General features: G+C 37.6%; 80 protein-coding genes and 7 pseudogenes (1 of these 87 running past the window's edge). 43 read left to right on the top strand and 44 right to left on the bottom strand.

Going from position 1 to position 115,343, the window contains the following annotated elements:
* The coding region (locus SAGCYANO_RS14915) for an RNA methyltransferase (RefSeq protein WP_305081043.1) at positions 1 to 220 on the top strand (220 nt) is incomplete at its 5' end.
* 143 nt (positions 221 to 363) lie between these two features.
* Here SAGCYANO_RS14915 and SAGCYANO_RS14920 read toward each other — a convergent pair.
* On the bottom strand, positions 364 to 540 hold the full coding sequence (locus SAGCYANO_RS14920) for a hypothetical protein (RefSeq protein ID WP_202220806.1): 177 nt from the start codon (positions 538 to 540) through the stop codon (positions 364 to 366).
* Between the two features lie 1,219 nt (positions 541 to 1,759).
* Here SAGCYANO_RS14920 and SAGCYANO_RS14925 point away from each other — a divergent pair.
* The 7 genes from SAGCYANO_RS14925 to SAGCYANO_RS14960 all read left to right on the top strand — a co-directional run bounded on the left by SAGCYANO_RS14925 (position 1,760) and on the right by SAGCYANO_RS14960 (position 9,622).
* On the top strand, positions 1,760 to 1,975 hold the full coding sequence (locus SAGCYANO_RS14925; RefSeq protein WP_202220807.1) for a hypothetical protein: 216 nt from the start codon (positions 1,760 to 1,762) through the stop codon (positions 1,973 to 1,975).
* On the top strand, positions 1,906 to 2,067 hold the full coding sequence (locus SAGCYANO_RS14930; protein ID WP_202220903.1) for a zinc ribbon domain-containing protein: 162 nt from the start codon (positions 1,906 to 1,908) through the stop codon (positions 2,065 to 2,067). Before SAGCYANO_RS14925 ends, SAGCYANO_RS14930 begins: the two co-directional genes overlap by 70 nt.
* A 174-nt stretch (positions 2,068 to 2,241) precedes the next feature.
* Positions 2,242 to 3,669 (top strand): dihydrolipoyl dehydrogenase, encoded by a 1,428-nt coding sequence (gene lpdA, locus SAGCYANO_RS14935; protein ID WP_202220808.1) that lies wholly within the window; start codon positions 2,242 to 2,244, stop codon positions 3,667 to 3,669.
* 744 nt (positions 3,670 to 4,413) lie between these two features.
* Positions 4,414 to 4,617 carry an IS200/IS605 family accessory protein TnpB-related protein gene (locus SAGCYANO_RS50340; protein WP_375339937.1) on the top strand — a complete coding sequence of 68 codons (204 nt, stop codon included), beginning with the start codon at positions 4,414 to 4,416 and terminating at the stop codon, positions 4,615 to 4,617.
* Between the two features lie 559 nt (positions 4,618 to 5,176).
* Positions 5,177 to 6,061 (top strand): indole-3-glycerol phosphate synthase TrpC, encoded by an 885-nt coding sequence (trpC, locus tag SAGCYANO_RS14945; protein ID WP_202220810.1) that lies wholly within the window; start codon positions 5,177 to 5,179, stop codon positions 6,059 to 6,061.
* Between the two features lie 1,174 nt (positions 6,062 to 7,235).
* Positions 7,236 to 7,466, top strand: coding sequence for a DUF5340 domain-containing protein (locus SAGCYANO_RS14955; protein ID WP_202220812.1), 231 nt, complete (start codon positions 7,236 to 7,238; stop codon positions 7,464 to 7,466).
* 998 nt (positions 7,467 to 8,464) lie between these two features.
* On the top strand, positions 8,465 to 9,622 hold the full coding sequence (locus SAGCYANO_RS14960; protein WP_202220813.1) for an alanine--glyoxylate aminotransferase family protein: 1,158 nt from the start codon (positions 8,465 to 8,467) through the stop codon (positions 9,620 to 9,622).
* 867 nt (positions 9,623 to 10,489) lie between these two features.
* On the opposite strand, the gene SAGCYANO_RS14965 is transcribed toward SAGCYANO_RS14960, so the two are convergent.
* From SAGCYANO_RS14965 to SAGCYANO_RS14985, 5 genes are all read right to left on the bottom strand, one after another.
* Positions 10,490 to 10,717, bottom strand: coding sequence for a DUF2949 domain-containing protein (locus SAGCYANO_RS14965; protein ID WP_202220814.1), 228 nt, complete (start codon positions 10,715 to 10,717; stop codon positions 10,490 to 10,492).
* 1,713 nt (positions 10,718 to 12,430) lie between these two features.
* Positions 12,431 to 12,574 (bottom strand): hypothetical protein, encoded by a 144-nt coding sequence (locus tag SAGCYANO_RS14970; RefSeq protein WP_202220815.1) that lies wholly within the window; start codon positions 12,572 to 12,574, stop codon positions 12,431 to 12,433.
* Positions 12,564 to 13,097: a DUF192 domain-containing protein gene (locus tag SAGCYANO_RS14975; protein WP_202220816.1), complete on the bottom strand. Its 534-nt coding sequence runs from the start codon at positions 13,095 to 13,097 to the stop codon at positions 12,564 to 12,566. Before SAGCYANO_RS14975 ends, SAGCYANO_RS14970 begins: the two co-directional genes overlap by 11 nt.
* 605 nt (positions 13,098 to 13,702) lie before the next feature.
* A complete protein-coding gene (nblR, locus tag SAGCYANO_RS14980; protein WP_202220904.1) occupies positions 13,703 to 14,398 on the bottom strand; it encodes a response regulator transcription factor NblR in 696 nt (231 codons plus the stop codon).
* Between the two features lie 263 nt (positions 14,399 to 14,661).
* On the bottom strand, positions 14,662 to 15,579 hold the full coding sequence (locus SAGCYANO_RS14985) for an NAD(+) kinase (protein WP_202220817.1): 918 nt from the start codon (positions 15,577 to 15,579) through the stop codon (positions 14,662 to 14,664).
* Positions 15,580 to 15,638: 59 nt separating this feature from the next.
* On the opposite strand from SAGCYANO_RS14985, the gene SAGCYANO_RS14990 reads away from it, so the two are divergent.
* Entirely contained in the window at positions 15,639 to 16,346 is a 708-nt protein-coding gene (locus SAGCYANO_RS14990) for a hypothetical protein (protein WP_202220818.1), read from the top strand.
* Positions 16,347 to 16,538: 192 nt separating this feature from the next.
* Here SAGCYANO_RS14990 and SAGCYANO_RS14995 read toward each other — a convergent pair whose 3' ends face one another.
* Together SAGCYANO_RS14995 and petM are read right to left on the bottom strand one after the other, a co-directional pair.
* Positions 16,539 to 17,516 carry an SDR family oxidoreductase gene (locus tag SAGCYANO_RS14995; RefSeq protein ID WP_202220819.1) on the bottom strand — a complete coding sequence of 326 codons (978 nt, stop codon included), beginning with the start codon at positions 17,514 to 17,516 and terminating at the stop codon, positions 16,539 to 16,541.
* Between the two features lie 389 nt (positions 17,517 to 17,905).
* A complete protein-coding gene (gene petM, locus SAGCYANO_RS15000; RefSeq protein ID WP_202220820.1) occupies positions 17,906 to 18,007 on the bottom strand; it encodes a cytochrome b6-f complex subunit PetM in 102 nt (33 codons plus the stop codon).
* A gap of 581 nt (positions 18,008 to 18,588) precedes the next feature.
* On the opposite strand from petM, the gene pdxA reads away from it, so the two are divergent.
* Both pdxA and SAGCYANO_RS15010 read left to right on the top strand, forming a co-directional pair.
* Positions 18,589 to 19,659: a 4-hydroxythreonine-4-phosphate dehydrogenase PdxA gene (gene pdxA / locus SAGCYANO_RS15005; protein ID WP_202220821.1), complete on the top strand. Its 1,071-nt coding sequence runs from the start codon at positions 18,589 to 18,591 to the stop codon at positions 19,657 to 19,659.
* Positions 19,660 to 20,014: 355 nt separating this feature from the next.
* Positions 20,015 to 20,782, top strand: a complete 768-nt coding sequence (locus SAGCYANO_RS15010; RefSeq protein ID WP_202220822.1) for a hypothetical protein — start codon at positions 20,015 to 20,017, stop codon at positions 20,780 to 20,782.
* A 1,117-nt stretch (positions 20,783 to 21,899) separates the two neighbouring features.
* Here SAGCYANO_RS15010 and SAGCYANO_RS50345 read toward each other — a convergent pair.
* The 10 genes and pseudogenes from SAGCYANO_RS50345 to uvrB form a co-directional block, all read right to left on the bottom strand.
* The gene (locus tag SAGCYANO_RS50345) at positions 21,900 to 22,013 is read right to left on the bottom strand and encodes a UvrB/UvrC motif-containing protein (protein ID WP_202220905.1); all 114 of its coding nucleotides are present in this window, start codon (positions 22,011 to 22,013) and stop codon (positions 21,900 to 21,902) included.
* Between the two features lie 28 nt (positions 22,014 to 22,041).
* Positions 22,042 to 22,647: a hypothetical protein gene (locus SAGCYANO_RS15020; RefSeq protein ID WP_202220823.1), complete on the bottom strand. Its 606-nt coding sequence runs from the start codon at positions 22,645 to 22,647 to the stop codon at positions 22,042 to 22,044.
* Between the two features lie 18 nt (positions 22,648 to 22,665).
* Positions 22,666 to 22,935, bottom strand: a complete 270-nt coding sequence (locus SAGCYANO_RS15025; protein WP_202220824.1) for a hypothetical protein — start codon at positions 22,933 to 22,935, stop codon at positions 22,666 to 22,668.
* A gap of 326 nt (positions 22,936 to 23,261) precedes the next feature.
* A complete protein-coding gene (locus tag SAGCYANO_RS15030; protein ID WP_202220825.1) occupies positions 23,262 to 23,600 on the bottom strand; it encodes a hypothetical protein in 339 nt (112 codons plus the stop codon).
* 963 nt (positions 23,601 to 24,563) lie between these two features.
* The gene (locus SAGCYANO_RS15035) at positions 24,564 to 24,899 is read right to left on the bottom strand and encodes a hypothetical protein (RefSeq protein WP_237396184.1); all 336 of its coding nucleotides are present in this window, start codon (positions 24,897 to 24,899) and stop codon (positions 24,564 to 24,566) included.
* Positions 24,900 to 25,086: 187 nt separating this feature from the next.
* Positions 25,087 to 25,233, bottom strand: a pseudogene (locus SAGCYANO_RS15040) (UvrB/UvrC motif-containing protein); the annotation flags it as partial.
* 37 nt (positions 25,234 to 25,270) lie between these two features.
* Positions 25,271 to 25,759 carry a hypothetical protein gene (locus tag SAGCYANO_RS15045; protein WP_202220827.1) on the bottom strand — a complete coding sequence of 163 codons (489 nt, stop codon included), beginning with the start codon at positions 25,757 to 25,759 and terminating at the stop codon, positions 25,271 to 25,273.
* Positions 25,760 to 26,018: 259 nt separating this feature from the next.
* Positions 26,019 to 26,138 (bottom strand): annotated as a pseudogene (locus SAGCYANO_RS15050) (UvrB/UvrC motif-containing protein); the annotation flags it as partial.
* Positions 26,139 to 26,175: 37 nt separating this feature from the next.
* A complete protein-coding gene (locus tag SAGCYANO_RS15055; RefSeq protein ID WP_202220829.1) occupies positions 26,176 to 26,664 on the bottom strand; it encodes a hypothetical protein in 489 nt (162 codons plus the stop codon).
* A gap of 259 nt (positions 26,665 to 26,923) precedes the next feature.
* Complete coding sequence (uvrB, locus tag SAGCYANO_RS15060; RefSeq protein ID WP_305081044.1) at positions 26,924 to 28,921, bottom strand: excinuclease ABC subunit UvrB; 1,998 nt, start codon at positions 28,919 to 28,921, stop codon at positions 26,924 to 26,926.
* On the opposite strand from uvrB, the gene SAGCYANO_RS15065 reads away from it, so the two are divergent.
* From SAGCYANO_RS15065 to SAGCYANO_RS15105, 8 genes are all read left to right on the top strand, one after another.
* On the top strand, positions 28,901 to 29,185 hold the full coding sequence (locus tag SAGCYANO_RS15065; RefSeq protein WP_202220830.1) for a hypothetical protein: 285 nt from the start codon (positions 28,901 to 28,903) through the stop codon (positions 29,183 to 29,185). The two genes, uvrB and SAGCYANO_RS15065, sit on opposite strands and share 21 nt — an antisense overlap.
* Before the next feature lie 1,654 nt (positions 29,186 to 30,839).
* Positions 30,840 to 31,100 (top strand): hypothetical protein, encoded by a 261-nt coding sequence (locus tag SAGCYANO_RS15070; RefSeq protein WP_202220831.1) that lies wholly within the window; start codon positions 30,840 to 30,842, stop codon positions 31,098 to 31,100.
* Between the two features lie 387 nt (positions 31,101 to 31,487).
* A complete protein-coding gene (locus SAGCYANO_RS15075) occupies positions 31,488 to 32,315 on the top strand; it encodes an A24 family peptidase (protein ID WP_202220832.1) in 828 nt (275 codons plus the stop codon).
* A 299-nt stretch (positions 32,316 to 32,614) separates the two neighbouring features.
* A complete protein-coding gene (gene accD, locus SAGCYANO_RS15080) occupies positions 32,615 to 33,595 on the top strand; it encodes an acetyl-CoA carboxylase, carboxyltransferase subunit beta (RefSeq protein ID WP_202220833.1) in 981 nt (326 codons plus the stop codon).
* 55 nt (positions 33,596 to 33,650) lie between these two features.
* Complete coding sequence (locus SAGCYANO_RS15085) at positions 33,651 to 33,836, top strand: translation initiation factor IF-2 (protein WP_202220834.1); 186 nt, start codon at positions 33,651 to 33,653, stop codon at positions 33,834 to 33,836.
* Between the two features lie 519 nt (positions 33,837 to 34,355).
* Entirely contained in the window at positions 34,356 to 34,847 is a 492-nt protein-coding gene (gene psbV / locus SAGCYANO_RS15095; protein ID WP_202220836.1) for a photosystem II cytochrome c-550, read from the top strand.
* 370 nt (positions 34,848 to 35,217) lie between these two features.
* Complete coding sequence (gene psbV2, locus SAGCYANO_RS15100; protein ID WP_202220837.1) at positions 35,218 to 35,721, top strand: photosystem II cytochrome PsbV2; 504 nt, start codon at positions 35,218 to 35,220, stop codon at positions 35,719 to 35,721.
* A 443-nt stretch (positions 35,722 to 36,164) separates the two neighbouring features.
* Positions 36,165 to 36,872, top strand: a complete 708-nt coding sequence (locus SAGCYANO_RS15105; protein ID WP_202220838.1) for a rhomboid family intramembrane serine protease — start codon at positions 36,165 to 36,167, stop codon at positions 36,870 to 36,872.
* A 260-nt stretch (positions 36,873 to 37,132) separates the two neighbouring features.
* Here the strand turns inward: SAGCYANO_RS15105 and SAGCYANO_RS15110 are convergent, their stop codons facing one another.
* The 5 genes from SAGCYANO_RS15110 to SAGCYANO_RS15130 all read right to left on the bottom strand — a co-directional run bounded on the left by SAGCYANO_RS15110 (position 37,133) and on the right by SAGCYANO_RS15130 (position 45,370).
* Complete coding sequence (locus SAGCYANO_RS15110) at positions 37,133 to 39,337, bottom strand: tyrosine-protein kinase domain-containing protein (RefSeq protein ID WP_202220839.1); 2,205 nt, start codon at positions 39,335 to 39,337, stop codon at positions 37,133 to 37,135.
* Positions 39,338 to 39,552: 215 nt separating this feature from the next.
* Positions 39,553 to 41,067, bottom strand: a complete 1,515-nt coding sequence (locus SAGCYANO_RS15115; RefSeq protein ID WP_237396186.1) for an SLBB domain-containing protein — start codon at positions 41,065 to 41,067, stop codon at positions 39,553 to 39,555.
* Positions 41,068 to 41,182: 115 nt separating this feature from the next.
* Complete coding sequence (locus SAGCYANO_RS15120) at positions 41,183 to 41,899, bottom strand: cyanoexosortase B system-associated protein (protein ID WP_202220907.1); 717 nt, start codon at positions 41,897 to 41,899, stop codon at positions 41,183 to 41,185.
* Positions 41,900 to 42,828: 929 nt separating this feature from the next.
* Positions 42,829 to 43,719 (bottom strand): cyanoexosortase B, encoded by an 891-nt coding sequence (crtB, locus tag SAGCYANO_RS15125; protein WP_202220841.1) that lies wholly within the window; start codon positions 43,717 to 43,719, stop codon positions 42,829 to 42,831.
* A 517-nt stretch (positions 43,720 to 44,236) separates the two neighbouring features.
* On the bottom strand, positions 44,237 to 45,370 hold the full coding sequence (locus SAGCYANO_RS15130; protein ID WP_202220842.1) for a DegT/DnrJ/EryC1/StrS aminotransferase family protein: 1,134 nt from the start codon (positions 45,368 to 45,370) through the stop codon (positions 44,237 to 44,239).
* A 782-nt stretch (positions 45,371 to 46,152) separates the two neighbouring features.
* Here SAGCYANO_RS15130 and SAGCYANO_RS15135 point away from each other — a divergent pair.
* A pseudogene (locus SAGCYANO_RS15135) lies at positions 46,153 to 47,345 on the top strand (RNA-guided endonuclease InsQ/TnpB family protein).
* Between the two features lie 111 nt (positions 47,346 to 47,456).
* Positions 47,457 to 48,488: a recombinase RecA gene (recA, locus tag SAGCYANO_RS15140; RefSeq protein ID WP_237396197.1), complete on the top strand. Its 1,032-nt coding sequence runs from the start codon at positions 47,457 to 47,459 to the stop codon at positions 48,486 to 48,488.
* Between the two features lie 454 nt (positions 48,489 to 48,942).
* Here recA and SAGCYANO_RS15145 read toward each other — a convergent pair whose 3' ends face one another.
* From SAGCYANO_RS15145 to SAGCYANO_RS15185, 9 genes and pseudogenes are all read right to left on the bottom strand, one after another.
* On the bottom strand, positions 48,943 to 49,821 hold the full coding sequence (locus tag SAGCYANO_RS15145; protein ID WP_202220843.1) for an alpha/beta fold hydrolase: 879 nt from the start codon (positions 49,819 to 49,821) through the stop codon (positions 48,943 to 48,945).
* Positions 49,822 to 50,084: 263 nt separating this feature from the next.
* Positions 50,085 to 50,294, bottom strand: a pseudogene (locus tag SAGCYANO_RS48805) (zinc ribbon domain-containing protein); the annotation flags it as partial.
* Between the two features lie 650 nt (positions 50,295 to 50,944).
* Complete coding sequence (locus SAGCYANO_RS15155) at positions 50,945 to 51,310, bottom strand: DUF1815 family protein (protein ID WP_202220844.1); 366 nt, start codon at positions 51,308 to 51,310, stop codon at positions 50,945 to 50,947.
* Positions 51,311 to 52,454: 1,144 nt separating this feature from the next.
* Entirely contained in the window at positions 52,455 to 52,667 is a 213-nt protein-coding gene (locus SAGCYANO_RS15160; protein WP_202220845.1) for a DUF2839 domain-containing protein, read from the bottom strand.
* 428 nt (positions 52,668 to 53,095) lie between these two features.
* Entirely contained in the window at positions 53,096 to 54,628 is a 1,533-nt protein-coding gene (locus SAGCYANO_RS15165; protein ID WP_202220846.1) for a helicase C-terminal domain-containing protein, read from the bottom strand.
* Positions 54,629 to 54,633: 5 nt separating this feature from the next.
* On the bottom strand, positions 54,634 to 56,151 hold the full coding sequence (locus SAGCYANO_RS15170) for a pentapeptide repeat-containing protein (protein WP_202220847.1): 1,518 nt from the start codon (positions 56,149 to 56,151) through the stop codon (positions 54,634 to 54,636).
* A 752-nt stretch (positions 56,152 to 56,903) separates the two neighbouring features.
* Positions 56,904 to 57,473, bottom strand: coding sequence for an ISAs1 family transposase (locus tag SAGCYANO_RS15175; protein WP_202220848.1), 570 nt, complete (start codon positions 57,471 to 57,473; stop codon positions 56,904 to 56,906).
* Between the two features lie 75 nt (positions 57,474 to 57,548).
* Positions 57,549 to 57,776: a hypothetical protein gene (locus SAGCYANO_RS15180; RefSeq protein WP_202219317.1), complete on the bottom strand. Its 228-nt coding sequence runs from the start codon at positions 57,774 to 57,776 to the stop codon at positions 57,549 to 57,551.
* Positions 57,763 to 58,002, bottom strand: a complete 240-nt coding sequence (locus tag SAGCYANO_RS15185; protein ID WP_202219316.1) for a transposase family protein — start codon at positions 58,000 to 58,002, stop codon at positions 57,763 to 57,765. Before SAGCYANO_RS15185 ends, SAGCYANO_RS15180 begins: the two co-directional genes overlap by 14 nt.
* Positions 58,003 to 58,937: 935 nt before the next feature.
* Here SAGCYANO_RS15185 and SAGCYANO_RS15190 point away from each other — a divergent pair.
* The gene (locus SAGCYANO_RS15190) at positions 58,938 to 59,114 is read left to right on the top strand and encodes a hypothetical protein (protein WP_202220849.1); all 177 of its coding nucleotides are present in this window, start codon (positions 58,938 to 58,940) and stop codon (positions 59,112 to 59,114) included.
* A 617-nt stretch (positions 59,115 to 59,731) separates the two neighbouring features.
* On the opposite strand, the gene SAGCYANO_RS15195 is transcribed toward SAGCYANO_RS15190, so the two are convergent.
* Positions 59,732 to 61,264: a pentapeptide repeat-containing protein gene (locus SAGCYANO_RS15195; RefSeq protein ID WP_202220850.1), complete on the bottom strand. Its 1,533-nt coding sequence runs from the start codon at positions 61,262 to 61,264 to the stop codon at positions 59,732 to 59,734.
* A 36-nt stretch (positions 61,265 to 61,300) separates the two neighbouring features.
* On the opposite strand from SAGCYANO_RS15195, the gene SAGCYANO_RS15200 reads away from it, so the two are divergent.
* Entirely contained in the window at positions 61,301 to 62,137 is an 837-nt protein-coding gene (locus tag SAGCYANO_RS15200; protein WP_202220908.1) for a prephenate/arogenate dehydrogenase, read from the top strand.
* A gap of 551 nt (positions 62,138 to 62,688) precedes the next feature.
* On the opposite strand, the gene SAGCYANO_RS15205 is transcribed toward SAGCYANO_RS15200, so the two are convergent.
* The 4 genes and pseudogenes from SAGCYANO_RS15205 to SAGCYANO_RS15220 form a co-directional block, all read right to left on the bottom strand.
* Complete coding sequence (locus SAGCYANO_RS15205) at positions 62,689 to 63,768, bottom strand: AI-2E family transporter (protein ID WP_307785899.1); 1,080 nt, start codon at positions 63,766 to 63,768, stop codon at positions 62,689 to 62,691.
* 1,348 nt (positions 63,769 to 65,116) lie between these two features.
* Positions 65,117 to 65,344: pseudogene (locus tag SAGCYANO_RS15210) on the bottom strand (redoxin domain-containing protein); the annotation flags it as partial.
* Between the two features lie 66 nt (positions 65,345 to 65,410).
* The gene (gene ltrA / locus SAGCYANO_RS15215) at positions 65,411 to 67,318 is read right to left on the bottom strand and encodes a group II intron reverse transcriptase/maturase (RefSeq protein ID WP_237396187.1); all 1,908 of its coding nucleotides are present in this window, start codon (positions 67,316 to 67,318) and stop codon (positions 65,411 to 65,413) included.
* A 622-nt stretch (positions 67,319 to 67,940) separates the two neighbouring features.
* A pseudogene (locus SAGCYANO_RS15220) lies at positions 67,941 to 68,267 on the bottom strand (peroxiredoxin); the annotation flags it as partial.
* Positions 68,268 to 68,275: 8 nt separating this feature from the next.
* On the opposite strand from SAGCYANO_RS15220, the gene SAGCYANO_RS15225 reads away from it, so the two are divergent.
* The 4 genes from SAGCYANO_RS15225 (at position 68,276) to fusA (ending at position 75,929) form a co-directional block, all read left to right on the top strand.
* Positions 68,276 to 68,431, top strand: coding sequence for a hypothetical protein (locus tag SAGCYANO_RS15225; RefSeq protein ID WP_202220851.1), 156 nt, complete (start codon positions 68,276 to 68,278; stop codon positions 68,429 to 68,431).
* A 207-nt stretch (positions 68,432 to 68,638) separates the two neighbouring features.
* Complete coding sequence (locus SAGCYANO_RS15230; RefSeq protein WP_202220852.1) at positions 68,639 to 70,000, top strand: peptidylprolyl isomerase; 1,362 nt, start codon at positions 68,639 to 68,641, stop codon at positions 69,998 to 70,000.
* Positions 70,001 to 70,614: 614 nt separating this feature from the next.
* A complete protein-coding gene (locus SAGCYANO_RS15235) occupies positions 70,615 to 72,294 on the top strand; it encodes a peptidylprolyl isomerase (protein ID WP_202220853.1) in 1,680 nt (559 codons plus the stop codon).
* Positions 72,295 to 73,838: 1,544 nt separating this feature from the next.
* Positions 73,839 to 75,929, top strand: a complete 2,091-nt coding sequence (fusA, locus tag SAGCYANO_RS15240) for an elongation factor G (protein WP_202220854.1) — start codon at positions 73,839 to 73,841, stop codon at positions 75,927 to 75,929.
* A gap of 770 nt (positions 75,930 to 76,699) precedes the next feature.
* Here the strand turns inward: fusA and SAGCYANO_RS15245 are convergent.
* On the bottom strand, positions 76,700 to 77,653 hold the full coding sequence (locus SAGCYANO_RS15245) for a DUF1822 family protein (RefSeq protein ID WP_202220855.1): 954 nt from the start codon (positions 77,651 to 77,653) through the stop codon (positions 76,700 to 76,702).
* On the bottom strand, positions 77,646 to 78,536 hold the full coding sequence (locus tag SAGCYANO_RS15250) for a hypothetical protein (protein WP_202220856.1): 891 nt from the start codon (positions 78,534 to 78,536) through the stop codon (positions 77,646 to 77,648). The genes SAGCYANO_RS15245 and SAGCYANO_RS15250 overlap by 8 nt, the downstream gene beginning before the upstream one ends.
* A 103-nt stretch (positions 78,537 to 78,639) precedes the next feature.
* Here SAGCYANO_RS15250 and SAGCYANO_RS15255 point away from each other — a divergent pair, with 103 nt between their 5' ends.
* From SAGCYANO_RS15255 to SAGCYANO_RS15265, 3 genes and pseudogenes are all read left to right on the top strand, one after another.
* Entirely contained in the window at positions 78,640 to 78,834 is a 195-nt protein-coding gene (locus tag SAGCYANO_RS15255; protein WP_202220857.1) for a hypothetical protein, read from the top strand.
* Between the two features lie 16 nt (positions 78,835 to 78,850).
* A pseudogene (locus tag SAGCYANO_RS15260) lies at positions 78,851 to 79,249 on the top strand (Rpn family recombination-promoting nuclease/putative transposase); the annotation flags it as partial.
* Entirely contained in the window at positions 79,248 to 79,808 is a 561-nt protein-coding gene (locus SAGCYANO_RS15265; RefSeq protein WP_202220910.1) for a Uma2 family endonuclease, read from the top strand. The pseudogene SAGCYANO_RS15260 and the gene SAGCYANO_RS15265, both read left to right, overlap by 2 nt.
* 523 nt (positions 79,809 to 80,331) lie before the next feature.
* Here the strand turns inward: SAGCYANO_RS15265 and SAGCYANO_RS15270 are convergent.
* The 3 genes from SAGCYANO_RS15270 to SAGCYANO_RS15285 form a co-directional block, all read right to left on the bottom strand.
* Entirely contained in the window at positions 80,332 to 80,733 is a 402-nt protein-coding gene (locus tag SAGCYANO_RS15270) for a type II toxin-antitoxin system VapC family toxin (protein ID WP_202220858.1), read from the bottom strand.
* A complete protein-coding gene (locus SAGCYANO_RS15275; RefSeq protein WP_202220859.1) occupies positions 80,730 to 80,987 on the bottom strand; it encodes a hypothetical protein in 258 nt (85 codons plus the stop codon). The genes SAGCYANO_RS15270 and SAGCYANO_RS15275 overlap by 4 nt, the downstream gene beginning before the upstream one ends.
* 241 nt (positions 80,988 to 81,228) lie before the next feature.
* Positions 81,229 to 84,768 carry a caspase family protein gene (locus SAGCYANO_RS15285; RefSeq protein ID WP_202220861.1) on the bottom strand — a complete coding sequence of 1,180 codons (3,540 nt, stop codon included), beginning with the start codon at positions 84,766 to 84,768 and terminating at the stop codon, positions 81,229 to 81,231.
* A gap of 736 nt (positions 84,769 to 85,504) precedes the next feature.
* Between SAGCYANO_RS15285 and SAGCYANO_RS15290 the strand changes: the two genes are divergently transcribed.
* Positions 85,505 to 95,740 (top strand): CHAT domain-containing protein, encoded by a 10,236-nt coding sequence (locus SAGCYANO_RS15290; protein WP_375339938.1) that lies wholly within the window; start codon positions 85,505 to 85,507, stop codon positions 95,738 to 95,740.
* Between the two features lie 715 nt (positions 95,741 to 96,455).
* On the opposite strand, the gene SAGCYANO_RS15295 is transcribed toward SAGCYANO_RS15290, so the two are convergent.
* Positions 96,456 to 98,942 carry a 5'-nucleotidase C-terminal domain-containing protein gene (locus SAGCYANO_RS15295; RefSeq protein ID WP_202220862.1) on the bottom strand — a complete coding sequence of 829 codons (2,487 nt, stop codon included), beginning with the start codon at positions 98,940 to 98,942 and terminating at the stop codon, positions 96,456 to 96,458.
* Between the two features lie 405 nt (positions 98,943 to 99,347).
* Between SAGCYANO_RS15295 and phnD the strand changes: the two genes are divergently transcribed.
* From phnD to SAGCYANO_RS15315, 4 genes are all read left to right on the top strand, one after another.
* Positions 99,348 to 100,229 carry a phosphate/phosphite/phosphonate ABC transporter substrate-binding protein gene (gene phnD / locus SAGCYANO_RS15300; protein WP_202220912.1) on the top strand — a complete coding sequence of 294 codons (882 nt, stop codon included), beginning with the start codon at positions 99,348 to 99,350 and terminating at the stop codon, positions 100,227 to 100,229.
* A gap of 1,342 nt (positions 100,230 to 101,571) precedes the next feature.
* Entirely contained in the window at positions 101,572 to 101,826 is a 255-nt protein-coding gene (locus tag SAGCYANO_RS15305) for a hypothetical protein (protein ID WP_202220863.1), read from the top strand.
* Between the two features lie 227 nt (positions 101,827 to 102,053).
* A complete protein-coding gene (locus SAGCYANO_RS15310; protein ID WP_202220864.1) occupies positions 102,054 to 102,749 on the top strand; it encodes a HAMP domain-containing protein in 696 nt (231 codons plus the stop codon).
* A gap of 14 nt (positions 102,750 to 102,763) precedes the next feature.
* Entirely contained in the window at positions 102,764 to 103,372 is a 609-nt protein-coding gene (locus SAGCYANO_RS15315) for a sensor histidine kinase (RefSeq protein ID WP_202220865.1), read from the top strand.
* A 1,247-nt stretch (positions 103,373 to 104,619) separates the two neighbouring features.
* On the opposite strand, the gene SAGCYANO_RS15325 is transcribed toward SAGCYANO_RS15315, so the two are convergent.
* Positions 104,620 to 106,629, bottom strand: a complete 2,010-nt coding sequence (locus SAGCYANO_RS15325; protein WP_202220867.1) for an FAD-dependent oxidoreductase — start codon at positions 106,627 to 106,629, stop codon at positions 104,620 to 104,622.
* 694 nt (positions 106,630 to 107,323) lie between these two features.
* Here SAGCYANO_RS15325 and SAGCYANO_RS15330 point away from each other — a divergent pair.
* The 8 genes from SAGCYANO_RS15330 to SAGCYANO_RS15360 form a co-directional block, all read left to right on the top strand.
* The gene (locus SAGCYANO_RS15330; RefSeq protein ID WP_202220868.1) at positions 107,324 to 107,539 is read left to right on the top strand and encodes an ammonium transporter; all 216 of its coding nucleotides are present in this window, start codon (positions 107,324 to 107,326) and stop codon (positions 107,537 to 107,539) included.
* A 10-nt stretch (positions 107,540 to 107,549) separates the two neighbouring features.
* Positions 107,550 to 108,641, top strand: coding sequence for a GTPase family protein (locus tag SAGCYANO_RS15335; protein WP_202220869.1), 1,092 nt, complete (start codon positions 107,550 to 107,552; stop codon positions 108,639 to 108,641).
* A gap of 215 nt (positions 108,642 to 108,856) precedes the next feature.
* Positions 108,857 to 110,071, top strand: a complete 1,215-nt coding sequence (locus SAGCYANO_RS15340) for a GTPase family protein (RefSeq protein WP_202220870.1) — start codon at positions 108,857 to 108,859, stop codon at positions 110,069 to 110,071.
* A gap of 58 nt (positions 110,072 to 110,129) precedes the next feature.
* A complete protein-coding gene (locus SAGCYANO_RS50350; protein WP_202220871.1) occupies positions 110,130 to 110,231 on the top strand; it encodes a zinc ribbon domain-containing protein in 102 nt (33 codons plus the stop codon).
* A gap of 306 nt (positions 110,232 to 110,537) precedes the next feature.
* On the top strand, positions 110,538 to 110,753 hold the full coding sequence (locus tag SAGCYANO_RS50355; protein WP_375339939.1) for a transposase: 216 nt from the start codon (positions 110,538 to 110,540) through the stop codon (positions 110,751 to 110,753).
* A 68-nt stretch (positions 110,754 to 110,821) separates the two neighbouring features.
* On the top strand, positions 110,822 to 112,996 hold the full coding sequence (locus SAGCYANO_RS48810; protein ID WP_202220872.1) for a DUF4347 domain-containing protein: 2,175 nt from the start codon (positions 110,822 to 110,824) through the stop codon (positions 112,994 to 112,996).
* Positions 112,959 to 114,263 (top strand): hypothetical protein, encoded by a 1,305-nt coding sequence (locus SAGCYANO_RS15355; RefSeq protein WP_202220873.1) that lies wholly within the window; start codon positions 112,959 to 112,961, stop codon positions 114,261 to 114,263. Before SAGCYANO_RS48810 ends, SAGCYANO_RS15355 begins: the two co-directional genes overlap by 38 nt.
* A protein-coding gene (locus tag SAGCYANO_RS15360; RefSeq protein WP_237396192.1) for a calcium-binding protein crosses the window boundary here: on the top strand, positions 114,208 to 115,343 show its beginning. Its footprint extends 4,204 nt past the window's final position; the window shows 1,136 of its 5,340 coding nt (coding positions 1–1,136); its start codon is at positions 114,208 to 114,210; its stop codon lies off the right edge, out of view. The genes SAGCYANO_RS15355 and SAGCYANO_RS15360 overlap by 56 nt, the downstream gene beginning before the upstream one ends.

Genomic DNA, 115,343 nt, shown 5'->3' on the forward strand with positions numbered 1-115,343 from the left:
ACCGAACTCAACTATAAATTATTGGCAAATTGACTTACGAAAACCTACACTAATAGTGTTAGGAAATGAGGGGTCTGGTATTTCACAAGATTTACTTGAGTTGGCTGATTATTCTGTCAAGATTCCTTTGGGTAATGAAGTGGAATCTTTGAACGTTGCTGTCTGTACAGCGGTAATTTTGTATGAAGTTCAACGTCAACGTCAATCTCAATCAAATTAGTTAAATGATGAACCTATCCCAGTAATAATATTTTGGCTAAAAACCCTAAGTATTTTGATAGTTAAAAACCAAAAATAAAGCTTTCCAGACACATTTTACTTTAACAAATAAGTCGGTGAAAGATAATGGGATAGGTTATTGTATTATTCTGAATCAAGTTCCGATAATGATTTGCTTTGATGATTTGTCTCCATATATTGGTCTATGTCGGCGATCGCTTCCTCTAATTCTGATAAATTAAGTTTTTGATCTGACTGTTCAGTATCTTGAAGATAAGAATTAGATTTTTCATTGTTGGCTTCCTCAAGAGAGCTATTCAATTGTTTCTCAAAGGTCTCACTAAATGTTTTTGCTGCCTTACTACGAATATCTTTTTATCCATATTAATTTCTGTCCTTGTTATCTTCTGGTTAAGAGTTCAACTTATTTTTATAAATTATAGGCATACAAACAGCAGGAGTCTAGTGCCGCTACGCGGAAGTTAAAAGTCATGCATTTAAAAGTCAAAAGTATTGCTTAGTAAGGCTTTTAGGATTTTGTAACTGGTCAGTTATTTCCGCCATCCTGCACTAGATATTTTATTTCTAGTATCTTCCCGGAGCAAAAGTTAAATCTGCTCTATATTATTAATTAATAGCTAATATTTTGATGATTTGGGACTTTTGACAATTTTTTTCTAGAGTGCTCGGATTATTAATTTTGACTACCTTTGTTGAGCTTTTAAATTGCCTCTACAATCAATGAAGATTTTAAGTTATTTTTAGCTATCTATCATTCAAAATGTATCTAAATTAAGTTTATATAGCAATCTTATTTGAGTTGTGAGGTATTGTAGATTTTTAGGGAACAGGGAATGGGAAACACCGAAGCAATAAAATTCTCAGATCTGATTCCTGATTGCTATATAAACAATTTTTAATCAAATAAAATCATTATCCATAGCAGTTTTCATGTTTCATAGAGTACAGAGATTTTGGCTTAAAGGCAGAAGGCAGCTATGCTGAGGGCAGAAGTTTTTTAGTCTACCTTTGAGAAAACCGTTATAAATAGTAATATAAACTGAATACTCATAGATTTCAGTATTTTATCTGAAATAATTATATTTGTTTTTTTAAGCTCATTATATCATAAACATATAGCTAAGAATATAGCTAAGAAAGAATTGGTTAGGACATAGACTAATGAGGAATCTTAGGCTAGAAAATGTTTTTCCAACTGTTCCCTGTTCCCTGCTATAAAAATTTTATTTGTCGCAGCAAAAAAAGACTAAGTCAAGTAATGTCTGTATGCAAGGCTAGCTCATACAGACACGAATGAATAGTTTCCCAATATGGATTATGTACTTAATTTTCTCGCTCCTTGTGCTTTAAACTTAATTATTGGAGTTTATTTTGGTCAAGAATTAAGTTAATCTGGGATCTAGAGAAAATTAAGTCCAAACAAATCCCAATTAAAATATTTAGCTACATCGCCTAGAAGCTTTATGGCATATTTGAAAAATTGGCGTGAGATAAATCGGTGGTAAATCTATTGGAGTCGATGTCCAAGGGATTAGCTAAAACCAGATTGAGCAAGTCAATTAATGATGCTGGATGGGGACAATTTCTAACTATTTTAACTGTCAAAGCTGTTAGCGCAGCTCCGACCCAGGAGGCAAATGCTGGAGGTGAAGACTATAGCTGTGAATCTTCAAAAAAAAGAGCCAAAATTGTTCAAATTGTGGTGAAAAAGTTCCCAAAAAATTACCAGAAATAACTCATTCTTGTGCCAATTGCTGTGTGATTATTGACCGCGATTTGTTTGCGGAGCATGACAAACGGAAATGCAGCAATAAATATCAAAAATAGGGCGGTAGGGCATTCCGTTCTTAGAGCTTCGTGGAGTCCGACGGGGTACCGGGACTGCGAACCGAGAAGCCCACGCCATACCTTAAAGTTGGCGTGGGAGTATGTCACCTACGTCCCTATAATTTCAAATATTATAGTTTTTGCAAACATACAAACAGGTTTTAAAAACAACAGATGACTCAAGAATTTGATTACGACTTAATAATTATTGGTGCAGGTGTTGGTGGACATGGTGCCGCATTACACGCTACAAGTTGTGGCCTAAAAACAGCTATTGTAGAAGCAGCGGAAATGGGTGGAACTTGTGTTAACCGAGGTTGTATACCATCCAAGGCGCTCCTAGCAGCATCTGGCAAAGTTCGAGAGTTACGAGATACTCACCACTTAAAAACTCTGGGCATTCAATTAGATAATGTAGTTTACGACCGACAAACGATCGCTTCTCATGCTAGTAACATTGTTGACAAAATCAGAGGTGACATGACCAATAGTCTGAAACGTCTAGGTATAGATTTGATTAAAGGCTGGGGGCAAATGGCAGGTCAACAAAAAGTTATGGTCAAGACAGATAAGGGAGAAGAATACTTTACTGCTAAAGATATTATACTTGCCCCTGGCTCGATTCCATTTGTTCCTCCTGGAATAGAATTAGATGGTAAAACAGTTTTTACCAGTGATGATGCTTTGAAACTAGATTGGTTGCCACCCTGGGTAGCAATTGTTGGTAGTGGTTATATTGGACTGGAGTTTTCTGATATCTATACTGCGCTTGGTTCTGAAATTACAATGATTGAGGCATTAGATAGATTAATGCCTACTTTCGACGAAGATATAGCAAAAATTGCACAAAGAGTTCTAATTCAATCCAGAGATATTGAAACTAAGGTTGGTAAGTTAGCTATGAAGGTAACTCCTGGATCTCCGGTAATTATTGAACTAGCTGATGCTAAAACTAAAGAAGTAGAAGAGGTTCTGGAAGTAGATGCTTGTTTAGTTGCTACAGGTCGCATTCCCTACACAAAAAATTTGGGACTAGATTATGTCGGTGTAGAGACTGACCGTCGGGGTTTTATTCCGGTGGATAATAAAATGGCTGTTTTGTCAAGTGGTGAACCTGTACCTAATTTATGGGCGATCGGCGATGCTACTGGAAAAATGATGTTAGCTCATACAGCTTCAGCTCAAGGTATAACAGTGGTAGAAAATATTTGTGGTCGTCATCGGGATGTCGATTATCTTAGTATTCCGGCGGCTGCTTTTACTCATCCAGAAATTAGCTATGTTGGTATGACTGAAACAGCAGCTAAAGATTTAGGAGCAGAGCAAGGGTTTGAAGTGGCAAGTGTAAGAACTTATTTTAAGGGTAATTCAAAAGCAATTGCTGAAGGAGAAACAGATGGCATTGCTAAGGTAATTTATCGTCAAGATACAGGAGAATTATTAGGAGTACATATTATTGGCCTTCATGCGTCGGACTTAATTCAAGAAGCAGCAAATGCTATGGCTCAAAAGCAATCTGTTAATCAGTTATCTTTTAATGTACATACTCATCCTACTTTGTCAGAGGTTTTGGATGAGGCATTTAAAAGAGCAACTGTATAGTTAGGGTTTGCTGAAAAAAGTATAGTGTGGGGACCCACCCCTAACCCCTCTCAGTAGGGGAAGTGTGGGGAGGGTGGGGAGGAGAAAGTAGGAACAGAGAAAGTAGGAGGAATAATTTTAGCTGTATCTTTACTGTGTTTGTCTGCCTATCCTAACTTTTTGGCCACTCTAGCTGAAAAGTTGGCACTTTTTTTCCCTCCAAAAAGGCTAAAACTTTGATCTGTCAGTGCTTTGAGATTTAATCAGCCAACCCTAGTTATAGCAGGGAACAGGGAACAGCGGTGCGACCCCGCGACGACGATAGTCGCACCTGGTAGCGCACTCCTGTGAGGGAACAGTAGGAAAAATATGTCCCTGTCTAAGGTTTATCATCAGCATAAATTTTAACCAACTTGTTCTTTGCTATAGTTATTAATTTCAAGAAAATTGTTATATTTAGTCTCCATAACTGATATAGCAATTTAGTATTCAGTAATCATTTTTTTTGTTTCTCAGGATTTAATTTTGCTTTGAAAGTTAGTAACTATAACTTTAGCAAATTAAGAAATCAGGACTTACGCAGAGACTCTACATATAGCGAGGGCGAATACCATTCGCCCCTACAAATGGTGGTTTCAAAGTCAATTTGTGTAAGTCCTGGAAATGCTATACTACCAAACATTGAAAATTTAAAGACTACAAAAAGAATCATTCTGAAAAAGCTTTGTAATAAGAGAGAATTCAAAATCAATAATTATCTCGCGTATTGCATCCAGTTTGATGATTGATACCCTGATTAATGAGAAAATACGATCATTGATAATAGGGCACAATGAAGACTGGAAGGAAAAGATAAACTTAGGGAAAAGAAACAATCATAATTTTGTATGTATCCCCTATAACAGGTTAATTGAAATGTTATCTTATAAAGCCAAGATGGTAAGGATAAATGTAATTATTACAGAATAATCTTATACCTCAAAAGCAAGTTTTATAGATAATGATTTTCTTCCAGTGTACAAGAAAGACAAAAAAAATCAAATCATTTTTTCAGGAAAAAGAGTAAAGCGATGCAGCGCGGCCAAAGGGGGTTTCCCCCATGAGCGACTGCATCAAGACAAAGAAGTTTGTATCGTACCGCCAACAAAGGATTAATCAATGAGTTGCGTGAACGGTTCTCTAAACATTATTAGAAAAGCAGCTCCCTTTTGTCTTTGACCATGAAAAGCGAGGGTGTTGTAGTGCCTCCTCCGGAGGAGCTGCGCTAACACCCAGTTAAGGTAAAACTTGCAAAATAAGAATATGTCTTATCTGACTATATTTTTATCAACTATAAGGATATCGGTTAGTATATTCCTTTAATTTTCAGGAGTTAAGCTTCAAAAATTACTACTTGTTTAAGACTATAGCAAGCAATGATTTGATGTTTAACTTATGTTGATGATGAACCTGAGACAGAGAAAAACTTTTGCTACTGTTCCTTGTTCCTTGCTATACCAAAAATAGGAAATTATCAATACAAAATATAATGCAAATTCGTCGCCGACCGCCAACTTCAGCAGTAGAAATGGGTAGTTTACGCTATGAAGTGGCTTTACCAAATTCAAAACCTCAAAATATTCTGGAAGAAATTGTTTGGTATAAAGAAAAAGAGGTAGATTCTCTGCGGGATAAACAGTCATTAATTGAGTTAAAAAAGAAAATCAACTCAATGTCTGCTCCTCTGGATTTTTTAGCTATCCTATCCGCAGGAAAAACTCAACCTGCTGTAATTGCTGAAGTTAAAAAAGCTTCTCCTAGTAAAGGGATAATTAGAGAATATTTTGAACCAGTTACTATAGCTAAAGCATATCAAGAAAATGGTGCAACTTGTATTTCGGTTTTGACAGACACAAAATTCTTTCAAGGTAGCTTTGAATATTTGTCAAATATTAGGAAAAATGTTGACTTACCACTACTGTGTAAAGACTTTCTGATTTATCCATATCAAATATATCTTGCTCGTTTATATGGAGCTGATGCTGTACTACTAATTGCGGCAATTTTATCAGACCAAGATTTAAAGTATTTTATCAAGATAGTTAATGCTTTAGGAATGACTGCTTTAGTTGAGGTTCATAGTTTAACAGAGTTAGACCGGGTATTGGCAATAGAAGGAGTTAAGTTAGTAGGTATAAATAATCGCAACTTAGCAGATTTTTCAGTAGATTTACAAACAACTTGTAAATTAATGGAAGCTAGGAAGAAAGAGTTAGAAAAACTTGGTATTTTAGTAGTAAGTGAATCAGGAATACATGGATATCAAGATGTAAATATTGTTAAAAATGTTGGTGTGGATGCTGTTTTAATAGGTGAGTCTCTGATGAAAAAAGCAGACCCAGGTGCAGCATTGCTACAGTTATTTACCGAATAATTAAGGGGTAAAGCTCTCCTTTAACTGCACAAAAGTCTGTCACTCTACAAGGAGAGAAAAGAAATGAGACACATGATAGAGTTATCAAAAAAATTACCGAATAATTAGGTTTTGCTGAAAAAGTCTTTTAGTAGGGGTAGGAAACAGGAGACAGGAGACAGGAGACAGGAGACAGGAGACAGGAGACAGGAGACAGGAGTTAGGGGAATGAGCGAGGAGGTAGGAGTAAGAATTGTCCCAAGTATTGTTATGCCCAACTATGCGCCTAAAATACTAACTTTTTGAGTTTTTTAGACTGAAACAGGGGAAATTTTTTCGATTCCAAAAAGGCTAAAGTCTTTATATGTCAATGCTTTTAGATTTATTCAGCAAGCCCTAATTAAACTTTAAACCCTCTCCTTGAAACTTGAAAGGAGCAAAAAATCCTTTTATTTAGTCCTATTCTTTTCATAAGAGGTAATTATTAATTATTAATTTTTGAATATCTCATTAGACATCTCCTCCAAAAGAGGGAGTAGAGAGTAGGGAGTAGAGAGAAATAATTGATGATTTATGTACGATAATTGATTTGACTTTTGATTATTGGAGATACAGCATTTTTTCAGGTAAATGAGGTACAAATATGAACGATAAAGTGAATGCAAGTGCGGGTATTTTGCCCACGACTGGTGTACTAATATGAAATACCCTGTATCTATTTGCTGTCCTCAGTCTTTATGAAAAATTTCCCCATAACATAACCTCAAATAATACTAAATCCTATTTTGATTAGGTTACTCTAGGAACAGAGAAAAATTATAAATCTGTTCGATCTACTGAACTCGGTATTAAGATGAAAATTAAATCTTATTTGCTTAAACCACATAAACTATATATAGTTGTCCTGAATAGGTTTTGCACAGATGTTAGTTATCTAAATACTTATGGTTACTTATCTTGATATGTAGCTAATGTTCATATTCTATCTTAGTGATTTATCTCAATATTTGTTGAAGCTTCATCCATGATGTCTACAATTAGTTGGGCTTAATACCCATAAATTTTTTCTTTCTTCCTTCTTCCTTCTTCCTTCTTCAAGAAGAATTACTAATACAGCAACTCTATGATTTCTATTTATTTTTGAAATTATCGCATAGCACAATTAACCAATCTGTAAACCTTTATAAATAAAACTATGGAAGCAATACCAGTTCCCTCCCGTATCCATTATGAACTACTACTTCAGTTATTAGAAAAAAAGACGATTTTAGCAGTAGACTATAATACAAAGCAGCACGCAAAAGCACGGGAACTTATTGTAACTGTGAGAAAAGCTTTAGCGCTACAAAAACAATTAGAAGACATTTGCAAGCAAGCAAATTTACCCATTGAATATCAATGGTCTCTTAATGAAACAGAAAAATAAATATTACAGCGTATTTGGTGGTTTATGAAGCACAGTAGGGAGAAGAGAGTAGGGAGTAGGGAATAAGAAAGAACATAGTTTTTTCCATCGGCGAGTATGCGTTTTAAATAAGCTTTCATTATTGGGACACTAAACTACTGTGCCACATTTACATGAAATCTGCTGTAAGTGCATTAAAGCAAGCAAAAAAAAGGTATCTATGAGCTTAATAATACTCAAAAATTAATATCTAATACTTTTGAGAACCCGAAGGTGGAATTGTTCAAGAATTTAGAATTTAGAATGCGCGAATTTAGAATTACCTCTCTTTGAAAAGAAGAGGATTGACGAACAGGAAAATTTTTATTTATTATCCCCTTAAAAGGGGAGGCTTTAAACCACAATATTTCGGTAATTAATAACTTCACTAAATAAAACCTAGAATAAAATTACCAATGGATAATTAATTAACAATCATTCATTAATTAAACTTGAAAGTCTCTTGATTTTAAGAATCAATAAAAAAGCACACACTTCCTTTTTTTGATCAATCCTCTATTTCAAAGGAAGAAGTAATGATAAATTCTTGATTTCGCCTATCCAATTAATACAATTATTAAGGAATTAACTATTTATTAATTAGCTCAATGTAATATTTTTAGTAATGATTAGGGGAATTTAATACAGTTAGTATTTCCGCGATAATTTGTGAAATTATTCAAAATCATTACTTATAACAACAAAAACTTTGTGATTACTTTTAACTTCTAACTTTTACCAGATAAATAGTTGCTTTAATCATTGAATTATCCGTTAATATCTTAAATGTAAATTCTATAGAAAGAAAAATCAAAAATCTCCTAAAAAAATAATTAAAATTAAATAACTCCTCAAATAACTAAAACTTTATTTTTATTAAGTGGGAATCTTAAAGAAAAATAAGTTTTTTAAATAAAATGCTTCTCAATCAATAAACATATAAACTAACTCAAGTAAAACAAAACAAAGGAATAGAAATAATGAATGACAAACTAATGTTAATGATTCCTGGGCCTACTCCAGTACCAGAAACAGCATTACTAGCTATGGCCAAACATCCAATCGGCCATAGAAGCAGTGACTTTTCCAAAATTATGGCAGAGGTGACAGAAAACCTTAAATGGCTACATCAAACAAAAAATGATGTGCTAGTTTTAGCATCTAGTGGAACTGGGGCTATGGAAGCAGGTATAATTAACTTCCTAAGTCCAGGCGATCGCGTACTATGTGGATGTAATGGTAAATTTGGCGATCGCTGGGCAGAAGTAGCTACTGCCTATGGTCTAGAAGTCGAAAAAATCACAGCAGAATGGGGCCAACCTCTGGACTCGGAAAAATTTCGTGAACAACTAGAAGCAGATAAAGATAAAAAAATCAAGGCGGTCATTATCACCCATAGTGAAACTTCTACAGGTGTTCTCAACGACCTAAAAACTATTAATAGTTATGTTAAAGCTCATGGTGAAGCATTAATTATAGTAGATGCCGTCACCAGTATTGGGGCAGTCAATATACCAGTAGATGAATTAGGTCTTGATGTTGTTGCTTCAGGTTCTCAAAAAGGTTATATGATACCCCCTGGTTTAGCTTTTGTATCAGTGGGTGCTAAAGCTTGGACTGCATATGAAACGGCCAAATTACCACGTTACTATCTTGACTTGGGTAAGTATCGTAAAGATGCAGCTAAAAATACTACACCTTTTACCCCGCCAGTAAATTTATTCTTTGCCTTGCAAGCTACACTTAGAATGATGCAGGATGAAGGATTAGAAAATATATTTGCTCGGCATCAACGTTTAATGACTACGACTCGTGCAGCAGTCAAAGCTTTAGGGTTGCCCCTGTTTGGGCCAGATGCAGTAGCTAGTCCTGCTATTACGGCAGTTGCTCCTCCACCAGAAATAGACGCTGAAAAAATACGGACTATTGTAAGTAAGCGTTTTGATATTGCTTTAGCTGGTGGACAAAACCACTTGAAAGGGAAAATTTTCCGTATTGGACATTTGGGTTTTGTTAGCGAACGAGATATTCTCACCGCTATCTCTGCATTAGAAGTTGCTTTGCGAGAGTTGGGATATGAAGCTTTTACTCCAGGAGCAGGTGTAGCTGCTGCTTCTAGGGTTTTAGCAGAGTTATAATTTAGCATCTAAAATTTTGCAATAGTTAGGGGGGGGTTCCACGTTAAATTAATGAGTCTTAACAAATTTAGATGAACCCGCCTCCACCCCATTAATGAAGTCAGAAGTCAGAAGTCAGAAGTCAGAAGTTATTTTTGTAACGGGGATTTTAGGAATTCTCCAAAAATATTTCGCCTTAAAAGGTGGGGTTGCGCGACCCAATCCTGTTTGATAATCTAACCCTAGCTACATATTGAAGAACCATTATTTTCAACGTTTAATTAGGGTTTGCTGATTAATTATAAAAGTATTGACTTATATTGGTTTTAGCGTTTTAGAGTTGAAAAAAGTACCAGCTTTGGAATGGAAAAAGCTCATGCATGGAGCGTATTTTGGGACGATTATGGCAGAAAAATTGAGAGACAATTCTTAACTCTTACCTCCTCTACATTCCCCGTTCCTCCTGTCTCCTGTCTCCTGTCTCCTGTCTTCCCCTCCCCTCCACGGTCGGGGTTAGGGGTGGGTTGTCTCCTACCCCAGCAAAAAGACTTTCCATACGCAAACCCTAATTAGAGATTTTAAATTGAGTTCTGAACTAGAGTTAAATTGATTATTTCTAGTAATTATTCTGTAAGTATTCTGTAAGTATTCAGCTGTTAGCTATCAGCTTAGGGCAATAAGACTCCCTCCTGAAGGAAGTGTTTAAATCAAAATAGACTTTAAGGTTAAATAAACCTGCTTTTGTAAGATTTAATTATGACTGGATTCTGGCTTAATAAGAACCCTTAAAATAGGGTTTAAATCAACCTCAAAAACAATAGCTGATAGCTGATAGATGACGGCTGTTTGCGCAGCATTACCTAGAAAATGCCTACATTATTCTGGCATTCAATTGAAATCATAAGTGGTTTCTAGCCAATCAAATATTTTATCTAATTGCTCTAGAGTAACTAAACCGTATTGCCATAATATCATTGGTAAAGCACTGAAGTCTGGTTTACGATCTACTAATGTTGAACTAATACTAGCTCTTTCAGCAACTGCTATAGAAGCTGAAGAAATAGATAAATCATCTTTCAAGAAATGGATAAAGCGAGCATAATTATTTGGTGTCATTTTTCTTTACCTCCTATTTTTCAGACACCACTCTCTTTGCAACTCTTGTTTACAAGAGAATATATAGAGTCACATATTTAAGAGAATTATGATGTCAATAAAATTAATATTTTTTGGGTATATTATCGATAGTTATTTACTATCATCAAGCAATAATTTTTCTTGGGTATTGCTAGATATGCCAGTTTTTTATCTGTTTACTAAACTCTGCATTTTTTCCAAAAATTTAGACTGAAACTCAACTATAACTACTACTCCTGGACTATACGAAGTTTTGAGAATAGCTCGGTTTGAATCTACATAAGTTGCATCAGCTATTCCGCAAAACTAGCTATTTAATTTCTAGAAATATTTAGTGAAATTATTGTTACTCAAAATGTATATACATTCAGGTTGAAAAACAGTTCACTATCTTTCTTATCATTACAGAATGCTTTCTATTGACTTCTCTCTTTAGTCAAAAGATATAAATGGCGCAGACACAGTATCTAAGTAGGTAGTTGCCTTTTTTCAAACTATTACTACTTACGAAGCTAAACTTGCTCGAGTCAATTTTTGGCAAAATAACTACTTTCTTTTAACCCACATTCCGCACCACAAAATGTAGCAACCGAATCAGGAGTCAGGAGTCAGGAGTCAGGATACAGAATTTGGGAGAAAACCATAGCTACTGTAATTGAGTAATAAATCAAGCAAGTATTTATGCTTAATTATTTACTCGGAATTTAATCAACGAAAAAAGTAATTGAGATGATTTGCATAGTATAAATGCCTACCAAGCTACGAATTTATATACTACTTTTAATGTTACAAATTGAAGTGCGGAATGTAGGTTTTAATATTTGTTTGTATGTATAGCAATGTGCGCTGGCTTATGTACAACTTACAGGAACTGTCCAAGAGCTAAAAGTCTTATATTATCAGTTTTTTATTCCCCCTGTTGCCTATTGCCTATTGCCTATTGCCTGCGCACAGCGCTATATTTTCATTCACAATACAAACAATCTTTTATGCATAAATGCGCAAAAATATACAACTCGATTTTCACTCCTAGCACAAAATATGATTATCCTCACACCAATCAACAGAATTAAATTAAGCAAAGCAAAAATAGACTCTTAGCAAGACAAGTTTTTCTATATCTTCCATACCTTCTTGGTCAAAGTAATACTCGTAACTCAGTTCAGTATTATCGATATTGTCAAAATATTTTTCTTACGGCTTGCGAAACTTAATTTATTTTGATTTATTTCCGATGAATAGAATAACAGTATTACAAACCATGAAAAATTTGAGAATGTATATTCTGAACTTTAGGTTAATAATACTTTGAATCCATCTAAATAATGTCTGGTTTACAAATATAGCAAACTAAAACTTTAGTGTAAATATATAGTAAGTAAAATAATAAAAAGTTTTATTAGGTTTTGTCAACATAATTCATAATTTCGCGATCTTTTAGCTTGCTATACAAAAGGGAGTGGGGGAGCACAGGAGTAGGGGAGTAGGGGAGTAGGGGAGTGGGGAGTAGGGAGTAGGGGAGTGGGGAGCAAGGGAGTAGGGGAGTAGGGGAGTGGGGGAGTAGGGGAGTGGGGAGTAGGGGAGTGGGGGAGTAGGGAAAAAACCGAAATATATCCTCATTTCTTTTAACTGGAACTGAAGCGATTGTAGCTAACATCATTAGGTAATTTATCCCCAGTTCAATCAATACCATTACCGTTGCACCGACTGCCCTAAATTTTTCGGTAGTCCTGCATAGTAATGGTGAAGATATATATTTTTAATTTCTCCGACACTCCCCACACTCCCCACACTTCCCACAGTCCCCACAATCTCTCTAGCATTACTATGCACCATCACCAATTTTTCTAATCATTATCCGGTCTCCTACTTTCAAACCTAATTCCTTTGCACGTCTTCCCCGAAGTTCAATTACTCGATCGACTAACACATCAGGTCCATAAGTAGGGCAAGGGTCAGCTAAACAGGGAGGGGCATTTTCAGCGATCGCCTTAACTATGCCAGAGTTAATAAATATAATATCAAGAGATATCTGGCAATTTTTCATCCAAAAGCTAACTTTCCGAGGTGGGTCAAAAGAGAATAACATTCCTCGGTCATCAGCAAGTTTAGTCCTGTACATTAAACCTATTGCTTGCTGTTGAGGAGTTTTCGCGACCTCTAAATTAATTATCTGATTCGATATATGAGCTTTTGCCGTAATTGGTAATATTTGGCCTTGTTGAGATATATGAGAATCTGATATATTTTCAGCTTGTGCTTGAGTATTAAAAACTTGAACAAATATTATTTGTAGCAAACAGCAAACCAATAGAAATAAGATTATTCTAGACTTAAGCAAACCAATTTTACGACTCATAATTAATTATTTATCAGATGTTCTATCAAAAATGGAGTTTTGAGGACTCCCGGTATAATCTCCGATTTACCGGGAGATGAATCGCGACCAAACAAACAAGCCAGCATTTCATTGAGATAGAATTATGATACAATGGGAACATGATAACATTGAGTTGTTACTGTGGCCTTTGCAAATCGTAGCATAAATTGACGCTCGTTGGCGTACTTTCGGGGACTGGCAACAGTCTAGATAAGTGCCACTCAAGCAGTAAACCGAGCATCGTGAGGTTTGGGAATCTCCTGTTATAATCTTTGATTTAACGGGAGAGAATGTGAAGTATGTTTGATTCAGCAGCGCCTAATTTTTTTGATACTTCACGAGACATCTCTAATAATAAAAAATCAAATCAATTATCGCACTCTTATTCATCAATTCTTTCCCCCTACTCTGTAAAGACGTGCCATAGAACGTCACTACTCACTCTTTTCTAGAGATGCCTATATAGATAGATTCCAAACAAAAAGGTTATATAAATCAGCTCTAATGTTAGTTTTAGCATTAAGAAACAACTAATGTAACTTTAATTAAAATAAATTTGCCAAGTTCAAATTTATTCCAAGACTCTAAGTTTCCCTCAAAACATACCCAATACCACGGACTGTTTGAATTAATCGCTTCTCACCTTCTCGTTCAATTTTCAGCCGTAGATATCTAATATATACCTCAATTACATTAGACTCACCCAAAAAATCATAACCCCAAACATTTTCCAAAATTTGTTCCCGACTCAATACTTCGCGAGGATGCTCCATTAAAAACCTTAATAACTCAAATTCCTTCATAGTCAACTCAATACTACGACCATGGCACAAGACCCGCCGAGTAGCCAACTCTAAAATTAAATTCCCAAATCTCAATTGGTCCTTTTCTGCTGTAGTGGGTTGTAAATAAAAACGGACTAATTTTAAGAATTCATCACTGCGATAAGGCTTAAGAAAATAGTCATCAGCTCCAGACTCCAGACAAGCAACTCGGTCATCAACTTGGTCACGAGCCATCAACAATAATATAGGCATATTATTACCCATTTCCCTCAGATGGCTACACAATGATAGTCCAGACTCACCAGCCAACATTCGGTCAATTACAATCAAAGCAGGTTTAAGTTCTATTGCCTTGTCAAGACCCGCAGTAGAGTTAGTAGCTACAACTGGATGATAGCCTGACTCTTCTAGATCCAAACTCACATATTGGGCGAGAATTTCATCAGTCTCTATTAGTAAGACTGAACGGTCTCGATCTATAGTTAAGGTAGTCATAGCCATAAGATTTTAGTTGTGAGATATTGGAGACTTTTAGGCAACAGCTCATCTGGCAACAGGGAATAAGGAAGAAACGAATACATAAGAATAAGATAACTGCTATATTCTATACTTTAAAGGAACACCTCAATTCTCACATCTGATTCGGTGATTCCTATATTTCTGTACAACATTTATTATACTAAGCTCCTCTCATATAATCCTGGCATATTGAAGTTAATCTAGCATTGAGAATTGTGAAAAATAACTACCAGGCTAATTTAAGGCAATTCCACAGAAGTTGGCTTGGCAATGTGCGGTAGTCCCCATCCCAATTTCTCGCGCAGAACATGGAAAAACTCCGGTGGCTTTAGTCTAATGAAACGCGCCTTATAATGCGATCGCTTCACTCGTACTCGGTCCTCTGGCAAGACATAACATCCTCCATTACCATCTACAATCATCATCATACGATCTGTACTAGCAGGGAAAACAGTTACTGGCTCAGTATCAGCAAAAACCAAAGCACGAGATGCTAGAGAATGGGGACAAATAGGCGAAAGCTCCAAAACGGGAACTCCCGGAGTCACAACAGGGCCACCTGCCGATAAAGAATAAGCAGTAGAACCAGTAGGAGTAGAAATAATAATACCGTCTGCCGCAATATCTATAGGAGCGTGCCGACCAATTTCGATTTCAAAATGGCACATACAGGTCATAGGTTCCCGATGTAAAACCATTTCATTTAAACAAAGGGCTTCCCATAATAATTCATTATCTCGGAACAGACGTACTTCTAGCATTGTCCGTTCTTCTACTTCATAGTTTCCGGCTAATACCTGTTCGATAGCTGGATATAACTGATTAACAAATGTCTCAGTTAAGAAACCCATGTGACCTGTATTGACGGCCAATAGTGGAATATGGCAAGGTGCTACTTGACGAAATGCAGATAAGACTGTACCATCCCCTCCTAAGACAACGGCAAATGTCATGTCTTTGGTAAAGCCAGAGGGAACTAATTGGTCTATAGAAGTATGACATAAGGGACGTTCTAGGCTGGGATAACCTAAAATTCCTCCCGATCCATTGTTGATGTGAATATCATAGCCATAAGTTGTCAGCTTGTCTTTTAACTCATTAGTTATGCGACAAGCTATTGGTTTGGCATCGTTATAAATAATTCCTATTTTTGACACTCTAAAAAATCTAGTTCAGGGTGGTCATACCGTTTCACGGAAGTCAAAAGTAGGGGCGAATGGCATTCGCCCGTACAAAAGGCGAATGGCATTCGCCCGTACAAAAAGGCGAATGGCATTCGCCCGTACAAAAGGCGAATGGCATTCGCCCGTACAAAAGGCGAATGGCATTCGCCCGTACAAAGGCGAATGGCATTCGCCCGTACAAAGGCGAATGGCATTCGCCCGTACAAAAGGCGAATGGCATTCGCCCGTACAAAAGGCGAATGGCATTCGCCCGTACAAAAGGCGAATGGCATTCGCCCGTACAAAGGCGAATGGCATTCGCCCGTACAAAGGCGAATGGCATTCGCCCGTACAAAGGCGAATGGCATTCGCCCGTACAAAAGGCGAATGGCATTCGCCCGTACAAAAGGCGAATGGCATTCGCCCGTACAAAAGGCGAATGGCATTCGCCCGTACAAAAGGCGAATGGCATTCGCCCGTACAAAGGCGAATGGCATTCGCCCGTACAAAGGCGAATGGCATTCGCCCGTACAAAAGGCGAATGGCATTCGCCCGTACAAAGGCGAATGGCATTCGCCCGTACAAAGGCGAATGGCATTCGCCCGTACAAAAGGCGAATGGCATTCGCCCGTACAAAGGCGAATGGCATTCGCCCGTACAAAGGCGAATGGCATTCGCCCGTACAAAAGGCGAATGGCATTCGCCCGTACAAAAGTCATGCATTAAGATTTTATGGACTAATAACTTTAAAGTTCCAGTAATTTCAGGCAATTATTTCACATATATAGCTTGTATAGTTTACAACTATTTTTTTTTGACCAAAAAATAAGGTCTCAAGGCTCTGGTTTTCCTAGGTCATGCTGCGCAAACAGCTAGAGGTACTGATAAGGCAGTTCCTCCGGAGGAGGCTAACTGATAACTGAGATGATAACCTTAAAAATTGGTATTAAACTTTAGAAAAAGAAAGGTTTATTCTTGGAGGTTGATTTTCCTAGTTTTGCTTGCTCGTACTCTATTTCCTTCAACTTTTTCATAATCCGACTATAGTATTCTTGCAGATAAGATTCTAGTGTGGTTATTTCTTCAGGATTAATGCCAAATACAGGATAAACATCGTCCATTGAAGCTGTTAAAGGCTGACTGTTGGCTAATACTTCTGCAAAAGCTAGTCTATCCGAGACATTCCAACCCCATTGAAATGACCTAGTAAGCTGACGAAATATACGCAATAAGTTAATATTTGTACGGGTTACTTTTGCTTTTTCTCCAGACAGTCTTTCACACATCCGAATAATTTCACTGGCATCCCAAGCACGGGGACCTACTACAGGAAAGCTTTGATTTTCTGTTTCGGGAAGTGAAATAGCACGGACAGCAAACTTGGCAATATCTTGAGTATCCATATATGCAATGGCTGTTCCTTGACCGGGAACCCAAACTGCTTGTTTGTCTAAAATTGGCACTGCATACTGACCAATTAATCCCTGTAAAAAACCACAGGGTTTTAAGATCGTGTATTTTAAGCCAGATTCAGCAATAAAAAGTTCTGTACATCGCTTAATTTCTAGGAGAGGGACTTGGGGGTATTTCTCTGCATTTAAAAAGGAGAAAAATATGAAACGTTCTACACCTTTAGCCACTAGAGCTTGAATTAGCGCTACTTTTCCTTCCCAGTCTACCTGTTTAATACTCAGAGAGTCTGTTGGTCTGGAAGTTGCAGCATCAATAACTGCATCAACTCCTTCCAAAGCTGGTAGTAGAGTTTTAGGCTTACAGAGATTTCCTCCTATTAGTTCAGCCCCCCACTCTTTCAAAAAAGATGCTCTACTGTAGCTTCTGATTAAGCAGCTTACTTCATAACCTTCGTTTAGGGCACAACGTACTATTTGTCTACCAAGAGTACCAGTAGCCCCGACGATTAATAGTTTCATAAACAGTTTTTTAATTATATTAAAGATTCTTTATCACTCTATCAAACTTCTCTCATTTTTTTACAAAACTTAATATTTTGAGTTAAATATATTTGAGTTTATATTTTTAATCTGTTAAATTTACCATAAAATTTATAAAAAGTAAATTCTTACGGTTTTTCATCATCGACGGTATGGGGCGCTTTTGTAGTCCCAAAGGAGGGTGCAGCTCTGGCGTGAAGTTTGCAGCGTAGGGTCAGACCAGACCCTGTACTCCCCACACAGACTACACTCCCCTATATTTTTAAATTAAATAAACAGATAAATAGATCCCAAATGGGTTCTATATGTCTTTTTATGTGGACTATTTGCGCTGACTGCTAGTAGCTGATAGCTGACAGCTAGTTAAATTATTCGCCTCCTTGTAATTTAAGTAATAGGAAACCTCCTGCTAAACCAATCAGAATTATAGAAAAAGACAAAATAGCTGCATTGAAAATCTCGCCACTCATATTCTTAAAATACTCCTAGTAATTTGTGATATATATTTTAAGACATTTTGACTTCTTCCCAAACTAAAGTCACATACCAAGCGTGAAAAAAGAATGCTACAAAAAGGTAGATATTGATCGGATATGCTTAAAAATAGCTACTCCAGTTCATTTAAGATAGTTATCCCTATCTTTTTTCCCTTTTTTTCAATATTTACCCCTTCTTCCTTCTTCCCTCTTCCTTCTTTCTTACTTCTACCATTTGTAACAAACATTGATCAAATTGGTAATACAGTAGTTTCCGCGCGTTATGAGCTACATATCTTCACGGCTTGAGGGAGTAGACTGTTTTTCATGCTAATTTTGATACTACAAATTGAAGTGCGGAATGTGGGTTAGAACAATCTTGGGACAATTCTTACTCCTACCTCTTCTAAATTCCCATTTCTCCTGACTTCCTCCCAGGAGGGGAGGGGAGAGGCGAGGGGTGGGTTGTCTCCTGACTCCTACCCCTACTAAAAGACTTTTTCAGCAAACCCTAATTATTAATTATTCATTATTAATTATTCATTATTCGGTAAGTATTCTTCAATGCAATAAATATGAAAATACCAGGAACAGAAATAGAAAATACAAATCCTCGTTTAGCAGTGACAGTTGGAGACCCTGGGGGTATTGGACCAGAAATAATTCTTAAGGCTTTAGCAGACCCGACTGTTACAGAAAATTGTGACTTGACAATTATAGGCAGTCATCGAATTTTGCAACAAACCTACCAAAAACTATCTCAATTGTCGAAAAAAACTCAATCGCCAGAATTACTTGTCAACTGGGAAAATTTAAAAATTTTAGATGTAGAGTTTAATGGAAAATTAGAAAATATCTTTCTCGGCAAAGGTAATGCTGTGAGTGGGGAAGCTAGCTTTTGTTTCATGGAAACAGCTATTGCTCAGACTTTAGCTGGAAAATTTCAAGGTATTGTCACTGCTCCTATTTCCAAAACTTGCTGGCAGATGGCTGGTCATAAATACCCTGGTCAAACTGAACTTTTAGCAGAAAAAGCAGGGGTAAAAAAATTTGGGATGCTATTTTTTGCGCGATCGCCCCACAGTAATTTTGTACTCCGCTCCCTTTTAGCGACCACACATATACCATTATGTCAAGTACCAAAAGCTTTGACGCCAGAGTTGCTGAGTTGGAAATTAGAATTGCTTATAGAAAGTTTACAAAAAGATTTTGGGATTTCTCGGCCAAAAATTGCTGTTGCTGGTTTAAATCCTCACAGTGGAGAAAATGGACAATTAGGAACAGAAGAACAAGATTGGCTCATCCCTTGGTTGGACAAACAACGCGATCGCCGACCGGACATACAGTTAGATGGGCCAGTACCACCGGATACGATGTGGGTCAAACCAGGTCAAGCTTGGCTAGGTTTACCAGCTCAAACTTATGATGCTTATTTAGCGTTATATCATGACCAGGGCTTAATTCCAGTCAAGCTAATGGCTTTTGATTTAGCAGTGAATACTACCATTGGTTTACCATTTGTTCGTACTTCTCCTGACCATGGTACAGCTTTTGATATTGCGGGTCAGGGTATTGCTGATGGGACGAGTATGAAGGCAGCAATAAAGTTAGCTAAAGAATTGATATTACAGAGAAGTTATTCATAGAATTGTTTCTGCAATAGTTGACTTAGGGAATCTACAATCTAAAATATACAAATAAGAGGTACAAAAAGCTGACAAATTTGATTGTCAAGCAAATATACCTACTAATACCATTTTAGTTGGCTCTCATATGATGTTCAACTCTATGGAGTGAAATGTAAATGTGGCTCGCGCTTACTGTTAAGGTTAAATGATTGGCTTTTACCCATATTTTTAATTCTATAAAGCTGAATGCTGACAAAATTATTACTCTTAAATAAGCCTATTAAGCAATGAGTTAAAAAATAATAAAATGGTAAAAAATCAAAATTTATTGTAGACAAATTTGAAAAGTATATCCTTTACTATCCAGGGAAAAATGGATTATGAAACTTTAGGAAAAGCAGGAGGAATTAGCACAACTCCTGGTACACCCCAATGGGCACTTGCTATTAAGTTAAAACTACAATCTGTTCTGAAAAAAGATGTAGTTGCTCATGGGGAACAATTAAAAGCATGGCGTGAATTAATGAAACAGCCAGCAGCTTATCAACAATTACTTGATGAGCAAGGAAAACCATTTAATAGCTATGAAGAATTATGTCGTGCTCAACCACCTTATGGATTAGGTTGTGAAGCTGGAGAAATTGAAGAGTTAATTAGTAGATTAGAATCAACTGAAACAAAAACAGTCGAACTGCCGGAAGACCCATTAAAAGATTTAGGAAATCCATCAAATTATTTTCATAAATTCTCTAAACTTGTAGAAGCTTGCCCAGATAATCAAGCTTTAAATGCACCTAAAATCGGGCAGATTTTAGATTATGCTCATAGCACTGCTCAATTATGGAGAAAAAGATGGGAACATTTAGGATGGTTAGAACAATCAAAAAGTAGTGGGAGAGGTTTTTACCAAATTACTGAATCAGGAAAAAATGCAGTTAAAAATTGGTTAGAGCAACAGCCAGAAGGTAAATTGAATGAAGAACTATGGGTAGTAGTTCCTAAAAATCCTCAAAAGGCAGCAGAAAAATTAATTAGGTCGTTTAAAGATGAAGATTTAAGAGAGATTTACAAACTAATTGGAGAGTCTTTTAGTCAAGAATTAACTGTATTTCATTCAGATTTAGATTCAGATATGGAATAAAATTTAGTGTTTGGTTATTACCGAATAATTAAGGTTGAAACCCTTTTCTTTAAAGGAGAAATAAGAAAAAATTTTCCTTTAAGTCAATCCTCTTCTTTTCAAGGAGAGGTAATAATTAGGGCTTACTGAAAAAGTCTTTTAGTAGGGTTAGGAGTCAGAATTCAGAATTCAGAATTCAGGAGAAATGGGAATTATAGAAGAGGTAGGAGTAATAATTGTCCCAAGATTGTTCTACTATAGTCAGCCCAAAATACTAGCTTTTTGCAGCTCTTTGTACCGAAAAGCTGGCACTTTTTTGAACCCCAAAAAGGCTAATACCATTTCTCAAAAACTTTTCTACATTTTGTTGAGCAGGGGAGTAGGGGAGTAGGGGAGTAGGGGAGTGGGGGAGAAGCAAAAATAAGAATAATTAACATTAACTTAGCTGAAATTAGCATGCAAAGTGTTTTGCTTGTACTGATTAGTTGACAACTGAAGTACTGCCCAAGTATAGCAATAATGCATGGGAATTGGTATAATACCTTATATTTATCAATACTTTGAAAATTAATCAGCAAACCCTAATTAATTATTAATTATTAATTGTTGAACAGATGACCGAATCTATAAATGTCAGGGTTTAACAGCATAAATTAATAGTTTAAACTTTTTATCCTTCAAGGTAATTTAATGCTCAAAAACAACGTTTTTTTTTGAGGAGATTATTAATGTTAAAAGTAGTCCTGAGCTGTAAGGAATAAGTATATTATTGAATAAATGAAAATAGGAGTTTTTTATCTGAGTCAGTTTCAATAAGAAAATAGGTACAAGGATTACTTTTAACTGGGTCATTCTGAGTGATTTGAGTGAAAATTTAAGAGAATTTTGTCAAGATTATTCAGGAAAAGTTTGAGAAATGCATGAAAGGTATTTTTCAGAAGCAGAAAAGCAAAAATTTGAAGGTGATGCTCGTGAATGAGTCAAAGCAGAATGTCAAAAAAGGTGGGGAAAATATTTCAAGTAAAAAGCATGCATATTATCAAAAGTTGAAACTACAAAAGTAACTCCAGGTAAAAAAACAGGAAAAAATACGCCATCGCATTTCCGATCTATAATTATTTTGTTTTTTTGATAAATTTCAAGAATGACCCACTAATTTATCCCGTAAATATTTAAGTAAATATTTAATCCGATCGCGCAATTTAGCTGTCTCCTCAAATTCCAATTTGTTCGCTGCTTTTTTAAGAATTATTTACTAGAGACTTAATAAATTTATAGATTCAAGATTTTTTTCTATCTATTCGGAAAAAATCAGTCAATAAACCGATTATACTTTGCAGCTCTATTGGGAGTTGTGAAGGTGTTGTAACAACTTGAGAATAAGCATGAAACTCAAATAAGCTAGCATTTTTAAACAAGGAATTCATATTAGTAGTTTTAGCAAAATAATCTGACAAAATTTCAACAGCTCTATCCTTAGTTTGTTTATCAACTTCTCTTTTAAGGGTTGTAGCAATACTTTTATTTACTATTACTGAAGATGCTAATTTAATAGCAGCATTAGTTATGCTTTCTGTACGTTCTTTACCTCTCTCTCCATAATTAAATCCATTCTGTAAAATTTCAATTCTAGTTTTTACATCAACAGAAATAAATCCTTTAATAACAAAGTCAGTACAAATTAGTAAAAAGGTTGTATTGATATATAAAAGCCTTAGAAGACTGATATTATTATCTGCTTTTGTCATAGTTTGTTCTAGAAAAAACTTTATTTCTTGGAGATATTCATTACAACCATTAAAGTTCATATCGCTCAAAAGCCTACCTTTTGACATCTGATATCTTCTTTTATAATCATCTTCTTTTTTTTCAACATTTTGAGTCAATATATCTGAAATAAAATTTTATTCTGTAATTCTATTTGAGTTAACTCTTCGAGAAATTATTTGTTTTAACACATCACCAGTTATCACAATAATATTATTTGCCAAACCAAATTTATGAGCTTCATCTTTTGTGGATGCTGTAGCAACAATAGCTCTTTCTAATTTTAAAGTAGTCTGTAAACCCTTAGCCCAAATTATTCTTTTAAATGCTCTAGGATTCTTTTTGTTTTTAATGTCAACATTAGTCCGTTTTCTAGAAAAAGCTGAAGCTTTACTATATAACCACAAATCAACATCTGTAATGTCAATTTGATTATACGCAAATGGAAGTGAACGAACTACAAAATAACCTTGCTCAATAAAATAGTTCCTAAGTGCTTCTTCTGCTGTTTCACCGTAAGCATTCAGCCGTCAGCTAACAGCTATCAGCTATGAGTTATTAGCTCATTATCAGCTCAAAAGAGGAATTAGTCTTCGAGGAGAATTAAAACTTATAAAAAAAATGTCTTCAGCTAACCTTAGTAATTTCTTGAATATGTTCAAAAGCTGATAGCTGAATGCTAATAGCTGAATGCCTACGTTTCACCTTTGCCAAGTTCTTGCTTGATAATCAACTATTTACCACTTCTCAACACATCTAATAATTCTGCAATATTTTTTCCCGTTTGTGAGTTTTGTGACTTTCTTTCGTAAGTTCTATTTTGCTCAGGAGCTATATAGTTTGTTATTGAAGCACTAGGAATTGAAATAAGTGCTTCAGTGCTAATATCACCATCATTAATTACTTTTAAAGCTAATTCTCCAACATCTTTTTTCAAAAGTTTCATATTGTACATATTTGAATCTTTTAGAGAGACTTTAACCTGAATTACACCACGAAGTTCTAACACTTTATAGTCGTTTCCAATAGCTGTTGCTGGACCAACCCATTCTCCATCAATTAGCTTTTCCATAAGTCTCTGAATCATTGTAATTTTGTAAGCATTCAGCGGTCAGCTATCAGCTATCAGCTATGAGTTATTAGCTCATTATCGCACCTAAGTCTCTAAGGAGTGAAATATATTTGCTTCTGCATTCCGCGCAAAAGAAAAAGGTTATCAGATAACCTTAGTAAGTCCTGTACGTTTAAAAGCTGATAACGCAGTTCCTCTGTAAGAGGCTAACTGAATGCTAATAGCTGAATGCTTACGTAATTTTTCCTCTATAAGAATGACTTTTCGTCATGCCAAATGTTAAAGATGTTACAAATAATTTAGCTAAATCAAATGCGTCTTCAACAGCAGAGTTACCAAACTTTGAAAATGCTGATAGTTTGGTTACAAATTTGTGTCTACCTAGTTCATTGGTCACAGTATTGACATCATATATACCTATAGAATTTAATTTCCTAAATAGTTTCTCTTCAATAATTTATTGTGCGATATCTAAAGGCAAACAGCTTTGATATTTCAGAAGTTCATCTAGTTCCTTCATTCTCCTCGTTTCTGATTCAGATAAATAAGAACAGACGGCATTAATTTTCCTTATATAGCAATCAGGAATCAGATGTGAGAATTGAGGTGTTTTTTTTAAAGCATAGAATATAGCAGTTTTTTTATTCTTATGTATTCGTTTCTTCCCTCCATACCTATTCCCTCCATACCTAGAACAAAAGTCTCCAATATCTCACAACTCAAATCATATTGCTATATCATCATGCCTAAGTAAATTACCATTAAATAAAATTTTTCTAGAATCATCTACACTAGCTGCATCTATAAATCCAATTTCTTCTGAACCAATTAGCAAATCATCAGTTTTTTTATTAGATATTTTGTAAGTGTCACTTATATATTCTTTTGCTTTTTATACCCCTGTGGTAATTCAGAAATTTTTTCTGATATATCTATAACAGCAATTTCAGTATTATCTGGATTTTAATCATAAAAAATCGATGTTGTATGTTCCAATGTAGCAGAAGTAGTCAGTCCTAGAATATGAATTTCAGTAGAGCTGGAGCTGATTAATTTTTGCTTTTCAAGTTTATCTAATATAACTGGCAGCTCCATTTTTAAGCTAATATGAGCTGCCTTAGCTAAGGTGTTTAACCTCTCCTTAGATATAGACTTTTCTTCAGAAGCAGCCAAACTAGATAGTAATAAACCACACTTTCCCGCAAGATTAATAGTCTCATAATCATTGGCAGCATATTTCATATCTTGGAGTTTATCAGTATGATGAATAATCCAAGCACCTTGAGTTCTTTCATCCATTTCCATACTTTTATCAATGATTTAGTTTTAAGATTAACTCTATCCTAAGATAGCCTTATTTAATTTAGCCACTTCTATATAAGCATTTGTGAGATTCAATCTTTAACATTACTCGTTTTCGACATAATTTTCACCTGACAATAATAATAAGTCTGACAAAATTATTCAAATAACTAATACCTAAAACTTACTCCCTATTACCCACTAATTTATCCCGTAAATATTTAATTCTATCCCGCAATTTAGCCGCCTCTTCAAACTCTAAATTTTTCGCCGCTTCCTTCATCTGAGTTTCTAACTTTTTAATCAACTCTGGAACATCATCCAAAGATAATTAATCTACCTGTTTGTCAAATAATAATTAAAGTATTTTATTCCTGAATAATATCTGATACTTCTTTTTGATAATCGTTATAGTGTTTCACTTTTGTATAAATCTTAAGTGCATTTGTCGTCCAATTTACAATAACGAGTGAACCCAAAATTACAAATATTTTTGATAGAGAATTTGCTGACATACTAGCAGGAAAAAGAGAATCAATAACAGTAATATATAAAATTATTACAACAGCTAAACTTATAGTCTCTAAGATATTAGCTAAAAGATACTCAACCAGCATCATTCTATTTTCATAATATTGTTTAACCTTTTGATACTCTTGCTTGATTTTTATAATTCTCTTTTGTTTTAATTGAGAATTGCGAGATGAAAGAAATTTCTCAATTTGGGAATTGCGAGATGAGAGAAATTTATCAATTTTGGGAGTTAACAAATTGGCAAGTATGGCAAATGGAACAGAAAGAAATAATCCCAGAAAAAATTTATAGTCAGTTAAAATATCAGTAAGAGTTTTTAACATGAAAGTTCTCCATTAAAAACTGAACATTAGACAACAAGTAAGACAATAATTTTCTTTTCAGAAAAGACTTACAGCGAATTCCACCTTGGTCAGGTAAACCCGCGCGAGCAAGGTGCTCGCACTGGGAACATTCAATTATTAATATGTGTACTTTATATACTTGGAATCTGCTGTAAATATCTGACTAACCTGACAATTACCATATTACTAATCTTCTGTTCTTAATTTAGAATTGTTCTAGTACAGAAATCTATTTCACCTAACGACCAACTAATCTATCCCGCAATTTAGCCGCCTCTTCAAACTCTAAATTTTTCGCCGCTTCCTTCATCTGAGTTTCTAACTTTTTAATCAACTCTGGAACATCATCCAAAGATAATTAATCTACCTGTTTGTCAAATAATAATTAAAGTATTTTATTCCTGAATAATATCTGATACTTCTTTTTGATAATCGTTATAGTGTTTCACTTTTGTATAAATCTTAAGTGCATTTGTCGTCCAATTTACAATAACGAGTGAACCCAAAATTACAAATATTTTTGATAGAGAATTTGCTGACATACTAGCAGGAAAAAGAGAATCAATAACAGTAACATATAAAATTATTACAACAGCTAAACTTATAGTCTCTAAGATATTAGCTAAAAGATACTCAACCAGCATCATTCTATTTTCATAATATTGTTTAACCTTTTGATACTCTTGCTTGATTTTTATAATTCTCTTTTGTTTTAATTGAGAATTGCGAGATGAAAGAAATTTCTCAATTTGGGAATTGCGAGATGAGAGAAATTTATCAATTTTGGGAGTTAACAAATTGGCAAGTATGGCAAATGGAACAGAAAGAAATAATTCCAGAAAAAATTTATAGTCAGTTAAAATATCAGTAAGAGTTTTTAACATGAAAGTTCTCCATTAAAAACTGAACATTAGACAACAAGTAAGACAATAATTTTCTTTTCAGAAAAGACTTACAGCGAATTCCACCTTGGTCAGGTAAACCCGCGCGAGCAAGATGCTCGCACTGGGAACATTCAATTATTAATATGTGTACTTTATATACTTGGAATCTGCTGTAAATATCTGACTAACCTGACAATTACCATATTACTAATCTTCTGTTCTTAATTTAGAATTGTTCTAGTACAGAAATCTATTTCACCTAACGACCAACTAATTTATCCCGTAAATATTTAATTCTATCCCGCAATTTAGCCGCCTCTTCAAACTCTAAATTTTTTGCCGCTTCCTTCATCTGACTTTCTAACTTTTTAATCAACTCTGGAACATCATCCAAAGACAACTCATCCACCTGTTCATAAACCTCTTCCAACTGTTGAGAATTTAAACGCCGCGACACATCCAAAAACGCCAAAATTGCATTACTTTGTTTCTTAACAATAGGCTTCGGTGTAATATTATTCATCTTATTATATGCCAACTGAATACCTCGCCTTCTTTCCGTTTCATCTATGGCTTTAATCATACTATCCGTCAAATTATCAGCATATAAAATAGCCTGACCCCGGACGTGACGCGCCGCCCTACCAATAGTCTGAATTAAAGAACGTTCCGCCCGTAAAAATCCCTCCTTATCCGCATCTAAAATAGCTACTAAAGAAACCTCCGGCAAATCCAAACCTTCCCGTAATAAATTAACCCCAATTAAAACATCAAACTCTCCCTCTCTCAGCCCCTGTAAAATCTCAATTCTCTGAATAGAATTAATCTCCGAATGCAAATAACGAACCCTCACATTTTGCTCCTGCAAATATTCAGTCAAATCTTCAGCCATTCGCTTAGTTAAAGTCGTAATTAAAACCCTCTCTTCCAGCTTAACCCTTTCCCTAATTTCACCCAATAAATCATCAACCTGACCCTCAGTCGGACGCACAAAAATTTCCGGGTCAACAACACCAGTCGGACGAATAATTTGCTCAACAATTCTATCCTCAGACTTTTCTATTTCCCAATTTCCAGGAGTAGCAGAAACCAAAATACATTGATTAACCTTTTGCCAAAATTCCTCTGATTTTAAAGGTCGATTATCCGCAGCACTAGGCAAACGAAATCCATGCTCAATTAAAACTCTTTTCCTAGCTTGGTCGCCATTATACATTCCGCGAATTTGTGGAACAGTCACATGAGATTCATCAATAATTAATAACCAATCTTCCGGAAAATAATCAATCAAACATTCCGGCGGTTCTCCTGCTTTTCTACCTGCTAAATGCCGAGAATAATTTTCCACCCCATTACAATATCCCACCTCCCGCAGCATTTCCAAATCATATCTACAACGCTGTTCCAAACGTTGAGCTTCTAACAACTTTCCTGCCTTTTCTAACTCCTCTAATTGCTCATCTAATTCTGCTTCAATATCATTACAAGCTGCTTCTAACCTTTCTTCAGGAGTAACAAAGTGACGCGCCGGATAAACATTTAAAGACTCTAAACTTTGGATAATCTTTCCAGTTACAGGGTCAACATAACGAATAGCATCTATTTCATCCCCAAAAAATTCTACCCGAATAACTCTATCCTCATAAGCAGGTCCGATTTCCAAAACATCACCCTTAACTCTAAACTTTCCTCGACCTAAATCTAAATCATTTCTGCTGTATTGAACTGTCGCTAAATCTCTCAAAATTTGTCGTTGATTAATTTCTTCTCCCACTTGCAAAGAAATAGCAGCTTTTAAATATTCAGCAGGCATTCCCAAACCATAAATACAACTAATAGAAGCAACAACAATCACATCTCGACGTTCAAAAAGAGACCGAGTTGCTGAGTGACGCAACATATCAATTTCATCATTAATAGAAGCAGTTTTTTCTATATATGTATCCGTCACCGGAATATAAGCTTCCGGTTGATAATAATCGTAATAACTAACAAAATACTCAACCGCATTATTAGGAAAAAAATCCCTTAACTCATTACACAATTGAGCAGCCAATGTTTTATTATGAGCCAAAACTAACGTCGGTCTGCCAACATTTTCAATTACAGAAGCTATAGAAAAAGTCTTACCCGTACCAGTAGCTCCTAGTAATGTTTGAAAATTATGTCCGGTTTGAATATTAGAAGTTAATTGAGCGATCGCTCCTGGTTGGTCACCAGTAGGTTGAAAGGGAGCTTGCAAACAAAAATTTCCCATAATAATTTTAGTAGTATTTATGTTATTGCAGAAGGAAGAAGGAAGAAGAAAGAAGAAAGAAGGAAGAAAGAAGGAAAAATCTTACTTTGTCTGAGTTTTAAGCTGTCGATCTGTCCTAATCTTTTCTTCGACAGCTTTCATTTTCAATTGTATATTTTAATTTCAAAGTTAGGATTAATACCACTATATTCAGCCAACTTATCCAACCCTCAAAAACTCGGTAAAAATCGCAGTGCATTTTTGATTGACAACTATATTTTATAATAGAATCTCCATCAAAGAGGGAGTAGGAGGAAAAATTGATAATTTATGTACAATAATTAATTTTATTTTTGATTATTGGAGATATCTGTTGTATATTTTAATTTCAAAGTTAGGATTAATACCACTATATTCAGCCAACTTATCCAACCCTCAAAAAACTCGGTAAAAATCGCAGTGCATTTTTGATTGACAACTATATTTTATAATAGAATCTCCACAAAAGAGAGAGTAGGAGAAATAATTGATAATTTATGTACAATAATTAATTTTATTTTTGATTATTGGAGATATCTGTTGTATATTTTAATTTCAAAGTTAGGATTAATACCACTATATTCAGCCAACTTATCCAACCCTCAAAAACTCGGTAAAAATCGCAGTGCATTTTTGATTGACAACTATATTTTATAATAGAATCTCCACAAAAGAGAGAGTAGGAGAAATAATTGATAATTTATGTACAATAATTAATTTTATTTTTGATTATTGGAGATATCTGTTGTATATTTTAATTTCAAAGTTAGGATTAATACCACTATATTCAGCCAACTTATCCAACCCTCAAAAAACTCGGTAAAAATCGCAATTTTATAATAGAATCTCCATCAAAGAGTGAGTAGGAGGAAAAATTGATAATTTATGTACAATAATTAATTTTATTTTTGATTATTGGAGATATCTGTTGTATATTTTAATTTCAAAGTTAGGATTAATACCACTATATTCAGCCAACTTATCCAACCCTCAAAAAACTCGGTAAAAATCGCAGTGCATTTTTGATTGACAACTATATTTTATAATAGAATCTCCACAAAAGAGAGAGTAGGAGGAAAAATTGATAATTTATGTACAATAATTAATTTTATTTTTGATTATTGGAGATATCTGTTGTATATTTTAATTTCAAAGTTAGGATTAATACCACTATATTCAGCCAACTTATCCAACCCTCAAAAAACTCGGTAAAAATCGCAGTGCATTTTTGATTGACAACTATATTTTATAATAGAATCTCCATCAAAGAGGGAGTAGGAGGAAAAATTGATAATTTATGTACAATAATTAATTTTATTTTTGATTATTGGAGATATCTGTTGTATATTTTAATTTCAAAGTTAAGATTAATACCACTATATTCAGCCAACTTATCCAACCCTAAAAAATATTGGTAAATATCAAAGTGCATTTTTGATTAACAACTATAGTTTTTTTATCTGGGATGTGGAGACCAAGTGCTATGAAAAAGGTATAAGGGGAATAAGGAATAGGGAATAGTAAAGTAGGAAAATGGGATTAGACTGACACAGCTAATTTTATGCATTAGATTATTGGGATGGGGGTGGGTTCATCTAATTGGTTAAGATTCATTAATTTAACGTGGAACCCGCCCCTACTATTGCAACATTTTAGGTGTGTCAGTCCAGTAGTCCTATAGCAATTCTAAATTAGTTGTGACAATTCTTATAGTAGTTAATTTCAAGTGAAAACATGAGTAAATTCTGACTCCTGACTCCTGTACTCCTGTACTTCTTCTTTTTGACTTCTTGCTTTTAACTTCTTACTTTTAACTTCTGTAGTTCTTACTTTTGACTTTTGACTTTTGACTTTTGACTTTTAAAATTTTGACTTTTGACTTTTAAAATCAGGGTTTCTCGTGGTAAACGCTACACAAAAAAGACCAGCAAAATACTTAGATCCAACTATTGCTTTATTACTCCCCCCATCCCTACAGAAATTGGCTAAACTACTCTATCGCACTTATCTGGAAACTCATCCTGACCTACTTAGACTTCCCTTTGGTGTAGCTATTAGTCCTGTCAGTTACAGAGCTAGTCTAATATTCTCTCACCAGCCAATTTTATTACCAGGTGAACTTTTCGTCCCTGTAGACCTAATTGAATCAAAAATCTATTAACCAAATATGGACTTATATCATGTCCGGATAATTAACGATAGAACTCCGTTCCGCGCTCCACATTAACGTTTGCGTTAGTATGACCTTAGCGCAGTTTCGACCCAGGAGATAGGATGCGTTGTGCGCCAGCAAACAAAAAACTTTCTCTTTCTTATTCTTTCTTCTCTCCTGACTCCTGACTCCTTTAATGAAGTTGTACGCCAGCTTTCTCTTTCTTATTCTTTCTTCCTTCCTGACTCCTGTAGGGGCGAATGGCCATTCCCCCTACTTCCTCCCCTCCACCGGAGGGGTTAGGGGTGGGTTGGGAGGGGAGGGGCGAGGGGTGGGTTGACTCCTGACTCCTGACTCCTGACTCCTGACTCCTTTAACGAAACTATTCAACCAAATATGGACTTACTAATAATATGGCCTCTTACTCTCATTGTCTTTGCCCTTGGTGCATCCATTGGCAGCTTTCTCAACGTCGTCATTTATCGCATACCTTCTAAATTATCTATACTTTTGCCCCCCTCTCATTGCCCCCGTTGTAAAAGTAAATTAAAACCCTGGGAAAATATCCCCATATTTGCTTGGTTATGGTTAGGCGGACGTTGTAGCCATTGTCACAGCCCAATTTCTATCCGCTATCCCTTAGTAGAAGTCATCACAAGTTTCTTATTTTTGCTCGTTTTCTGGAAATTTGGAACTACAATTCCCACCTTAGGTTATTGGACTTTTTTCAGTTGGCTACTTGCTCTGTCTATGATTGACTTAGACACCATGACTTTACCTAACTCTCTCACAAAATCTGGATTAGTCTTGGGTCTAGGCTTCCAGTTGCTTACCACATTAGAGACAAATATTCAAGAAAATAATCTAATCAATTTTTTAATGGTTGGTATTATCGGCGCAGTCGTTGGTTTATGGTTGTTTGACTTAATCTCCATATTTGGTTCCATAGGTTTCGGACAAACAGTTATGGGTGGAGGAGATGCCAAACTAGCAGCCATGATAGGAGCTTGGTTAGGTTGGAAATATCTACTATTAACTTGTTTTCTCGCCTGTACTATGGGAGCATTTGTAGGTGGAGGAGCGATCGCCCTAGGTTGGCTAGACCGAAAACAACCAATGCCATTCGGGCCTTGTTTAGCAATGGGAGCTGGTTTGACTGTTATCTGGGGTGATGATATATTATCAACTTACTTCAATCTATTTTTCCCTGGATTCTCATCCTGATTTTTCTGGATGAATTCAATCATTCTTATATAGAGTGTATTACTCAGGAGATGCAAAGTATAGATACTTAGGACTATAACTTTTCTAAGCAGACAAAAACTAAGTAGAATAAACAGAATTTTAAGCCAAACTTTTAAAACTATGACAGAATTTTTTTGAATCAAAACAACCTTAGTTGATTTTGTATTAGCCCATCGTCATAGCTCTATATTCTCTATACTTATTAACCTGAATAGGTGAAAAACACAACGCTTTAGCAAAAAACTTAATCACTTAACAACTAATTCTAAATTATTTTAATGTCTCTATTTGATTGGTTTGCAAATCGTCAAAAATCAGTCCAGAACTCTCAACAGAGACCTGAACGAGAAATTGCTGATGGACTGTGGATCAAATGTGAAGCTTGTGGTGCTTTAACTTATACCAAAGACCTCCAAGCTAATCAAATGGTTTGTCTCGAATGTGGATACCACATGAAAATATCCGGCAATGAAAGGATTCAGCATTTGATAGATAGTAACACATGGATGGCAATTAACGAAAAAATTAGAGGGACAGACCCTTTAAAATTCCGCGATCGCAAAGCATATAGCGATCGTCTCGCAGAATATCAAAGAAAAACAGGACTTTTAGATGCCGTACAAACAGGCATCGGCAACATCGAAGCTGAACCCGTAGCTTTGGGAGTGATGGACTTCCAATTTATGGGAGGAAGTATGGGGTCAGTTGTTGGAGAAAAACTGACTAGATTAATTGAACAAGCTACTAAAGAGCGCTTACCTGTAATAATTATTTGTGCTTCTGGTGGGGCCAGAATGCAAGAGGGAATGTTGAGCCTGATGCAAATGGCCAAAATATCCGGAGCCTTAGAATGTCATAGAGAAGAGAAACTGCTATATATTCCAGTTTTAACCCATCCAACTACAGGTGGCGTTACTGCAAGTTTTGCCATGCTTGGAGATATTATTATCGCTGAACCAAAAGCCACAATAGGTTTTGCTGGACGACGAGTTATCGAACAAACTGTCCGTGAAAAGCTACCTGAAAACTTTCAGACCTCTGAATATCTACTGGCACATGGTTTCATAGACATAATAGTACCTCGTACTCAGCTAAAGAAAACTCTGGCTCAGTTAATTCGCCTTCATAAAACTCATCCTACTGCTCCTACTTCTACTCAATCATTAGAAACAGGGCCATACTGCCATTTACCCTTTCAGGCAGAACAACATAATTCCATTACAAACGACAACAAAATTCAAACCATGCCTCAGAATTAGATTCTCAGTGCTTCAAGGAATTTTTTTTTAATTATTTATAAATTGAAAAAATCTTATGGGTTTCGCAGATATATCAATCCAGGAAATAGCAGAAGACTTTAATGTCCATGTAGACGAAGTACTTCGTCTTTGTGACCAAATGAGGATTTCTTATAAGCACCCTCAGACTCGTTTGGCCTTAGAAGATGCTAAAGCAATCATGTCTCATTTATTAGCCCAAGAACAGAAATCCAATTCTTGATTAGAGTTGTTAAATACTTGACTAATTGACACACTGCCACTGATAAATAAAAATTAGATCAAAGTTCAGTAAATCTGAAGTAATAAATATATCTGTTTTAGCACCAACCACCAGAAGCCCAGCGCTATATCCTTCCGGATTAGCGACGTGATGAATGGTGGACCAAATGCTGGTCAAATAAATGATGTAGGTAAAGTTATTTCAATAGCTAACCGCCACCTACAAAATGAACCTAGACAACAGAAGGTAGGGGGTTTTACAAGGAATTGTGCATTCAAAATACAGCTTGATTGTATGTAAAACTTTCACCGAACGTAGGTAGAGCAAGAAATTAATCTCTACTCCTTCTCCGGTGGCAGCACGGGGAAGTAAAACCAAAGTTTCTCCTGCGGAGCCGCTGCGCGAACGTGAAATTGTCCGACGGGTTGCCGGGAGTCAACGAGAACCCCGCGCTATAGCTCGCAAGAGTTTAGCGACGGGAGCTGTCACTTGATTAACTTGCCAGTTTTAAGGAGAAGAATGTTGAAAAAATTTTTCATAGCTGTAGTTGCCATTGTATTTCTGACGTTTCAAACGTTCGTTAACGTTGCCACAGCCGCCGAATTAACAGATAATGACCGGACTCTACCTCTGAATGAGGAAGGTGAAAAAGTTGTACTTAAGATTAAGGAATACGCCAGAGGCAAACAGGTATTTAATAATGTTTGTTCTCAGTGTCATGTGGGAGGAATAACCAAAACTAATCCTGATATTGGCCTTGGTCCAGAAGCTTTAGCTTTAGCCTATCCGTCACGAGATAACATAGAAGGTCTCATAGACTACATGCAAAATCCTACTACCTATGATGGGGAGACTGAGATATTTGAGTTTCATCCCAGCATTAAGAGTGCAGATATTTATCCAGAAATGAGAAATCTCACAGAGGATGATTTATACGCGGTCGCTGGTTACATTCTCGTACAACCTAAAGTTTTAGGCAAACAATGGGGTGGCGGTAAAATATTCCGTTAAAATTCCTTTTTCTTTGAAATATTAGACTTCTTGCAGAAGTCAGAGAAGAGGGAATAGCGGTGCGACCCCGCGTCGGCGTCAGACGCAAGCGGTCAGACCCCGCGACGACGCCAGCTCGCTTGCGGAATGCTGACCAAGAGAGGGAACGCGCACTCCTGTGAGGGAATAGGGAATAGGGAGATGAAATTGTTAATTTCATATCTTGAATCTATTTAATTAATACTTTTGCAAGAAGTCTATTGATTGATGATTTTAGATTATTGGTTTTTTGATGGGAGACAAAAAATTAGTTTTTTCTTCATTAAACCCTAATCTAAAATCAATTATTTATTATTCTAGATTTGTAGTTAACTAAAGTCAGAAAAATAGTATGTTGAATAAATCATTACTGATTCGTTTTATGCTAGCTATATTAATTATTATTCAAGTAATAATTTTTGATACTCCATCGGCAGAAGCTGCTGTAGATTCCTATGTAGAAAGATATTTAGACGCTAAACAACCAGTAGAAATTAAACTAAATGAACAAGGTGAAACAAAGAAATTTTCTGCTGAAGATTTATCTACAGGCAAACAGATGTTTGCCAAAAATTGCCTTAACTGTCATGTAGGAGGAGCAAATTTAGTCAACCCTCCAATATCTCTATCCCTCAAAAACTTAGAAGGAGCAACACCACCACGAGACAATATTAATAATTTAGTTGCTTTCTTCAGAGACCCTATGATATATGACGGTAGTGATTATACTTATTTTTGTCGTCAAGTTACTGAAAACTGGATGTCTCAAGCTCAAGTAGAACAGATGGGCGCATTTATTTTGAGAGCTGCACAAAAAGCTCCTGCTTGGGGAGCAGAAGGGGTTGAACAAAATTGACATCGTTCTAGTGCCGCTACGCGGAAGTTAAAAGTCAGTAGCGGCGAATGGCCATTTGCTGACGCAAAGCTGCCGAATGGCGCCCGTACAAAAGCGAGTGCTAATTGGCGAGGTTTCCTCAGAATGCAAGATGCACATCTGACAGTCAATCATTTTTGATTTGTAATTGTTCGCGCGATTTTGTAACTGGTCAGTTATTTCCGCCATTCTGCACTAGGAAACTTCAGACTAATATCCTTACTGAGAAATTAAAAAACACCCTCCTGAATAACTATTGAGACTTGAGAAGTTCTGGAAAGAGTGGTGTATGGATTTCAATTAAAATCATTGAAACTACTTTTAACTTATATCTAAAAATTTTCCATAAGAAGTAGCAAAGAAGAACATAGTGGTATAGACACGACTATTATTAGTTAACAAGTTGCAAAATAGGAAAGATAACTGTGGTTCCACTAAACGACGAAAACCCTACTAGCAAAACAGCCTTTGTAGTATACGGCTTAATTGTAGCTAATGTCCTATTATTTTTGTACGAGATTAGTTTGTCAGATATTCAACTTAGGCAGTTTTTTTATTCTTGGGCTGTAGTTCCTTGTCAACTCAGCAATACTTGTTCAGTTCCACTGCCAACTTCCCAATTTCCTGAATGGCTTACTCTATTCAGTTCCCAGTTTCTACATGGAGGATGGTTGCATTTGGGTGGAAATATGCTATTCCTCTGGATTTTTGGCAATAATGTAGAAGACTGTTTAGGTCATGTGAAATTTTTAATTTTTTATCTCGCTTGTGGTGTATTAGCATCTTTATCTCAGTGGTTTTTCTCACCCGGTTCAGCTATTCCCACTTTGGGTGCAAGTGGAGCGATCGCCGGTGTGATGGGAGCATATATTATCAGATTTCCCAAAGCTAAGGTTCTCACATTATTACCCCTAGGATTTTTTATTACCACTGTTCGTATTCCAGCATTCTTTTTCCTAGGTTTTTGGTTTTTGCAGCAAGCATTTTATAGTTTTGCTAGTCTTAACACACCAGCCAATATTGGCATGGAAGGAGGTGGTATAGCTTATTGGGCTCATGCTGGAGGCTTTGTCTTTGGAGCTATTCTAGGTCCTTTGTTTGGATTATTTTCCTCGCCAGACACAAATACTTAGTGTTTGCGGGAAAAGTATTTTTAGGGAGTAGGGGAGTAGGGGAGTAGGGAGTAGGGGAGCAGGGGAGTAGGGGAGTGGGGGAGCAGGGGAGTAGGCAAAATGTTTGGTAATGGTTGAAGATGGCACATTTTTTATACCTAATTAATTAAACGAATTTGGTATAAAATCCCAGTATCACTCGCACTGCCTACAATTCGATAGGGTTTTATACCCCAACCAATTTTTCCTTCTGCCTTCTGCCTTCTACCTTCTACCTTTGTTCATCGATCGCGAACCAATGTTCCCACTCCAGTTTCAAGACTAGATGTTCTCCGTGAGTCAGCCAACTGTGGTTCGGGTATATCCAAATCATCAAATTGTTCCAATGGCACATCTATAGGAATATCAGCCGCGTTGACCACAACCCCCAAAAGCTTAGGAATATATTTACCAGATTCGTCTTCATCATCACCTGTTAACTGTTCTATGACCTCTGCTAGTACACCTGATATAGTGAAATGTGGCCTAGCCACAATAATCATGCCATCAGTATAAGGTTCTAACATGTAAGCATCATTGTTTTTACTGATGCAAGGAGAGTCAAGGACCACAAAATCAAAACGATGTCGCGAATCAGAAAGTAACCTTTTCATCTCACTTGATTCAATAATACCTCCTGCTTGTTTCACCGGGCCCGGACTAGGGATGACATACAAATTTTCTACCTGTGGCACTGGTTGGATACAATCATTAATGTCACTGTAATAACGAAGAGGTTCAATAGTTCTCTGTGGGTCGGGAACAATTTTAAGAGATTGAACTTTTGAAGGAGATCTTAAGTCTGCCTCAATTAAAAGTGTCCGCCGACCTGCTCGTGCAGCAGCGATCGCTAAATTATAAGCACAAAATGTTTTACCTTCCCCTTTTGCTCCACTACTCAACAGCAAAACTTTCAGAGGTTTAGTTCCTTGACGTTGTAAATTTGTCCGTAACTTTTCATAAGATTCAAGATAAGGAGAATTATGCTCAACTAATAAGGGCATTTCCTCTGCATCCATATCTTCTATGTTGTCAAAAAATATCACATCTGGCAACAAACCCAACAATGGTACATCTTTTTCCTTTAATGCTGTTTGAATTTCTTCCCAAGAATAGAACTTGCCAGAAAGCATTCCCAAAACAAAAATTAAGCCTCCACCAACAACTATGCCTGCTAGTCCCCCTACTGCCAACATCAAAGGCATACTTTTTTCTCCTCCTGCTTCACCCTTCTTGGCAACACCAGCTTTCTGAGCAATAGCTAGACTGCTAATTATCTCTGCCTCCGCTGCTTCAGCATCTTCTAAAGTCACTCGCATCTTATCCAAACGAGACTTTTTGATGGCAACTTCTTCTTGCAACTGAGTTAATTCTAATTGCTTATCAGGAATAGTAGCATACTCAGCTAGCAAGTCTTGCTCAATTTGAATTGTTGTTTGTAGTTGTTTTTGTAGTTGCTCCTGCTGAGTTTCCAGAGATATTAAGGCTTCCGCTAACTGTTGTCTTGTGGGGTCTAAAGAAGCATCTACTCGAATTTGATCTACCTTTCTTAATGGCGCTGCTATACCATTCCCCCCTAATACTTCTGTAGCACGTTGCTGTAGTTGTTGCTCTGCAACTTGTTTTTGCCTACGCAACTCAACTACAGCTGGATATTCTTCTGTAAAATCTAATAATAACTTATCTAACTCATTTTCTACTTGATACAACTGCACTCGTAGTTGAGCTATAATTGGGTCTGCTGCCAGTGCCCGTGCTACATAAGCTTGATCTGTTGTCAACCCTAACTGTGTTTCTAAACTCTTAATCTGAGCTTCTACCCCATCTAACTGAAGTTTAATCTGATCCTGTTGTTGTCGGCTACCTGCGATCGCTGCTGGTAAACCTGCTGCTCTTGATGTAATTAGTAAAGCTTCCTCTTCCCTCTCAAATTTCTGTTGTGCTTGTTGAGCTTTTCTCAATTCTTCAATTGCTGCGGGTAAACGTTTTTTGACTTCATCAATAATTGCTCTTTGAGATGTAGTATTAATTTTTCGGCTTTGCTGCACTATTTGTTCCATCAGGGAGTTTACTATTTTTATAGCTTTTTCTTCATCTGTATCTTCATAAGATAAAAAGAAGATGCCTTGTTTGAAAGCTAATTTTGCTCCTCTGAGCTTTCTTGGATCTACCAGTATTTGTTCTGCTACTATCTGTCGAACTTCATCATTCAGTAGCATTTCTGGAGTAACTGCTTGAGCATTTTCTTGGATTTTAGCACCAGTGTCTGAAAATAGTAAAACAGGTCTAACTTGCCTCAATGTACCTAGAATTGTACTTTTTGCTTCTGGAGTTGGCTGCAAAGCAATTATTCCTGAAACACCTACTGCTAGAGTGAAAGTTGCTACTCCTACCCACTTGTATAGTCCTAAAGCGATTAAATAGCGTTTAATAATTGGTATAGCCATAATCTAGTATTTATTAATATATTTAAAAATGAAATTTTAACTCTTAGCTCTGTTGAAGATTTTATTCTATATTAGCTAATTACTTAAGTTCTCCCTCATTAATTATTAGAAATCTCCAATAATAAAAAATCAAATTAATTATCCTACAGAAATTGTCAATTATTTTCCCCTCCAGGGAGGGGTTAGGGGTGGGTTCCCTACTCCCTCTTTTCTTATTAATTATTATTCCTGTTTCTATTCCTATTATTACCTCCACCTCCACCAAAGAACACATTAGAAGTATCTTGCTGCAAAGACCGAAAAAACAGTACAAATTCCAGGCCACTCCTGATCGGCAGCGTATACTGTTCAAGTAGATTGTTAATATTATCAATCCATGTTCTATCAATAACAACTATATCCTCATTCTGAAGTAAAATATTTTGAGAAGCATCGCCAAATATTGCATCTTTACCATTGAGTTCGCGTCTAACTATTTTTCTTGTGTCCCGGTCGAATCTAATCAAATTAATTGCTTCCAAATCTGCTGATTCTAATGCTATACCATTAAGAATATCTATCAATCTACTACCGTTCGGAAGAGTAGTAGTAGCAAGGGTATCGTTAGGATTACTGAAAATACGAATAGTAATTTGTGGCGCACTTAGAGTCGATTTCCCTACTAGATCGCGGTCATAACCAAAATCCGCTCCTGGTTTTAATCTAGGTACAATTACAGCATCCCCATCCTTAAGAAGAATATTAGGCAATTCCGTAGAATTTTGCAAGGGAGTGTATAAATCTATTATTTCTTCAACCACACTACCATCACTTAATTTCCGACGTACTAAAATGTTTCGGATATCGGCAGTTAGAGATGCTCCACCAGCAGCGAGTAAAGCAGAAGATACTTGATTTGCAGGATAATAACCAGGTCTTTCTACTTCCCCATTCACAGTCACAATACCAGTCGGTAATGGACCTGCTTGGCTATAATTAGTTAGTAATTCCCGATCGCTATCTTGGGCTACAATAGAAGTCTGATAAGGTACAATCACTACGTCTCCATCTTCTAGACGTAGATCGGGAGGAGAGCCGCCCATTTGTAATGGGGTTAAAATATCAACTCCCTGAGTAACTACAGATCCATCAGCTAAAGTCCTACGCACTTCTACATTTCGTAGGTCTGCCGTAAAAGTGGTACCACCTGCTGCACTTAAAGCATCTGAAATTTGATAATTTCCTCCTACTGGATAATAGCCTGGTCTTGTAACTTCTCCAGCGATCGTGACTCGGACTGGACGTTGAACAAGTAAGGATATGGAGACTTCTGGATTAATGATAAATTTATTTAATTCAGAAGTAATTTTTTCTATTGCTTCTAATATTGTCAAATCTTGCAACAGCACTGTTCCTACTAAAGGTATTTGAATAGTACCTTCTGGCCCAATAGTTGTCGCTACATTCAGGTCTGGAAATCTCTGAACTTGAATCGAAAGTTGGTCTCCAGGTCCGAGTAAGTAACGTTTCAATCGTAAATCTGGGTCTGAGTCAAAATTCGGGTTTAAGGGGGGAGAACCTACGGATGGTGCTTTAAGCTGTGAAATATTTTGCTGAGAGTTATTTGGTAATGGGATTTGTCCATAAGCTCTTTTGGGAAAAATTAGAGTTGCGAAGGAAATAGTTACACTACTAGAGTAGAGACTGGCCAATAATAAAGGAGTTAACTTTTGATAACAGCAGTTAATCATAGGGTTTGAGCTAGCTTAATCTGATTGAGTTTGACTGACTTGGCGATCGAATTTTTGCCTACATTACTATCTTATGAAATCTCGATTGAAATCTTAATCGCTAACTATTGGCAGATTATTTGAATGCTTCTTTTGTTAATGATGCTTGAATTTTTTGCCCAATAGATTTGAGTTGTGGCAGATAGGGGTCAATATCTCCCAAAGGTTCAATTGGAAATAAAATATTTACTGCTACCCAAGGAACGCGATTCCGAGATACCATAGCTAGTCTATCAGTCCAAAACCAATCACCAGTTTCTGGACTACCACCTCCAGGCCAGGCATACCATTGCATAACTGCATAGGTTTGTTGATTTGTCCAGCCTCTCAAGAATCTAGCTTCTATTATTATATTTTGTTTTCTTGAGTCTGTAATGCTATCTCCATCAGGTGTCTGTGAGGTAAAACTAACTCGCTTGTACGAATCAGTCTTCCAACGATAATACCCATTTATATCCATCCATTCTACTTGAGGTTTGTCTTTTGGTCCATTTTGAGTTAAAAGCAACAAAATGACAGATTTATTTTCATAGTTAATGTTTTGAAGCAACCATTTGTGGTCGGCAATTGTTATTTCTCGATGAGATGTTGTTGTCCAATCAGGAATAGTTAATCCATCTTTTCTTACTTGTCTTAAGCTTTTGAGATTAGTAATTCTGGGGGTATTTTCCCATGACCATTTTCCTGCTACATAACCAGGTACAGTTCCTACTATTAAAACGATTAAAAGAAATACCAGCAATACTATTTGGGGAAATTTATACTTTTGCAGATTCTTTAAACTATAAACCATATTGAAGAAGTCAGAAACTAAGAAGGAATAAGCAAAAAGTGGATGGGAATGGTTTTCCACAGTTATTAAGTTAAAAATCAAAAGTCAAAAGTCAGATTTGATCTGCTCCAAACTTTGATGCTACATTCAATAATTAATAATTAACAATTACCTCTCCTTGAAAATGGATAGGATTGACTAATCATGAAAATTTTTCTTTATTATCCCCTTAAAAGGCTATGCTTTATAAACATCTTTCTTAACATAAAACGCGGACAAAAGTGAGAAGTTATGTGTAAGTCGTTTGAGAGGCTTTTTCCTCAGAAAAGTGTATTGAATTAGACGTTTTTTTGAATATTATTACGGACCACACTCCCCACACCTCCCCATCCTCCCCACCCTCCCATCAAGGTTTCAGGAGTTCCTTATCAGGGATAGCTTAAAAGTGGAGGCTTTCAACCACAATTTTTCGGTAATTTCAGGAAATTATTTAACATTTAAACTAACATTCTGCACGTCAACTTGTAACATTCAAAGAAGTGCCTCGTAAGTTAAGCATTCTTTTTTCTAGCTTGGTATTAAACCCATAAATAATAAAAATATCGAATTAAAGAAATTTTTATTAATTTTTAGATAATTATCTTAACTAGGATACATCTCAAAATTCTATCTTATAAATAATTAGGGCTTGCCGATCAAATATCAAAGAATTGATAGATATTGGCTAAAGCCTTTTTTGGATTGAAAAAAGTGCTAGGTTTTCACTTCCTCAGAGCTACAAAAAGTTAGGATCTTGGATAGAATAATTGCAGAAAAATCAAGGGACACTTCACACCGACTACCTCCTTTGTAATTCTCTGTTCCTCCTCTATTCCCCTCCTGGGAGGGGGAGGGGCGAGGGGTGGGTCCCCTACTCCCTAAAAAGACTTTTTCAACAAACCCTAATTATCCTAATCAGGCTGATTTGCAGGTTCAACTGATGTTGTAAAATAACTGTCTATCCAATTCATCATCAAAACTAATAAGCCCAACATACAAGCAGAATACATATCTCCACCCCATCCATCATGTAACCAATGAAAAGCTTCATCTTGGGCTGTACCATGAAAAATTGTTAGTATAGTGTTTCTGATAATATTTGCAGTCACACTAACCACTACTGTGCTGGAAAGTAGAAAAATTGTTTTACCACGACTGGCTATAGCGCCAGTCCAGTAAAGTAACATTAGTGAAACATAGAGGCTGGTAAACAACATTTTTAAACCTGCACAATGAGGGGCAACTTCGACGATTCTATCCCCTACATATAGATATATTTGTTCTACAATAACATCCATATTTAATTGTTTTAAAATAAAGCCAGCTACTGCAGCAATAAATTTTTGTAGAGGTAAGGCATAAGGTTCTATTAGATAAGGAATATGGTTAGGACTAGCAAGCAAAACGAAAATTAGTGGCATAACCATTAATTTTAATCCAGGAATTCCTTTAAACCAAAGACAAATTCCTGCTAGTATTAATGGAAAAGATAAGTTGATTAAGTCTGGGATACCACTTACATACCAAGCTCCACCAAGTCCTAATAATACTGCTCCCAAGGGATGAGAAATATTTGGTAATTGTTGCCATTTATGGCGATTATTCCAAACAATATAACCAGCAAAAGGTAGACCTATTATTCCATGACTAAAGTATTCATGTTCTATACTTATACTTTTATTTAGCCAGCCATCATACCAATAAATTATGAGAGGAACATACATCAGTAATACTAAAGCGGCGATCGCTATTGTGAGTATGTTTTGTTCAATAGCAATGGGGAATTTTTGGCGAGTTTGCATATTTTTTAGTTTTATTGATATTTATTCTAAAGATTGAAGTTTTAGAGAATATCTGAAAAGTTTTTTGATACTGAATTTTGCCCCCCGAGCAAGCCAACTTTGGGGGGAAAAAGAGTCAATTTGCTTGCTCTAGTCCCACAATTTTGGTGGATTTAGGGGGCATTGGATGTAGCAAATGGAACTTTTCAGGCAACCTCTTAGACCGATATAAATATTTGAGATAAAAACTTCACAAATTTCACTGGCTTTCAGTTTGGGTTCAAATTTCCTTGAGAGCATTTATCTAAGTTTCAGTTATTTATCAAATATGCTAATTACTCTTTGCGGAGCATTCCATCAGGAAAAGTTTTTTAAATTTAATTTTGGGATAATTAATCTTTGGAGATAGCCACAAAAAAGATGCTTCTCCTCTTATTATTTATTCTGCTTTTTCATCTATTTTATAGCTAAAATTAATTGTTTTTAGCTGATATTTTTCTGAGAAAACCCTGAATCTTAAGATAGATATAATTAACAGTTATTTATTGACAATATTACTAATTGTCTCAACAACTTGATTAATTTGTTCTTCACTAATGACAGGATACATGGGTAGGGATAAAATCTGTTGACAGAGAATTTCACTATTGGGAAAGTCTCCTTGTTTGTAGCCTAAATTTTGATAGGCTGGTTGGAGATGACAGGGTATAGGATAATGGATACCAACAGAAATACCTTCGGCTGTTAACTTATCTTTTAGGGTATCGCGGTTCATGGGAGATTTGTCCGTAACTCGAATCACATATAAGTGATAAATATGCCCACTCCCACTGAAATTCTGTATGGGAATAATACCTTTTTCTTTCATTGGACTGAGGAGGCGGTCGTATTTTTGAGCTGCTTGGTTGCGATCGCTATTCCAACTCTCTAAATAGGGAAGCTTGACATTAAGTACTGCGGCTTGTATCGTATCCAGTCTACTGTTAGTACCTACTTCTTCATGGACATATTTACGAGGTGCGCCATAATTACGGAGAGTTCGCATTTTATTTGCTACCTCAGAATCATTAGTAATAACTATTCCTCCGTTACCAAAGCAGCCTAAATTTTTACTTGGATAAAAGCTAAATGCAGCGGCTTTTCCTATACTTCCAGCACGATATCCCTCTCTTTGTGCCAAATGAGCTTGGGCTGCATCTTCAAATATAATTAAATTGTTAGCTTGAGCAAAATCTTGTAATTCACTAGGAGCTACCATTTGACCATAAAGATGTACTGGTAATATTACCTTAGTTTTGGGGGTGACGGCCTTTTGAGCTGCTTCTAAGTCAATTAAGGCACTGTCAAGATTACAGTCCACTAGAACGGGGGTAGCACCAGCATCAAGTACCCCAATTAATGTTGCAATAAATGTATTAGCAGGTAAAATTACTTCATCACCCGCACCAATACCACAAGCTTGCAGTCCTAGTGTGATAGCATTAGTACCACAAGCAACTCCAATAGCATTTTTCACTCCACAAGCTTCTGCAAATGAATACTCAAATTTTTCTACTGCCTGACCAAGTATAAAGTCTCCCCTATCTAATACTGCCTGGATGGCATTTTCTAGCTCTGTTTTTAACGGTTGATGTTGGAGCTTGAGGTCAACGAAAGGAATATTTTTTGCCATTATCTTAGTAATTATATCGAGCTAACTGAAATATTGATTTACATTGTCTTAAGTGTTTAAAGTAATATTTTATACACTAAATTTGACCATATTATCAAGTATAATATAACACAAATAACTGCTGAGGATGAGCAAGGCAGTCAATAATCATCAAAAAAATGTTTTTATTATTGCTACAAATAATTATTGTTTATCTCAAATAAAAATCAAAGAATAGAAGCATCTGAATAATATTTATATGTATCATCTAATAAAAGAAATTTAAAAATGTTACTATATATGCAGTATGCAAAACTACATTGATTAACTTGGGTAGCCATTCTGTAGAGGTTTTCGTTTACCGAATAATTAAGGTTTAAAGCCTCTCCTTTTAAGGAGAAACAAGAAAAAATTTTCCTTTGATTCAATCCTCTTCCTTTTAGGGAGAGGTAATTATCAATTATCCATTATCAATTATCAATTATTGAATAGCAGCCTCTGGAAACCATGGTAAATAAAATATACCTAGAAAATTAAATAAAGCTATGGGTTTTGTGAGACGGACATTTTTTAGCTGCATCGCCGAGAAGCCTCACGCCATAATATGCAGATTTGGTGGATGAATCGGCAGCAAATTGAATAGGTTCGATGCCCAGTCAATTGGCCAAAATCCTAGCAGAAGCTTTCGCCCTGATTGAAAAACTTGTATTATTATCTTGCTATAACCCTGGAAATTTTCCACCATGCGCACTGCCTACCAATATAAATTAAGGCCAAATAAAGAACAGTTAGCCACCATAGAAATGTGGTTGGAATTATTACGTTGGCAGTACAACTATCGGTTAGGTGAAAGATTCTCATGGTGGGAAGAAAATCGCTGTCCAGTTAACGCCTGCCCCTTAGTAATGCCAATTCCTCAACTAAGAGAAATTCCAGATTATTACTCTCAAAAAAAAGATTTGGTTAATACCAAAGACAAATTTCCGGAATACAAGCTAATTCACTCTCAGGTCCTGCAGGATTGCATAAAACGGGTAAAACTCGCCTTTGATAGATGGTTGAAAACAGACAAAAATGGAGATAAATTAGGGAAACCAAGATTTAAAGGAAAAGGGCGTTATCGCAGTTTTACCTATCCTAAAATCAAACTTGACTGCATTGAAGGAAATAAAATTAATTTACCCAAAATAGGAAAGGTAAAGTTAATTCAGCATCGTCCAATACCAGAAGGGTTGATAATTAAAACTGTTACTATTAGTCGTAAAGCAGATGGTTATTATGTGACTTTATCTCTAGAAGACAAATCGGCTCCAGCTTTTACAACTAAAGTTGAACCTACATTAAAAAATACTCTGGGAATTGATATGGGGTTGAAGGAATTCTTAGTAACAAGTAAAGGAGAGTCTGTCTCCATCCCTCAATACTATCGAAAATCTCAGCAGCAATTAAAGAGTCTACAACAACGCTTATCTCGAAAAAAAAAGGAAGTAAAAGGTGGCTTAAGGCTGTTAAAGCTGTAGCCAAACAACATAAAAAAGTAGCCGATAAACGTAAAGATTTTCATTTCAAAACATCTAATAAATTGTTATCAAAAGCGGATGTTATTGCCCATGAAAACTTAAATATAAAAGGGCTAGCAAAGACCCGTTTGAGTAAATCAATTAATGATGCTGGATGGGGACAATTCCTGTTTATTTTGACTGTCAAAGCTGTTAGCGCAGCTCCTCCGCAGGAGGCAAATGCTGGACAGAAAACTATAGCAGTGAACCCTCAAAATACCAGCCAAGATTGCTCAAATTGTGGTGCAAAAGTGCCCAAAGAATTAAACATACGAACTCATTCTTGCCCATATTGCGGTGTTGTAATAGACCGCGACTTGAATGCAGCGATAAATATAAAAAATAGGGCGGTAGGGCATTCCGTCTTTAAAGCTCGTGGAGCCCGACGGGATACCGGGGCAGGGAAACGAGAAGTCCACACTATAGCGCCTGCTTAGTGTGGGAGTATGTCACCCTCAGAAAATATTAATTTCTAGTGTTAAGTTGGGAAAAAAATAAATGGCTTCAGCTACAGATAATAAAGAAAACAAAGAGCTTTAGATTCAGTCCTGAAAACTATAGAAAAAAGTTTTGGTAAAGGATCAATTGTCCGTTTGGGAGATGCTACCCGCATGAAGGTAGAAACAATTCCTAGTGGGGCATTGACTTTAGACTTAGCATTGGGAGGTGGCTTACCCAAGGGCAGAGTTATTGAAATTTATGGCCCAGAAAGTTCGGGAAAAACTACTCTTGCTTTACACGCGATCGCCGAAATTCAGAAAACAGGAGGTATCGCAGCTTTTGTAGATGCGGAACACGCTCTTGACCCCACTTATGCTGCTGCATTGGGGGTAGATATTGAAAATTTACTGGTCTCCCAACCTGATACTGGGGAGATGGGTTTGGAGGTAGTGGATCACCTTGTTCGATCTGTAGCTGTTGATATTGTGGTTGTTGACTCGGTAGCAGCATTAGTTCCTAGAGCTGAAATTGAGGGGGACATGGGAGATTCTCACATGGGTCTTCAAGCTCGTTTAATGAGTCAAGCGTTACGGAAAATTACAGGTAATATTGGTAAGTCTGGTTGTACAGTGGTCTTTCTCAACCAACTTCGACAAAAAATAGGTGTTGTTTATGGTAATCCAGAAACTACTACTGGTGGTAATGCTCTTAAGTTTTATGCTTCGGTAAGAATGGATATTCGTCGTACACAAACTCTGAAAAAATCTTCAGAGGAATATGGTATTCATGTTAAGGTAAAGGTTGCTAAAAATAAGGTTGCTCCTCCATTCCGTATTGCTGAGTTTGATATTATTTTTGGTAAAGGAATTTCTAGTGTCGGTTGTATTATTGACTTAGCTGAAGAGACAGATGTAATTAAGCGTAAAGGTGCTTGGTATAGCTACGAAGGAAGTAATTTTGCTCAAGGTAGAGAAAAGGCGATCGCTTATATGGAAGAAAATCCTGACTTTGCCAAAAAAGTTGAAGATAAAGTTCGGGAAAAATTAAATCACGGTGCTTTGGTTTCTGCTAATTCTGTGGCACCACCTGATGAAATGGAAGAGGAAGAAGATGAAGAAGAAATTTTAGAGGAAGAGTAAATTTGATCTTTGATTAAGTATTTCATAGTTGCAAGTATTTTATTAATTATAAATCTACAAATTATGCAACTATGATTTTTTTTGCTTTTTGCTAAAGTATGTTTCATATAACTGAGGTATATCTTGCTAGTAATAACCCCCAGTTTATCGTTAATTTTTGTACCCCATGTACCACCGAGTTTGCTGTAATATCATGTCCGGATAATTAGGGATAGAGCTCCGTTCCCCGCTCTGCGTTAACGTGCTTTGTGCGCCAGCAAACGAAAAACATTCTCCTTCTATTCGTCTTTACTTCTTATTTCTTCACTCCTGACTCCTGTACGGGCGCTATTCGGCAGCTTTGCGTTATAAATGGCCATTCGCCCCTACTGAGTTCCCCTCCTGGGAGCGGTTAGGGGTGGGTTGACTCCTAAGTAATTAAGATTAATATCATACACACACTTCACCAACACCATTATTTCTTTCGTAAAAAATCAAGTAGCTCTCTATTGACTGTATGAGGTACTTCCTGCTGAATCCAGTGGCCACATTCAGGAATGACTTTTAACCAAAAAGGAGCTGCGATTAGTTTATCTAAACCTTCTGTAAGTTTTTGACTTAAAAAAGAATCTTCTTTTCCCCACAAAATTAAAGTAGGTGCTGTAATTAATGATGGCTGAGGATGAAAGCTTTTTAGCCAGTTTTGAGGTAAAAGAAATTGACGATAGTGATTAATTGCTGCTACAAGCGCTCCTGGTTTTTCCAGAGCTGCTTGATAAATTTGAGTAATTTCGGTACTAAAGACACTTTTACGAATAGCTTGTCCTTGAAAAACCCCTTTAATAAATTCTCTTAAATTTTGTTGAATCAGCCATTCTGGAATACCAGGAACTTGAAAAGCTAATATATACCAACTTCGCCATAGTTGATCTATATTTCCTGTTATTTCTTGAATAAGTTTTTGTGGATGGGCCGCATTCAAAATTGCTAGGCGGTTAAGATGTTGAGGAAACTTTTGGGCCATATGCCAGGCGATCGCTCCTCCCCAATCATGGCCTACAATATGGGCTTTAACATAACCCAAACGTTCAATTAGTCCTCGAATATCAGCAGCTAGGGTATCTAAGTCATAGCCGTTATCTGGTTTCTCGGAATCATTGTAGCCTCGTAAGTCTGGTACTACAACTTTATAATGACGGGCCAATGCAGGAATTTGATAACGCCAAGAATACCAAAACTCAGGGAACCCATGAAGGAGTATGACTAACTCTCCCTCACCTTGAGTAACATAATGTAGGCGTACGTTATTGGTGTCTACGAAAAAATGTTGCCATTGAGACTCTAAAAGACTCATAGTTTGCAATCAACTCTCCTATATTACCACCAGACTTGTCTAATGTAGTAGCTTTTGTCTGGCAAATGTTATATTTTTAACTTATCTATTTCTAGATTAGCATTTGTTCAAGCTAGATTTACCCAAATAGTGTAAGCAAAATAGCTTTTACTTTCTGAGTAAAAGATATTGTAAGTTGGTGACATACTCCCACACGCTTGCTGACGCTATAGTGTGGGCTTCTCGCTTCTCAGTCCCGGTACCCCGTCGGACAAGCGCGTGCTTTAAGGACGTCTGGGCCCTACCGCCCTGTATTTTACATTTCTGGCAGCATTTTTATCGCGACACATCACAATGCCACAATGCGGACAGGAATGAACTCTATCTGATCATTTTTTTGAAACCTTTTCACCACAATTTGAGCAATCTTGGCTTGTACCATTGGGATTTACAGCTATTGTTTTCTGCCCAGCTTTCTCGGCTTTGACAGCAAGAGCTGAAAAATTGGGTCTGAAGTCTCATACTCTTATGGCTACTTTTTTCTGCAATGTGTTATATTTAAGTAATATCTAAAAGCATAATTTTTAGGCGAGCGTCGGGGCACGCCTTCTCAAGAGGATATGCGTTAATGGAGACATTAAGCCAATACTGAATAAAGTATCAAACTAGCATTAATCACAGCACCCAATATTAGCAAAAGCTCTGCGCCAGAAAAAGTTTAACATACCAAGAAGCAATTGCTTGGTATAGGTCCTCCTATCTTTCAGGTTGAGAAGGATGTCAAAGGCCGATTAAGGTCTGCGTCATACCCAAAAGGTTTAACGCAGGAAATTCTTGTTACTCGCCCGTTCAATCGGAGATTATAACGGGTGATTCTTGCTTTGCTGACGCAACGCTACGCGAACAATAACTCTTAACTAGATAACAAATCAAACAAGTTGAGTTGTACCCCCTGTAGACAATCGACCCAAGCTTCTTATTTAACGGTATGCCCTACCGCTATCAATCCTCTACTATTAACTATAACAAATACTATATTGATTCGCTACTATTCAATTAATGGGCTGGTTGAAATTCATCTCACAGCTAAATTAAAAATTATAGGAGAAGTCCTCTTTCAACATTCTCTGATATATCTGATAGACTAGATGACCTGATTCAGACTTAAGTCTTCCTGCGGAAGTTGACCAGAGTGTTGACAGGGCTGAATCTGGTTTTTCAGCAAATTAGCTAGCTCTTGTAACTGGCTAATTGCTTCAGCTCCTTCTAATTTCATTAGTTCGCGGTCGTCTCGCATCTCTGTCCATGTAATACCATAATCTGATACTAGAAAGCGAATCAGATGATTTTCTCCCAAGCTGACCATAAACGAGGCACTATTCATTTTGCCTCCGCAGGTATAACAAGAAGCCAGATATCCTCTATTCTCCAGCACAATGGCCAGAGCCTGCAAGTTCATTACCAGGTCTTGTACAAATTGACGATGTTGTTCTGCAAGTCTCAGAAACACTGTTATCCTCCTATCACCACAACCATAGATTTTATATCTTGTTAAGTTTTATAAAAATCTGGTGTTTAGCTTTTGAACATAGAACATAGTAAGGTAAGCGCTCAATAATCCGGGGTAAATCGGTAAATAATAAGCCTCAAATGGCGTAAAATCCTTCGTAAACAGGTAGTCCGCCCCCATTTATTGAGCGGATACATAGTAAGTATATCCCTAATTGACATCCTCCGGATGCTGCTCTCACGAGACAGCGCTGGATTCCTAAACCTCGCGGATCAGGACTTTCTGCTTCCTCTTGAGGTGAGGAGCTGCGCTTTTTCCTATCGGAATGCTCCGCAAACATGTCGCGTTTGCGTTAGCATTCCGTAGGAAAGCGAAACGTAGCACCCGCCTCCGAGGCCAAACCTCTTTCTGGTCTAAAGGCGCGCTCCACAGACTGAAACTGCTAGCCCAGCAGCCTTCTTTGAGGGTAACACACTATTTGGTATGCGCCAAAAAATTGATTGGTTTTCCCATCCCTCCGCTCCCCTAATAGCTACCGCTAGGCTCCGCCAACGGGAGAGTGCGGGTTTCAACCAACGTTGAGATAAATTTTTACCACATCTATCAAGTAGCCTTTAATACCAGATGCCCTATGGGGTTACTAATAGGATTTCTGAGCAAGGTATCAAGAGCAACATTCATCTATGCCCTATGTTTTTATTTTGATAGACTCAAACTTAAATTTAGGTTACAAAATTAGCTATTTGAGGAACTCAAACCAGAAAATTATCAAAATAATTAATCATGGTTATAAGTTAAATAGTCTCAAGGTGCATTAAGATAACTTTCAACAATTAATTAATCATTAATCATTAATCATTAATCATTAATAAACAAGTTTTTAGACTGCTAGATTATATTCAATATTGGTTTTAATATATTGTTTTTGACATCTGTATATTAGTCTTTTAAAAATGTAAGATTTTTGTATCACTTTTCAATATACTTGACTTTTACACTAAACTCATTAATGTTGTCAAATAAACAATTTGCGAAATATTTGACCATAAAAATATTCTTAATTAATGCTTGCTAATTAAAAATCAACTATTAACTATTAAATTTCTCTAATCGTTAGAGTAACTTGATATAAATAGAGAAATAATTATTCAATTTGCCACCATCCAAAAGCAGGACCAATGAATCTAACTGTTAACCAGGCAACAATGAGAAACCCAATACCAATCCATGCACCAGTTGAAGTTAACTGCATAAATTTCTGGCTTTGACTTTTAGTAATTGGCAACCAAGAAATAAACCGTGCTTCTTGGCCGTATTGTTCTCCTAATGATTCTTTACGACGCTTTGCTTCACCCATAATTATCTCAATAGTTATTAAAGTTATTTTAATTTATATCATAACAGTGAGCTTCAACAAGAATAAGCTTTTTGTTAAATCTATTTAAGAAAGGATCAAAAAGTTAACTTTAAGAATTAGTTCTTAATCAATTGGGTGATTGAGCTACTACTCAGAATATTGCGAGAGGACCAGTCTGATAATTGCAGCATAATTTATTCAAAAATATTAAAAACACTATTGAACCCATTTGGGATATATTAGGCATTTCCTCCACAAGAGGGAGTAGGGAGTAGGGGTAAAAAATTGATGAATAAGAGTATAATAATTGATTTAATTTTTGATTATTGGAGATGTCTATTTATGTACTTAAATCTTGATATTCTGACTTCTAACTTCTAACTTCTGACTTTTGACTTTTGACTTTTGACTTTTGACTTTTGACTTAACTAACATATAGTATCTAAGTAATCAATCTTGGCAAAAGGACTAAGAGCTGCTAAAACTTGCTTGCCATAACTACGACGAATTACACGACTGTCCAGCAAAGCAACAACACCTTGAGATTCTCTGACAGAGGCAATAGCACGTTGTAACTCCTGTAGTGCCTTTGGTAAAAGGTATAATCTAAACCAATCTAAACCCCGTTGCTTATAAAAATTTACTCGTCCAGATACTAAGGGGTTTTCCAAAGATGGAAGGGGTAAAGTAGCAATTATCAATAATTTAGGTGCTTTTAATTGCCTTTGATGCTTTTGCCAAAATTCCCAACCAGTAATCAAAATGCCTTGTACTCCAGGAGAACTTGTTTCTACTTGCACTCGGGAACCAAATTCAGAGGCCAAAACAGCGCCAACTTGAGCTTTAAGTGGTACATCTCCGATGACGATCGCGATTAATCCATCAACAGCATTAGAACTGATATATAATAAAGTCCTAATTTCTTGAATTAATGCTGCCTGAAATTTAGGTGTATTTGGCATGGGCAAACCATTGGGCAGATATAGTTGAATCATCTCATTGCGACGATCAGGAGAAAATTTCACGCAGGTCAAGTCTCCTAACCCCATCATCTTTCTATAATTAGAAGCTTGGGCCTCTAAATCTAATGCTCCTCCAATAATTACTACAGGTTGTTGAGTCCATATATTATTAAGAGCTTTAGATAAATCACAAGGAGTACAGTATAAAGAAAACGATCCTCTCTGGCGATGAATTTCTGCCCATCTTAGTTGTCCATCACTTTGCCACTTCAACCAAAAATCGTTATTCAAATGATTATGATGTAATTCCTTGTTTGTTGGAGTTAATGACAAACGTTCAATTAAATTTTGTAAAATCTGCTCTTCATCTTGTTCCATTAAATAACAACTGTAGGGGTTTGCTGGATGTTGGAAGAGCGATCGTGTTAAATTTATCCTAGCTTCACGAATAAAGTCAGCTTGATCGGAGTAAACTTGCATCAGTTGATTCCAGTCAGCAGATAAAAAACTGGTAGTTAAATAATTTTGAACCCAAGTTTCTAGATTGTCTGCCCAATCTATAATTGTGGGAGTACCTGGAGAAAACTGCTCATTTTCCCATGGGTTAATTAACCAAGCTTCAGGAGTTATCAACAGTAGTCCATTAAAGTCAGGGTCTTGTTGTGGATAGGTTTGGATTGCTTTGTTGGGCAGTGATGAGCTACTGTATAAATTATTTGCCAGCAACTTAGGAATTTCTACCCTAAGTAAATGTTCCTGTACTTGCTGAGGAGCAACTAATATTGTTTTTTGAGGCCACATTAAAATTGGTACTAGGTAGCTTAACTGATATTGTTGATTATGACTACCTGGCGGAGACCCTGTTTGAATCAAAGCACTACGTCCCAGTCGCAAGGCCCTCGCTACTAAACGTGCCATCGTCAAATTATGAGGCCAGTGAGGTTCATTTTGCGATCGCAGAAAATTAAGCAGGGATCTATGGACTTCTACTTCGATCACAAACTTTAACCCAAATAATAAAAGCTGTTGATAAAATCAACCACCTTATTTTCCGGAGGCAAAGCAAATGTTTGTTCTCTTATATTTTGACAGTTTTCTTTATCAAAGTCTGGATTACTACTTAATACTAAACCCTGACCGCTGGAATTATTTAAAATCAACTGAGTAGGACTGGAAAAAAAAGCAATTTTGCCTCTAACAGAGTCGATAATTGTTTGAATTCGCTGATTTTTTTTGACAAGTTGTTCCATTTTTATTTCTAATTCTAATATTTTGGTATTCATTTCTTGTAAAGGAATATTTTTAACAATTTCTATCACATTAGTTTGAGCTTTTTTAGCATCAGCGAAAGGAAAAATCACAATAAATGCTAGCATAAATAAGAGTTCATCACTGTCTGCTCTAAAATTCAAAATAGTTTTTCGGTAGCTAACTTCAATGCTGGGAGGACGAGTAACACAATCATAATCCTTGCCCAAATGATAGTAAGTTGTAGCGAGAGCTACATTAGCTTTGAGGTCTAAAGGTGAATCAACAATAATTTGAACGGTTGGAGATTGTTGGCTAAAAAATCTCTTAGATTCTGCTGATGATTTAAAATAATATACTTGGCTATTATCTCCGTTGGGGCTAGTATCAATCCATTCACAAACAATTTCATCAGCTTTAATATTTAATCTGGGGACTTCATAAAGTTTTGCTCCAGTCAAAATTGCCCCTGATAAATCTACTCCCACTAAATCAGCTCTCATCAAATTAGCTTCAGTTAAATCAGCATGAACTAAACTAGCATTAGTTAATTTTGTATTAGTTAAATTTGCTTTATGAAGATTGGCCCCACTCAGCTTAACATTACTCAGGTTAGCATTAGTTAAGTCAGCTCCATTAAGAGTAGCCCATCTCAGATTAGCTCCATTAAACTTAGCATTCCGGAGATTAGCCATGCTTAAGTTAGCTTGTCTTAATTCAGCATTGGTAAGATCAGCTCCTTGTAAATCTGCTTTTGTTAGATCGGCACTATGGAGAATAGCTTGTTCTAGATGACTTCCTTGTATTGTGGCCACTCGAAGATTTGCATTGCTAAGGTTAGCTTGCTTGAAGTTTGCTTCTGTCAGGATAGCTTCTCTCATATCAGCACCACTGAGATTAGCTCTGTTGAGATTAGCTAGAGTCATATCTACTCTGACTAATTCTCCTCTAACTAATGTAGCTCTAACTAATGTAGCTTCTCTCAGATTAGTTCGGACTAGATTGGCCACATTTAAAGTGGCTTGGTTCAATATTGCCTTGTTGAGATTGGCGTTGCTCAGGCGAGCTACATTGAGATTAGCTTTACTAAAATTTGATTCACTAAGATTAGCACCACTAAGATTAGAGACAAATAAGACAGCATCACTGAAATTACTTTGACTTAGGTTCATCTTACTGAGGTTAACTTCTGTCAGGTTGATGGCAGTAAAATTTCTTTCCCCTTGTGCATATTTTTTGAGTAATTCGTATCTTCTGAGTATTTCTTCTGACATCTGTTGTTGATTAAGTTAAGTTGACTAAATCTAAATATATTTTTCTAATGAATTTTAATATGTATATATGTATGATTTTTTGATCTAAGTTAGTTATTTGTGAAAAACAAAAGTAGTTCAATAATTGATAATTGATAATGGATAATTGATAATTACCTCTCCCTAAAAGGAAGAGGATTGAATCAAAGGAAAATTTTTTCTTGTTTCTCCTTAAAAGGAGAGGCTTTAAACCTTAATTATTCGGTAATCTAATATAGTTAACTTTTAGACTTAAAGTAAATATTAATTTTCTAGATATAGTAGTTTTAAATAGTTTGTAAAAAATCCAGGAATATAAAATAAATTGAACAGTTTTTCTCTAAGTTAAATTATTATTCAAAAAGTTTCTTTTTTCATGCATGGTATTATACAAAATTAAAATTAACACTGCGACATTAATCATAAATAGGGTTTGCGCTCAAAAGTCTTTTAGTAGGGGTAGGAGACAACCCACCCCTTGCCCCTCCCCCTCCCAGGAGCAGGGCTAATTCATTGTCGCCAGAGAAAAATATTGAGGAGTACAAGTTTGGCCATATTGTCAAGTATTTCATAGTCTTTTCCCCTAAATTATCATACTTATACAGGAAAAATTTATGTCACAGACTCAGTCGCGATCGCTAATATCAGTCGCGATCGCCAATACCAGAACTATTGAAATCGAAAACTAGGGGGGAGTGAGGTTCTGTGTATGGGCCAATTTCAATTCTCAATGACTACAGTTCTAGATTTATAATCATCAGAAAAATCTGCTCCAAATCGTGAGCAATGGTACGAATCGCAGTAGTGAGGGAAGAATAACCATGAAGGCGACAGATAGCGATCGCCAACTGACGAATCACAGAAAAATTAGCAGCAGCTTGAGAGTGCCGAATTAGACTTGTGTCCTCTCGAAACACTACATCTTTAACCCAATGTAGTCGATTCTCAATTCCCCAATGTCCCTGAATTCCTACTGCAAATTCTGCTGCACTTAATTTCAGACTGCTAATGTAGTAAGCTGTTTGATAATAGTCAACACTTGCTCGTGTACCCTGACGCTCAACTCTAATCACAGACTTAATTCCTTCCCACTCAGAGCTAATTCCCAACAGATTATTAAACACAGACACTGTTCTACAAACCACACGATTTCTAGATCTATCTTCTGATATATCAACACTACTTGGTTGTGTTTGTTCAGTTGTTAGTTGTACTTGCTGGTACAGTTTTTTTTGATTACCCTTGACTGCTATTGTGTAATGGTTACCTCTGTCAATGATTAACTTGACGGTTTTTTTTGACAATGTAAAGCATCGCAACTAAAAACTACTCCTTCAAGGTTTAAACTAGCCAATATGGCTTGGACAACAGCAATTTCACTACTTTCTTCCCACGTGAAATTGTTCTATGGCTACAGGTACTCCTTGACAATTACTGAACACAGAAACAACATTGACAAAGTCTTGGTAAGAACCATAACAGTCACTGACAGTAGACCTAATACTCTTACCGTCCACTGCTAACCATTCGGCCTCTTGAATTGTTATTTGGTGTTGAGCCCATTGATTGAATACTTGAGCTAATTGAGCAAAATCAATTCTGGTCATAATTCGCCGAAATGTAGACTTCAGTTGGAAAACTCAAAGGCGATAGCTCTAGTTGTTGCTGTAATGCCAGATGATGACGACGAGCAAAATCTTCTAGGGCACAATAGGAGAAACAACCGCTCATTGTACCCATAATTACTAACAGTAATACTAACCATAATGGATAACGTCTCCCTCTAGCAGCTCGAAAATCTGGTAATTGGGCCAATATTTGTAATAAGTTCATTTCTATCTAAGCCCTAATATTGAGAATAGTTAGCTTAACTCAATACTTGACAACAATCATTGTACTCCTCAATATTTTTCTCTGGCGACAATGAATTAGCCCTGCCTCCCAGGAGGGGAAGACAGGAGACAGTAGACAACCCACCCTAACCCCTCCCAGGAGGAGAAATGGGAATTGAGTGTAGGTAGGAGCTAAGTTTTGTAAGAATGATTTTTCTGCCCAACTGCTGCCTAAAATACGCTCCTTTTTGAGCATAAAGAGCTGAAACAGGCGCACTTTTTCTACCCGAAAAAGGCTAAAACCAATATCAATCAATGCTTTGATATTTAATCAACAAGCCCTAAATATACAAAATATTTCATTTAACTGAGACTTACCAGTGGCGGACAAGATGTAATACCACAAAAGTTTTATTGTTAATTTTTTGACTTCATATACTTGTAATTGCCCATATTTATCTTTACTTTGGCTTTGAAGATAGAATTTTATTTCTAGTTTTTTCATTCTATCATATTATTATACATTGCAATTATATGAAGTACAAAATTAAAGATTTTCGGGAATAGAAAAAACTATAAATTTATTTGATAAAACCGGATTATTTATCACAACATTTTAGTCAATCTAGAATCATTGTATTGTATTGTATACAAGTTTTTTATTGTACTGATGTAACAAATTTCTTATTCTGGTATCGGTCTCATTAATGAAAGTATAACAAACCACTCTTAAAGAATAAAACTTTTAAATTTTAGATAATCATTATTAAGAATGATGTTGTCTGAAGAGAGTCAATGCACAAGCAAAGATTAAGACCGCGTATTGACTTAATATTCGGTATATTCCGTGAGTTACGGCGGACAGTTAAGATTTTGGTTAGCTACTCATAATTATTGCCACCTAACCCACCCTAATGGACTGTTTCATCTAAAATAGTGCGGAGCGATGAGGAGGGTGGGAAGTGTGGGGAGGTGTGGGGAGTGTGGGAGGTGTGGGAGGTGTGGGGAGTGTGGGAGGTGTGGGAGGTGTGGGGAGTTTGGGGAGGGTGGGGAGTTTGGGGAGTTTGGGGAGTTTGGGGAGGGTGGGGAGTTTGGGGAGATCAAGACACTTAGAAACAAAAATAAGAGTGCATAGTTTTAGCTCAAACGCGCCACTAAGTCTGGATTTAAAATTACTTTGACAAACAGTTTCTAATAAACTAATAGACATCTCCTCCAAAAGAGGAAACAGGGAACAGGGAACCAACCCCTCCCCCTCCCAGGAGGGGAATAATTGATAATTTATGGATAAGAATTGATTTTACTTTTAATTATCGTACTCTTATTCATTAATTAGGGCTTGCTGATTAAATCTAAAAGCATTGACATATAAAAACTTTAGTCTTTTTGGAGTCGAAAAAAGTGCGCCTGTTTCAGTCTAAAACGCTCAAAAAGGAACGTATTTTAGACACATAGTTGGACAGAAAAATCATTCTTACAATTCTTACTCCTACCTACTCTCAATTCCCATTTCTCCCCTCCTGGGAGGGGTTAGGGTGGGTTGTCTCCTGTCTCCTGTCTTCCCCTCCTGGGAGGGGTTAGGGTGGGTTGTCTCCTACCCCTACCAAAAGACTTTTTCAGCAAACCCTAATTATTTCCATCTAACTCTGTAGGGAAATTGCATACAACGTCCCTACGACCTACTCCCTCTTTTAGTGGAGATGTTTAATTTTCAAAGTTATGAAAACCATCTAAAAATCCATAATTGTATTTATAGAATATGAATCTGCTTGAGGTACTTGAATAATAGTTTCTGCTTCACTATTTTTACCAAGTTTATTAATTATTCGCTTACCAAATGTAGGATGATGGTAAACATTAAAATTTTGAGCGCTTGAATTCAGGAGGGTGATTTTTGTAGGTGTCTGAAAAAACTTAATTCCGTTGCAAAATCTCAGTAATTCCTTGTCTTGATTAATTTGATTAACTTGTTGAATAGATTGGTTGAAAACTGTAGTTAGCTGCTGAATTTTTTTAGCAGTTCTAGGAGTTAAATAGTCTGCATCTTGAGAGTTAAGCATTTCCATAATATTGCTAATTTTCTCTTGGGTCTTAGCAGCATCATTAAAAGCAACAATAGCAGCATAAGCAGTAGCAAATAATTTCTTGTCGCTTTTCATTTGAAACGAGATTATTGTTCGACAAGAGTTAATGTGTATAGAAGGTGGTTGATTTAGCTCTGGTAAATACTTACTAATTTGATAATATGTTGCTGCTAGAGCATAATGACTAGAACTATCCAAAGGAGAATCAACAATAATTTTTACTTTAGGAAGAGTCTCGTGAAAGAAACTTGTTATTTTTTCAGCATTGAGATAATGGACTTTACTTCGATCGCCATTAGCACTCAAATCAAACCATTCACATATTGCTCCTTCTGCTTTAATTCCTAAGCGAGAAGCACCATGAATTTTTGCACCTGTTAAAGTTGCACCTGTTAAATCTGCTCCTATCCAATCTACTTCAATTAAACAAGAATTTGATAAATCAGCATGAACTAAGCTAGTATTTAAAAGATTAGCTTGGGACAAATCAGCTCTACTTAGGTCAGCACCACTCAATTTGGCATCACTAATATTAGCCCACTTGAGATTAGCTCCAACCAGACTCGCCCAACGTAAATTAGCCCCACTTAAATCAGCTCCATTCAAGTTAGCACCAGTCAAATTAGTTTGTCTAAGTTCAGCACCACTAAGGTCAGCGCCACTAAGGTCAGCACCACTAAGGTCTACTCCTTGCAGGTTAGTTTCTATTAAATTAGCTCCTGTCAGAGAAGCAAAGCGCAGGTTAGCTCCCTTTAAGTTAGCACCACTAAGATTCGTTTTTCTGAGGGTGGCTTCTACCAGACTTGCTCCACTTAAATCAGCAAAAGATAGATTAGCTTCACTTAATTCTGCCCTAATTAGCTCTGCTCTGATCAATTTAGCACCAACTAATTGAGCTTTTTTTAGATTAACTAAAACTAGATTAGCTACATTAAGATCGGCATCATTTAAGTTTGTGCCACTAAGATGAGCGCCGTTAAGTTTAGTAATATTAAGTTTAGCTTTACTGAGATTAGTGTCAGTTAAATTTGCGCCACTGAGGTTAGCAACACTAAGATTAACTCCGCTCAGGTTAGCACCACTGAGATTAATACCAGTAAGATTGGCCTCAAAAAGATTTAACTCAGTAAAGTCTCTTTCACCAGCAGCATATTTTTTTTGAATTTCTTCGATTATCATTAGGGCGCACCCTGGTATGATCCCCATTTAATTATGATTAATATAGGTATTGTTGGATTAGGTTTAATCGGTGGTTCAATTGGATTGGATTTAAGAACCTTAGGCTATCGTGTTCTTGGGGTATCTCGTCGAGAACAAACTTGTCAAAAGGCACTCGCTCTTGGGGCTGTTGATGAGGCCAGTTTAGATCTATCTTTACTATCTATTGCTGATGTAATATTTATTTGTACTCCCATAGCTGTGATTATTCCTACTTTAGAAGAGCTGATTCCTTTTCTTTCTCCCGCCACAATTGTAACCGATGTCGGTTCGGTTAAGGTACCCATTGTGGAAGCTGTTTTCCAGCTTTGGCCTAATTTTGTAGGTGGACACCCCATGGCGGGCAAGGCAGAAAATGGAATTGAGGTGGCTCAGTTGGGTTTATTTCAAAATAGGCCTTATGTTCTAACCCCTACGGAAAATACTCCCCTAGAGTCTATGGAGAAAGTTGAGGCAATAGCTAGGATGCTCAAGAGCAAAGTTTACTTTTGCGATCCTCACGAACACGACCGAGCTGTTGCTTGGATTTCTCATTTGCCTGTTATGGCCAGTGCTAGTTTGATTCTTGCTTGTATAAGCGAGACTAATCCTACAGTTTTCAAGTTAGCACAAGATTTGGCTAGTTCTGGCTTCCGTGACACTAGCAGGGTGGGAGGGGGTAATCCTGAATTAGGGTTAATGATGGCCAAATATAATCGTGGAGAGGTGTTACGATCGCTCTATTCTTTTCGGGAACAAATTGACCAGCTTATTCAACAAATTGAACAAGAAAATTGGCAGATTCTGGAAGAAAAGTTAAGCTCTACAGAGCAGAATAGAAAACTATTTTTATAACGGAAGGAAGAAGGAAGAGGGAAGAGGGAAGAAGGCAGAAGGCAGAAGGAAGAAGGAAGAAGGAAGAAGGAAGAAGGAAAAATCTTACTTTTTCTGATACGATTTCTCCATGAAGTTGAACTTAATATAGAGATAAAAATAGTTAGTGTAATAAAGTCTGAACAGCAATTATTAAGCGCATTGTTACAGAGAAATAGTATGAGTTTTAAGGTAAGTATTTCCTGCGGAATGCTGCGCAAACAGCTATTAGCGGTCAGCTTTTTAATGAAGTAAAAATTAGTTGAACTTACACTACATGTTTAGCCCATAAATTGAAGCACAAAACCCATGAATTAAAGCATAATAAAGGCTTTTAAACAATTAATAATTAATTATTAATAATTACCTCTCCTTGAAAAGAAGAGGATTGACTCAAAGGAAATTTTTTTCTTATTTCTCCTTGAAAGGAGAGGCTTTAAAGCTTAATTATTCGCTAAGGTCAAAAAGCTGTTAACGCAGTTCTGAACTAGGAGGCTAGCTGATAGCTGAAATGCTGAAATGCTGATAGCTAGTTAATTAAATTCTGAATAGTAGCGGAGGTAATTAACAGTATTTTTGACAAAACCTGCTATGGGAACAGCAATTAATAAACCCAAAACTCCCCATACTTGTGCCCCAACTAATAAACTGACTAAAATCCAGACAGGATTAAGACCAGTGAAACCTCCTAGTATTCTAGGAGCAATAAAGTTTTCAATTGCTTGTTCGATTAAAACTATCACAATTAAAACTTTTATACCTAGCCAAAAATCTTCTAAAGTTATCAATAAACTTACGAGAGTTACACCTAAAGCCGTACCAAAAGGGATTAAAGTCATTAAACCAATTCCGATGCCAAATAATAAACCAAAAGGAGCTCCTAAAAGTAATAAACCTATGGTCATAGCTACACCCATTAAACAAGCTAATGTAGCTTGGCCAATAAAGTAATTTTGAAAGTTTTGTCTTAATGATTTGCGTACATGAATCTCTAGGTGATTAGGCAACCAATTAAATATTCCATCCCACAAGCGATCGCCATGCAACATTAAGTAAAAAGTGATAATGATGGTGATTAAAATATCAAAAATTCTACCTAATGTATTAACAATAAAACTAATAATGTCTCCCGTAATATCTTGCAATTGAGAAGATAAATTTTCTGTAAATTGATTTGTCCAAAGGGTTAAATTAATCGGTAATTTACGTTTATCTGCCCATTGGTCAAATGATTCTAATTGTTGATTTCCTGATGCAAGCCAACTAGGAAATTTTTCAATAAATCCGGTAAGTTGTTCTAGTAGTAGGGGAATTAGAATAACTCCTAAAACTAATATAATTACTAATGCTACTAAGAATACTAAAATAACTGCTCTGGGGCGTTTTACTTTATGTTTCTGCAAAAAAATCACTAGGTAATCTAACAAAAATGAGAGTAAGGTAGCAGAGACTACTATTGTAATTATTCGACCAAAATATTGAAATATTTGGAGTAAAGCCCAACCATTTATGACAATTATTGGTAATGCTAAGTACCACGATAACTTCTGATTAAAAATTTTTTTATCATTGATTTTATAGATTTTTTTATGTAGCTTACCTAAATTATAAATGGTATATTTTTGATATTTAAATAATTTGTTATTATATGATTATTTAGCGGGTGTATCTAAATTTTGAATAAAGCCAAAAAATTATCGCTTTTAGGGAACAGGGAACAAGGAATAGGAAATAGGGAATATTATAGGAAAAAAGTATTTTTGCAAATATTGAGATGCAACCAATTTAGCTATGTAGCAGTAAGCGATCGCTAATTAATCATGAATATAGTAATTAGATAAAAAATTGACATATTGTATATTAAAAATACTGAATATATATACTGTTTAGTAGCTATTTTTATTTGATATAGCAGAAGAAAGAAGGAATAAGAAAGAAAGAAGAGGGAAAAGTATTACGTTGTCTGAATTTTAAGTTTTTGATATGTCCGCGCCCTTTGCTTCGACTGCTATAATTTCAAGACAAGCAACTAACAATTGCAACTAAAACAATTGTTTTTGAATGTAAAGAACCAGGAATTCAAGCAAGTATAAAAATAATCAGTATAGTTGAGGAAAAGACGGGAGTTATTAAACAACAAGTAAATATTGAATGTAGTGATAACTCATTACCTCTTTAATGTTTAATAGACATCTCCATTGAAGAAGTAGTCAGGAGTCAGGAGTCAGGAGAATGGGGTATCTCACCCCACCAACCACATTTGCACTGCGGGTGATGGTGGGGTATTAAACCCATAAGGGATAAAGATAATAAAAAATAAAATCAAATATCGCACATAAATTATCAAATTTTTTTCCCTACTCTGTAGGGACATTGAATGCAACATCCCTACCTATTCCCCTGCTCAATAAAATGTAGAAAAATTTTTGATAAATGGTATAAGTGGATGCATTTTAGTACACTCTACTTAACTAAACAGGACTTACCGAAAAATTGTGGTTTAAAGCCTCCCCTTTTAAGGGGATAAAAAGAAAAAATTTCCTTTTAGTCAATCCTTTTATTTTCAAGGATAGGTAATTATTAGACATCTCCAAAAATCAAAAATAAAATCAATTATTACCCATAAATCATCAATTATTCCCCTCCCAGGAGGGGTTAGGGGTGGGTTCTTTGTTCCCTGTTCCCTCTTTTCTGAAGATGTCTATTAATTATTAATTATTAATTATTAATTGTTGAAGGATAACTACCTTATGTAGTAGGGGCAAACGGCCGTTTGCCCCTACAGATGGCGTATTATTTGATATGCGTGGGTAAGTCCTGTTAATTAGCTTAATTAACTTAATCAGGACTTACGCACGGACACTAAATACAGTGAGGGCGCAATTCGGAGCTTGGTGCTAGCAAATGCCATTTGCCCCTACATATCGCGTTTTCAAGATTAATTTGCGTAAGTCCTGTTAATTAACTCTGCCGTAACTCATCCAAACGTGCCAAAACTTCTTGACTATGAATAGGAGGTCTTACTCCTAGAAAAATTTCCTCTAACATTCCATCTGGGTCGATAATAAAAGTATGTCGCATTGAGAAAAAATTCATCCATGAGCCATAAGCTTTACTAACACTTCCATCCGTATCAGCTAACAATGGAAATTTTAATCCTTCAGAATCACAAAATTCTGCATGGGAGTTAAACTAAGCCAGGTAAGTTACCCTACCCGACTCGTCTTCAGAACCGGACGTGAGACTTTCACCTCATCACGGCTCCTCTCTTAAACGTCCCTTTTCATGGGCACATCCCTGTCTTAGTGTCAACATATCGTCAACCCATAAATAATCTTCAGGTAAGTCCTGCAACTTTGGTTTTGCGTATGTCTTTTTATCCAAGGCAGTTTTAGTATCGTGGCAATATCGGTGCAACAGTTGTTTATTCTTATATGTGTTGTCACTACCTTCAGACCTTGGTTTTATATGGTCAACTTCAATGAGGTCGTTTGGTCTAAAGGTTAGTCCACAAGATGCGCATTTATTCTTTTGCCGTTTAAGTAGCGTTGTAACTTCTTTCCTTACGCCTGGATGTTTGCCGATTCTGCTGCTCCAATAAGTCCAGTCACCATCATAGGGTGATTTATTACCTTTAACTTTGATGTGCCTTATAATAGATACATCTGCGTGTCGGTTTAGTATATATTCGCCATCGTTAAATTCCCAATTCCTGGTTTCTTTAATTTTGGGGAAATACTTCTTCTTAACCCATTTAGCCGACTTATTTGGATGCCTTCTACTTGCCCATCTCCATAGTTTTTTCCACAGGAGCATATCCATTTGACTGAATATTTCTTTGCTGACTACGGTTGAGAAGTAGTTAGCCCATCCCCTTATTATTGGGTTTAATTTGGCTATCAAAACTTTGGTAGGGGCAGTCTTATGATAATCACATATATCCGCCAACTTCCGATAATGAGTTTTGATACTTTTGGAAGATGGTTTGATCAGCGTTTTAAATCCTTGTTTAGTTGACTTAACTTTCCATTGCCTAATTGTGAAACCTAGAAAGTCAAATCCGGGTTTATTTCCTTCATATTCTTTCAAGGTGTGGGCAATTTTTGTTTTTTCTGGTTTTAGTTCTAATCCTACCTGGTTTAACCATTCCTGTATTACGGATTTAGCTTGTAGCACTACTTTGACATCTTCGTGTAGGATAACAAAGTCATCAGCATAGCGTATTATGGATAGTGCTTGCTTATTTGCTCGTTTTCTTCCTGGTAAAGATTCAGCGAATTTGTTTAGACACTCTTCCATTCCGTGCAGGGCGATGTTTGCTAGTAAGGGACTAATTACCCCTCCCTGTGGCGTACCTTCCACAGATTCTAGGAATTGATTGTTGTCAAGCACCCCAGACTTTAACCATTGTTTGATTAGTCGCCTGTAAGGAGATTGACCTATCTTTCCTAAAAGTGCATCATGGTTAATTAGGTCAAAGCATTTGGATATGTCAGCATCAAGTACATATTTAGGTTTATTCTTGATACTATCAAAGATGGCCTCTATAGCATCATGCGTTGACCCCCGGAAAAGACCATAGCTTTTAGGTTCAAAATGTGCCTCCCACTCTGGTTCCATACCTAGCTTCACCAAGGCTTGTAATGCACGGTCGTACATTGTTGGGATTCCAAGCGGTCGCTTTTCATCCTTCCCTGGTTTTGGTATATATACTCTGCGGGTTGGACTTGCTTTGAGGTGGCGTGATGCGAGTAGGTTCACCAAGTTGAGTCGTTGCATTGGTGGTAGATTTTTAATACCATCTACACCCGCAGTTTTCTTTCCCTGGTTATCCTGTGTCACGCGCCTAACAGCTAGCAACCTAGCGTAGTAACTTTTTAAAAGAAGTTTTTGGTATCTGTGCATCTTGCGGAATTCGCCACTCATGGATGCTCTGTAAATCAATTTTTGTAATTTGAATACAGATTTCTCTACCTTCTTCCAATTAATGTCCTTCCATTTAAGGTTAGGATTGATTGAAATTTGTGAAGGTATATCCTCTGTATCCCATGCTACGTTTAAAAAGCGAGTGCGTAATTCTGAGGTCTCCTCAGAATGTAAGACGCACTCAAGAAAGGGCTTAGGTGACCCTAACTTTCTTTTTAGTGTCTGAGCTTTATTCATTACTATTCATTGCCTTACATTACGTCTAACAGTGGATACGTCTGCATTTCTGCTTTTTACCCAATCCTACTCTCCCTTTGACCTGCAACATGAGTGCAGATTGACCTTGAATGGCTTCCTAAGTTCTCGACCTATATTCTTAGGTGTCAAAGAGAGGTTTCCTCGTTCTCTTATTCCTTTATTACGGCTGATTTAGTAGGGTAAATTCTCCCGGAGGGTACGGTATGGTTGTTGATAATTCTCATAGACATAAGATTATCCATTGACCCTCTGATTCTCATCCTACATTCCATAGCTACCTTGGGAATGGTCAGTTGTCACGAGAGTTTGATTACCTTCCTGTTCGTCCACTTGTCAGCCTTTGCTTGCGGTATCGTTCCTCGGTAACTGGTATTTTCCCGCTTTTAGGCCAGCTTCACCAGTTTGATATTCAGTCTCACCAATGTGGCCTATGCTGTCAACCCAACAACAGGGCAGATGGAATTCCACCACCAAGAATATAAGAGTTTTCACAGGTCGTTAACGAAGTTATCCCGTAGGGAAAGTTGTTAGCTTCATGTTGTGACCTGGAAGGCTAGATATATCTGCTTTTCAGCAGCCTTGACTAGCCAACGAGTCGCACGTCTACATCATCTGCACTAACACCTAAAATTTGAGCATTTCTAGAAATATATTTTGGCAAATCTTGTTGGAACCTACGCGCCTCAATAGTACAACCAGAAGTAAAATCTTTAGGATAAAAATAAAGCACTACCCACTTACCCTGATAATCAGATAAAGAAATTTCTCCATCTCCAGTATTTGTGGGTAAAGTAAATTCTGGTGCTGGTTGGTTTAACTCCGGTAATTTGCCTCCAAGTGCCCAAGTATTGGGAATAAAGTTAAACCAAGTTATCAAAGCTAAACAGCTAGCTAAAAATATGCTAATTAGATTCCGACGGGTGGTCATAATTTACTATGAAAACTCTACTTTATATAAGTTTACTTGAAAAAGGCAGAAGGCAGAAGGCAGAAGGCAGAAGGCAGAAGGCAGAAGGCAGAAGGCAGAAGGCAGAAGGCAGAAGGGGAAATTTCTTATGGATAGTCTTTAACAGGCCACTCTGTGCCTTATAACCCCAAGCAATTTTAAGCACTCCCATTAACGGTGGGGTATTAAACCCGCAAAAGAAAAGATAAATTTAGGAACAAATTTTCTTTGAGGAAATTATTCAAATCTAATATTTTGGATTTTGAGGAAAAATAGCGTTTATCAAAAAAGCCAGAAAATTTACTATATAATAAGCAACTTGTACAAAAACTTGACCCATAAAATTAGGAAAAATGGAAGAAGATTTACCACAAATCTCAAGTCCGGCAACAGTATTAATGGTTATCGATAATCAAATAGTTACTATTGAAGTTGATGGTATAAATGCACCAATAACTGGAGGTAATTTTGTTGATTTAGTAGAACGAAATTTTTATGATGGTGTTAGATTTCATCGCATCGAAAATCAACCACTATTTTCATTAGTTCAAGCAGGAGACCCTTTCAGTAGAAATCCAGATATTCCTTTGGAACTTTTAGGAAGTGGTAATTTTGTCGATCCACTAACAAATGAAACTCGATTTATTCCTTTAGAAATTAGGCCGTTAGGACTTGGGCAAGAAATTATTTACAATCAAATAGTTTCTCCTCCATTACAACTACCAAATGTAGTAGGTGCAATTGGAATGGCTCGTACAACGCAGTTAAATTCTGCATCTTCTCAATTTTATATTCCCTTGAATGATGTATCAGTATTAGATGGTAGTTTTGCCATATTTGGTAATGTAATAGATGGGTTAGATGTTATAGAAGAAATAGAATTAGGCGATAGTATTACTGCTGCGAGAGTTACTCAAGGAATAGTTCCTAGTCGAGTTTCACAAATTATTACTGATAGTACTCTGCTCAATAATTTTATTAATATTGTTAATCGTGCCAATATTCCATTACCTATTGATTTATTCCAAGTTTTAACTGAAGGAGACGATATTTTTCCCATTTCTACAGAATTATCTCAAGATGTATTTGGTGTATTGGGACTAGAAGGAAATGATGAAATTACAGGTTCAATACTTAATGACGTAATTAATGGTAATCAAGGAGATGATAGTTTAGATGGTGGAGATAGTTCTGATTATCTTCGGGGTGGAAAAGGATTTGATTTATTATCTGGTGATGCCGATAGTGATATTCTCAATGGCAACTTAGATAATGATACTTTATTCGGTGGTACAGGAGATGATTTTTTACGCGGTGGAAAAGATAGCGATCTATTAACTGGCGGGGAAGGAGATGATATTTTAATTGGTGATGCTGGTACGGATAATTTGGCTGGTGAAGCAGGTGCAGATACTTTTATTTTGACATTAATTGAAAATGAAGAAGATAATGCAGATATAATCGAGGATTTTAATTTTTCGGAAGGGGATAGAATAGGTGTTTCGGTGCAAATTTCTTCTCTATCTTTTACTCAAGAAGAAAATAATACAGTAATTCAATTAGAAGGCGAAACAGAGGAAGATAATATAATTCTTGGTACGGTAAATAATTCCACAGCAGAAGAAGTTAGAAGTGCTAGTTTTTTTGTTAATTTAACTACTATTTCTGTTCCTGATGCACTGCCGTTTGGAGATGCTGCTTTGAGAATTGGATAATTTAAATAATTATTAATTATTAATTATTAATTATTAATTGCCTCTCCTTGAAAACGGATAGGATTGACTCAAAGGAAAGATTTTTCTTGTTTCTCCTTGAAAGGAGAGGCTTTAAACCTTAATTATTCAGTAAAGTAAAGTATTTTAGTTTTAACTGAAGATATAGCAATCTTATTTAAGTTGTAATATTTTGGTAGGAGTAATGCTTACGGAGTTAGGAGTAAGGAATCATAATTTTAAAGGTTTTCAGTTCAAATTAACTAACTATTATAAAAATTGTTTGTTACAATCAATTTAGGACTGCTATAGATCGATTTATTAGACTTTGCTATGCAAGAGTGCAAAAAATTAGGGAGCGTTCGACAATAATTAAAAGAAGTTTATCCTCTTTGAAATTGACCAAAAAATAAGGTCTTAAACCTCCCCTTTCAAGGGGATGAAAAAAAAATAAAGTTCAATATTTCAAGCCTCCTTATTGCAGGAGGTACTGATAACTGAAATAACCTTCTTCCTGTATTTAAGAAGTTTTGTAGTCAGCAAAATTAAGAATAGAATAGAATATAATGGAATGGCAAATTTTGGACAACTCAATAAACTAAGGAACTAATTAACCAATGGACGAAACAAAAACTACCGAAGAATATTTAGAAGAGCTAGACCTACCCGATCTGGAAGGCCAAGAAGTCACTGTAGAAATGGTGGTACAAAGGGTCTCCCAGGAAGAAGAAGAAGAAAATGAAGAAAATGAAGAAGAGGAAAATGAAAATGAAGAAGAGCGTGGTGAGAGAGAAAAAATTACTGTCACACTCAACTCTGCTGGTGCTCCAGTAACAGCAGCTAACTTTGTCGATCTGGTAGAGCAAAATTTTTATGATGCTCTGGCATTCCATCGGTTTGTAGATGGTTTTGTAGTTCAAGGCGGCGACCCCCAAGGCAGAGATCCGGATTTTTTGATTGAGGATTTAGGTTCAGGTAAATTTATTAACCCTGCAACAGAGGCACCACGGGAAATACCTTTGGAAATTCAAGTTGCAGAAACAGGAGAAATTGTCTATAACGAGGTAGTTGCCGATCCAGTAGAGCTATCCCATGAAACAGGGGTAATAGCTATGGCTCGCTCTCAAGCACTAGATACAGCTTCTTCTCAATTTTACTTCACTTTAGATAATGTTGCCGATCAACTGGATGGCGGTTATGCAGTATTTGGTGAAGTGAGCGAAGGCTTTGATTTTGTTCAAGACCTGAGAGAGGGCGATCGCATTCTTGTAGCCAGGGTAGTTGACGGAGATATATCTAGTAGAACTTCAGAGGTAGCTACTGACTCAGATTTACTCAATGATTGGGTTAATGCGGACAATGAAGTGAAGGTATCTTATGTTCTTGCTATGGATGAAGATACTGAAAATGAAAATGACGATAGCAATGCTGATTCTGCCCAGGATGATATTGTTGAGACATCTATACCAGATGACACTCTCCTTGCCAGTCAAATTCCGCAAACTATTGATGAAGAAGTTGAAGGAGAAGGAGAAGGAGAAGAAGAAGGGGAAGAAGGGGAAGAAGCAGAAGAAAACTCAGACAGTGAAGATGATGATGAGGGTGATGAAATAGCTAGCGCTGTTGATGAAGATGAAGATGAAGAACCAGAAGAAGCAACTGAGGTAGCTGAAAATGATGACGGTGAGAGCGTGCTGGATATAGATGTTGTTGATCCTTCCTTCACAACCAGAATTGGAACAGAGGGTGATGATCCTATTGATGTTCTCACAATTAGCGATGTTGATCCTGATTCATCTTTCGCAATTATGGGTTTGGGAGGTAACGATGAAATATCTGGTGGTAATCTTACAGATATCCTGAGTGGAAACGAAGGTAATGATACAGTTAGTGGTCGTGACGGTCGAGACTTTCTGCGAGGTGGAAAAGGTGATGATGAATTAATAGGTGGCAGAGGAGGCGATATTCTAATTGGCGATCATGGTGTTGATATCCTGACTGGTGGTTTGGGTGCAGATAGTTTTATTCTGCGAGCTAATATTATTGATGGCATAGAAGAAATAGACCAAGCTGACTTGATTACTGATTTTAATGTCGCACAGGGCGATCGAATTGTCGTGGTTGCTAATTTCATTCCTTCTGAAGGGTTAACTTATGAATTATTCAATGATGACACAGTAATTAGACTGTCCGACAGTGGATTTATATTAGGAGTAGTTTCAGAGACTGCCATAGAAGATGTTGAAAATAACATTTTTGCAGTAAGTCCTGATGATTATGCTCTCCGTCTTGGTTAAAGAATGCTAAGATTAAAAGTATTATTGAGTTCGCTAGACAATTTTGACATATTATGATTATGTTTAAAGTTGTACTAGCGAATGTTATATTATTAGGACTTATATCATGTCCGGATAATCAGTTATAAAAAAACTTTCTCCTTCTTCTCCAGTTCTTCCTCTTCCTTCTTCTTTCTTCCCTCCTGACTCCTGAGGACTGACTCCTCCATCGTTATTTATCAGTATATGTTTATAATTCTATCCACACTTTCTCGCCTTCAATCTCTCCATCTCCCGACCTCCCCATCTCCCCATTTCCCTCTGTTACCGAAAAATTGTGGTATAAAGCCTCCCCTTTTAAGGCAGGGCTGTTTCATATCAAATCCGGTTAAACAGCCATAGAATGGTTAAGTTAGGAGGAGTCAACCCACCCCTCGCCCTAACCCCTCCCAACCCACCCTAACCCCTCCGGTGGAGGGGAGGGGAAGTCAGGAGTCAGGACTCAGGAGGAGAAAGAATTACAAATATGAGCGTAGTTATGACGATTGAAGAATTTTTTTATGTCCAATTAAACGGATTTGATATCATTCTCGATAGAAACGGGGACGCACCAGACACACCAGACACGGGGATGGAGGCTTTTAAGCGGCGTTGAACCAAATATTCTCTCAGAGCAAAAAGGACGTTTATTGGCGCTCAAAATCGGCAAATTTTGGCAAATTTCACCGTTCCACTATCCCCTCATCTCTCGTTCTCCCGCTCATCTTTAATCTACAAGACTTTGAAACAGCCCTGCCCTTTTAAGGGGATAAAAAGCGGTCGTAGCGGAGCTTCCCGTAGGGTGGGATGGCGCAATTCGGAGCGGCTCTGATAAGAGCGGGTATCCGTTCCCTCCGGGACGCTTTCCTTACGGAATGAAGGGCGCAAACGCGGTTAGCGAAGCTTTACCGAATAATTAAGGTTTAAAGCCTCTCCTTTTAAGGAGAAACAAGCGGTCGAGGGATGGCGAGGTTTCCTCGCCATATCCAATCGACCAAGAGAGAAAAAATTTTCCTTTGATTCAATCCTCTTCCTTTTAGGGAGAGGTAATTATCAATTATCCATTATCAATTATCAATTATTGAAGGTAGCATTCCGGAACGGAAAGCTTTGCGGTAGCAAACGCCATATCCATGAGACCAAGAGAAGAAAAAATTTCATGATTAGTCAATCAATTCCGTTTTACAGCAGAGGTAATTCTAAATTCTTAATTCTTGAACTCTATGCTTAGAGGGCTATTTCGGGACTTGAAGAAAAATTGTATAAATTGAGTAAAATTAGCTTTTCATTTTGTAAACGTAAAAGTGAAGAGTATGTCAAAATCAGCAATATAACTATGGGCATAAATGGGCATAAAATAGAGATTAGAGATTTCAAGCCTAATGTTTGAAAAGTCGCAGCTAAGGGCCAGCTAACTAGCAGAAATCTGTCTAGTGATTTCTCTCCTAGCTGCTAAGGCCAAATATACTGCCTATATGTAATACTTAAGTAGTATATAATTGTAGTACCTAACAAGAGAGTAAACTATGAAAAAAGACCTCACTAAATATCGCAATATCGGCATCTTCGCCCACGTTGATGCAGGCAAAACCACCACCACTGAAAGAATCCTAAAACTAACTGGAAAAATCCATAAAATCGGTGAGGTCCACGAAGGTGCAGCCACAACAGACTTTATGGAACAAGAGCAAGAGCGGGGTATTACGATTCAGTCTGCGGCCACAAGCTGCTTCTGGAAAGAGCATCAATTAAATATTATTGATACTCCTGGCCACGTTGACTTTACCATCGAGGTATATCGGTCTCTCAAGGTACTTGATGGTGGTATAGGTGTATTCTGTGGCTCTGGTGGTGTGGAACCACAATCTGAAACAAACTGGCGCTATGCCAACGATTCTAAAGTTTCTCGGATTATCTATGTAAATAAGCTTGACCGGACAGGAGCTGATTTCTACAGGGTTGTGAAGCAGGTTGAAGATATACTTGCGGCCAAACCATTAGTAATGGTATTGCCCATTGGCATTGAGAATGATTTTGTGGGAGTAGTCGATCTACTAACCCGCAAGGCGTGGGTTTGGGATGATTCTGGAGATCCAACCAAATATGAAGTTAAAGATGTCCCAGAGAATATGACTGATGATATCGAGAAATATCGGGAAATTTTGGTTGAAACTGCTGTTGAGCAAGATGATGATGTCATGGAAAAATATCTGGAAGGAGAAGAGCCAGATATTGATACCCTCAAAGATTGTATCCGTAAGGGAACTAATGAGTTGGCTTTCTTCCCCACCTATTGTGGCTCATCTTTCAAAAATAAGGGCGTACAGTTGGTACTTGATGCAGTTGTAGATTATCTGCCTAACCCGACTGAAGTTAAGCCACAACCAGAGATTGACTTGGAAGGTAATGAGACTGGTAACGTAGCTTATGTTGACCCTGAGAAGCCTCTGCGTGCTTTGGCCTTCAAGATTATGGACGACAAATACGGTGCTTTAACTTTTACCCGCATCTATTCTGGTATGTTGTCCAAAGGTGAGACGGTGCTGAATACTTTTACAGGTAAAACTGAGCGAATTGGACGTTTGGTGGAAATGCACGCTGACTCTCGCGAAGAGGTTGAATCAGCTCAAGCTGGGGATATTGTGGCCATCGTTGGGATGAAGAATGTCCAGACTGGCCATACTCTCTGTGACCCCAAAAACCCTGCAACTTTAGAACCGATGGTGTTCCCCGATCCAGTAATTTCTATTGCTGTAGCAGCAAAGGACAAAGGTTCTGTGGAAAAACTGGGCATGGCATTGAGCAAGATGGTCGCCGAAGACCCTTCTTTCCGAGTTGAGACAGACCAGGAAAGTAATGAAACTATTATCAAGGGTATGGGTGAGTTGCATTTAGATATCAAGGTTGATATTCTGAAGCGGACTTATGGGGTTGATGTAGAAGTTGGTAAGCCACAGGTAGCTTATCGCGAGTCTATTACTAAGCGTCTTGAAGATAGTTATACTCACAAAAAGCAGTCTGGTGGTTCTGGTCAATTTGGTAAGATTGATTATGTTATGGAGCCTGGGGAACCTGGTACTGGTTTCCAATTCGAGTCAAAGGTGACTGGTGGAAATGTGCCCAGAGAATTTTGGCCAGCCGTACAAAAAGGTTTTGAGACTAGCTTTGCAAAAGGTATGTTAGCTGGTTTCCCTTGTGTGGATATGAAGTTCACATTGATGGATGGTGCTTATCACCCGGTTGACTCCTCGGCGATCGCTTTTGAAATTGCTGCTAAAGCTGCTTATCGACAGTCTTTTTCTAAAGCTGCTCCTCAGTTACTTGAGCCAATAATGAAGGTTGATGTGTTTACGCCTGACGATCATGTTGGTGACGTGATCGGAGACCTTAATCGCCGTCGGGGAATGATTAAGTCTCAAGATTCTACAGCAACTGGTAGTCGTATCAAAGCAGATGTACCGTTGAGTGAGATGTTTGGTTATATTGGGGACTTACGGACTATGACTTCTGGTAGAGGTCAGTTTTCAATGGAGTTTTCCCATTATGCACCTTGCCCTAATAATGTGGCAGAGGTAGTAATTAAGGAAGCTAAAGAGCGTGAGGAAGCTAAGAAATAGTTAGGTTTAGTATTATACAAGGCTGAAAACTAAAATTTGAACATAGCAGTCAGCACTCAGCGGTCAGCACTCAGCGGTCAGCTCTCAAGGCGTATGATGGGGGTTTGAATCCTCCATCAACGTACACCACTAATTTTTCAAATATAGTGGGGTACTTAAACCCGCCGATTTCAGCTGATAGCTGATAGCTGATAGCTTGTTAACTTCCCTGGCGGGAAGTCCCGCGCTCTCCCGTTGGCGGAGCAAGTGCGGCAGCTATTAGGGGAGCGGAGGGATGGGAAAGCCAGGGCCTTGAGTCGGATACCTCCACAAATAAAACCTTCCTATACCCTTGACAAGCTAGGAGGTATGCATGTTATTATCAAGGTCAACACAGGGGGAGGACATCACCTCTGTCAAAACAGCGGTCATTTTTTTCATGACTGAAGAATCCCGCGTTGTCGCGCTATGCGCAACGTCGGGAGTATGTCAAGTAGAAAAGCTTTGTATAGATATATTCAGAAAACTTTGTAGGAGGGTTCCATGGAACTCTCCTACAAAAATTTTTATATAGTAAAGACGTTCCATAGAAGGTCCCTACAAGGATTTGATTCTTATCCTATTAATATCATGTCCGGATAATTAGTGATAAAAAACTTTCTCCTTCTTCTTCTTCCTTCTTCTTTCTTCCCCTCCTGGGAGGGGTTAGGGGTGGGTTGACTCCTGACACCTGACTTCTCGGTCGTTATTTATTTATAACTGTTCAACCGGACATGATATAAAGTGTGAAATTAAAACCGCAAAATTTCCCGACTAAAATCATCAGGAATCGGCTCAATTTCCCAGATTAAACCTTCCCCTGGTTCTAAAATTACATCTACATACAGCTTTTCTACAGCATGGGTAGATACAGCTTCATTCTTTTCAAAATTTTCTCCATACTCTGTCAATAATCGCAACTTAAAGCCAGCCGGAATTAAACCTCCCACAGCTAGATTTTGCAGTTCAAATCGCCAGATAATTTCACCATCTTTTACTTGATTAATCAACCGCAAAACAAAATATTGTCCGGCAATTTTGAGTTGTTTGGATAAAAAATTATCTGTGGTAATTTCTAATTCTTCTGTGGATAATTCCTTGTCAAATGCTAAATTTGTTTGTTTATTGAGTAATAGCCAACCAAATTTTTCAGCTAATTCATTCATTCCTTGTTTGAGCAATTCTAAGGCATTGATTTCTAATGCTTCTACCTCATTTTGCAATTTTAATTCTTCTAAAACTGCAAATAAATTATCCAGAGGTTGTAGCTGTGCTAAACCAATAGTTTCTGGTAAATTATCCACATTTGTTACAGGGAAATATCCTAAAACTTTGGCTTTATCCAAAACTTGCTCGAACTGCACCGCCACAAAACCGATTATGTTTTCTGGTATATCTGGAGGTACGGAAAATTCAGTTTTTCCAGGCAAAATTGGAATACAAAACAATCTCTTGTTTTCTACTACTAAGTCTGTGGCATTTAACACTCCACTCAGAATTGGATTTAAACTTTTAACCTGTTGTAAATCTGTAGAAAAATCTAACCATTTCAATAAATTATTAACAGCCTTAACAGCTAGAATATTCAAATAAATTTGTTTGCCAATTTCTGGGTTAGATTGTTCGCCTGCTACACTGGCAGCTTGTTGATGTGTTTCAGCATCTAAAGTGACAATTACTGGTTGTAGTTCTGTTTTATTAATCATTGTCGTTTTCTCCTAATATTTCTTGGATTTGTGGTGCAAATAGTTTGGTGTACTTGTCAAAATTCCGCTCGATATCCTGATTAATTTCCTCAAATACACTCTCACAATGTCTGCGCCAATAGCCTTTGAGAGTTTGATATTTAATGTTATATTCCTTGGCCAGATTTGCCCAAGTTTTTTTCTTTTCTGGTTGGGCGAGAGTTGTTATAGCTGTATTTTTTCTAATGTGTTTCCCTGGTTGTTTGTTAACAATAATCCAGTTTTCTTTTACTGTTACTTTTTCGCCACAGTTGCTCAAATAAAAATACTGAATTATTGTTTGAGCATTACATTCTGGATATCCTTTGGGATGAATTTTATGTAATTTTCCTTCTGGATCGTTCTCAATGTAAAGTTCTAAAATTAGACCTTTTCTTTGAGTTTTATGATTTTGTATATGGGTAATATAAGTCTCAAAAACATCTGATGTGGGAACATTAAATCCTTCATTAGCTAATAAGTTTATCCAATCTTCTTTTTGCTCCTCACCTACTGGAGTATTGAGACTAATTTCTTGATTTTTTTTGCGGTATAAATCAAAAATGTCATATTTTAAATATCCATTTATCCACATTACATAACGCTGTCGCACCAGTAGGGGTGAATTTTGACTAATATCAATTCTCCACTTTTGTTTATAACTCTGGAAAAACTTATCAATATTGTGTTTGACAGAGAATAAAGTGTTATTAACTGCGTGTAAATAATCTGGATGTTTGTCTTGACGAATTCCTGGCAACTTGGGAGTAATATTTAGTAAACTGTTAATAGTTTGGTTTCTTTGGTCTCCTTTTTGGTTTTTGATATCGATTAATAGTTGTTTGATTTTTGCATCTTTGTCCATAATTTGAGTTTCATAGAATATTAGAGTTTGAGTGTCTCTATAGTTAATGTCGATATCTCTGGAAAAAGTTATTCATAATTTGAGTTTCATAGAATATTAGAGTTTGAGTGTCTCTATAGTTAATGTCGATATCCTTGGGGAAAATTATTCATATTTAGAGGAGTTAAACATAGGTTGGGTTGACGTTAAGGAAACCCAACAGAAACTTATAGTTGTTGGGTTGCGCTGTCGCTTAACCCAACCTACACCTTTTGTAAGTAGAGTTGCTAAAATATTTACTATAATTCCTGATTGTTAAAGGGAGAAAAAATACTATGAAATTTGTTAGTCCTAAGATCGATTATGCTTTTAAAAAAATCTTCGGTTCCCAACAAAGTCAAGACATCTTAATTAGCTTTCTCAATGCCATAATTTATGGGGGAGAAAAAGTAATTAAATCTCTCACAATTGTTAACCCCTATAATCCTGGTCAATTACTCAGTTTAAAAGATACATATTTAGATGTAAAAGCTGTTTTAGTAGATGGTTCTATTGTAGTGATTGAAATGCAGGTTGCTAGAATGGCTGGTTTTAATAAACGAGTAGCTTATAACCTAGCTAAAGCTTATGCAAATCAATTAGAAACAGGAGAAGATTATCTCTTACTTAATCCAGCGATCGCTGTGACAATTACAGATTTTATTTTGTTTGACAAGAGTGAGGATGTAATTAATTAGTTCTTATTTATTCTGGGAATTTGGCAAAGCACCAGATGTAGTAATTGAAATTGTTTCTCCGACTCCTGGCAATGAATTAGGAAGTAAATTAACAGAGTACGCGCAGTTAAAAATTCCTTATTATGTTGTCTACGATCCATTGCAAAAACTAAGTGAAACTGTACTGCAAGTATTTCAACTTCAATTTAATTCTTATATTCCTAAAAATGATGCTTGGTTTACGGATGTAAATCTGGGATTAACTCTGTGGAATGGTAGATTTGAAAATATTAATGGTACTTGGTTACGTTGGTGCGATGCTGATGGGAATGTGATTCAAACAGGAGATGAAATAGCAGTAGAAAAAAATCTGGAGCTATCCCAAAAGGATGCTCAAATTAAACAGGCGTTATTATTGGCAATTGAAATGGGATTAAAATTCAAGTTTGGTGATGAGTATGTGGGGATATTATCGGAGATTTCAGTCATTAATGATGTGAAATTATTAGAGAGAATTGTTACTCAAATTCCCCAGGTTTCCTCAATGGATGAATTGCGAAAACTATATACTGAGTAGTTGAAAAATATGAACAAGGAATGCCTAGTATGGGAGCAAGATGCTCCCACTGCCATTTCTGATGACAAAAGTAATTACAACTCGACATAACATTACTTCTGACTTCTAACTTCTGACTTCTGACTTCCTATGGCGATCGCTCAATTTTAGAAAAAATACTGTAGGTTGGGTTAAGCGTATCTCGCAACCCAACACAGCATACTTGTGTTTTGTTGGGTTTCCTAAACGTCAACCCAACCTACAAAGTTTACTATTAGGAAATTATTGTTCCTCTCAAATATAGTCACAGTAATAATTTTACTTCTGACTTCTAACTTCTGACTTCTGACTTCCTATGGCGATTGCTCAATTTTTAGAAAAAATACCGTAGGTTGGGTTAAGCGACAGCGCAACCCAACATCCAACAGCATACTTGTCTTTTGTTAGGTTTCCTTACCGTCAACCCAACCTACAAAGTATAAGCCAGCTAATTTAATATTGTAGGTATTTTTTTCTTCAGTATCAGAACAAAAAATAATTAGTCTTAGTATCGCCAAACAGATACTAACATTACATCAAAATGATAGTCATAACTCCATACTGGTAAACTCAGACGATTAGAAACAATTGCTGTTAAACCATCAAATAAAGTAATTCGTTGATCGGGAAAATTTTCAACTAATTTTGTTGCTGCTAAGTAGTCATCAACTGTGGGATTAATTAATTCAACTCCGGCAAAAATTTGCTGTAAAAATACTCTGGCAGTTTCATTTCCTAGACGATACAAAACTAAAGTATAGGCTTCTAAAAGAGTCGGATAAGTAACAATAACTCCTAAGTTTTCTTGTTGGAGTTGGTTTAAATCTGCTTGGGCCTGTTGATGATATTGGTCATCTGGATCGATCGCAGCATAAAGGGGGCCAGTGTCAGCAATAACAGTTCTCATGGTTGCTCTTGAGTGGGAAGGTTAGCAATAACTGAGTCGTGGTTAATTGATGTTTTGTGGTAGCCACTGCCTCTTGATGCTGGCGTTATTTGTAGATGTTTTTTGGGTGGGGATAAATAACCACGTTGAGTTAGAAATTCTTCTACTGCTGCTTGTATAACTATATTGGGTGTGGCGGAGTCTTGGCGATCGCGCATATAGGATAATAATGCACTTGCTAGGGGTTCTGGTAGGTTTATTGTTTGTGGTTCCATTTTTTTTGCTGTGAGGTTTTGGTTGATGATTTTTTAACACAGATTTTGAGTTTTGTCAATTTGACCACGGAAAAAATAATGTAGGTTGGGTTAAGCGGCAGCGCAACCCAACAGCATACTTGTGTTTTGTTGGGTTTCCTTAACGTCAACCCAACCTACAAAGTTTACTGATAACTGATAACTGATATCAGACAAACCCGGTTTCTTATTCAGAGAAATCATCCGTATATCCGTGGCTAAATCACTGTGTGCCACCCCTATTTGACTTAGCCAACTGTTTCGCTACCATCTCTGGGTCTGTTTCTATTTCCTCGGTATCTGGGTTGAGGTCAATATCTGGTTGCCATGTTTGAGCTTGCTTAAATAGAGAAATACCTAACTCAACTCTCTGATTTTCTATTATTAATTCCCTACCCATTCGTAACAGATTTGTTGCTGCATTTAAACTGAAATTAGAGTCAAGTTTTACTGCTTGTTGAAACTGAGAAACTGCTTCCTCAAGCTTTCCCTCTGCTGCTAATTTCTCACCTTTTAAAAAGAAAGCTGTCGCAGAAGGCTCTATTTCACCGCAAAGATGTCGTTCTTTTTCTTCTAAGTTAGGGTTATTTTTCAGGTAGTCGCTCATCCACTTGCAAGCGTTGTCTATTAGCTCATCTCGGTTAAAATTCCACAGTTTGATAGTGTTATCCCAACTCCCCGAAGCTATCAATTTCCCATCGGGGCTGAATGCTAAAGCTTTGACAGAATTTTTGTACCCCGATAAAGTCTCAACTAAAGTGCCATCTGTTTTCCACAGTTTGATAGTGTTATCCGAACTCCCCGAAGCAATCAATTTCCCATCGGGGCTGAATGCTAAAGCTTTGACAGAATCGTCGTGCCCCGGTAAAGTCTCAACTAAAGTGCCATCTGTTTTCCACAGTTTGATAGTGTTATCCTCACCCCCCGAAGCAATCAATTTCCCATCGGGGCTAAATGCTATAGCAAAGACAGAATCGTCGTGCCCCGGTAAAGTCTCAACTAGAGTGCCATCTGTTTTCCATAGTTTGATAGTGTTATCCTCACTCCCCGAAGCAATCAATTTCCCATCGGGGCTAAATGCTATAGCAAAGACAGAATTTTTGTGCCCCGATAAAGTCTTAACTAAAGTGCCATCTGTTTTCCACAGTTTGATAGTGTTATCCAAACTCCCCGAAGCAATCAATTTTCCATCGGGGCTGAATGCTACAGCTGAGACATTATTATTGTGCCCCTGTAAAGTAGTAACTAAAGTGCCATCTGTTTTCCACAGTTTGATAGTGTTATCCAAACTCCCCGAAGCAATCAATTCCCCATCCGGACTGAATGCTACAGCTGAGACAGCATTCTTGTGATCCTGTAAAGTATCAACTAAAGTGCCATCTTTTTTCCACAGTTTGACTGTCCTATCCCCACTCCCCGAAGCAATCAATTCCCCATCCGGGCTGAATGCTACAGCTGAGACAGCATTATTGTGATCCTGTAAAGTAGCAACTAAAGTGCCATCTTTTTTCCACAGTTTGACTGTCCTATCCCCACTCCCCGAAGCAATCAATTCCCCATCCGGGCTGAATGCTACAGCTGAGACAACATCATTGTGCCCCTGTAAAGTATTAACTAAAGTGCCATCTGTTTTCCACAGTTTGATCGTATTATCATTACTTCCCGAAGCAATCAATTTTCCATCGGGGCTAAATGCTACAGCCCGGACATAACCATTGTGCCCCACTAAATGATTGACTTCCCTTCTTTGCCATTCAAGGATTTTTCGTAGTAAATTTGTACCTTGTTTCTGAATAGCCTCATCCTTTGTTGCTTGTAATTTTTGAGCTAATTTTAGCACCTCCATCTGTACTTCTAAGCTAGAGTCTAAGCGGGGTTTTAATGTAGCTATTTCAGCTCTGAGATTAGCATTTGTTTCTCCAACAACTGCCCGACGCCACTGCCACACCGCCCCCACAGCAAATACTGATACTGCCACCAAACCACTCACCAACCCCAATATTGTCCTTCGCCTACGCTGTCGTTTCTCCTCTTCCTCTCGTTGACGCAACGCCATCCCCGCTGCAATAAATTCTTGAGTAAACTCAGACAACTCATCACCATACTTAATATAAAGTTCCTCCGCATTCTGCAACGCCACACCCCGCAGTAAAAAATCATCCACTCGCTTATGTTGCACCCACTTCTTAGCATCCTGCTCCATCTGTCGTTGCTGTTGTAGGCGACTTCTATTTTCATCCAACCACCAACGTAAAGTTGACCAATGACGGATTAAGATTTCGTGAGCAACTTCTACAGTAATTTCTGATCCCCCCAAACCCCCCTTGGGAAGGGGGGCTTTTTTGTTGTTGTTATCTTCTGGGGTGGAGTAGGGTGTTGTGGTATTGGGCAAACTTTCTTGTGAAAAAGCTACTTTTTCCTGCTGATGAGTCCCCCCCTTATTAAGGGGGGTTAGGGGGGATCTATCCCCACTAACAACAAGGGAAGCTTTTTCCTGCTGATGAGTTCCCCCCTTATTAAGGGGGGTTAGGGGGGATCTATCCCCACCAACAACAAGGGAAGCTTTTTCCTGCTGATGAGTCCCCCCCTTATTAAGGGGGGTTAGGGGGGATCTATCCCCACCAACAACAATTAACCGCGCATCACTCAACTTTTGCAACACAGACTCCATCACCTCTTTCCCATACTTCTTACCCAACAACTCTGACTTCAAAACCCGACGACGAGTATCCTTCCCCTCCTCACCCAACTGCACCAACTCCAGAAAAATAAACTGAGCGCAACTCTCCTCCTCCCCATGCAAACTTCGCCTCACATCCTCCGCTTTATTTTCCAACACCTCCTTAAAACCACCAATTTCCTCCTGATAAACCTGCAAACTCAACATTCCATCCCGGCGCTTTTCCCACAACTCCCGCAACACAAACTGCAACAATGGCAAACCCCCCAACTCCTCCTGCACCCCATCCAACAACACATCTACCAAACCAGACTCTACCTTTAACCCCACCTTCTCAGCAGGTTTAACTATAGCTTCATCAATAATTCCCAAATTATCAGCAGCTTTACCCAAAAAACCTTGAATCAAAAAATAAGTAAATAATCCATGTTCTATATCTTTCCATTCTCTAGATTGCTCATTCTTGTCACAAGATAAAAGCGCACAAAAACCTTGACTTTTAGCCGCTCTTTGTTCAAATGATTCAATTAATTTGGGAGTAATATTAGCTATTTTAGGGTCAGATATTTTTGTCTGTTTTGGCAAATTATGAAAATTAATTTCTGGTCCCCCACTATGACAAGCGTCAATAAAAATTAATTGATATTTAGCACCACTTTCCAGCAATTTTTGCAGAACTTCTCCTACAGGTAAACCTGTTGTAGCTAAATTATTTATTTGAGTATTTTTCAGACATAATATTGGTTGCTGAGTTTGTTTGTCTAAAAATCCATGACCAGAAAAATAAACTAAAATAGTATCTTCTTTCGTTGCCTGAGTAACTAATTGTTCTAAACTATGTTTTACTACATCAACAATCGGCAATTCCGGAGTATGGTCGTGATGAACAATAATATTTTTATCCGGGAAAACTTGTGTGGCTTTTTCTAATGCTATATTTAATTTTTGACAATCATTAACACAATAATTTAAGTCATCTATTCCCCCATCGTCATATTGATTAATTCCTACTAATAAAACCAAAAACTTAGCTTCTCCAGTTTTGAGTTTTTCCACATTAGAATTCCCGGCAGATTTAGGCATAATTTTATATTATTACTCCATAATTGTATTGGAGAAAGAGTCATTTCAGTTATCAGTTATCAGTTAGCCTCATAAGGTGAGAACTGCGTTAACAGTCAAGAATTCCATTCTGACTCCTGACTCCTGTCTCCTGACTCCTTTCTTAAAAATATATACGATGACAATAGAAAAAATTATACAAATAAATTATACAAACCTTAAAATTTAGAAGAACGCATAATTGGTATACTACTCGAAATATATGAATATTAGACATCTCCAGAAAAGAGGGAACAGGGAACAGGGAACAGGGAACCCACCCTCGCCCCTCCCCTCCCAGGAGGGGAATAATTGATAATTTCTGGATAAGAATTGATTTTATTTTTAATTTTTGGAGATGTCTATTATTTATAGTAATTTTTATTCAGGTATACTAGGGTAAGGACGTTCCATGGAAGCTCCCTAGCAGGGTTGTAGTTATTACTTTATATTTTTCGGCGTTGCTGAATTGAAGTATGAATGCGTGATTGTTTGGTTCTGATCAAGCCCCCTAAATCCCCCGTTCAACAAAAAGCGCAGCAACATCTGGCTTCCCCCGATCCTGCGGGGGACGGGAGGGGGATCACGGGGGACTTTTAGAGTTTTATTCCCCCCAATTTTGGGGGGCTAGGGGGGCCAAATCATACCCAGAATCAGCAACGCCTATTCTTCTTTACTAAAAATCTCAATTAAATCTAACCCAGTCTCAATAACCATGATGAAAACCTTCAGAGTTGCATATTACCCCTTGTCTCTGTTGATGCCTCTACTCGCAATAGTAGTGCCGACTTCTGGGAAAGCACAACCCATCACTCCCGCTAATGATGGCACAGGTACAACCGTCAACCAAAACGGCAACCAATTTAACATCCAAGGAGGCACCCGTAGTGGCAGAAATCTCTTCCACAGCTTTGATAAATTCAACGTCAACTCCGGCCAAACTGCCAACTTCCTCACCACCCCAGACACGCGCAATATTCTGGGCAGAGTTACAGGCGGCAATGCTTCTATTATTAACGGTCTTATTCAAGTCATCGGCAGCAATTCCAACCTCTTGTTGATGAACCCTGCTGGAATGATATTTGGCCCTAATGCCAGTCTCAACTTACCCGCCTCATTTGCTGTTACTACTGCTACAGGTATTGGTTTCAACAGCAACAACTTCTGGTTTCAAGCTATGGGAACAAATGACTACTCAAACCTAGTGGGAAACCCCAGTGGTTATCGTTTTAATGTATCAAACCCAGGCGCAATAGTTAATGAGGGAAATTTAAGTTTAAACCCAGGGGAAAATTTGACCTTATTGGGTGGCACAGTCATCAACACCGGGGAACTCTCCACCGCAGGAGGTAATGTTACTATCGCAGCAGTGGAAGGTGGCAGCACTCTGAGAATATCTCAACCAGGACATTTGTTAAGTTTAGATATATCCTCATCAGTGGGAATTACAGAAGAAACAAATTTCACACCATTATCATTGCCAGAATTATTAACAGGTGGGAATGAGACTCATGCTACATCTATGACTGTTAACGCTGATGGTGATGTAGTATTGATAGATTCAAATACCTTGGTTGCTGATACAGGGGACGCGAGAGCAGAAGCGAGTTCTATTGTCTCTGGAAATATCGATGTTTCGATCCCCCCTAACCCCCATTCTACGAAAAGCGAAGCAACATCTGGCTTCCCCCTTTCTAAGGGGGACGGGAGGGGGATTGCCCAAGGGGGGGATATCAATAGTCTCCTCCTTTCCAAGGGGGACGGAAGAGAGAATAAAGGCCAGATTAATGTGTTGGGCGATCGCGTAGCCATTATCGATGCTAATATTAATGCTGATGGTATCAACGGAGGTGGAACAGTATTAATTGGAGGGGACTTTCAAGGCAATGGAATAGTGAGTAACTCTCAGCAGACATTTGTAAACAGCAATTCATTTATTTCTGCTGATGCTATTACAAATGGTGACGGAGGGAGAGTAATAATTTGGTCAGATGGAGTCACTAATTTTGCCGGGAATATTAGTGCTAAAGGGGGAGGATTTTCTGGAGATGGAGGGTTTGTTGAAGTATCGGGAAGACAACAATTAATATTTGATGGAAATGTCAATGTTAGTGCTGAATTTGGCAATCCAGGAACAATATTATTAGACCCAGAAAATCTGACGGTGGGAGAGTCAGAAAATACTGAAAATTCAGAAACAGAAATAGTAGATAATAATTCGGAAGTGGCATCTGGTGATAATTCTGAAAATTCAGAAATAGAAACAGTAGATAATAATTCAGAATTGGCATCTGGTGATAATTCTGAAAATTCAGAAACCACAGAAAATATTGATAATTCAGAAATAGCAGAAAATACAAATTTAGAGACAGAAGTTACTTCTACAGAAATTGCTGATAACTCAGAAACAACAGAAACAGAAACACCAATAGACCCTTTTACTCAAGATGAAAATTCTGATGTCACAATTTCCGCAGAAAATCTTGGGGAATTATCAGGAGATATAATTTTATTTGCCGACAACGATATAACAATTAATGAAAAGATCGAAACTACCGAATCTGTGGAATTAAAAGCAGGTAGAAGTATTAATATAAATGCTGATATCGATACATCAGTTGGTAATGGAAATATTGATTTACTTGGTAATAATGATGAGATGAATTTTGCTAATCGGAGTGAGGGGAAAGCTTCAATAAATCAATTAGATGGAACGACATTAAATGCAGGCAGTGGAACTATTAATATTGAGTTAGGAAACTTAGGAGAAGTAGGGGATATTAATCTGGCAAATTTAACTACAACAGGGCAAGTTTTAGTTAATGCTAATGGGGGAAATATTGCCAGAGTTTCTAACAATTCAATTATTAATGCGGGTAGTGCTGTATTTGGAACTGTTGGAAGTGGGGAAATAGGTTCAGCAAATGCCCCTTTGCGGTTGGATGTCGAAAATATAGAGGCATTTACACTGAGTGGTAGCATATTTTTTGATGTGTTGGGAGATGTGAATGTTGGTGGTGTGAGTGAGGCTATAAATGGTATTTTGACTCTTGCTGGAGGTGATATTGTTCTGAATAGTGAGGGGGATGTGACTCTTACCGAAGATATTTCTACCGATCCTTTTATTGAAACAGGGGGCGATATCAATCTTACTGCCAAAAACCTTTTTGTTAATGATGGCACTCAAATATCTGCCAGTACATTATTTACTCAGGAGGATGCAGGGAGTGTGGATATTACTGTAGAAGATAATATAGTATTGAATGGAGGTAGGATATTAAGTACAATATCCTCCGAAGCAGAGGGAAATGCAGGAAGCGTAAATATTACTACGAATTCTCTGATAATTCTTAATGGTGGTTTTATTGATAATAGTAACTTTGGAAAAGGGAATGGAGCAAATATTAATATTATATCAGAGGATATAGTGTTTAATGGAGTATCTCAATCTTCAAGGCCCAGTGGAGTATTTAGCGGGCTAGCAACAGGAGCAACAGGAAATGCAGGAGATGTGAATATTACAACGAGTTCTCTGATAGTTTCTGACGGCGCTCAAATAAATGCACTTACTAGAGGTATAGGAGATGGAGGGAATATAAATATTACAGCAGAGGATATAGTGCTTGATGGTGGATCGCTAAATAGTACTGACAGTAGTGGGGTATTCAGTGCAGTAGGGCCAGAAGCAAAAGGGAAAGCTGGAGATGTGAGCATTACCACTGATTCTCTGACAGTTACTAATGGTGCTCAAATCAATTCCAGTACAACTGGTATAGGGAATGCAGGAAGTATTAATATCGTAGCTGAAGATTCTGTAGTCTTTGATGGGGAAAACTCAGGATTTTTCACTGGAGTAGCTAGCTCAGTGCAACCAGGAGCAGAAGGGGATGCAAGGAGTGTCACTATTACCACTGACTCTCTAGAGGTGAAAAATGGTGCTCAAATATCTGCCAGTACCTCTGGTCAAGGGAATGCAGGAAATGTGGAGATTCATGCTACTGATACTGTAGTTTTTGATGGAGGAGACTCAGAATTTTTCACTGGAGCAGATAGCTTAGTACAAGCAGGAGCAAAAGGGGATGCAGGGGGGTTCACTATTACTACCGACTCTCTAGAGGTGAAAAATGGTGCTCAAATCAATTCCAGTACCTCTGGTCAAGGGAATGCCGGAAATGTGGAGATTAATGCCACTGATACTGTAGTCTTTGATGGGGAAAACTCAGAATTTTTCACTGGAGTAGCTAGCTCAGTGCAACCAGGAGCAGAAGGGGATGCAAGGAGTGTCACTATTACCACCGGCTCTCTAGAGGTGAAAAATGGTGCTCAAATACTAGCTAGTACATTTGGCACAGGGAATGCAGGGAATGTGGAGATTAATGCCACTGATACTGTAGTCTTTGATCGAGGAGACGCACTTAGCTCAGTGCAACCAGGAGCAGAAGGGGATGCAAGGAGTGTCACTATTACCACTGGCTCTCTGGAAGTTAAAAATGATGCTCAAATAGCTACCAGTACATTTGGCACAGGGAATGCAGGAAATGTGGAGATTAATGCCACTGATACTGTAGTCTTTGATGGAGGAAGCGCAGTTAGCTCAGTGCAAGTAGGAGCAGAAGGGAAAGCGGGGGGGATTACTATTACCACAGGCTCTCTGGAAGTTAAAAATGGTGCTCAAATAAATGCCAGTACATTTGGCACAGGGAATGCAGGAAATGTGGAGATTAATGCCACTGATACTGTAGTCTTTGATGAAGAAGACTCAGGATCGATCACTGCAGCAGTTAGCTCAGTGCGACCAGGAGCAAAAGGGAATGCGGGGGGTGTTACTATTACCACCAGCTCTCTGGAAGTTAAAAATGGTGCTTTTATATCTGCAAGTACGTTTGGTAAAGGGAATGCAGGGACTGTGGAGATTAATGCCACTGATACTGTAGTCTTTGATCGAGGAGGTTCAGAGTTTTTCACTGGAGCAGCTAGCCAAGTGGCATCAGGAGCAGAAGGGGATGCAGGGGGTGTAACTATTACCACCGGCTCTCTGGAGATGAAAAATGGTGCTCAAATATCTGCTAGTACCTTTGGCACAGGTGATGCAGGTAATATATTCATCACAATAGACACTCAACTCACCCTCGACGAAAATGCTGAAATTTCAGCCTTAACTGAAAGCAGTGGCAGAGGGGGCAACATCATCCTATTCGCTCCAGAAAGCCTCAACATCGAAGGAGACGGAGAAATCACAGTAAGTAGCAGTGGCACAGGCAACGCTGGCCAAATTGATATCATCAGCCCCAACATTACTCTCGACGACGGCATAGACATCACAGCCTTCACCGCAGGCCCAGGCAACGCTGGCAACATCAATCTAGAAGGGGAGCAAATCAATATTCAACCTAATACCCAAATATTAGCTTTCACCGAAACTACTGGAGATGGGGGGAACATCACAGTCAAAGCCACAGAAGCACTCAACTTAGAAGCAGACACTCAACTATCAGTGGAAACCAACAGAGGCGGAAAAGCGGGAAATATAGAAATTACAACTCCCCAACTAACAATAGGAGAAAACGCCCAAATTAGTGCCACAGTTAACCTCGGGGCAACCACAACAGATCCTGGTGGAAATATCACCATCAACACCAATGAATTAAACATCTCAGGCGAACTGGGAATATTTGCCGAAACTGAAGCAACAGCGGAGGCAGGAACACTCACTCTCAACCCTTACAAAACTGACCCCAACCTAGACATCACTTTCACAAATAATGGCTTCATCTCTGCCTCCACCAGCTCCACAGGTAACGGAGGAAATATCAATCTCAGTGCCCCAGAAAGCATAAATATTAGAGGGGATGGTAGGATATCTGTTGAAACTACAGACAAAGGAAATGCTGGAGCTATCAATATCAATACTCAAAACCTGACGCTCTCGGATGGAGTAGCCATATCAGCTTCCACAGAAGACAAAGGCAATGCTGGAGTTATCAATATCAATACTCAAAACTTCACCTTAGAAACCGGAACAACCCTAACCACAGAAACTAACAACAAAGGCCAAGCTGGAGATATAGAAATCAACACTAGAGAACTAACCATAGGAGAGGATGCCCAAATTAGTGCCACAGCAAGAGAAGGGGCAACTAACACTGAAGCGGGAGGTAATATTACTATCAATGCTACAGACTTACTAATTTCAGGCCGACTCGGAATATTTGCCGAAACAGTAGGGGAAACTCCGGCAGGTACTCTTACCCTTAAACCCTATAACAGAGATGGGGAGATGGGGGGATGGGGAGATGGGGAGATGGGGAGATGGGGAGAGTTTGAGAGTTTGAGAAGAGAAAATTATTCCGCTCGAATTGACCCGGATATCAATATTACTTTCACCGAAAATGGCTTTATATCTGCCCGCACTAATTCTAGTGGAGATGGAGGTAACATCAATATATTTGCTCCAGAAAACATCAATATTTCAGGGGAAGGCAGAATAACAGTTGAAACTAGAGGCAGTGGAGATGCAGGTCAAATAATAATTGAAACAGAAAACCTCACAATAGCGGAAAACACTACTATATCCGCAGCTACTTCTGGTGGTGGAGATGGAGGTAGGATCAACATCAACTCCAGTGAAAGTTTTCAACTGGAAGGTCAAATTATTACAGAAACCACAGGTACAGGAAACGGAGGAAAAATTACTATTAATACAGGGTCTCTCCAAGCAGAAAATAGTACCATCTCAGCTAGAAGCACTGATGCAGGAAACGCAGGCGCAATAGAAATTACAGCTCAAGAAAATATTGCTACAGGTATTATTCAATCTTCTGCCTCAGAGTCACAGGAAACTGCTGACGGAGGTAATATCAGCATCATTAGTGAACAAGGAGAAATTCGCGCCACCCAACCCATCCAGTCATTTTCGGAAAAAGGTAACGCCGGAAATGTGACTCTGACTGCCAAAACAGATGTTACCACCAATACTATTAGTTCCCACGGTCAACAACAAGGCGGTGAAATAACTATCACAACAGAAACCGGAAACGTCAATACATCTCAAGGCTTTTTGGCCAATTATTCTGGAGATGGCAACGGAGGCAACGTTACTATAGAAGCACCCCAAGGAGATATTACCAGCAGCAATATTTACTCTTTCGCCGATGCAGATGGAGGTCAAATATTCCTCAAAGCTGGAGGCAACATTAATATCAGCCAAAACAGCAATATTATCTCAGCGTCGGAACCTCAAGAAAAAGAGGGGGAGAGAGGGAGCGGGGGAGTGGGGAGAGGAGGAGATATTATTCTTGAAGCAGGCAACAATATTAATACAGCAACAGCGAGAATATATTCCGGAGCAGATATTGGCGACACGGGCAAAATTGATATTATTGCGGATAGCGCAATAGAAGTAGGTCAAATAGACCTAGCATCAGGTTTTGTCAGACAACAACAACCAGTAAATGACAACTTTACTCTTATACCCCTACCTCAAGGAGAAGCAACCAGGGGAGTTGCAGAAAATATCACTATCACCAGTAACAATGGCGCAATAGATACCACCGCTGGGGTTATCAATTCTCGTTCTCCTGACGGGTCCGGTGATATTACTCTCAATGCTAGAGATAATATTAGTATCGGTCTACTAAGAGCTAGCGCTCTTAACCCAGAAAAACCAACTACAGGAGGAGATATTACGATCGCTAGCCAAACTGGAGAAATAAATGCCACAACAGCTATAGAAACTTTTTCAGAAAGAGGTACTGCTGGAAATGTGACTATTATGGCGGAGGAACACATTCATCTAGAAAATATTTTATCTCAGGGAGCAGAAGGAGGAGGGGATATTACTATAGAAAGTCGCAGTGAAAATAGTATAGATGCTCAAGGAGAGTTAAACACTTTTTCCACAGAAGGAATGGCTGGAAATGTCACTCTTACATCCCCTGGAAATATAAGTATTAGTGGCATTCGTTCTCAGGGAAGGGAACAGGGAGGTAATGTTACAGTTGAAAGTGAAATAGGTGAAATTAACTCAACTGGGGATATTGACTCTTTTTCAGAGCAAGGTAGAGGGGGAAATATCGATCTGAATGCTCCAGAAAGCGTGAATTTAGCAAATGTGTCATCTTTTGGTGCGACTGAAAGTGGTAATTTGAGGATACAGAGTCGTACCGCAACAGTTAATACAGGTAATGTGACTACACAAGCGCCGGAAGGAAGTAGTGGGAGTATAGTTATTAACGGAGAGGAAGTAGGTACGGGAGACTTAACTTCTATTGGTACAACGAGTGCAGGTGCAATAAATGTGGAAGCTACAGATGGTTCTATTACAACTTATGATATTGAAATTAGCTCTGATGGGACCATAGGAAATTTAATACTCAGAGCAACGGAGGATGTTAATACTGGAGATATTAATGAGAATGCAGGAGATGGAGATACAAATATTAATATTGATTCTGGAGGAGACCAGAATATAGCAGAAATTAATCAAAATGCAGACGGCGATGCTAATAGTATTGCTATTGCACAAGGAGACCAGAATATAGCAGAAATTAATCAAAATGCAGACGGCGATGCTAATAGTATTGCTATTGCACAAGGAGACCAGAATATAGCAGAAATCAATCAAAATACTGGAAATAATGCCACTAATATTGCCATTGCAGGAGGGAATCAAAATCTTGGAGCAGTTAATCAAAATACTGGTAATAATGCCACTAATATTGCCATTGCAGGAGGGAATCAAAATCTTGGAGAAGTCAATCAAAATACTGGAAATAATGCTAATAATATTGCTATTGCAGGAGGGAATCAAAATCTTGGAGAAGTCAATCAAAATACTGGAAATAATGCCACTAATATTGCCATCGCAGGAGGGAATCAAAATCTTGGAGAAGTCAATCAAAATACTGGAAATAATGCCACTAATATTGCTATTGCAGGAGGGAATCAAAATCTTGGAGAAGTCAATCAAAATACTGGAAATAATGCCACTAATATTGCTATTGCAGGAGGGAATCAAAATCTTGGAGAAGTCAATCAAAATACTGGAAATAATGCCACTAATATTGCCATTGCAGGAGGGAATCAAAATCTTGGAGAAGTCAATCAAAATACTGGAAATAATGCCACTAATATTGCCATTGCAGGAGGGAATCAAAATCTTGGAGAAGTCAATCAAAATACTGGAAATAATGCCACTAATATTGCCATTGCAGGAGGGAATCAAAATCTTGGAGAAATAAATCAAAATACCGGGAATGAATCTATCAATATTCAGAATGATGGAACTAATCAAAATCTTGGAGAAATAAATCAAAATACCGGGAATGAATCTATCAACATTCAGAATGATGGAACTAATCAAAATCTTGGAGAAATAAATCAAAATACCGGGAATGAATCTATCAATATTCAGAACAATGGAACTAATCAAAATCTTGGAGAAACTTCTGCAACTCCTAATAATAATACTCCGATTAATAATCCTCTCATTGATGGAGAAAATACGAATAATTCCAATATTTTAAATACTCCCCCAAATCCTTTAGATACAAATAGTCCAGAAATCCCTTCTACCTCCAATTTAATTTCAACTATCACCCCTAGTAACAACGACCAAACAATAAATACTGCCACTGCTAAAGAGCAAACTGAAGAATCTATCAACAACACCACCGACACTCAAAAAATATTAAATATAATTGATACTATTAATACCAATACCCTGACAGTAGCCACAGGTTCAGACAAAATAGTAACAATGCTAGAACAACAGCGCATCAACGAATATTCAAATTACTTCGGAGAATACTTTGACGAAAAATTACTTTCTACACAAAATGTCAGAGATATTTTAACAGATATAGCAAATCAAACCGGGAAAGAATCTGCTGTTGTTTATATCAATGCTTACTCAGACCAATTACAGATAATCTTATTTACCAAAGAAGGTCAACCAATTCTCAAAACAATTGCTACAACAAATCGCGATAAATTAAAACTAGCCACCATAGAATTAATACTAGAAATTACCGATCCTAAACAACGCCAAACCACAAGTTATCTAGCAGCATCTCAACAATTATATCAATTATTAATAGCACCCATTGCTACCGAATTAGAAGCAGCCAATATTGATACAATTTTATTTAGTATGGATGTAGGATTTCGTTTATTACCCTTAGCAGCTTTACATGATGGAAAACAATTTTTAATAGAAAAATACAGCATTAGTAGTATTCCCAGTGTCAGTTTAATGGATAGTCGTTATAATTCTGTTCATAATACTACTTTATTAGCTATGGGAGCCAGTGAATTTACAGAACAACCACCCTTATCTGCTGTACCTGTGGAGTTAGAAACTATTTCTCAAAATTTATGGCAGGGTAATATGTTTCTCAATGAAGAATTTACTCTGAAAAATTTGATTAATCAACGTCAAAATTATCCTTATCCGATAATTCATTTGGCTACTCATGCTGAATTTAATGGTGGAAATGTGAGTAATTCATATATTCAGTTGTGGGATGAAAAATTGCGATTAAATCAAGTCAGAAAGTTAGGTTGGAGTCAGCCACCAGTGGAATTATTAGTATTATCCGCTTGTCAAACCGCAGTAGGAAATAAAGAAGCAGAATTAGGTTTTGCTGGTTTTGCAGTGGCAACAGGAGTTAAGTCAGTATTGGCAAGTTTATGGTTGGTTAGTGATAAGGGAACATTAGGGTTAATGACAGAATTTTATTCTCATTTAGGTAATACCAATATTAAAGCAGAAGTGTTGCGACAAACCCAGTTGGCAATGTTGAAAGGTAAAGTTGCGATCGAAGATGGAATTTTGAGGGGGTCTGGTAGTCGTGGGGAAGTACTTTTACCTCCTGAGTTGGCACATCAGAAAAATCAAAATTTTTCCCATCCTTATTATTGGGCAGGGTTTACCATAGTTGGTAGTCCTTGGTAGTGTGGGGAGTATGGGGAGTTTGGGGAGTGTGGGGAGGTGGGGAAATGGGGAAATGGGGAAATGGGGAAATGGGGAAATGGGGAAATGGGGAAATGGGGACCCACCCTAACCCTCCCCACACTCCCTCTATATTTTTAAATAGGGTTTGCGCTCAAAAGTCTTTTTTCAGGAGTAGGGGACCCACCCCTAACCCCTCCGGTGGAGGGGAAAAAGGGAGTAGGGGAGTAGGGGAGTAGAGGAGCAGGAAAGTAATTTTTTTTTGCCCAACTTTTGCCTAAAATGGCAAATTTTTGAGTATTAAGAGCTGAAAACCAAGGTATTACAGACCCAAAAAGGCTAAAACCTTTATCTTTAAAGACGTTTAGGTTTAATCAGCAAGCCCTAAATAGATCCCTAATGGGTTCTATATAACTCCTGACTCCTGACTCCTCAACCTACCCCTAATATCATGTCCGGTAGCATCGATATTGTGTCGCCAGAGAATATTTACAACTGTATATTTTTGGTTAACTCACTAGCAAGATGCACAAAATTTCAAAATTTCAAAGGATACAATTTTTCTCTCTGGACGATGAATTGACCTTACTCCCCCATCCCCTACTCCCCACTCCCCCACTCCCCCACTCCCCTACTTCTTTTTTCTCTGGTGACAATAAATTGACCCTGGGGGCTAGGGGGGCCAAATCATACCCAGAATCAGCAACGCCATCTGTGCTTATCCAACAAATGAGAAATTGTCAGCATCAAGTACAGGTGCATTGTCTAAGGTGACAAATAGACCTCCACTACCTAAACCAGCATCACTACCATTTTGGTTATAGAATAAATTACCATTATTTGTATTGTAAACAATTACAGCATCTTCTGTCGCAGCATCATTATTACTGGTAACAGTGGCAAATACATCCTCAAAACTATCCCCACTATCAATAGCAGTGAAAGTTCTCCTGTTGATGAGGATGATATCTCGCTCTATATCAAAATCAGTAATTCTATCTTCTCCCAAATCATCTTGGTCATAAGCTTGATTTGTATTAAAGATAAAGCGGTCAATACTCGCACCACCTGTCATGATATCATCTCCTGGGCCACTATTGAGGCGATCACGACCAATTCCTCCATTAAGAGTATCATTACCACTACCACCAAACAAGCGGTCAAAACCAGGACGACCTTCTAAAATATCGTCGCCATCTTTACCATAAAGGAAGTCATTACCAAAACCACCAATAACAGTATCATCAGTTTCGCCACCAGCGAGAGTATCATCACCGTTAGTTCCTTTCACAAATAATACTCTCCGAATGCGCTCGTCTTCCTCTGGAGGTGTATCTGCATCGCTGAAACTAGGGTTGCCATTAGCCGGAAAATTGTCTGATAAATATTCAGCTAGCGCATCTTGCTCGGAACCATTATCAGTAAAGTTAGCATTATTAGTTGCTCCTGATGGCAAACTTTCATTTACTAAGTTAACCTGATTTTCGCCAAACAGTTGGAAAGGATAACCATCACCTCCTTGGTCTACAAGGAAACTGAGAGTCACTAGCCGAATTTCTCGGTCTGGATCTCCTACTAAGGAGCCATTCTCCACTACCACATCGTCGATCGCTCCATTCTCATCTAGAACTGCCAGACTCCTGACGCGCTCTCCATCTGTGACAAGACCTGTATCATCAAATTCAATTGCTTGTTGAGTAGCATCATAACTGAAAGTAAGACCGCCAACCTGCGGGAATTGACCGGGAGTTGCACCGTCTGTAGTTGCTGCAACACCATGCTCGATAATTTGTTTGAGTTCTTCTGCTGTAACTGTTAGTAGAGTCAGTCCGTTATTGAAGCGGAGGGTATTCTCAATATCTAGCTGGGAAATTTGCCCCTCTTCCTTGCCTGCAAAAGAGTTTCCAGCAGGAGGCAACTGCACTAAATCATCGGAAGTACCGCCAGCAGGAATAAACGACTGACCGATATTGTCGCGGATACCGCCACCATTTTTAATGGAAACTACCACATCAGAGTCGTATTCTTTGGCAATAAATAAATTTGCATCCGCTGTCAAATTTCCCAAATTAGTTTCTTGGGTGCGGACATCTCCTCTTGTACCGTTGAGAAATACTTCTGTGGAACCTAAAATATTGCCATCTCTAGCAGAAATGTTGTCATTAATAGCATTAGTAACAGCTACTACTGTCGGGTCAGCTACATCTTCAGGATCGACATCTTCCCCGTAAACTCGGTCAACTCCCTCATCATCAGTGGCATAAACACCACTTAAGTCTTCGTCAAAACTTGTAATAATACCGTTTTCGTCAAAGTCAGCAATGAGGCGACCGACATATTTATAGTTGCCGTCGGTGTTGATGACTAATACAGGTTCATCGCTAGCAGAAGTAAATTCTAGAGGATAGGAACCCCCGCGAGTATCTCCATCTCGTAGGGGGTCATCTTCTGCAGCGAGGAGAGTATTGGAACCACCAGCCATAATGACATCGACATCTGTCAACAGTTCTGCTAATTCTTCTTCAATACTAATCTGCTGCATGTGACTCAGCAGAATAACTTTATTAATACCTGTGGCGGTTAATTCATCTACTGTTTCTTGAATAATCTCAGCCAAAGCTGCAATATCGTCACTGTCTGAGGGAGAAACAACAAGATCGCCAGTGGAAGAAATGACAGGTAAGGAAGGAGTAGTTGCACCGACTATACCTATTTCTTCCCCACCTACTTCAATGACAACGCTCCCGGAAATTGTATTAGGTTGGGGCTCTCCACCATCTGGCACAACAAACTCTGCAAGATTATCATCAGTAGTAAAATCAATATTGCTGCTGAGGTAGGGAAACTGAGTACCTTGATAACCATCGTCATCAATGCCCGGTCCAACGATTTCAGAGTTACTTGCAATGAGATTACCAAAGGTTCCTGTTCCCTGGTCTAATTCATGATTACCAACAGCAACTGCTTGAAACCCCAGAGCATTGTTAATTAAAATATCACCAATGCCTGGTTCGTCATAAATTCCGTCACTAGCATTGAAAAAAGGTCCGGGAATATAAATGTCTCCAGAAGATAATTTTAAGGTATTTGCAAAATCATCTTCTAGAGCATTAATAACTGCAGAAAAATTAACAGCATCTTCGATCGCCGAAATACCTGCTTCTTGATCGGCAGCATGAAGAATTTGCAGTTTAATTGGTTCCATATAATTTTCTAATTAAATTTCATGATTTTTCTAAGTCATCATATCTCTATAAAATTAAGTAATCTTTAACAAAAGTTTGGCATTAGGTTAAGTATAGTTTAAGCAAAAAAACACACACTCCGATCGAAATGTTAATATTCTTAAGTAGGCTTATTTCAGTTATCAGTTATCAGTTATCAGTTATCAGTTATCAGTTATCAGTTATCAGTTATCAGTTATCAGTTATCAGTACCTCAAATCTGAAGTTTATTTTCTCTTGGTCGATTGGATATGGCAAGGTTTCCTCGCCATCCCACTCTACGGGAAGCTGCGAAGATAGACCGCTTTTCATCCCTTTAATAAAGGGAGGCTTGAGACCTTACTTTTTGGTCAATAATTGCTCTAATTATGCTTGGTAATAAAGATATGAAACGACGTAATTTTATAGGCTATACTTTACTATTTATTACAAGTTGTACTGCGACAACTAATAATACTAATAATTCACAAATACCAGAAAAACTACGATTTGCAGTAACAGATGTTGTTGATGAGGAGAAACTGCGACGTGATTATGAACCGTTTCGTGCTGCTTTAGAGGAAGTATTGGCAAAAAAAATTGAGTTTTTTCCAGTTGAGAGTTTTGCTATGGCCGCCGCCGCTTTAGAGTTAAATCAAGTAGATTTGTTACTTGCTGGGCCTTCAGAATATGTTGTAATTAATGCTCGGACAAATGCCATACCTCTAATTGGAGTGACTCGCCCTAATTATCGTGCTGTGATTGCTGTTCCTGCTGGTAGTCCAATTAAATCTGCTGCCCAACTGCAAGGTAAAACTTTAGCATTGTCAGATATTGGTTCTACAAGCGGTCATATTGGACCAACAAAATTGCTGATGGAGGCAGGATTAGATCCTAAGTCCGGTCTCAAAATCCTGATGTTGGGGGATGAAGGCAGTCTGGAAACTTTTAGACAAGGAAAAGTTGATGCCTGGGGAGGATCTGCTATAGACTATCTGTATCTACTGCAAACAGAGGGTGCATCAGAAAAGGACTTTCCTATAATAGCTAAAACTGCTTTGCTTCCCAGTGATGTAATCATTGCCAGTAGCAACCTGGATTCTCAATTAATTCAAGAATATCAAAATCTGATTGTTAATAGTCAAGATAAATTAATTGCAGCTTTAGTAGAGGGAGAATCTACAAAAAAATATCAGGGATCTAGTTTAGTAGCTGCTAATGAGGCTAATTATGATATTATTCGCGATGTTTATCAAGCGATCGGAGAAGGTGATTTAATAGCACCTTGAAGAAGGCAGAAGGCAGAAGTCAGAAGGTAGAGGGGAAAATTGCTTTTGGATATTCAACGACCGACCACTCTGTGTCTTATACCATTTTAATAAATGTTTGCTATAAATAGTTAGGCTATTTCTTAGGAGTCAACCCACCCCCACCTCTCCCAGGAGGGGACAACCCACCCTAACCCTTCCCAGGAGGGAGCCTACCCACCCCTCGCCCCTCCCCTCCCAGGATGGGAGCCTACCCACCCCTCGCCCCTCCCCTCCCAGGAGGAAGTCAGAATGAATAGATTTAATACCATTTTTGATGTTGTAAATTATCTTTTCTCTTGGTGCGCGTTCCGCAAGGGAGCTGGTGTCGTCGCGGGGTCGCACCACTTCGTCAAATAGACTTTCAGATAAAGTATGCGAAACGGGTACTTATTATTCTTCATTAATGGATAATTGATAATTGATAATTGATAATTACCTCTGGTTAAAACCGCTCTTGATTGAATATCAGGAAATATTATTTCTTTATTTTCCCTTAAAAGGGGAGGCTTCAAGGCGCGAATTATTTAATTATTCGGTAATTATACAAAAGTCAACTAAAGCTTTTGATTCAGGGATTTTTAGACCAAACTCAATGTCTACTAATTAATAGAAAATTAATGGGTGTGTTAAATTATAAATCACTCAATATTTAAGCTGAAAAAATACATAAAAAAATAGATATGCAATGTATTTATGCTTGATTAATTCCTGTAACAGCAGCTCTTAAAATATTATTTTAAGGCGTAGGGTGAGTTTTGCTAAAGCAGAGCTTCCGCTAAACGACTGTCGCCGATATGTTTGTGGACCATGACAAACGGAAAAAGGCGACAATATTTATGCTGATTCACTAAACTCTTAACTGTTAGCCGTAACTTACCGAAAATACCGAAAATTAAGCACTTTAGTTGTCTTAATCCTTCGTTGAGAAACATTTTATTAGGGTGCATCTCAATTTTGAAGAAAGCCAAAAATTTATCGCTTTTAGGGAATAGGGAATAGGGAATAGGGAATAGGAAAAAGGTATTTTTGCACATAATAGATGCACCCTTTTCTTAAGTGGAAAAAATCATCAAATGTCAAGCAAAATTAATGTGCTACTTTTGCAGATAATATGCTGTAATATTCCTAATTTTTTCATGGTTTATTGACTGTCTATAACCATAGCTAAAATAATATTTATGCAATCTGAAAAAACTGAAAAATTTCAATATATAGAAGTTACTTCTTCTATGCCAGAGCGAAATCAAAATAGTATGTTCAAATTTTTGATTAAATTTAAGAGAAAAATAAATTAATCCGGATAGCTAATTTATTCAAGCCTTTGAGTATTGCTCAAAAATTTGGTTATAGCTATGCTATGGCAATAAGTGTTGCTGTAGTTGGAATTGCTTTAGGGTTAATTATTTCAGAAGAATATGAAAAACGGATGCTACAAAAACTATATGTTGCAGATAAGCAAAGCCATCTTCTCAATGATTTGGAAAAATCTGTTTTAGGGATGCGGTCTCATCCACAAAATTTAGTTCCGGCATTAGCTAAAAGATTTGGTTCGATTTTGAAAAAGCAAAATTTTTAGGATATGTTAATAAAGTTAGGAACAATTTAGAAGAAATTGCTATTTTTATAGATAGTAATCCTAATGATATAGCTATAGATCCCAAGGAATATAGAAAACTATTAAATTCATATAAAACGGTAACAGATTCATATTCTAATTATATCAATAATCTTTGGCAGAAAATAGATATTTCTAACTTAAAGCAAGAGGAAATTTTACAAACACAGCATATTATTATTGCTTCATTGAGTGAAAATCAAGCTACTCAAATAGACCTAAAATTCGATCGCCTCTCACAAGAACTAATTGCTATTGTGAAAGTAGCAGAAGGTCAAGATTATGAAGCTCATGCTGCTTTAAAATCCGTAACTCAGCTACAAAAAATTATTATTATTATTAGTGTTTTAACTTCTCTAGGAATAGCGACATTTTTAGCCATTTATATAAGTCGTTTAATTGCTAATCCTCTAAAACAACTCGCTGAAGTTGCTCAACAAGTAACAAAAAAATCTAATTTTCAATTACAAGCTACGGTAAATACAAAGGATGAAGTTGGATTATTAGCTACTTCTTTAAATCAACTTATTTTATGGGTAGGAGAATACACTCATCAGCTAGAAATGTCTCAGAAAACTCTAGAAAATCGTGTGGAAGAACGTACTATTGAACTTACTAAAGCACTTCATAAACTTCAACAAACTCAATCTCAACTTGTTCAGACAGAAAAAATGTCTAGTTTAGGAAAAATGGTAGGTGGAGTCGCCCATGAAATTAATAATCCAGTTAGCTTCATTTATGGTAATACTGAGTATGCGAAACAATATGTTCTTGATTTATTACATTTAATACATTTATATCAGCAGCACTATCCTCAGCCAAAACCAGAAATTCAAGATTATATTGAGGAAATTGACCTAGATTTTTTAACTGAAGATTTTTAAAAGTTTTATCTTCAATGAAAACTGGGGCGGAAAGAATTAAGCATATTGTTCAATCTTTAAGAAATTTTTCTCGCCTTGATGAGTCAGAAACTAAATTTGTTAATCTCCAAGAAGGCATTGAAAATACTCTGGTAATTTTAAATAATAAAATTCAGCACATAAAAGTAATTAAAAACTATGGAGAATTATCTTTAGTTGAATGTTATCCTGCCAAAATCAATCAAGTATTTTTAGATATTATTTTTAATGCTGTTGATGCAATCAATCAATTAATATCTAAACAGCAAAATAATCAACTAGATTTTGTTCCTACTCTAAAAATTAAGACTGAAACAATAGAGAGCGATCGAGTTAGAATCAGTTTTTGGAATAACGGTCCGGTCATACCACCAAAGATTATAGAAAAATTATTTGACCCATTTTTTACTACAAAACCTGTTGGTCAAGGTACGGGTTTAGGATTAACAAATTGTTATCAGATTGTGCAACAGCATTGTGGTCAAATTGAAGTAATTTCTAATTCTGAGCAAGGAACAGAATTTACTATTACTTTGCCGACTAAAATGTCCGATCGAAAAAATAGTAAGGAGAAATTAATTCTGTCTTCTGGAGGGGGCAAATGATATGATATATCTTTATTACTGAAGCTTAACCTTAAATTATTGAAAATTTAACTAAAATATGTTAAACTTATAGACTATATCAAATCTGGTTAAACAAACTCACTTCAATTTAGTAGTTAGTAGCTCAATAGAGGATACTAAACTCTGAAACGTTTACTATTCAAGATCAGTGTAAATTGGATCTATGTACAATTAAACGGATTTGGTATAATTAGTCAATATTCATTAATTTGGCAATTGCATTTGTATAAAACTTTGTGATAGATTGTAAATGTTCATGTGAGTTCTATATTAATTAGAGAATACTCTAAAGATCCTTACAGCAAACAAAAGTTATTTTTTCTAGGACAGGGAAAATGTTACAAACTAAGTGCAATAATTCTAAATTTAAGCAAGTGATGATCGATAGAACTTGTAGCCAGACATTCTCAGTTGCAATTAGAAAGCCTAAATATGGGCACAACTACAATTCATATGTTTGTCATACATCTGCTCCTAGTTTAGTTTCTTTATTTAAAAACTCTAATCTCCAGAAGGATATGGTAGCAACAGTTCCCGAAGAAGTATAATCTATATTCATTTTTCCTCATATACATAATATCAAATCTGGTTGAATACTTATTCAAGACTTACGCAAATTCATCTTGAAAACGCGATATGTAGGGGCGTTTTGCTGTCGCATAACTCCGTTAACGCTCCGCGACATGTAAAGCGGAGCTTTGCGTTAGCAAATGGCATTCGCCCTCACTCGATTTAGTGTCCGCGCGTAAGTCCTGTTATTATATAGTTGAAAGTAGGGGACCCACCCCTAATATCATGTCCGGTTGAATACTTATTATTAAAATAGTAGGGGAGCGGGTAGGGACGTTGCATGCAACGTCCGTACGGGGAGTATGGGAGTAGGGGAGTAGGGAACCCACCCCTAACCCCGACCGTGGAGGGGAAAATAGAAAGATTTACTGTTTAAGCACTCATGATAAGTTTTTTCCAGATCGCTCTTATCCGGACATGATATAACCCCGACCGTGGAGGGGAAGAAGGGAGTAGGGGAGTAGGGGAGATTAAATAGACATCTCTTTCCTCCTACTCTCTATTCCCTATCCGTGGTGGAGATATCTAGTATTGAAGTAATTTAAGAAATTATCAACAGATATTATATCAGCAGATTTGGTAGTGCAGTTAACCGGATTTGATATCAGAATTACGCACTCGCTTCTGCCTCCTACCCTCTGCCTTTTCTGATAATACTATTTCCATTCATCCCAAGTATTATTAAAAATCGAAGTTTCAGGAAAAGCAGTCGGATTACCATTTTCCTCTAAACGACCTTGTAAAATCTCCAATTCCCATTCCTTAGAAGGCATATCATCAATCAATTCATAAGGAAAAATACCCCGCTCCAAAGCAAAATCAATCGTTGTACCAGCAGCAGCACCAGCAGACCATTCAAAAGAATGAACCCGATAAGCAGCAGCAGCAATATAACTCGTAGCAATAGTCTTCCCTGCTACCAACAAATTATCAATTTCCTGAGGTATCATTGCCCGTAAAGGAATTTGAAAAGGATAAGCAGAACCTTGACCCCTCCTAATACCTGCTCGTTCAGAATTACCAGGTGCTTCTGCCGGACTTTTTGTCATGCAGGGATGAAAATCTATAGCATAATGACCAATACCCACACTATCAGGAAAAACAGTCGCCCGAGCGCGTTGAGGCATTTCTTGCATTGAGTTAATTTGTACATCTGGAGGTACAAAAGCAGAAACAGCTCCCCACAAATAATGTAATGTATCCGGTGCTAAATTTTGCAGATAAAAATCATCCCGAAAATTCTTTTTAGCAATATCAACTTCTGCCACCGTAAAACCTTCTGGATAAGTCTTTCCTGGACGACCAATAATACGTCTTCCCTCTCGCATATAAGGATATTTTGACAACCCGTGAGCTGTTCCCATCGGTGCATCAAACCCACTCAAAAAACGATTATTCGGATGTTTTTCCTTTACCCCTGCTCCCAACTGAGAGTCAGTAGTTCCCTCAACCAACCAATGGAAATAACCGAGAGCATTTTCCTCACCCCGACGGAGGGTTTCGGCACGCAAACCACCCATCCAACCACCGGGTCGCAGTTGACCTGTAGCTTGCAGTTGGTTTCGACTATAAATCAAATTATCTTCACGGTTTCCAGGACGGTAGTCATTGCCCCAAGTCCAATTTTGCATGGAAATATCGCCGGGAAAAATTGTTCGTTTTTTGTAGTCTCCTGGTTGCGGTGCGTCTGGTTTCACTGACCAAATTTGACGATAGGTGAAAACTAGGGGGAAACTAGCTAATCTTGATAATTCATAACTATAGTAGGGAGCATACTGAGAATAAAAGGGTGGTTCGACATGGGTTTGAGGTGTTTCCGTTGCTTCCATGGCGAAGGTGTAGGTAAAACCTTGAGTGCAGTAGGAGTCTCTGGTGTCAACGGGAGATGAGGGGTCAAGATAGGTTTGCGGGTCGATACCGAGACGATAGGGAACGTCTGCTAGGGCAATAATTTCTCCGGTTTCGGTTGCTTCGACAACATACCAGTCTGCACCTCCTGTTTTTTCTGGGGAAGGTTGGGGTACAAACTGAATTATGGTTTTGTCGAAACGTGCTGAGTTTTGGTAACGGTAAGCATCTTCAATAACTTGAGATAGGGGTTCGGTGTTGATGGGTGGGGTTCCTGCTGCTGGTTGGTGTTGAATAGCGATCGCTCTATTGATTTGATTATTGGAAATATCTAACTGTTTCACAACAGTATTGGGAAACCATTTGAATGTTCCTCCACCTTTTTTGGCAGCATCTTGCAACATCTGAAATAGAATACCGTGACCATCGTAAGGCATAAAACAGGAGACGCTTACCCAACAACGACCGGGATTTAATCTACCGTATTTTTCTTCGATACGTTCCCGTAATTCTAAGTAACCACGGGGATAAAATAGGAGACTGCGTTGAGTACCACGTTCGTCGAGAGCGGAGGTGCCTTGGGAAGAAATTTGACCGCCTACCCAGTCGGTAATTTCGGTGACACAAACGGTGCGTCCTGCTAATAATGATTCGTAGGCAGTTGCTGCTCCTGATAAACCGCCGCCGATGATGAGTATTTCGCAGGTTTCTTCTTGGTCTGGGGTGCGGGGTGGCGCTGCTAACGCGGGGGCAATAGTTGGAGTTAGGGAAAATAAGCTGAGAATTAGGCTGATTATTGGTTTGGTTTTTTTGAGCATAATTTAAGTTAATTTGTAATAATCAAATACTCAAATTTTAGATGAATTTGAACAGACTTGATTGAGACTTTATAGCACTACAAGAATTGGTTAGGACGTTTTTCAATCCTAAAACCCTTTTACAGTTTGCTATTACCTATCCCCTAGCGTGTAGCACTATAATAGGTTTGTATGGCCAATTGAATAATTAGTCGATAGTTGACGATTTTTATTTTTGGAGGATATTATAAATACTGTAAATTTCAAAAATAATAGAGTTATCGTTTTATCTGGGTAAGAGACTGTTTGTCAAAAAAAAAGCTCAAGGTGGCCACAAAAAAGTATGTAAGGTAGGGAAATAAAAAAATCAATGTCCCGAAAATCTTATGCCAGCGGTCTAAGCGATTCCTTACGGGACGCTACGCGAACGGCAGTGGGAACTACTAAAACCTTTTATACTAGACTTAGTAGAACAGTGGTGCATTAGAATATCTGGCGTTGCTGATTCTGGGTATGATGCAAGCCCCCCTAGCCCCCCAATTTTGGGGGGAATAAAACTCTAAAAGTCCCCCAATTTTGGGGGATTTAGGGGGCTTGACAAGAACCAAACAATCGCGCATTCATACTTCAATTCAGCAACGCCGAATATATCTACTAAATAAGTAACCAGTAATAATTTTTCGCCTATATTTACTATTATAATTACACAGATTTTATGCAAGCAGATAGTGTTCCACTAGATATTGTCTTTATTCTGTTTTGTGCAGTCCTAGTGATTTTGATGCAGCTAGGTTTTGCTCTTTTGGAAGCGGGGTTGCTTCCTTCCAAGCACACAGTCTCAATCATATTCAAAAATTTTGCTGACTTTGGTGTTAGCTTTATCGCTTTTTTCTTATTTGGTTACTGGATATTGAAGGGTAGAAATAAATAAGAATTTAGACATGAACAACGAAGTAGAACAAGAACTAGAGAAAATACGAGAGGGACTCAAACCACCAAGTATTGCTGTAATTGGTAGAACTGGTACAGGAAAGAGTAGTCTAATTAAAGCTATTTTGGGACTAGATGACGATGAAATCAAAGTAGGTGCTGGGTTCCCGGTAACAGAACGCTATGAAAGGTATCCATTCCCACACAATCAAGATACTCCAATCATACTCTATGATTCTCCTGGCTATGAAGCTAGCAAAACAGATGATTTTTTAGAAGAGACTTTAAAATTCCTTCGGGACAAATCTCTTTCCAATACCGAATCTGTAGATGACTGTATTCACCTTATTTGGTATCTTATTCATGGGGGATTAGGTAGGATTGAATATTTCGATAAACAAGTGATTCAAACATTACTTAGCGAAAAAATTCCTATAATCATGGTGTTAAGTCGGTGTGATACTGCGCAACCAGAAAAACTTTCTAAACTTAGAAAAAAGCTGAGTGAAGTCTTAGCTGACATTGAGCAGACAGCAAATACCCAACTCAAAATTATGGAAGTCTCTGCCGATCCTATTCCAGGAAAGACAGTTTCAGGTCTAAAAGAATTAACAGAAGAATCTAAAAAAGCCATTCCTGAATTATATGCAGAAGCATTTATCAGAGCTCAGAGAGTGAATATCAAATTGAAAAGGAAACCAGCATACTCTCTTATTGGGAAGACAGCTGGGGCATGTTTTGGTTTATCTTTTATTCCTATTCCAGGCTCTACTAAGCTAAGTGTTATGGGAACTCAGCCAGCTTTACTAGCATCTATTGCTAAACTTTATAATCTTGATCCCTTTCTTAATAACGGTATTACAGCTGCCACCATAGCATTTAGTGGTTTACTAGTGATCGTTGGCGCAACAATACTAGATGTAGCTACAACTTTCTTGTCAGGAATATTTCCTCCTCTTTTTATACCAGGTAAAAGCATTACTGGTGTAGTAGCTGCAAGTTACATTTTGGCTGTAGGATTGGCATATACTTCTACTTTAGAAGCACTATCAATTCGTCGCTTAAACTCCAACATGAATAAGAAAGACATAAAAAATTCATAAAAAAAGATTTTCATCTGAGCTGAAAAGATATCAGAAAAAAGTACGACAAAAGTTAAACATGAAGATGATGAAAGAATTTATTGAATCACTCGAGCAGGGAGATTATAACCCAGAAGATTGATATATTTGTAAAAAAAAGCTAAAGATGGCTGTACTATAAAGAATATATTAGAGTTTTGAAAGGTAGAAATATATAATATATTAGGAGTTTAGAAATGAACAACGAAATAGATCAAGAACTGAAGAAAATACAAGAGAAACTAAAACCACCAAGTATTGCTATAATTGGTAGAACAGGTGCAGGAAAGAGTAGTCTAATTAAAGCTATTTTTGGGCTAGATGACGATGAAATCGCGGTAGATGTTGGATTGCCAGTAACAAAAAGCTATAGAAAATATCCAAATCCATATAATCCAGATATTCCAATCATACTCTATGATTCTCCTGGCTATGAAGTTAGCAAAACCGATGATTTTTTAGAAGATACTTTAAAATTCCTTGGGGAAAAATCTCTTTACAATACCCCATCTGTAGATGACTGTATTCACCTTGTTTGGTATCTCATTCATGCGGGATTAAGTAGGATTGAATATTTCGATAAACAAGTGATTGAAACAGCACTTAGCTTAAAAATTCCTATAATCATCGTGTTAAGTCAGTGCGATATTGCTAAACCAAAAGAGCTCTCTGAACTTAAAAAAAAGCTGAGTTACATCTTAGCTGACATTGAGCAGAGAGCAAATACTCAACTCAAAATTATGGAAGTTTCTGCCGATCCTATTCCAGGAAAGACAGTTTCAGGTCTAAAAGAATTAACAAAAGCATCTATAAAAGCTATTCCTGAATCGTATTCAGAAGCATTTATTAGAGCTCAGACAGTTAATGTCAAACTAAAAAGGAGAGTCGCATACTCTCTGGTTGCGACTGCAGCTGGGGTATGTTTTGGTTCAGCTTTTGTTCCTATTCCAGGATCTACTCCAATTAGTATTATTGGAACTCAGCCAACTTTATTAGCATCTCTTGCTAAAATTTATAATCTCGATCGTCTTCTTGATAAAGGTGTTGCAACTGTCACCCTAGGAATTAATGCTTTAGTAGCGATCGCTGGTACAACAATACTAGATGTAGCCACAACTATCTTTTCAGCAATATTTCCTCCTCTTTTTATACCAGGTGAAAGCATTACTGGTATAGTAGCTGCGAGTTACATTTTGATTATAGGGCTAGCATATACTTCTACCTTAGAAGCAGTATCAATTAATTACTTAAACTCCAACATGAATAGGGAAGAAGTCACAACATTCTTTAAAAGAAGATTTGCATATGAACTGAAAAGATATCAGAAAGAAGTACAACAAAAGTCAGACATGAAGATGATGAAAGAATTTATTGAATCACTCAAGCGGGGAGATTATAACCCACAAGATTAATTCAATATATCATATCATATTATTCAGTTGTTTGAAACAGTCGGTCCCTTAGCAGAAAATGCCGTTAAACTTGAGAACTTATGAGTGTAGTGAATGCGGTTTTGAAGCTGATAGAGATTTTAATGCTGCTATCAACTTGAAAAACTATGTGTATCAGTAGCTTGAGTTCCAAGCGAATTGAAGCCTGTGGAGAAGATAAGTTACAGACTGCGGTCAGTGGTCTTCAGAGAAGCAGGAAGCTAGCTCCAAAGCTTATGCAATCACGTATGGGTAAGTTTGGGTAAGTTTAGTAGAACGGTAGCCATAAAAAAGTATGTAAGAGCTGATTTATAAAGAAAATCTAAAGAAAGTTAAGTCATAAGAGCTGATTTATAAAGAGAATCTAAAAAAGTAGGGGATTAAGTGAATATGGTGTTATCCTTATGTGCTAGTTATAATTAAGCCATATTGTGACTAATACACTTGTATTGTACGCCAAAAACTCAGAACAGAATTAGACAGGGATGAAGACTCAACTGTTGCCATTGCTGATTCCCAGTCAGTGAAAACAACAGAAAAAAGCGCACCGCCCGCGCTGAGGTTTCCTCAGCTTAAGGACGGAGCAAGCAAGGCTCTTTCTACGGCGCACGACGGTGGCAAGAAAGTTAAGGGGCGTAAGCGTCACATTGTAGTAGATTCCTGAGGTACAGCAATCCTAAAACTCTAATTAACCTTCTTATACCAATTCTTGAAAATAGGACTACAAATAGGATGACAATAAACCCTCCCTCTTCCGTCATTTTTGTTGATAGCAATATTGCTGACTACCAATCTCTAGTTAACAGCGTCGAACCAGAGACAAAAGTAGTTGTCTTGGATAGCAACCGCAATGGTGTCGAGCAAATTACTGAAGTATTAGCTAACTACGACAATTTAGATAGCGTACAAATTCTTTCTCACGGAGATTCAGGCGTTTTACAGTTGGGGAATAGCAGCCTAGATAACGGTAATATTGAGAGCTATGAAAACCAATTGCAACAGTGGGGACAAGCCCTAAGTGAAAATGGTGATATTCTTTTATATGGTTGTAATGTCGCAGAAGGCCAACAAGGACAAGCTTTTATTCATCGCTTAGGAGAGATTACCGCAGCGGATATTGCTGCCTCTGAAGATTTGACTGGTAGTAGCGATCTGGGGGGAGACTGGGTATTAGAAGCGACTACGGGATTTATCGAATCACCTCTAGCGTTTCAAGTTGAGGCAATGTCTGCGTTTAATTCTGTATTGCAGACTTTTACAGTTACTAACGGGAATAATGGTGGTGCGGGTTCTTTGCGAAGAGCCATTCTGGATGCGGAAAACAATAACAATGGCGGGACAAGAGACATTATCCAAGTAGATGAAGGTTTAACTATCAATTTAGCTGATAGCTTGCCAACTATTAGTGAGGATGTTGAGATTCGAGGTAATGGTGTTGTAATTGATGGCTCGAACCAACATCAGATTTTGACAATTAATGGAGAAACCGACGATACCCAAATAATCTTATCCGATCTCTCTTTGAGAGACGGTAATGTAAGGGGTAGTAATGGATCTACTGGCGGAGGCGGAGGTTTAGGTGCTGGTGGTGCTTTATTTATTAACAACGGTACGGTAATTGCGAATAACGTTGATTTTACTGACAATAGTGCTGTTGGTGGCAATGGTAGCACTGGAGCCAGAGGCGGTAGTGCTGAGAGAACGGGTGAAAATGGAGGTCGTGGGGGAATTGCCAATGTAAATGGTACTGCTTTTGCTGACAGAACTCGTGCTGATGGTGGAAGAGCAGGTAGAGGTGAAAGAAGAAATGGTCGTAGTGGCGGTAGTGGTAGTGGTGGTGAGGATGGTAGCTTTGGCAATGGCGGTGGTGCTGGCGGTGGCGGTGGCGGTGGCGAATCTGGTGGATTGCAAGAAGGCAAAGGTGGTTTTGGTGGTGATGGTGGTGATGGTGGTTTCGGTGCTGGAGGCGGTGCTGGAGGCGGTGCTGGATCGAATCCCAATAGAAGAAGAAGAAGAAGAACAGCATTAGGAGGTGACGGCGGTAATGGTGGAGAATTTGGCGGTGATGGCGGTGATGGTGTTGATGTCCCACCAGATGGAAGTAGAGGTCCAGCTGTTCGCGGTGGCGGTGGTGCTGGACTCGGTGGTGCTATCTTCGTCCAAAATGAAGCTGAGTTAATCTTGCTCAACAGCAATTTTTCTGGTAACTCAACTGCTGGGGGGAATGGTGCCAACAATGGTCAGGCAAAAGGTCGTGACATTTTTGTTAGGGATAATGCTACCGTTTCTAGGGCTAGTACCAATGTTGCAACGGGAAATAACCTAGATAATGGTCGCGTCTTTGGTGACATCAGCAATTTTATTCTGCCCACAATTAATATCGCACCTGGAGATAATTTATCAGAAATTACCCAGGGCGGTTCTTTTAATCTTTCCCTCAATAGAAGATTACCCATAGATTTAATAGTTAACTACACCGTTACGGGAACAGCTACCAATGGCGAAGATTTTGAAATTCCCAGTAGCGTTACAATTCCTGTGGGAGCAAGACAAGGTTCTATCGATATTGAAGTAACTGACGATCGCCTTTTCGATCCTAATGAAAATATCATTATCACCTTAGAAGATTCTCCACTTTACAATCTCGGTGGTACTATTTCTGCTGAATCCCCTATTGTAGACGACGAGCCAGATATTAGCCTCAATGCGAGAAATGCAGTAGAAGGGGAGCGTAACGGTAGGTTGATTTTTAATTTAGACCCCAATGCTCCTGAAGCTCGTCAGTTAAGCTTTAGTATTACTGGGGGAACAGCAGAACTAGATACAGATTACAGGTTGCTCAATGCTGACGATGAACCTATCGTTACAGATGAAGAGGGTAATTTTTTTCCTAGATATTTCTGGTGAAGAACGAGTTGTGGTTCAAGTAGATGCCACAGGAATTTCAGGGGGGATTCCCGATTTTGACGATTCTGCTGCGGAAGGAAATGAGACAATAGAAATTACTCTCAATCCTAGTGAAGAGTATGGTGGTGGCGGAAATACCATAACCGCAAATATTGTTGATAATGACAGTCCCCCGACAATTGATGTTGTTGCGGGAGATAATGCTACTGAAGAGAACTCCGAACCTGGTGTTTTCGAGCTTGATTTATCCAATCCTTTACTCAGTAATGGCAATGAAAATGATGACGAAGATGCTATCTTTAACTTTACTATCGGTGGAGATGCTACGCGAGGTGAAGACTACAATTTAGTTTTAGTTGCTAATAATACGGAGCGAGATATTATCGGCAACAGTTTCTCTTTACCAGAAGGTACGAATACTGCCAGAATAGAGGTCAGACCAATTGATGACAATGAAGAAGAAGTCAATGAAAACGTTACTTTTACTCTAAATGAAGGAGAGGGATACGAACTAGGGGCAAATTCAGCAGAACTAACCATTGAAGACAGTGGTAGAGATGATGCGAGTAATGTAGTAGGGGTGCAAATTATCGAATCTCAAGGTGAGACTAACGTCATAGAAGGACAAACTACAGATAACTATACGATCGAGTTAACCAGTGAACCTACTAGCGATGTTACTATTAATTTTGATACCGAGACCACTCAGGTAGAGAGTATTGATTCCATTACTTTTACTCCCGAAAACTTCAACATCAAGGAAAATGTTACGGTGGTTCCTGTTGATGATGATATAAGTACAGAAGACCGCACTTCGGTTATTTCCCATACTGCAACCAGTGACGATGATGCTTATGATGGAATTACCATTAATGAAGTTACTGTCAATATTACCGAAAATGATGTTCCTGGGATTATTATTGCCAACGGAAATAATTTCAGCATCGCTGAAGGTGCAGCAGGGGAAATCTACACCATTGCTCTAGCAACCGAACCCACAGCAGATGTCAATATTAGTTTTGACATTAGCGACGATCTCGAAGCTATTACACCCATAACTTTTACTCCCGATAACTTTGCTACTCCTCAAGAAGTTACAGTTACTGCTGCAATTGATGATGAAGTAGAAGAAACGGAATTTCAAGACATCGATCACATTATTGAGAGTGACGATTCTGTATATGATGGCTTGTCAGTACAACCTCTTCCCATTGCCATTAACGAACTCAGTTTCGATAATATCGAGACAGCAGGGGGGTTTAAATAACGCCCTCAATTCGATTCAAGATTCCCTTGACGCTCAGTTTCGAGCCATTGAATTACCTTTTATTGGTTCTCTAGAAACTCTCGCACCAGATTTGATCGGTAGTTTCCAAAATACCTTAATTAATCGGGTGCAGACTGGAGGGGTATTAGACGTAGAGAAACTTGGTGGGTTAGTTGAAGAAACTCTTGAGGAGATTCTCAATGTTGACGTAGAAACAAGTGCAACTCTCTCGGAAGAAGAAGCTACTTTCGATATTACAGTTGCCAAAGAATTTAACCTTGCCAATATCGATCTGGATGCGGATTTAGGTTTGCCAGGATTAGGAATTGATGTTGATGGTAGTGTCGATCTAACTTTTGATTACCAATTCGATCTGGGATTTGGCATTAACCAAGAATTCGGTTTCTTTATCGATACAGAAAAAACCAACTTTACCGCAGGAATCGATCTTGGTTTGAGTGATGATTTCCAAGCAACGGGTAATCTGGGCTTTTTGCAACTCGATCTGGTCAATGATGAAGAAAACCCCACTGCTGTCAGTGCTGATTTTACTCTAGGACTCAACGACATCGATAATAATGAAGATTCAGATAATGGCGAAAATTTAGATAATGGCGAAAATTTAGATAATGGCGAAGATTCAGATAATGGTGAAGATTCAGATGATGAAGAAGATTTAGATGGCGATCGCCTGACCAGCACGGAACTTAGGAATGCTTCTTTCGATGACATATCGGATCTCTTCAATCCCAGTGCTTCGGCAAATGCCAATCTTGGTTTAAAAGCTGTTACGAGCATCCAAGCGGATACTGCTTTTCCCAGTATTAATTTCGATTTGGCAGGGGAGTTTGGCTCGTTTACCTTTGAAGAGGGAGAAGCAGTTGGTGATTTTTCACCTACGATCGCCTTTAACAACGTGCAACTAGATTTAGGTAGTTTTCTATCCGACTTTGCTCGCCCCGTAATTGGTAATATTAACAGTATCATCGATCCTTTTCGTCCTATAGTTGATTTTCTCAATACCGATACGGAAATCCTCAACGATCTGAGCATTGCGGATGGTTTGGATGGCAATGGTGA

The organism is Okeania sp. KiyG1 (genome assembly GCF_014132355.1).
Lineage (GTDB): Bacteria > Cyanobacteriota > Cyanobacteriia > Cyanobacteriales > Microcoleaceae > Okeania.

What these genes read in the sequence shown, in the direction of transcription:
- SAGCYANO_RS15030 (WP_202220825.1), bottom strand. Translation starts at nt 23,600, where the DNA reads ATGGAAAAGCTAATTGATGGAGAATGGGTTGGTCCAGCAACAGCTATT.
- nblR (WP_202220904.1), bottom strand. Translation starts at nt 14,398, where the DNA reads ATGACTACCTTAACTATAGATCGAGACCGTTCAGTCTTACTAATAGAG.
- SAGCYANO_RS15290 (WP_375339938.1), top strand. Translation starts at nt 85,505, where the DNA reads ATGAAAACCTTCAGAGTTGCATATTACCCCTTGTCTCTGTTGATGCCT.
- SAGCYANO_RS15275 (WP_202220859.1), bottom strand. Translation starts at nt 80,987, where the DNA reads ATGGAACCACAAACAATAAACCTACCAGAACCCCTAGCAAGTGCATTA.
- SAGCYANO_RS15285 (WP_202220861.1), bottom strand. Translation starts at nt 84,768, where the DNA reads ATGCCTAAATCTGCCGGGAATTCTAATGTGGAAAAACTCAAAACTGGA.
- SAGCYANO_RS15355 (WP_202220873.1), top strand. Translation starts at nt 112,959, where the DNA reads ATGAAGAGGGTAATTTTTTTCCTAGATATTTCTGGTGAAGAACGAGTT.
- crtB (WP_202220841.1), bottom strand. Translation starts at nt 43,719, where the DNA reads ATGCAAACTCGCCAAAAATTCCCCATTGCTATTGAACAAAACATACTC.
- uvrB (WP_305081044.1), bottom strand. Translation starts at nt 28,921, where the DNA reads ATGGGAAATTTTTGTTTGCAAGCTCCCTTTCAACCTACTGGTGACCAA.
- phnD (WP_202220912.1), top strand. Translation starts at nt 99,348, where the DNA reads ATGAAACGACGTAATTTTATAGGCTATACTTTACTATTTATTACAAGT.
- psbV (WP_202220836.1), top strand. Translation starts at nt 34,356, where the DNA reads ATGTTGAAAAAATTTTTCATAGCTGTAGTTGCCATTGTATTTCTGACG.
- SAGCYANO_RS15035 (WP_237396184.1), bottom strand. Translation starts at nt 24,899, where the DNA reads ATGGATGAAAGAACTCAAGGTGCTTGGATTATTCATCATACTGATAAA.
- SAGCYANO_RS15180 (WP_202219317.1), bottom strand. Translation starts at nt 57,776, where the DNA reads ATGACCAGAATTGATTTTGCTCAATTAGCTCAAGTATTCAATCAATGG.
- SAGCYANO_RS15330 (WP_202220868.1), top strand. Translation starts at nt 107,324, where the DNA reads ATGCAAGCAGATAGTGTTCCACTAGATATTGTCTTTATTCTGTTTTGT.
- SAGCYANO_RS15235 (WP_202220853.1), top strand. Translation starts at nt 70,615, where the DNA reads ATGGACGAAACAAAAACTACCGAAGAATATTTAGAAGAGCTAGACCTA.
- SAGCYANO_RS15115 (WP_237396186.1), bottom strand. Translation starts at nt 41,067, where the DNA reads ATGATTAACTGCTGTTATCAAAAGTTAACTCCTTTATTATTGGCCAGT.
- SAGCYANO_RS15045 (WP_202220827.1), bottom strand. Translation starts at nt 25,759, where the DNA reads ATGTTAAAAACTCTTACTGATATTTTAACTGACTATAAATTTTTTCTG.
- SAGCYANO_RS15230 (WP_202220852.1), top strand. Translation starts at nt 68,639, where the DNA reads ATGGAAGAAGATTTACCACAAATCTCAAGTCCGGCAACAGTATTAATG.
- SAGCYANO_RS15295 (WP_202220862.1), bottom strand. Translation starts at nt 98,942, where the DNA reads ATGGAACCAATTAAACTGCAAATTCTTCATGCTGCCGATCAAGAAGCA.
- SAGCYANO_RS14970 (WP_202220815.1), bottom strand. Translation starts at nt 12,574, where the DNA reads ATGGTGCATAGTAATGCTAGAGAGATTGTGGGGACTGTGGGAAGTGTG.
- SAGCYANO_RS14925 (WP_202220807.1), top strand. Translation starts at nt 1,760, where the DNA reads ATGTCCAAGGGATTAGCTAAAACCAGATTGAGCAAGTCAATTAATGAT.
- SAGCYANO_RS15325 (WP_202220867.1), bottom strand. Translation starts at nt 106,629, where the DNA reads ATGCTCAAAAAAACCAAACCAATAATCAGCCTAATTCTCAGCTTATTT.
- SAGCYANO_RS14990 (WP_202220818.1), top strand. Translation starts at nt 15,639, where the DNA reads ATGGCATTCGCCCGTACAAAAGGCGAATGGCATTCGCCCGTACAAAAA.
- petM (WP_202220820.1), bottom strand. Translation starts at nt 18,007, where the DNA reads ATGAGTGGCGAGATTTTCAATGCAGCTATTTTGTCTTTTTCTATAATT.
- SAGCYANO_RS14975 (WP_202220816.1), bottom strand. Translation starts at nt 13,097, where the DNA reads ATGAGTCGTAAAATTGGTTTGCTTAAGTCTAGAATAATCTTATTTCTA.
- SAGCYANO_RS15110 (WP_202220839.1), bottom strand. Translation starts at nt 39,337, where the DNA reads ATGGCTATACCAATTATTAAACGCTATTTAATCGCTTTAGGACTATAC.
- SAGCYANO_RS14965 (WP_202220814.1), bottom strand. Translation starts at nt 10,717, where the DNA reads ATGACACCAAATAATTATGCTCGCTTTATCCATTTCTTGAAAGATGAT.
- pdxA (WP_202220821.1), top strand. Translation starts at nt 18,589, where the DNA reads ATGAAAATACCAGGAACAGAAATAGAAAATACAAATCCTCGTTTAGCA.
- lpdA (WP_202220808.1), top strand. Translation starts at nt 2,242, where the DNA reads ATGACTCAAGAATTTGATTACGACTTAATAATTATTGGTGCAGGTGTT.
- accD (WP_202220833.1), top strand. Translation starts at nt 32,615, where the DNA reads ATGTCTCTATTTGATTGGTTTGCAAATCGTCAAAAATCAGTCCAGAAC.
- SAGCYANO_RS15340 (WP_202220870.1), top strand. Translation starts at nt 108,857, where the DNA reads ATGAACAACGAAATAGATCAAGAACTGAAGAAAATACAAGAGAAACTA.
- SAGCYANO_RS15170 (WP_202220847.1), bottom strand. Translation starts at nt 56,151, where the DNA reads ATGTCAGAAGAAATACTCAGAAGATACGAATTACTCAAAAAATATGCA.
- SAGCYANO_RS15120 (WP_202220907.1), bottom strand. Translation starts at nt 41,899, where the DNA reads ATGGTTTATAGTTTAAAGAATCTGCAAAAGTATAAATTTCCCCAAATA.
- SAGCYANO_RS15195 (WP_202220850.1), bottom strand. Translation starts at nt 61,264, where the DNA reads ATGATAATCGAAGAAATTCAAAAAAAATATGCTGCTGGTGAAAGAGAC.
- SAGCYANO_RS15075 (WP_202220832.1), top strand. Translation starts at nt 31,488, where the DNA reads ATGGACTTACTAATAATATGGCCTCTTACTCTCATTGTCTTTGCCCTT.
- SAGCYANO_RS15225 (WP_202220851.1), top strand. Translation starts at nt 68,276, where the DNA reads ATGAAAACTCTACTTTATATAAGTTTACTTGAAAAAGGCAGAAGGCAG.
- SAGCYANO_RS15145 (WP_202220843.1), bottom strand. Translation starts at nt 49,821, where the DNA reads ATGAGTCTTTTAGAGTCTCAATGGCAACATTTTTTCGTAGACACCAAT.
- SAGCYANO_RS15315 (WP_202220865.1), top strand. Translation starts at nt 102,764, where the DNA reads ATGAAAACTGGGGCGGAAAGAATTAAGCATATTGTTCAATCTTTAAGA.
- trpC (WP_202220810.1), top strand. Translation starts at nt 5,177, where the DNA reads ATGCAAATTCGTCGCCGACCGCCAACTTCAGCAGTAGAAATGGGTAGT.
- SAGCYANO_RS14960 (WP_202220813.1), top strand. Translation starts at nt 8,465, where the DNA reads ATGAATGACAAACTAATGTTAATGATTCCTGGGCCTACTCCAGTACCA.
- SAGCYANO_RS15245 (WP_202220855.1), bottom strand. Translation starts at nt 77,653, where the DNA reads ATGATTAATAAAACAGAACTACAACCAGTAATTGTCACTTTAGATGCT.
- SAGCYANO_RS48810 (WP_202220872.1), top strand. Translation starts at nt 110,822, where the DNA reads ATGACAATAAACCCTCCCTCTTCCGTCATTTTTGTTGATAGCAATATT.
- SAGCYANO_RS15160 (WP_202220845.1), bottom strand. Translation starts at nt 52,667, where the DNA reads ATGGGTGAAGCAAAGCGTCGTAAAGAATCATTAGGAGAACAATACGGC.
- SAGCYANO_RS15185 (WP_202219316.1), bottom strand. Translation starts at nt 58,002, where the DNA reads ATGAACTTATTACAAATATTGGCCCAATTACCAGATTTTCGAGCTGCT.
- SAGCYANO_RS15270 (WP_202220858.1), bottom strand. Translation starts at nt 80,733, where the DNA reads ATGAGAACTGTTATTGCTGACACTGGCCCCCTTTATGCTGCGATCGAT.
- SAGCYANO_RS15335 (WP_202220869.1), top strand. Translation starts at nt 107,550, where the DNA reads ATGAACAACGAAGTAGAACAAGAACTAGAGAAAATACGAGAGGGACTC.
- SAGCYANO_RS15085 (WP_202220834.1), top strand. Translation starts at nt 33,651, where the DNA reads ATGGGTTTCGCAGATATATCAATCCAGGAAATAGCAGAAGACTTTAAT.
- SAGCYANO_RS14995 (WP_202220819.1), bottom strand. Translation starts at nt 17,516, where the DNA reads ATGAAACTATTAATCGTCGGGGCTACTGGTACTCTTGGTAGACAAATA.
- psbV2 (WP_202220837.1), top strand. Translation starts at nt 35,218, where the DNA reads ATGTTGAATAAATCATTACTGATTCGTTTTATGCTAGCTATATTAATT.
- SAGCYANO_RS15010 (WP_202220822.1), top strand. Translation starts at nt 20,015, where the DNA reads ATGGATTATGAAACTTTAGGAAAAGCAGGAGGAATTAGCACAACTCCT.
- SAGCYANO_RS15055 (WP_202220829.1), bottom strand. Translation starts at nt 26,664, where the DNA reads ATGTTAAAAACTCTTACTGATATTTTAACTGACTATAAATTTTTTCTG.
- SAGCYANO_RS15250 (WP_202220856.1), bottom strand. Translation starts at nt 78,536, where the DNA reads ATGGACAAAGATGCAAAAATCAAACAACTATTAATCGATATCAAAAAC.
- SAGCYANO_RS50350 (WP_202220871.1), top strand. Translation starts at nt 110,130, where the DNA reads ATGCCGTTAAACTTGAGAACTTATGAGTGTAGTGAATGCGGTTTTGAA.
- SAGCYANO_RS15130 (WP_202220842.1), bottom strand. Translation starts at nt 45,370, where the DNA reads ATGGCAAAAAATATTCCTTTCGTTGACCTCAAGCTCCAACATCAACCG.
- fusA (WP_202220854.1), top strand. Translation starts at nt 73,839, where the DNA reads ATGAAAAAAGACCTCACTAAATATCGCAATATCGGCATCTTCGCCCAC.
- SAGCYANO_RS14955 (WP_202220812.1), top strand. Translation starts at nt 7,236, where the DNA reads ATGGAAGCAATACCAGTTCCCTCCCGTATCCATTATGAACTACTACTT.
- ltrA (WP_237396187.1), bottom strand. Translation starts at nt 67,318, where the DNA reads ATGAATAAAGCTCAGACACTAAAAAGAAAGTTAGGGTCACCTAAGCCC.